The following is a 115,343-nucleotide window of genomic DNA, read 5'->3' as shown; positions in this document are numbered from 1 at the left end:
AGGATGCCAGACCGATGGTGAACACCGGAAAGACGGCATGAAAGGACACGACAAATCCGAACTGTATGCGTGAAAGGATCACGGGATCCAGTTCCATGGGCGACTCCTCAGGACTCCAGGGGTTGCTCTCTGTTCATCCCGTTGTGGGACGCACAGTCGCAGCGATATCACGGTCAGGCTCGTGACGACAAGGCATACCACCAAACTCCATCGATCATGGTAGTCATCTTTCTACCAGCTGACCCAAAGAGCATAGAAAACACCAGGCTATCGTGCACGATGACGCTTTGCCGCAGGCCCAGTCATTCGCTCAATCGCCATGTTGTGATCGATCAGGCCCGCCATATTGCACGACAGCATCCACGTATTTTCCACTCGGCATGCTCAGGCTTGCCATCTATATTTCGCCGCACATCCATCTTTATTGACATACATCAAGATAACCCTACCTCGAGCCTGAAATATGACCAATGACAAGGGCAGTCTGTGATGGATTACGTCGATTCCTGTCGTGCTGCTTACTTTGAGCCAGCGAGGAATATGCTCCCTGATGCCTGCATAAGAACAAGGCGCGCCCCCTTTCGAGAACGCGCCTGATTGCCTCCACCTCTTCCCTCTTCCCTTTTACTTGTTGCTCTGCCCCTTCGCGTCAGGAACTCACCGTACGACACAGCAGTCGCGCCCCTGATGCTTGGCGTCATAGAGCGCCGCGTCCGCCGCACGCACCAGATCGGTCAGATTGGTGTGCTGCTCGGCCTTGTAGCTCACCGCCCCAACGCTGACGGTCAGCACTTTCGCCACCGCGCTGTCGGGGTGGATCATCTTGAGCGCACGTACCTTGCGGCGGATTCGTTCGGCGCAGGCACGCAATTGTCGCTCGGTCACTGACTCCAGCAGAACCAAGAATTCCTCGCCGCCATAGCGCACCACCATGCCCGGTTGCGGGCCGATGGCGGCCTGGAGCGCACTGGCCACCTGTTGCAGGCAGTGATCTCCCTCCACATGGCCATGATGGTCGTTGTAGGTCTTGAAGTGATCGACATCCACCATCAGGATCGCCAGCCCGTCCTCACGGGTCAGACCCTCCCAGCGCTGGGCCAGATCCCGCTCGAGATGGCGCCGGTTGAAGACACCCGTCAGCGCATCGCAGTTGGCCTCACGGGTAAGACGTTGACCGGCAGCGCGCTTCTCCTCCAGCAACAGTCGCTCACGCTGGCGCAGCAACCACACCTGACGCTGGTTGTGCTCGAGCTGATGGTTGGCCAATAACGAGAGCCCCGTGGTGCTGACGAAGATCACCATCGCCAGCAGCTCCAGCCCCTCCTGGCCGGCAGGTTCCAACGCGATCACCCCGGCCATGATGAAGGTGCAGGTCAGCGACGCTGTCAGTGCCTGGGGAAAGCGCAGCCGAAAGAGAATGTTGCCGACCATCGGAAAGAAGCCGAACAACAACGTATCGACATGTGAAAGCTCGGTGCGCGAGAGCTGCAACAGGATGGCGCTGACCAGCATGGTGTTGATCACCAGCGCGGTCATCAGCCATTCCTTGAGCCGCATGGAAGTCACCCGCTGCACAAGAGGCAGCACCAGCATGGCCACCACGCAGACACAGCCCAGCCGCAGCATGGCGGCCAGTGCCAGATCCTCACTGCGATGAATGGCGTCACTGATCAGGAAGGTGGCATACATCACGAAGGCGAAGATGCCCGAATACAACAAGCCGCGCGTGTGCGAGACGCGCGTCTCTTCCACATACCGGGTCTCGAGGGCGTCAGGGAACATGAGCCGCCAGCGTGACGCGCCGCGACCGTCGATCAGCCCCTCGACGACACCGCGCTCGGCAGCCACCGTCTCTGGAATCATCGCCTCTCTGGCCGCGGGGAGTCGCCTGTGACTTCTCATGACAGACCTGCTCCGCCCGCCGGCGGCCTGTGATCTGGCAGCTCACGCTTCTGCTCACCCTGCTGCGCAGCCTGCCGCTCAACGCCAAAGCCATCGTGAGGACCATCACGCAGTTCATCACGCAGGTCATCACTGGCCCGGGCGCGCGCCGTGCCATTGCCGTTGCCACGTTGCACGCAGGTACGGTTGCGGCCATGTCGCTTGGCACGATAGAGCCCCTTGTCGGCTTGATCCACCCAGCGATCGAGGAGCGTTTCGACCGCCATGTCGCACGTCATCTCATCCTCCATCCCCTCGCCCTCGAGCAGGCGCGACAGGGGGATGACGCAAAGCCCCACACTCAGGGTGACGACGCCGAGTTCCGACTCGCGGTGAGGCAGCTTGAGCGACTTGATGGCATAGCGCATCGCCTCGGCCAGACTGCGCGCATGCTCGAGATCCCGCACGGACACCAGGGCGGTAAATTCCTCGCCACCAAAGCGGACGACGCTGGCCAACGCAGCCTCTTCCCCCTCGAGAGCACCGGCGATGTCAGTACCTTTTTCCCTGTCCAGTGTTTCCTGCAAGGCCTGGGCGATCTGATACAGGCAGTTGTCGCCCGCCACATGCCCGTAGTGATCATTTAAAGCCTTGAAGTGATCGACATCCATCATCATCAGCGCCAGACACGGCAATGGTGGCGCCGGATGGGACGCTGACACGCCGTTCTTCGCCTGCTGAGCGTAGCCATGGTGCTGCTTGAGCACCTCGATCAGATGGCGGCGATTGTAGAGCTGGGTAAGCGGGTCGAGACAGGCCATTTCCTGCAGCTCGGCATTGCGCGACTCGACATCCTGCAGACGCAGTTGATCGATGGAGGTCATCAGGTAGGCATGGCGGGCCGAGAACTCTATGCGAAAGCTGGCAACCAGCGAAAACAGGCAGAACGCCATGAAAACGAAGGCGATCGCGAAGTCCATGTGGGCATAGGGCATCGCGACACTCAGCGCTACGCTCATCACGATGGCCATCCCCCCTGCCGACAGCACCAGAGCCGAGACGAAACGAATCTGCATCAGGACGATACCGACCAGTGGCACCACGCCCAGCGCATAGAGTTCGAGGAAGCAGCGCAGGTGATTCTCGCGCACCGCCAGCCACGCCGCCAGGCCGATCACGCCCCACAGGGTCGCGACCAGCAGCGCCTCGCGCCCGACGGAACGACAGACCTCGCTCTTGAGGACCAGCCCGAGTATCGCGAGTGCGATGCAGACATACAGGCGCAGCATCACGGCGAGATTCTCTGTCACCGGCATCGCGATCGGCGCATAGAAGGTGTCATAGAGCACGAACATCAGCTGAAAGATGATCAGGCTCCAGCAACCCATTACGGCACGGCTTACCCGCCGACGATGCTCGAACTGCTCAAAGTCTCTCTCGAGTTCAGGGGCAAAGCTCAGCTTCGCAGGGGTCGTGGCACTCAGGTGTTGCTCCAATATTGCCATTCGTGAAGGCATGTCTGATTTCCCTTCAATCGTCCTGCTTTCTTTATCACATGCACAGATGTTGAAAGCACGCTTACGGAAATGACAAACGCCTCAGGTCCGTGTTGATACCCCGCTGATGAACGAAAAATCAACGAAAACACCGGGCCTCGATGAGGCCCGGTGTTCTAGATACAGCTGACTGCGCTAACTGGCTCAACCGATGATGGCGTTGAGCAGCAACAAGGTAATGATGGAAATGGCCCAAGCGAGTGTCGTCGGCAATGTCAGCACTAGCATCTGATGCTTGGTGCTCTTTACGCCGAGCATGCGGTTGACGACCCAGAAATAGCTGTCATTGAAGTAGCTGAAGAACATCGCGCCGATACAGGCGGCCTGCGCGGCCAGCACCATGTTGACGTCCGGCATGCCCATCAGGATAGGTGCGGAGATCGAGCCCGCGGTAATCATCGACACCGTGCCACTCCCCTGGATGAAGCGCACCAAGGTGGCGATGATGAACGGAACCAACAGCGGCTGAAGCCCCAGCGCTGCCACCTGCATGGCGATGTAATCGCCGCCGCCACTGGCACGCAGTACCGAGCCCAGCGCACCACCGGCACCGGTGACCAGCAGGATGATACCCGCCGTCTCGACACCCTTTTCCAGATGATCGAACACTTCCTGCTTGGGGGTCTTCGGCATCAGACCATAGATGGCGACCAGCACCCCGATGCCCACAGCGATCACCGGGTTGCCGACGAAGGCGATGGTGCTGGTAAACGCGTTGCTGGTATCGCCCATCACGGCGCTGACCAGCGTATTGAGGAAGATCAGCGCGATGGGCAGGCCGATCGGCATGCAGGACATCAGCAGGGAAGGCAGCTGCGATTCAGGCATCATGCTGTTGGTGTCATGCTTGACGCTACCTTCGAAACCACCCGGCTGGGCTTCCAGCATCGCCTCGATACGCGGCCCCATCAGGCGGGCATAGATCACCAGTGCAATCAGCGCCGGCGCGGTAATGACCAGGCCCCAGCCGATCATCAGACCGATGTCGACACCGAAGATACCGGCCACGCCCAGCGGGCCCGGGGTCGGTGGCACACTTGAGTGGGTGATGATCAAGCCGGCCGCCAGCGCGATGCCCAGACCGATCACCGAACGCCCGCTGTTGCGCGCCAGTGAGCGCACCAGCGGGTTGAGGATGACGTAGGCCGAATCACAGAAGATCGGGATGGAGACGATATAGCCCGTCAGCGCCATCGCGGCCTCTTCCTTGTTCTTGCCCAACAGATTGAGGATGGCGTAGGCCATGCGCTGCCCGGCACCGGTCACCTCCAGGATACGCCCCATCATCACGCCGAAGCCGATCACGAGGCCGATGGTGGAAAGCGTCTTGCCGAAACCAGTGGTGATGGCACTGATGACCTCATTGGGCGGCATGCCGCCGATCAACCCCGCCAGCGAGGCGGCGATGATCAAGGCCAGCAAGGCATGCACGCGGGTTTTCAACACCAGATAGATCATGACGAAGATGGCGATGCCCAGGCCGATGATGACCTGTGGCCCCGCGACGGCGGCGTCTGTCATGGGGTGCTACTCCTGTAGTTTGTTATTGTATGGCGCAAGGTATGCGGTGTCGGCGCTGCCGGCTGGCATGACGCCGATCGTTGTTATTGACGTACTGCTGTGACGAGCAGGTCTGGCAAAGGTGTCTGGCGAGCTTGTCCTGGATGAGATGCCCATACGCTGGCTAGGCGATAGCACTCTCGTCGCGATACGCATTGAGAATCTCGTGCAGGTCGGCATCGCCGACGAAGCCCAGCGAACGTGCCTTGCGGGTGTCAAACCGCGCCGGCCAGCTGCCGACGATGGCGGTGATACGCGGGTCAGGCTCATGCTTGACGAGTGCCAGCGCCTGCTCGCCGGCGATATCCTTGAGCGCCGCGAGCATTGACGCGACGCTGACGGTGATGCCCGGCAGCATGAAGCAGCGCGAGAGGCCGAAGTTCGCGCTCGCCACCTCCGCGCCCTTGAGCAGGGCCGCGACCACCCGACGGGGCGACATCACGAACATCTCGAGTTCGCTCGGTACCGGGCAGATGGCGGCTTCGCCATTGAGCGGTTCGCGCAGGATGGAGGAGGCGAAGCTCGAGGCTGCCGCATTGGGACGCCCCGGGCGCACAATGATGGTGGGCAGACGCAGCACGCAGCCATCCACCAGCCCGCGACGGCTGTAGTCATTGATCAGCAGTTCCGACATCGCCTTCTGGGTGCCGTAGGAGTTCTGCGGCACCAGTGCGGTCATGTCGCTCAGTGTCTCGGGAAGATCGCCTCCGTAGGCGGCGACCGAACTGGCCATCACCAGCCGGGTGCCGCTCAATCCACGCGCCGCGCAGCCTTCCAGCAGCAGGCGAGTCGCGTCGAAGTTGACGCGCATGCCAAGCGCCAGGTCCGCCTCGGCCGCCGAGCTGACCACGGCTGCCAGGTGATAGATCACCTGCGGCTCGCCCGCCAGGCAGCGATCAAGCACCTCGGCATCGGCGATATCGCCTGCCACGATCTCGATATCCAGCGAGGTGGCCGGTTCGACTGCCAGACATGACGCCGCCTCGGGACGTGGCGCCTCGATCTGATCCAGCAGGGTCAAGCGCGACAATGGCTGCCCCTTCAGGCTGCCCTTGTCGATCAAGGCCTCGGTCAGGCGCTGACCGAGAAATCCGGCGGCTCCGGTAATCATGACGTGCATCGTGTGGACTCCTTGCTCGCCGCCTGGCATGACGGCTCATGGCGTGTTGTCGTTATTGGTGTTTCTGCTGTCTTGGGTCGGGTCGTGATCAGGTGGTGCCGGACTGGCCGTCGTTAAGCCCGAAGGCGCGACCCCAGCCGAGGCCTGCGCGCGTCTCACCCCGCGGACGATATTCACAGCCGATCCAGCCGTCGTAACCCAGACTCTCCAGCCGGTCGAACAGCGCCGGATAATGCACTTCCCCGACATCCGGCTCGTGACGGTCCGGCACGCCGGCGATCTGCACATGGCCCATATGCGCGAACTGCGCTTCCAGGTTGCGGATCAGATCGCCCTCGACGATCTGGCAGTGATAGAGATCGAACTGCACCTTGAGGTTGGCGGCGCCGACCTGGGCGAGAATCTCGCGTGCCTGCGCCTGGCCGCTCAGATAGAAGTCGGGCATGTCGCGCGGGTTGATCGGCTCGATCAGCAGTGTCTTGCCGGCCTTCTCAAGCTCGGCAGCGGCGTAACGCAAGTTGCTGATATAGGTCTCGGTGCAGCGCGCGCGCATGGCCTCATCCGCGCTCTGCGGCACCAGGCCCGCCATGGCATGCACGCGCGGACAATCCAGCGCTTGGGCATAGCGGATCGCCTCTGCCACCGAGGCCCGAAACTCCTCCTCGCGCCCCGGCAGGCAGGTCAGGCCACGCTCACCGGCCTCCCAGTCGCCCGGCGGTAGGTTGAACAGCACCTGCGACAGCTGGTGCTCATCAAGCCTCGCGCGCAATGCTTCCGGTGAATAGGCATAGGGGAAGAGATATTCGACCCCGCGAAAACCGCTTTCGGCCGCAGCCGCGAAGCGATCGAGAAAGTCATGCTCGGTGAACAGCATGCTGAGATTGGCGGCCAATCGGGTCATGTCAGATCCTTGGGTTTCACAGACGAAGATGTCATCACTCAGGGGCGCCCGAACTTGGCTTCGAGTTCCGCCACCTGTTCCGGGGTCATCCCACGAGGGTTCTTGCCCTGCAGCAGCAGGAACAGCTTGGCGGTTTCCTCAAGCTCTTCCGTGGCATAGACCGCCGCTTCCAGGGTCTTGCCGGCCACCACCGGGCCATGATTGGCCAGCAACACGGCGCAGTGCTTGCCGGCCAGACCACGCACGGCATCGCCCAGCGCGGGGTCGCCCGGCATGTAGTAAGGCACCAGCGGCAGCTTGCCGACCCGCATCACGTAATAAGCCGTCAGCGGAGGAATGCACTCGCAGGGATTCACGTCCGGCAGGCAGGACACCGCCACCGAGTGGGTCGAATGCAGGTGAACGATGGCACCCGACTGCGGGCGCTCGTCATACATGGCGCGATGCAGGAAATGCTCCTTGGTCGGCGCGTCGCCATCGATCAATACGCCCTGGGCATCGAGGCGCGAGATGCGCGCCGGGTCCAGGCGCCCCAGACAGGCATTGGTCGGCGTCATCAACCAGCCACCATCGTCCAGCCGCTGGCTAATGTTGCCGCTGGACCCCATGGTCAGGCCGCGGTCGAACAGTGACTTGCCGTAGGTGGCGATCTGCTCACGCAACACGTTGATGTCGTGCTGTGACTGACTCATGCGTTCTCCTCGCGAGGATTCATGGCATCGAGGACATCGAATGCACGGGTAAAGAAGTCTTCCCCCCCGAAGTTGCCGGACTTGAGTGTCAGCGAGAGCATCGCCTCCGGCTGCGAGGGGCCGGCGGCCGGGTGCGGTGCCTGTGTCCAGGGCACGCCGGGGTCGATCTGACCGCCGATACGCAGCTCACGGATGTCGAGTGCCGAGACTACCGCGCCGGAGGTCTCCCCCCCCGCCACCAGCAGGCGCCCGACGCCTTCCGCGACCAGGGTGCGGGCCAGACTGGCCAGGGCGCACTCGATGAGCTCACCGGCCTGCTGGACGCCCAGTGACGCCTGCGCCGCCTTGACGCTCTCCGGTTGGGCCGAGGCGTAGATCAGAAATGGCTTGGGGTCCGTCGCCGCCAGTTGCTCACGGGCGAAGCCCAGCGCCGCTTCGAAGTGGGCATCGCTCGCGTTGAGCTTGACGGGGTCCAGCGCGAAGGCAGCATGCTGCTGCGTGAAGTGCGCCACCTGCTTGAGCGTCATGCGAGAACAACTGCCGGACAGCACCATCGCGGCGCCCTGCGCCGGGGCCAGCACCGCCGCATCATCGATCGGCTCAAGCCAGTTCTTGCGGCGGTACTGGGCAGGCAAGGCCTGCGCGAGGCCAGAGCCACCGGTGACCAGCGCGTGATCGACCAATGACTCGGCCAGCACCTCGAGATCCTGCTCATCGAGGCTGTCACAGACCACATGACGCACGTCTTGATGGGCAAGCTCGTTCAGACGCTGACGGGCCGCCTGCGCGCCGCGGCGCAGAGTGGCGTGATCGAGCAGCCCCACGCCATGGGGCGTCTGGCGTGACAGCACGCGCACGATGTCGGCATCGGTCATCGGGTTGAGGGGGTGATGCTGCATGCCGCTGTCATTGAGCAGGCGGTCGCCGACGAACAGATGGCCTTGATAGACACTGCGCCCGTTGATGGGGAACGCCGGTACGAAAGCCGTCTGCGTGGCGGACAAGGCCTCCAGCAAGGCATCGGCGACCGGCCCGATGTTGCCCTCGGGCGTGGAATCGAACGTCGAGCAGTACTTGAAGAACAGCTGGCGCGCGCCCTGGGCTTTCAGCCATTCAAGCGCCGCGAGGGATTCTCTGATCGCCTGATCCACCGGGCAGCTGCGCGACTTGAGCGCGACCACCACGGCGTCGACCTCAGTCAGGTCCAGCCCGTTCGCCGCCCCTTCCTGCAGCGCGTCTTGGGGCACCCCGATCACCTGCACGGTGCGCATGCCGGCACGTACCAGGTTGTTGGCAAGATCCGTCGCGCCGGTGAAGTCATCGGCGATTCCGCCCAGTACGATCGGCATCACTGCGCTCCTTCATCATTCGCGGCCGGCAGGTTGAAGCTGCCGAGACGCTGATAGACCTTGATGACGGCCGAGTCATCCTCGCGCCCGAAGCCTGCCCCACTGGCGGCGGTGAACTGCTGCAGGGCACTGCCAGCCACCGGCATGGCAAGCTTCAGCTCGCGGCCGGTGCTGTGCACGATATTGAGGTCCTTGACGAAGATGTCGACGGCCGACAGCGGCGTGTAATCGCCCTTGAGGATGTGCGGCACGCGATTCTCGAACATCCAGGAATTGCCCGCGGAATGGGTGATGACGTCATACAGGGTGTCGGGGTCGATCCCCATGCTCATGCCCAGCGCCATGGCTTCTGCCGCCGCCGCGATGTGCACGCCAGCGAGATGCTGATTGACCAGCTTGACGCTCGAGCCCGGTCCGGCGCAGTCGCCCAGCCGATAGACATTGGCCGCCATCGCCGCCAGCACGCGTTCCGCCTTGACGTAAGCCGCTTCACTGCCAGAGGACATCACGGACAGCTCACCACTGCGTGCCTTGACGGCGCCGCCGCTGATCGGGGCGTCGAGCAGCTCAAGTTGCATGCCGTTCAGGCGGGTTTCGAGATCACGCGCGAAGCTCGGCGCCACGGTGGCGCACTGGATCACCAAGCTACCCGGCGCGAGTCGCTCGGCCAGGCCGCCCTCACCCTGCGCCCCGAACAGCACCTGCTCCACCTGATCGGCATTCACCACGACCAGCACTACCACCTGACACTCGGCCGCCAGTTCCAGCGGCGAGGCAACGGCGCGGCCACCCGCCGCTTCGAAGGCCTGACAGGCGGCGGGCGAGATATCACAGCCGATCACGTCCAAGCCTGCTTCCAGCATGGCGCGCGCACTGCCCATTCCCATCGCGCCGAGGCCGACAAGGCCGGTCACTGGTGAAGTCGTTGCTGCTGTCATCTCGCATCTCCCGCGGAAGCTGTTGCAAGTGATGATCAAGGCGACCTCAGGCGGCACACCGATCAGCACTTCACTGAATGTTAGCGCTACCATGTTAGCGCTAACATCATTAATAGATTAGGCTCCAAGCCACGACAAGCGGCAAATGAGAAAACGCGACATATGTCTAATCCACCATCATCCCCCCGCCGCAGCCGCAAGGGCGCCATGCAGCCGACCCTGAATGACGTGGCCCGGGAAGCCGGGGTCTCCTCGATCACCGTCTCGCGCTACTTCAATAGCCCCGACAACGTGCGCGAAGCGACGCGCATCAAGGTCGAAGCGGCCATCGAGAAGGTCGGCTACGTGCGCAACATGATTGCCGGCAGCCTGGCCTCGGCCTCCAGTCGCGTGATTCCAGTGATCGTGCCCTCGTTGTCCAACGTGGTGTTCATCGACGTAATCAAGGGCCTGCAGGAGGAATTCGAGGCACACGGCTATCAGCTGCTGCTGGGCAAGACGGATTACGATCTGGCTCGGGAAACCCAGCTGATCCGTACCTTTCTGGGCTGGTCGGCTGCGGGCTTGGTGGTGACGGGGCTGCGCCATGACGATGCGACGCGCCAGATACTGGAGAACTGGAATCAGCCGATAGTGGAAATCATGGAGCTGGGGGAAGGGTTGGATCTGAACGTGGGGATGGATCATATCGCTGCCGGACGCGCCATGACCGAGCACCTGCTGGCACGCGGGTACCGCTCGATCCACTTCGCCGGTGCCGAGCTTGATCGCGACTATCGCGCGGCGATGCGCTATGCCGGGCATCGTGAGGCGCTGGCGGCGGCCGGCATCGAGGAGGCCCCCTTGCTCGATCTGCCCGTACGTCAACAGATGACCAGCGGTGCTCAGGCGCTTGAGCGTATCAAAGCGACATTCCCTGACTGCGACGCCATCCACTTCGCCAACGATGACATGGCCTGTGGCGCCATCCTCGCCGCCGCGCGGCTTGGGGTGCGTGTCCCGGACGACATCGCCATCGCCGGCTTCAATGGCCTGCCGATCGGAGAGCATGTCACGCCGCGCCTCACCACCATCGTCTCACCGCGGGAGCAGATCGGCCGCATGGCAGCGCGCAAGCTGCTGGCGCGCATCAATGGCGAACCCGTCGGAGAACTGAGCCACGATTTGGGATTCACGCTACGGGTCGGTGGCAGTACCTGAGACCGCGAAGCCTCCTCAAGGCGCAGCCCGATAGGCTCAGGCGCGAGGCGTCTAACCGATGCATTCGCGTCCATCAGGGCGGGTTGGCGCCCGGCCTGAGCAAAGTTGACGTAAAACGCAAAGTATCTGGCGTCTTCTGATCATCTCGCAGCTCTCAACTTCACGACACTGTGTTCAACAAAGGCGCAGAGGCGATGCGACCGAGACGTGCAGGTCGACGTCTGGTGACATGGCCGCTGCGACTTACCGCAGACAAGTGTTCTGACACGTGAGGCCCAACGATGAATCGCAAGACTATCCTGACATGCGCCATCACTGGCGCGGGTGATACCGCCAGCAAGAACCCGAATGTCCCGGTGACGCCGAAGCAGATCGCCGATGACTGCATCGCGGCCGCCAAGGCCGGTGCCAGCGTGGCTCACATTCACGTGCGTGATCCGGAGACCGGCGGCATCAGCCACTCCAACGAGCACTTCCGTGAAGTCATGGACCGTGTGCGTTCCGCCGACACCGACATCGTCATGAACATCACCGCCGGTGGTGGCGGCGACTGGATTCCGGACGTCAACGACCCGACTCGTGGTGGCCCGGGCACCGACATCCAGACCCCGGCCGAGCGTCACGCGCCGATCCAGGAACTGCTGCCGGAACTGTGCACCCTGGACTGCGGCAGCCTGAACTTCGGCGACATGGTCTACATCAACACCGCTGACTGGCTGCGCGAGCACGCTCGTCTGGTGCAGGCCGCTGGCGTCAAGCCGGAGCTCGAGTGCTTCGATCTGGGCCACGTCTGGTTCGCCCGTCAGCTGCAGCAGGAAGGTCTGCTCGACGACGACCTGCTCTTCCAGCTGTGCCTTGGCATCCCGTGGGGCGCGGAAGCCGACACCGAAACCATGCTGACCATGAAGAACAAGCTGCCGACCAACTCCAACTGGGCTGCCTTCGGCATCGGCCGCATGCAGATGCCGATGGTCGCACAGGCCGTGCTGCTGGGCGGTCACGCTCGCGTCGGTCTCGAAGACAATCTCTATCTGTCCAAGGGTGTGATGGCGACCAACGCGCAACTGGTCGAGAAGTCCTCCGGCATCATCGAGAACCTGGGTTCCAGCGTGATGACCCCGGCCGAGACGCGTGAATTCCTCAAGCTGCGTGATCCGTCCACCGGCAAGACCGCTGGCGATATCGCCGCACTCGAAACCGCTGGAGGTGTCGCATGAGCCAGTTGTCTGTCGTAGGAACCGGTGTCATCGGCAATGGCTGGATCTCGCGTGCGCTAGCCAATGGCTGGGATGTGGTCGCCTTTGACCCGGCACCGGACGCCGAAGCCCGCACTCGCGCCTTCGTCGCGAATGCCTGGCATGCGCTGGAAAAGGATGGCCTGGCAGAGGGTGCCTCCGTCGATCGTCTGCGCTTCGCCGCGACCCTCGAGGAAGCCGTGGTCGGCGCCGACCTGATCCAGGAAAACGTGCCGGAACGTCTGCCACTCAAGCAGGAAATCCTCAGCGCCATCGACGCCGCGGCCGAAGAGCACGTCGTGATCGGCTCTTCCACCTCCGGCTTCAAGCCGACTGATCTGCAACAAGATTGCAAGAAGGCACCGGGCCGCGTCATCGTCGCTCACCCCTTCAACCCGGTCTATCTGCTGCCGCTAGTCGAGCTGGTCGGTGGCGAGCACACCTCACCGGCACTGCTGGAAGGCGCCCGTGACGACTACCAGCAGCTGGCGATGCGTCCCCTGATCGTGCGTCGCGAGATCGAAGGTCACATCGCTGACCGCCTGATGGAAGCGCTGTGGCGTGAAGCCCTGCACCTGGTCAACGACGGCGTCGCCACCACCGAAGAGATCGACGCTGCCGTCGTCTATGGCTGTGGTCTGCGCTGGTCGCTGATGGGCACCTTCCTGACCTTCCACCTGGCAGGCGGCGAGCCGGGCATGCGTCACATGCTCGAGCAGTTCGGCCCGGCACTGAAACTGCCGTGGACCAAACTCGAAGCGCCGGAGCTGACCGACGAGCTGATCGACAAGGTCGTGGAAGGCTGCGAATACCAGGCAGCGGGCCGCCCGGTCGCCGAGCTGGACCGTCGTCGCGATGACTTCCTGGTCGAGCTCTTGAGCCTGACGCGCAAGTACTGGCCGGAAGCCGAAGGCCTCGAGGGGCGTATCTGATGGACCTGCTCGAGATCACGGTGCCGCATGAGTGGGTCGACTATAACGGCCACATGAACGATGCCGAGTACGCGCGCGCCTTCTCGATGGCGGTCGAGGCGCTGATGGAACACGTGGGCCTGGGGGAGGAAGGTCGCAAGGAGCACGATCTGACCATCTACACCCTGGAGACGCATCTGTGCTATCTGGCGGAAGCGCACGAGGGCCAGACGCTCAAGGTCAAGGTGCTGCTGCTGGACCATGACGCCAAGCGCCAGCACGTGCTGTTCACCCTGACGGATGCCGCCGGCGGCGAGATCGCCACCAGCGAGCAGATGTTGATGGCGATGAGCATCAGTGGCGGTCGCCCCACCCCCTGCCCGGAAGCGGTCGCGGAGCGCATTGCCGCCCTGCCCCAGCCGGCAGACAACGATGACTGGCCCAAGGCGGCCGGTCGTCGTATCGCCATCCGCCGCAAGACGGCCTGAGACATGTGACAATCGGTGTCCGATTCGGATAACAAGTCGCTGATTCAGCGTCGAAACCCGCACCCTGCCAGTCTTCTGGCGGGGTGTTATTGTCTTGGAACACCCGCCGAGAGCCGATTCATGACCATGACGCCTTCCCCCATCACCTGTCGTACCTTCATCAATGACTTCGCACGTGGCATGGATGAAATGGTAGAGATGCCGCTGGCAGACGCCCGCAAGCGCTATGAACAACTGTGCCAGCAACTTGGTGCGCCACTCGTGGAGGGCGTCACGACCCACGAGAATCACGTCGAGGTCGCTGGCCGCGCGACGCCGCTGCGCCTGCGCCACTTCATCCCGGAGGTGGCACGCAAGGCGGATGGCAACCTGCCGGCACCGGTGGTGTTTCTGCACGGCGGGGCCTGGCAGATAGGCTCGCCGGAGAGCCATCAGGGCATCGCCTCCAGTCTGGCCGCCCAGCTGGGGCGTGAGGTGGTCAGTGTCGATTATCGCCTGCTGCCAGAAGCCAGCTATCGTGACGCACTGGCGGATTGTCTGGCGACCATCGAGCACCTCTCCGCCACTGTCGAACCGGTGGCCATCGTCGGTGACAGCGCCGGCGCTCGACTGGCGATGGATGTGGCGCGCCGACTCGATACCGAGATGCCCAACATCGGCCTGCAGGGCACGCGCATGCAAAGCCTCGGCACCCACGGCGCGGAAATGGAGACGGCCCACCATCAGGAACATCCGGCCCCCGACAAGCCCACACGCTATGTGCTGGGACTGATCTACCCGCCGATGGACCCGGTCTTCGTACTGGCAAAGGAGAACGAGTTCACCTTGGGCTCGGACGCCCCGCTGCTTGGCCGTGAGGAAGTGGTCAGCATGTGGCTGACCGTCGCCGAAGGCGACCGCTCTGCCAGCTACTCGCCCTCGCCGGCCCATTCCCAGCAACCGCCGGCACGCCAGATCGAAGTGCTGGCCGCCGAGCATGATCCGCTGACCCAACCGCTGGAAGCAGCGTTGGATGTCTGGCGCTGGCGCGGTGCCGATGTCGGTTATCGCTGCGCACGCGGCATGGTGCATGCCGCACTACATGCGCATCACGCGCTCCCCGAGATGCAGCACGCCTGGCGGGCCTTCTGTGAAGCCCTCGATCGACGCCTGTGCGACCTGGACTGACGCAGACTTCCCGCGCACATATGGATACCCAGCTACGCAAACGCCCAGCCACGAGCATCGTGACTGGGCGTTTGCGTGACAGGCGGCAACGTTCGAGCCTCAAGTCGTCGCTTCCGTTCTCAGACTGGCCGCTGACATAAAGCGCAGCTCGATGGCGACCGGGCACTGACGGATGCGCTGATGCCACTCTTGCTCCAGCCGCTCCCGCGTCATGCCCTGAGACGAATCGTCCGCCAGCACGACCACGACGATCAGCCTGAAATTGGCGTCCAGGGTGCGGTCCGCCAGCAGCGCTTCATAGAGCAGACTTTGCAGCACCGTCTGCGCTCTGGCGTAGTGCTTGAGCACCTTCACTTCAATGAACGTGAAGGGAGCACCATCCCCCTCGAGCAGTGCATCAAAGCAGGCATCGGTCTCGCCGACACGCACATGCCGCGTCATCCCGCCGCTCGCACCAACACCCGCAGTGGAGGACTCTTGCATGTGACGCAGCACCGCATCCTTCAACTGGGCCATTTGCTGGCGATGATGATCCAGATGCTCGGCACGGGACAACGGCACCTTCTCATCGACCCCACCCTGCGGGCTCAACAGCTGAGCGACATCGGCATCGTCGACAGCCTGCCCGCTATCCTCATTTGCGGCTGACACCTGAGCGTCGGCATCTGCCCCACCCCGCTGCCAATCACTCTCCCCCAGTGACTCCTGCACCTCGCGAGTCAGACGCTGCTCCTGCTCGGCTGGCGATAGCGTGCGCATGAAGGACCGGTCCTTGTCGTAATCCCCCGGCGCATACAACTTGCCGTGATGATGGGTCACGAGTCGATAGAACACCGCCAGCACCAGCAACGGAAACACCACGATGAAACCGATCAGCGGCCAACGCTCCGCCACCGTCAGCGTCTCGGCCGCCGAATTCAGCAGCAGACTCGCGAAGCCATAGATCAACGAGATGAACAACGCGATGATCCCCAGCGGGTTCCGCGCCAACTGCCTGGCATATTTCATGAACTGCATACGCGCTCCATTACTTGGGGCTTACTGACGGTATCCTCATGCAATGGGGGCGAGCAGCCTGATAATGCAAGAGGCCCGCCTCACCACTGCATCACGATTAACGTCAGCGTCATCACGCCGATGGCGACCAGCCAGGCCTCAGCGCGTCTGGCGAGGAGAGTGCCCGAAGTGGTTGCGGTAGGCTCGCGAGAAGCTGGAGCTGGAGGTAAAGCCGCTCGACAGTCCGACCGAGAGAATATCGAGGTCGGTTTCCTTGAGCAGATGCCGCGCCCGCTCCAGGCGCAGCCGCAGGTACCAGGCCCGCGGCGAGGTCGACAGCTCCTGCTCGAACAGGCGCTGCAACTGGCGCAGCGAGACGCGACAGCGTCTCGCCAGTTCCTCCAGCGACAAGGGGGTGTCCAGGTTCTGCTCCATCAAGGCGACCGCATCCACCAGCTGGCGCTTGTGGGTGCCGAGGCGGCGCGCCAACGTCATGCGCTGCTGGTCCGTCCGCGTGCGCATGCGGTCGTGTACCAGCTGCTCCGAGACATCCACCGCCAGCGCCGTGCCGTGCCGGCGGGCAATCACATCCAGTGCCATGTCCATCGCGGCTGCCCCACCGGCACAGGAAAAGCGCCGCGCGCCCAGCTCGAACAGCTCATCCGAGGTACTGATGGTCGGGAAGCGCTCACGAAACGCCGGCAGGCTTTCCCAGTGCAGCGTGACGCGCTCACCATCCAGCAGTCCTGCCGCCGCCAGCAGAAAACAGCCGGTATCCAGGCCACCCAACACACAGCCTCCTCCATCGAGACGATGCAGCCAACCCGTCAAGGCGCGATTGAGGTGCGCCTCGGGCTCGAAACCACTGCATACCGCCAGGGAAGGCAGGGAGCGAATATCAAGAATGCTGTGGTCGGCGACCAGTGTCATGCCACTGGAAGACGTGACCGGCTGGCCATCCTCACTGATGAGCAGCCAGCGAAACAGCGGCTTGCCACTGATGCGATTGGCGATGCGCAGCGGCTCCACGGCCGCGAAGAACGCCATCATCGAGAAGCGTGGGAGCAAGAGAAAACCGATGGTTTCCGGTAGCGGGCCGATGTAATCGAGTCGCATCGTGCAGTGGCTCCAGAGAATGAAAGGGGTAATCCGCCCTGCCCATCGGCTGAGCGCAAGCAGAGTCAATGACGTCGTGAGGGCAAGCGTCCGAGGTGCAGGTGGCGCTTACGACCCTGCACCGCCCGAATGGTATCCCGAAAGCGCCCATCAGGCGATCAAAGCCGTCGCCTTCAGGCAAGCAAAGGTCGTATCCCGTCAAGAATATCATTGCCTGATTCAGGCCTCTCATGCAGCCGCGATGCCCCTGCGCGATTGCCCTTGCCAATGAGTCTGCGTGACCGAATGAGACCGATGACGAACACGCTCTAGCGACACAGCCACTTTTCCAGAAGCTGTAGCCATCAAAATCAATTCCATACATAATATATTGTAATGCTTTGAGGGAGTTAGCGTCTTCCCGCACGTCTCGACAAGCATTCACGTCTTCATCTCGTTGCCTTATCGACAACAATTTTTCGCGACAGATGAACGGTCATTCCGCCGTGACCGCGACAGGGAACGCTGGCCCTACGACCAGCTCGAACAGGAGATATTGCGTGACCCCACCTCAGCCTGGCCCCGCCTCACCTGACAATGCCAGTACTCACAACGCCAGCACGGAAAACACCACCTCTGATGACAGCGCCGCGGCAGTCGTCGGTTCTCAGCGCTACCATTCGCCGGACCTGAGCCTGCGCGTCGAGACTTCCGGCCCGCTCAAGGGCATGCACAAGGGCATGACCCTGACCTCCGCCGGCCTGCTGCTGCTTTTCGTTCTCGCCACCGGCCTGGCTCCCGAGCTGTCCTCCAGCCTGTTCGGCGCCGCGCGCGCCTGGATCGAATCCACCTTCGGCACCTATTATTTGGTGACCATCGTTGGCCTGATCGGCCTGTGCATTGCCCTCGTGCCCCTGGGGCAAGCTGCGTCTGGGCGCGCCGGATAGTCGCCCTGAATTCTCGCGCTTCACCTGGGTCTCGATGCTGCTCTCGGCAGGCGTCGGGATCGGCATCCTGTTCTTCGGCGTCGCCGAGCCGATGTTCTACTTCGACAACTCCGGCGGCTTTGGCTACCCGAACAATCCGCACGCTGACCTCGCCGGCCATATGGTGATGGACCACGCCCGCGCCGTCGACGCGCTCAAGCTGGCCTTCTTCCATTGGGGCCTGCATGGCTGGGCAGTCTATGTCATCGTCGGCATGACGCTGGCCTACTTCGCCTATCGCCGCAATCTGCCGCTGGCACTGCGCTCCGCGCTCTATCCGCTGATCGGTGACCGTATCTACGGCCCCATCGGCCATGCCGTCGATATCATGGGGGTACTGGGCTGCGTATTCGGTATCGCCACCTCGCTGGGGCTGGGCGTCAGTCAGATCGCCGTCGGCCTCAACCGCCTGACCGGTATCGACTCGGGTATCGGCACCCAGGTCGTGCTGATCGCGATCATCAGCGTCATCTCCATCGCCTCGGCGGTCTCCGGCGTCCAGCGCGGCATCCGCATCATTTCCGAGCTGAATGTCGGCGTGTCCGTCATTGTGGTCGGCAGCTTCTTGATCGGTGGCCCGACTCTGTGGCTGATCAGCATGTTCGGCGAGACGGTCGTCTCCTACGTGCGTGACGTCATCCCCATGGGCCTGTGGGTCGCGGGCACACCGGTCGAGCGCGACTGGCAGGATGCCTGGACCATCTTCTACTGGGCATGGTGGTTGGCATGGGCTCCGTTCATCGGCCTGTTCATCGCGCGCATCTCCAAGGGCCGCACCCTGCGTGAATTCATCCTCGGCGTGTTGATTGCCCCGCCGCTGATCATCTTCATCTGGCAGACCCTCTTTGGCGGCACCGCACTGCATCAGGAGCTGAATGCAGCCATGGGTTCGGGCACCGGCCAGCTGATGGACATGATTCGCGACTGGAATCTGCCAGAGGCACTGTTCGCCACCGCCGATGCGCTGGTGAGCAATGACATTCTCAGCATGGTGCTGACGTCACTGCTGATCTTCCTGTTGATCAGCTGGTTCGTGACCAGCTCCGACTCCAGCACCCTGGTCATCACCACCATCCTGTCGATGGGCGATGAAGACCCGCTGCCGCGTCACCGTATCTTCTGGGGTGTCTGCATCGGCTCTGTCGCAGCGGTCTTGCTGTTGGCAGGCGGGCTCAAGGCGCTGCAGACGGTGCTGATGGCTGCTGCCCTGCCGGTCAGCTTCGTTATCCTCGCCATGACGCTCGGCCTGCTGGTTGCGCTGGTCGATGAATCACGCAGCGCGATCAAGTCGCGTCGTCAGCCGAAGACCGGCCCGCAAGCCACGCCGCGAGCGGTCAGCCAGACCAACGCGGGCTAGGCCATCTGTCAGTGATTTCGTGATGTAAGGTTCCATAACACAAGCAAAGAGAAGACAGCGTGGTGCTCTCGGCACTTGCACTGCAATCACAGGCTCATTGGCCCGCATTTTTCTGCATGCGTGTGACCACAGCATCACCAATGCCCGCTCAGGCCGACACCTGAGCGGGCATTGTCATTTATGGCGTCTTTTGCATGCTCTTGACGTCGTGTTGTGGCAAGCAGGTGTCGCTTGCATCCAACGTCCACGAACCGCGCCTGACTAGTCTGAAATGGCGCAACCCTGGCCTGACAGCCGGTTGCGTTGCTGACAGGACACTGACAGCAAAAGTGCCCAGCCTGGCACGCATGACGCACTTTGCGCTCTCGATATTGGCCACCCCCGGCATTGGCCTGATCGAGAGCCCCCCCCCCTTAAACCACTGGCCTTGCCCGTACCGCTTTCGCGCTCATGGCCTCCAGGCACTCAGGCCGCAGCAGGAGCGACAGCTCAAACAGCAATCAGAACGACAGCTCGAACGACAGCTCACACAACAACTACAACAATTCAGGAGTCTTCTCATGGCAGCGACAGACCATGATCCGCTCGGTGAACCCTCACGACGCCCTTCGCAGAGCAATGCCCTCACAGCACATAACAAGGTGGAAACCAGCGGCCCGCTCAGGGGCATGCACAAGGGCATGACTCTGACCTCGGCCGGTCTGTTGCTGGCATTCGTCGTCGGCGCCGGTCTCTCTCCCGATGGAGCGGCCGCCATCTTCGGTGCCGCGCGCAGCTGGATCGAACATACCTTCGGCACCTACTACCTGGTGCTGGTGGTCGCGATGATCGCCCTGTCGCTGGTACTGGTGTGCTCGCCGTGGGGCAGCCTGCGCCTTGGCCCCAAGGACAGTGCCCCGGAATTCTCGCGCTTCACCTGGATCTCGATGTTGCTCTCGGCTGGCGTCGGGATCGGCGTGCTGTTCTTCGGTGTCGCGGAGCCGATGTTCTATTTCGACAACTCCGGTGGCTTCGGCTACCCCAACAATCCGCATGCAGATCTGGCCGGCGCGACCGCCATGGACCACGCCCGCGCCATCGAGGCGCTCAAGGTGGCCTTCTTCCACTGGGGGCTGCATGGTTGGGCGATCTACGGCATGGTCGGCATGACGCTGGCCTACTTCGCCTATCGCCAGAAACTGCCGCTGGCGCTACGTTCAGCGCTCTATCCGCTGATCGGTGATCGCATCTACGGCCCGATCGGCCATGCCGTCGATATCATGGGCGTGCTGGGCTGCGTGTTCGGTATCGCCACCTCGCTGGGCCTGGGCGTCAGCCAGATCGCGGTGGGCCTCAATCGCCTCACCGGCCTGGATGCCGGCATCGGCACGCAGCTGGCGTTGATCGTCGCCATCAGCGCGATCTCCATCGCCTCGGCAGTGTCCGGGGTCAAGCGCGGCATCCGCTATATCTCGGAACTCAATATCGGCGTGTCGATCATCGTGGTCGGCAGCTTCCTGATCGGTGGCCCGACACTTTGGCTGACCTCGCTGTTCGGCGAGACGTTGCTGGCCTATCTGCGCGATGTGGTGCCGATGGGGCTGTGGGTCGCCGAGACCCCGGGCGAGAGCAGCTGGCAGGAAGGCTGGACCATCTTCTACTGGGCCTGGTGGTTGGCGTGGGCGCCATTCATCGGACTGTTCATCGCCCGCATCTCCAAGGGCCGTACCCTGCGGGAATTCATCTTGGGCGTGCTCATCGCCCCGCCGCTGATCATCTTCATCTGGCAGGCGCTGTTCGGTGGTACCGGCCTGTATCAGGAGCTGACGGCCAGCATGGGCGCCGGCAGCGGCGAGCTGATGACGCTGGTGCGCAACTGGAACCTGCCCGAAGCACTGTTCGCCACCGCCGATGCCCTGGCGGGCAACAGCGTGCTGAGCGTCATCCTGTCGTCTTTGCTGATCTTCCTGTTGATCAGCTGGTTCGTGACCAGCTCGGATTCCAGCACTCTGGTGGTCACGACCATCCTGTCGCTGGGCGATGAAGAACCGCTGGCGCACCATCGTATCTTCTGGGGCATCTGCATCGGGCTGGTGGCCGGTACGCTGCTGATGGCAGGCGGACTCAAGGCGCTGCAGACCATCCTGATGGCTGCCGCCCTGCCGATGAGCTTCGTGATCGTGGCAATGACGCTGGGCCTTGTGGTGGCGCTCTATCAGGAATCCGGCAACGCACTGAAAAGGTTCAGGAAACCTGCCCGGAATCACACAGGCCCCTGAGCCCACTCAAAGCCCCTCACTCGACCCGAGCCCGTCGCGCCAGCAGGCAACGGCGGGTCTTGAGGCATGCCTTTCACGTCAGACGTTGCACGAAATACATAATGTCGCGTTATGGCAAATACTGGTCGCCAATAACCAAAAATTCACCAGAGGGCAGGATAGGCTTATGAGATCCTTGCCACCCACAGGAGTCAGCCATCGTTATCTGCCCTCGCTTGACGACTTATTGCTGCCGCCAGCTTGCCAGTTCGACAACAACAACTTCAGGAATCGCGCTCTCATGACGACCGACACTTCCTCCTCCCGCCAGCCCGAGGCCATCACGGATTCCGTCTGCGGCCTGGGGGACACAGACTCCGCCAAGGGCAAGTACCTGACCTCGATCGCCACCGTCGCGGTCATCACGCTGCTGATCGGCGCCGCCGCCCTCTTCCCGACGGGATTCCTCGCGGCCCTCGACGCCGTCAAAACCTCGGTGATCGGCAATCTCGGCTTCATCTTCACCTGGCCGGCCTTCGCCATCTCGCTGGTAATGGTCGCGGTCTGCTTCACGCCGCTGGGCAAGCTGCGCTTCGGTGAAGGCGAACCGGAATTCCACACCCTGAGCTGGATGGGCATGCTGTTCGCCACCGGCATGGGCATCGGCCTGCTCACCTGGGGCGTGCTGGAGCCCAAGTACCATACCGATGCCGGTCAGAACACCGACATGGCGCTGCTCAACGCCTTCAACCACTGGGGCCTGCTTGCCTGGGCAGGCTATCTCGCCATCGGTGCATTGTTCGCGCATGCCATGTACAACATGAAGATGGCAAAGCCCGCCGAAGAACTGCTGGGCAATGGCCTGTGGAGCAAGCTCAACCTTGTCAGCCTCGTCGTTTCCACCGTCATCGGCCTGTCGCTGTCCTTCACCTACGCGACCACCCCGATCCAGCAGGGGCTGGTCAAGCTGGTCGGCATCGAGTTCAGCCCGACCCTGATCATCTGTGTGCTGGCCATGTGCGCCATCGTCTCCTCCGCCTCTGGCCTCAAGCGCGGTATCAAGTGGCTGAGCAACTACAACACCCTGTTCGCCATCATTCTGATGATCGGCGTACTGGTGCTGACCGTCCCCGGCGACATCCTCTCCACCTTCGTGCGTCTGGTGCCGGAATACCTGCTCAAGTACCCCGCAATGGCCACCGATATCGGCCTGGGCGATCCGGAGCGCAAAACATGGCTGGCCGACTGGCTGTATGCCTTCGAGGCGGCCTGGTACGGCTGGTTCATCTTCACCGGCGTCTTCATCGCCCGCATTTCCAAGGGCCGCACCCTGCGTGGCATGGTACTGGGCGTGATGCTGGTGCCGACCCTGTTCTCATGCCTGTGGTTCGTGGTGTTCGGTCTCGGCAGTCTGAGCCTGGGCGTCGATGACGTGTTCAAGCTGATCGATACCATCGATACCACCGGCATCCTCTCGGTGATACTGACGCTCAACATCCTGCTGTTCTTCATCACCAGCGCCGACTCCGCGGGCCTGGTGTGCGAGATGCTGACCGTCAAACGCTCACGCGCCTTCTGGATCATCGCCATGGCCGCCCTGGCCGTCGTGGTCAGCTGGCTGGGCGGCGATGTCTACAAGACCCTCCTGAGCCTGATCTCGGTCGCCGCCATCCCCGTCGCCTTCGGCATCTTCGCCCTGGTGATCGCCTTCGTGATCCGCGTACGCCGTGATCGCGCCTCCCAGGCAATCCCGGCATCGGCGACACTCGCTCAGCGCTGAACCGCCATGGCGTGAGGTGATCCGCAGCGCACACTAGTGCGATGCAGTCTGCCCAACACAACGGCCCTGCCCTCGAATGAGGTGCAGGGCCGTGTCACGTCTGATGAACACCTTTTTTCGCTACCCGCCACGAACGACACGTCTTGCGCCTTCGCCGCATTGACAGTCCATCAGCACACACTGATAGGCTGAAATGACTGGCAGAACGCTGGATTTTCAGCGCTTCATGCTAGCAAGACATCAAACATCCACAATCCTTGCTGGCGTTTGTATTGCTAACAAGGCCATGCGGACATCGCCATTGCGCTCTGGCATGTGCCGAGTGCAATCCGATGCAAGGTGAAGCAAGTGCCTTGCCATTCGGAAGATCGTCTTGCCCAGCGACTGCCTCAAGTCGTCACCCAACAATCACAATGACGTAGACAGGTAATGACATGTCCCCGACTTCACAGCAGATTCCTGGGCAGCAGAACGCTGCTCACCCGCCCAATGACGCATCACACGTAGCGCCTGGCTCCCCTTCGCTGACATTCCGCTTCGGTGCCTGGGGCGCCGCCATCCCGTTGATCTTCTTTGTCGTCTGGGCAATCACGACCAGCGTGCTGGGGCTGTCCTCTGAAATCGGCCTAGTCATGGGGGCACTGTTCGGGCTGACCCTCGGTCTGTTCTTCTGCACCAGTCGCTGGGAGGACTATGCCAACGGCCTGTTCGATGGGCTGACGCAGCCCATCGGGGTGGTCGCCATCGTCGCCTGGTTCTATGCCGGGATGTTCGCTCAGGTTCTGCAAGTCGGGGGACTGGTCGAAGGGCTTGTCTGGCTGGGCGGCATCTCGGACATGACCGGCGGCTGGTTCGTCGGGCTCACCTTCCTGCTCGCAGCCGTGTTCTCGACCGCTGTTGGTACTGGTTACGGCACCACGGTCGCCTTCTGCACGCTGATGTATCCGGCCGGCATCGCGGTGGGCGGTGACCCCACCCTGCTGTTTGCCGCAATTCTGTCCGGTGCCATCTTCGGCGATAACTTGGCCCCGGTGTCGGACACCACCATCGTCTCCGCCACGACCCAAGGCGCGGATGTCCCCGGCGTGGTGAAAAGCCGTTTCAAGTACTCGATTGCAGCAGCCTTGCCGGCGCTGGCGTTGTTCGTGATCTTCGGCGGCAGCGAGCAAGGCGGAGTCACCGACCCCACGGCGGTTCAATCGATGCAGGAGGCCGCCGATCCAGCGGGACTGATCATGCTGGCGCCCTTTGCACTGGTACTGATACTGGCACTGCGTGGACAGCACCTGCTGACCTCTCTGACCTGGGGCATCCTGCTCGCCATTCCTGTCATGCTGATCGCCGGCACCGGCAGCCTGCCACAGATCATCGCCTTCGATTCCGAGGCCGATGGCGTCATGACTGGCGCATTGGTTCGCGGCGTCGAAGGTTACGTCAACATGGGCATCCTGATCCTGCTGATCGTCGGTGCGGCCCACCTGATGACCCTCGGCGGCACCATGGAGCATGTCACGCGCCTGCTGATGCGCTGGATCAAGCAATCCATGCGCCGCGCCGAGCTGGCCATCTGGGGGATCGTGGCGCTGCTCAACAGCGCCATCACCATCAACACCGCCGCCGAAATCGCGGCCGCGCCCTTCGTGCGTGCGCTGGGCACCCGGTACCGCATCCATCGCTATCGCCGCGCCAACATGCTGGACGCCGTGACCTCTGCACTGGGCTACATCTTCCCTTGGGGGGCACCGGTGCTGTTGGGCTGGTCGACAATCCAGTCCATGCAGGGCACCTACGATTGGCTGCCCTCCGTCTCGCCGACCGCCGTCTTCCCGTTTGTCTTCCAGGGCTGGTTCCTCGTGGCCATCATGCTGCTGGCTGCCATTACCAGCTGGGGGCTGACCTTTGAGGACGAGGATGGCAACGAACTCAAGGAGCACCCGGCCAGCTGAGCGCCCGATCCGCACCACGCCACTGACAGACCCCGACTACGCTGAAAGCCTGTGCCATCACGTTTCCCGCAGGCGTTCAGCGTCCATCGGAAACGAACAGGACAACGACAGACAGGAGTGACGTATGCCAGCCAGTTTCCACGACCACCTCAGCCGTCAGATCAATGGACTGCATGAAGAAGGTCTCTACAAGCAGGAGCGCGAGATCACCTCGCCCCAGGGTGCCAGCCTCAGAGTCGCGGGCGGTGATGAACGCGAGGGGCAAGGCTCGGAGGTCATCAACTTCTGCGCCAACAACTATCTGGGCCTGGCTGATAGCCCCGAACTGATCGCGGCCGCGCAACAAGCGCTGGAGCGTGATGGCTTCGGCATGGCCTCCGTGCGTTTCATCTGCGGTACTCACCATCAACATCGCGTGCTGGAAAAGCGCCTCGCAGCCTTTCTCGGCATGGACGATGCCATCCTCTATTCCTCATGTTTCGACGCCAATGGCGGCCTGTTCGAGACACTCTTCGGCCCTGAAGACGCCATCATTTCCGATGCGCTCAATCACGCCTCCATCATCGATGGCGTGCGTCTGTGCAAGGCAAGCCGCTATCGCTATGCCAACAATGACATGCGCGAACTCGAGGCCCGCCTCCAGGAAGCGGACGCCGCCGGTGCACGCTTCAAGCTGATCGCCACCGACGGTGTCTTCTCGATGGATGGCGTGATCGCCAATCTCAAGGGCATCTGCGAGCTCGCCAGACGCTACGACGCGTTGGTGATGGTGGATGACTCCCACGCCACCGGCTTCGTGGGGGCCAATGGGCGTGGCAGCCACGAATACCATGACGTGATGGATCAGATCGACATCATCACCACTACCTTCGGCAAGGCGCTGGGTGGCGCTTCGGGCGGCGTGACGGCCGCACGCGGGCCCATCGTCGAGTGGCTGCGCCAGCGCTCGCGCCCTTATCTATTCTCCAACTCGCTGGCGCCGCCCATCGTGGCTGCGACCCTCAAGGCGCTGGACAAGGTCGAGGACAGCGCCGAGGCGCGCCATCAACTGTGGGAGAACGTCGAACGCTTCCGTCGTGGCATGCAGGAGGCCGGCTTCACCCTCGCGGGCGCCGGCCACGCCATCATTCCGGTGATGATCGGCGATGCGCGCCTGGCGGGCGACTTTGCCAATCGCCTGCTGGAGGCCGGTATCTACGTGATCGGCTTTTCCTATCCGGTGGTGCCCAAGGGACAGGCTCGCATTCGTACCCAGATCTCGGCGGCGCATACCCCGGAGCAGATCGAGACGGCCATTGCCGCCTTCACGCGCATCGGGGGCGAGATGGGCGTGATCGAGTCCACGACGGGAGGTGATGCATGAAGGCGCTGGCCAAGCTCAAGGCCGAACCCGGGATCTGGATGACCGAGACGGCCGTGCCGGAAATCGGCCACAACGATGTACTGATCAAGATCCGCAAGACCGCGATCTGCGGCACGGACATGCACATCTATCAGTGGGATGAGTGGTCGCAGGCAACCGTGCCGGTGCCGATGGTCACCGGTCATGAGTATGCGGGGGAGATCGTCGCACTGGGCAGCGAGGTGCGCGGCTATGAGATCGGCGACCGTGTCTCAGGCGAAGGGCACATTACCTGTGGCCATTGCCGCAACTGCCGAGCAGGACGTCGCCATCTGTGCCGCAATACCGAGGGCGTGGGTGTCAACCGCCCCGGCGCCTTCGCCGAATACCTCGCCCTGCCCGCCTACAACCTCTTCAAGCTGCCGGATGAAATCAGCGATGACCTGGCAGCCATCTTCGATCCCTTCGGCAATGCCGTGCACACGGCACTGGCCTTCGATGTGGTCGGCGAGGACGTCTTGATCACCGGTGCCGGGCCCATCGGCATCATGGCGGCGGCGGTCATCCGACATATCGGGGCTCGCCACGTGGTGATCACCGACGTGAATGACTATCGACTGGCACTGGCCGAAAAAATGGGCGCGACCCGCACCGTCAATGTCAGCCGCGAATCCCTGCAGGAGGTGATGGCAGAGCTCGACATGCATGAGGGCTTCGATGTGGTGCTGGAAATGTCCGGCGTGCCTTCCGCCGTCGAGCAGATGCTCGATGTCATCAATCACGGCGGCAAGATCGCCATGCTGGGCATTCCGCCCGGAGAGATGGCCATCGACTGGACCAAGGTCATCTTCAAGGGTCTGACCATCAAGGGCATCTATGGCCGCGAGATGTTCGAGACCTGGTACAAGATGGCCAGCCTGATCCAGTCAGGGCTGGATCTTTCGCCCATCATCACCCATCGCCTGGGCGTCGCAGACTTCCAGCAGGGCTTCGAGATCATGAACTCCGGTCAGTCGGGCAAGGTGGTGCTCGACTGGGACTGAGGGCGTCTGTTCGTGTCAGTCTCCACGCAAGTCAGTCGTCGCCTCGCGCGGCAACAGTCCAAAGGTCTCGCCCATGCCGGGGGCGGCAAGGCGCTCGAGGAACCATTTGAGCGCCTTGCCCTGACGACCACTGCGCCAGGCGAGCGAGAGATCGATCGGCGCGCGCTGCGTCTCCAGTGAAAGCATGACCAGACTGCCTTCCTCCAGCTGGCGATGGATTCGATGGCGCGGCAGATAGCCGACCCCCAGCCCCTTGCGCTGAACCTCGATCTTCTGCGCCGTGGTCTTGACGATGATCTGGCTGCGGCCATCCAGCAAGCCGGAAGAATGACCGGGCAGGCTACGCGAACTGTCCGCCACGATCACGGTGGGATATTCCTGCAGCGCCTCGATGGCGATCGGCTGCGCCAGCCGGGTCAGCGGATGATCTGCCGCCACGGCGAAGACCGGTTCTATTGCGCCGAACCGCCGGCACGCAAGCCCCGACACCGGTGGCTCGCCGGGCGCGCCGATCACCAGATCACAGCGATTGTCATGCAGCGCATCCCAGGCACCCGCCATCACCTCCTCGCTCAACACCACCCGCGTGCGCGGCTGGATGGCCTGGAATTCCTCCAACAGCGGATAGAGCGCCTCCGGATCAAGAATGGTATCGACGCAGATACGAAGCTCGACCTCCCAGCCCACTCCCGCCTGACGCGCCAGCGCCGTCATCTCCTCGGTGGCCAGCAGAATGCGCCGCCCATGCGCCAGTACCAGATGGCCCGCATCGGTCAGCTCGGCCTTGCGGCGCGAGCGATCGAACAGCGGCACGCCCAGCTCCTCTTCCAACTTCTGGACCGAATAGGAAATCGCCGAGGGCACGCGATGCAGTGTCTCGGCGGCCGCAGCAAAACTGCCGCGGCGCTCGATGGCATCCAGCACGCGCAGAGCGTCGAGTGTGATGGGTGAGACCATAGTTCAAAAATCCTGATCATTGAGACCAGAATCCTCCGTTATTTTTTTGATAAGCCTCATTCTATAGTAGCCCCATCGATCAAACACACTGATCTTAAACATCTCATACCCCCTGATCAATGGAGCCACACATGTTCAAGTCTGCCCTCTCTCGCCTGATGACCACCGATTCCAGCCTCGCAAGCCTGGTGCTGCGAGTCCCGACCGGCATCATCTTCATGGCCCACGGTTCACAGAAACTGTTCGGCGCCTTCGGCGGCTACGGTCTGGAAGGCACGGGGCAGTGGATGGCCTCCATGGGCATCGAGCCCGGCTACCTGATGGCGCTGCTATCCGGTAGCGGCGAGTTCTTCGGCGGACTGGCGATCCTGATCGGCCTGCTGACGCGCCCGGCCGCTGCCGTGCTGGCCTTCACGATGCTGATCGCCATTCTGACCGTGCATATCGGCAATGGCCTGTTCATGAGCAACAACGGCTTCGAATACGCGTTGGCCCTGTTGACCATCGCGGCCAGCCTAATGATCACCGGCGGCGGCAAGCTGTCACTCGACCGTCTGCTGAGCCCGGCCAGGCACGATTCGTAAGCCCGCTGAAGGCTGGCTATTCATCACTCAATGCGCGCCCGCACAGTCTCAGGAGGTTGCCATGCTTACGTTACGCCCAGGCAATGAACGCGGCCATGCCAGGTTCGCCTGGCTGAAGAGCCGCCACAGTTTTTCCTTCGCCAGCTACTACGATCCGGCTCACATGGGCGTCTCCGTACTGCGCGTGATCAACGATGACCACGTGGCGCCGGGCGCGGGCTTCGATCCGCACTCGCACCGTGACATGGAAATCATCAGCTATGTGCTGTCGGGCAACATCGAGCACCGCGACAGCATGGGCTCACGGCATACCCTGGGGGTGGGAGAAGTCCAGCTGATGAGTGCCGGGACGGGCATCGAGCACAGTGAGTACAACGCCTCTTCGCACGAGCCACTGCGCTTTCTGCAGATCTGGATCACGCCACAGGCCAAGGGGTTGTCGCCGCGCTATCAGCAGCAGCCTTTCGCCGCCCGCGACGGCCTCACTCTGCTGATCGCACCATCGACGCAAGTCACGCCTGGGGTGCTGGCCATCAATCAGGATGCCCGAATGTATCGCATCGGTCTGCAGGGAGATGACGAGCAGCGCGCAGCACTGACGCTGCCGCTGGATGCAAAGCGGCGCTACTATCTGCACGTGATCGAAGGGACCACGCGTTTGAGCGGGGATGATGCGCAAAGTGTCTCGCTGGGAGCCGGCGACGCCGTGACGCTGGATCAGGCATCACGGCTCGCGCTGAGCGAAGCCCACCGGCTGCATGCCCTGCTGTTCGACCTGCCCGCCTGAGGCGAAGATCCTGATCTGTGCCTGATCGCCAAGAAAGACGCCGTCTCCTTGTCCAGTCGATACGGGTGAGGAGGCGGCGTCTTCCTCTGTCTGTCATTCCCAGCACGGAGCGATTCACAAAGCGCTCCACATAACGACACACGGAACGATTCCCGAAGTGACTCACGGAGCGATTCATTGAACGACGCAACCCGCACAAAGTCACATGGTAGAGTAAGGCCTGCAGCGCAGGATATGAGGCTGGCAGCCATTACCGACACCTTCAGATGACGGAGACAGCGCCATGACCAATGAGACCATCATCGCCGCCGAGCCGCCTGAGACACTCAGGCTGCCGGCACCGGATCAGGTAGCGCAGACGGGCGATGGCAGCCGCCCCCACCAGGAGGCCCTCGACGCCCATGCCGAGGACTACTCTGAGGCCGGCTTCTGGCGCAAGGTGAGCGGTGCCGCCAGAAAAGCCGGCAAGCGCGTGCTCAACCCCGCATTTCGCATGTATTTCGCCGCTCAGGACCCCGACACGCCTCTCTGGGCGCGCACCACCATCTATGGGGCGCTGGGCTATTTCATCTCGCCCATCGACGGGTTGCCGGACTTCACGCCGCTCCTTGGCTACACCGATGACCTGACGCTGATGGCAGGCGCCGTCGCCATCGTCGCCGCACATATCAAACCGGAACATTCCGCGCGCGCAGAGTCGACGCTCGAGCGCTGGTTCGATTGAGCTGGCACCTCTTGCGAGTCTTCACTCATACAAATGCAACAATATTCAACAAAAGTTAACAATAGTTGAAAGGCGTTGTTTGGCCCGTGTTTAGCCTTGTGACATGCGCATGTTACGGTGAGCGGCAACTTCGCCACGCCCGAGAATTCGTCATATGCCCGTCACTCGAATGCCCATGCCATTGATGAAACTCGCTACCGCGGGCATTGCCCTCATGGTGATGGCCGGCTGTGTGTCGCGCGCACAGATCGATGTCCCGAAGGTCACACCGGTGGAGGCGCAGGCCTACCAGCACAAGGTATTCTATTCCGACGTCTATTACAGCCAGCCACAAGCCAACCTGTTTTCCGGCGCAGCCCAACAGTCCATGCAACCACTGGGCAACATCAAGCTGTCGCGCATCTGTTCACCGGCGATGACCCACTTCAATCAATTGCTGCGTGAGCAATTGCCCGCGTCTTCGCGCATCACCCATGATGCACGTGCCAGCGACTACCGCCTACAGGTGGAAATCCAGGCCCATGAGAAGCGCGGCCCTGTCTATCTTGATTACCTGATTGCCCAGAACCTGACCAAGAATCTGCTGACCTTCGGTGTCGCCAACGAGGATTTCGATATCATTGCCGATTTCGATGTCCAGTATCGTCTGTACGACAAGAACGAGCAGTTGCTGTTCAGCAAGGATTACGCCGTTCAGGACTCCGTGCCGCACCAGGCGGGCAACTTCGACTTTGGAGATCTCATCTTCCTGCCGGCCCAGAACATGATGAAGAAGTACCTGCTGTTGACGATGAATGACTTCTTCGTCAACGCCAGTCGCCCGAGCCCTGAACTTGCCGCCGTACTCACCGATAGCTGACAACGAGGCAGATCAAGCACGCACTGGCAACATTCGACTTCATGCACACCACGACACGACAACGCCTCGCCAGCCATGCTGACGAGGCGTTGTCGTGTTTCAGGCACCTTCATCTCTTCGCTAATGCCATCGCGACTCGCGCATCCTGTACCTCATGGTATTCATCACGTTCGCGAGCAGAATGAAGACATCAGTTCGGGGCTCACAAGACATCATTTACCTGACTGTTCCGTTTGAGTCGGCTGCATTTCATTCGGCATGGCCTTGCGCAGCCCGAGCGGCATGCGCAGCAACACATCCGGGCGATTCTGCGCCAGGCTCAGCACCGTGATCGCGATCAGAATGAGCGCCATGCCACCTGCCTGCATGGCACTCAGGCCCTGCCCCAGAATCAACAGACCGTAAAGAGTGGCAGTGATCGGCTCGATCATGGCGACGATAGAGGCAACCGACGGCAAGCTATGGCGCAGCCCGGCAATATAGCAATAGAAGGACAGGCCACCGCCTACCAGTCCGAACAGAATGAAGACCCACCATTCATCGGCGAAGGGCACCGCAATTGCCTGCCCCATGTCCGTGAATGGCATCATGATCAAGGTGCTCAAGCCCAGCGCGATGGCCAGGATGCCCGGCACACTGCCATGCCGCGAAGCGGACTTGAAGGCAAAGATGAACACGGCATAAGACACGCCCGCCAACAAACCAGAGGCGATGCCCAGGGGGGTGACGGACGCGGAGCCGGATTGCAGCACACCTGTTAGCAATACGATGCCGATCATCACCACCACGATCGACCCCAACTTGACCGGCGTCGGTTTCTCGACCCGCGCCAGGAAAGAGGCGATGTAGACAAAGATGGGCGCGCTGTACATCAGCGTGGCAGCCACTGCGACACTGCTTTCATTGACGCTCTTGAAATAGAACATGAAGTTGCCGGCGACCCCCAGCCCCGCCAGCAGTGACCACCCCAACAGACCACGCGTGGAGTCGGCGGGGCGCTTGTGATAACCCAGCAGAACCATCCAGCCCAGCATGCAGATGAACCCCACCATGGCGCGCCAGAACGAAATGACTTCGGCCTGCCAGCCCCACGACATCAACTGACTTCCCAGCCCACCGGTGATCCCCCACTGGAGGGCTGCCAGAATGACCAATAACGTGCCCCATTGTGCCATGCGCTTTCCATAGACGTGATTGATTGAGGAAAACAACGTAACAAGACACGCCCGGAGCCTGTAAATATACACAGCCGGCTTATTTGTACTTTCTTTTATTTAAATGGTATCCAATTGTTATGCTCAATCAGCCAACGAAAGATAAACTTGAAACCTGATGTCAATGCATGACAGACATGATTACGACGAGTGGCTTGCCACTTAATCGAGCGCGAATTGTTGGATAATCCAGAGATATGGCCTTGCTTGTACAGGTCTCCATTTCGCCCATCATCTTGAGACAATGACCTCACCATGAAGCTGGGATTCACGCCAGCCAGCAAGGCGTAAGCCCACTCTCCTGGCGCGAAAGACAACGCTCCCGACCAGCCTCGTGTATGCCATCCTTCCTGTCACGCTCAGAAAGAAGACACCTTTCACCCGGTCAATTGCTGCCTTTTAGTCTAATAAACTGACCTGCTGCGCGTGATGAGTGGGCTGCCACACCTCACAGAGGCATTGACTATCAATGAGTTGGCGAAAATAAACCCCAGGGCCATCACTAGTAATACCAGATGACCTCAAGTAGCAGAAACAAATGGACTCTCTTACCTTGAGCTAGCGTCAGGTGCGACATAACAACGCACCCACCCAACAACAAAGACTTCCAAAACGACGTTCGCCACGCAACATAGGGAGAGTGCTGCACATGAATCAGTCGCTATTGGCACTATTGGCCTTTGTGCCATTGCTACTCGCCGGGGTGCTGTTGATCGGCTTTCGCATGGCCGCCCGCCTCGCCATGCCCATCGTCTTCGTGGTCACTGCACTGATCGCCCTGCTGGCCTGGGACATGACCTTCACTCGTGTACTGGCCTCGTCCCTGCAGGGGCTGATACTGACGGTCGCGATCCTGTGGATCATCTTCGGCGCCCTGCTGCTGCTCAATACCCTCAAGCATTCCGGCGGCATTGCCGCGATACGCAACGGTTTCTCCGGCATCAGCCCGGACCGCCGCGTGCAGGCCATCATCGTCGCCTGGCTGTTCGGCTGCTTCATCGAAGGCGCCTCCGGCTTCGGCACCCCTGCCGCCGTCGCTGCTCCCTTGATGGTGGCACTGGGCTTCCCGGCCCTGGCGGCGGTCGTGGTGGGCATGATGGTGCAATCGACACCGGTCTCCTTCGGCGCGGTCGGCACGCCGATCGTGGTCGGGGTCTCCGGTGGCCTCGACAAAGCCGGTGTCAGCGAGACACTGGCCGCGAATGGCTCGAGCTGGGACGCCTATTTCCAGCTGGTGACGTCTGAAGTCGCCATCACCCACGGCATCATCGGGATCTGCATGCCGTTGATCATGGTCGCGGTGATGGTGCGCTTCTTCGGCGCCAATCGCTCCTGGCGTGAAGGATTGGAAGTCGCCCCCTTCGCACTGTTTGCCGGCGTCTGCTTCGTGGTGCCTTACGTACTGGCCGGCATATTGCTGGGGCCGGAGTTCCCGTCGATGATCGGCGCCATGGTGGGGCTCGCCATCGTGGTACCCGCGGCGCGCAAGGGCTTTCTGCTGCCCAGCAGAACCTGGGACTTCCCGAACGCTGACAGCTGGCCGGCGGAGTGGATCGGCAAGCTGGACATGACGCTTGAGCCCGTCGAGGGCCGCAAGCCACTCTCGGTCGGCATGGGGTGGCTGCCGTATGTGCTGCTCGCGGTGCTGCTGGTGATGTCGCGCGTCATCGCACCGATCAAGGAGGCGCTGACCTCATGGAGCTTCGGCTGGAGCGGCATTCTCGGGGAGGGTGACATCTCCGGCAGTCTGCAGCCCCTGTACCTGCCCGGCGGTATCCTGGTGGTCGTGGTACTCCTCACCATCGTGTTGCACCGCATGCGCATGCGGGATGTCAGTGCTGCCGTCAGCGAATCCAGCCGCACCATCCTCGGCGCAGGCTTCGTGCTGCTGTTCACGATTCCGATGGTGCGCATCCTGATCAACTCCGGCGTCAACGAGGCGGATCTGGTGTCGATGCCGGTGGCGATGGCGCAGTTCATCGCCGATAGCGTAGGTGATATCTACCCACTGTTCGCGCCGAGTGTCGGTGCCCTCGGGGCCTTCATCGCCGGCTCCAACACCGTCTCCAACCTGATGCTGGCCGATTTCCAGTTCAACGTCGCCCAGGCCCTGGGCATCTCCAGCGCCATGATGGTCGCCCTCCAGGCGGTTGGCGCGGCTGCCGGCAACATGATCGCCATCCACAACGTGGTGGCTGTCTCGGCCACCGTCGGCCTTCTGGGTCGCGAAGGCGTCACGCTCCGCAAGACGATCCTCCCGACGCTCTACTACGTGATCTTCGCGGGCATCATCGGCATGATCGCCTTTTATGGTCTGGGCGTGATTGACGGCTTGATGAGCTGACAACTCGCCTCGCTTCACTCTGGCAGACGACAGCAGGCCCGCATTGTGTGCGGGCCTGCTGTTGTGTGGAGATTATCAATAGAATATTGAATGTGTTTACTCCAGTGGCCTGTTTATCAACAAGTCACGGCGCAATAAATTGCTCAACATCGCCGAAACGGCAGCCTTATGTCGCAGGTTTCTGGAGCAGACACCCCATGACTCATTCTGTATTGCACCCTATCCGACTACAGCAGACCCGGCTACAGCAGGCCCGCGAGCTCGAACTGCCTTCCCGCGAAGCCATGCTGCGGCGCGCCCCCTCCGTCCAGCAATTCTGGGACAGCCATCGTCAGCTGCTGAGTGACGCCTGGCGTGAATGGGAAGCCGTCGAGCAGGACGACCTCGCCATCCTCGACAGTGGATTGATCGACGAGGCGCTGCGCACTGCCGTCAAGCAGGCGTGGGAAAATCCCGAGCGCGAGACGGACGTCAAGGCGCTGATGACAGAAGTCGCCACTGACGTCTATCAATTCCAGCTCTTCGATGTCGGGCGCATCGCTGACCTGCGCAACCTGCTGGAACAGGCATGGGACGCCGGCATTCCGCTGCGCCCGCCCTACGGCATCGTGCTCAACCGGCGCGGCGCCATGCTCGACCGTCGCTCAGAAGGTTATCTGGCGGCACCGACTTTCCAGGCGTTCTATCAGCAACTGCTGGACACCTACATGCGCCCGATCTCGCGGCTGCTGTTCCCGGAAATCATCGGCTACGACAGCCAGTCCTTCGGCTTCTCGATCCATTATCAGCCCACCACGGACGCGTCGATTCGGCCGCATACCGACGCCTCGTCCGTGACCCTCAACATCAACATGAACCTGCCCGACGAGACCTTCGGGGGCTCTGAACTGGACGTCCTGGACGCGGCGAGCGGAGACGCAGTGCGCTTCGCGTTCACACCCGGCTCGGCCATGCTGCATCGCGGTAATGTGCCGCATGCCGCGCAGCCGATCACCAGCGGCCAGCGCTCCAACCTGGTGCTGTGGCTGTATGGTGAGCGAGGCCAGATACCGCCACAGGGCGCCCAGCGTCGAGCGATACCTGCCAGGGAGCGTTGGGTCGCCTCGAGCGCCGAACAGGATGATTACGCACCGTTCTGATGGCAGACACCATGGAGCAGCAACGACAAAGGGGGCCTGGTTCAGGCCCCCTTTGTCATTGTCATGCGCGCGATGACGCCGCTCGATCATCCGCTCATGACCACCGGATCATGGCCTCTCCCGCCATGACAGGGAAACCGAGCAGGTCTCGAAGGGTCGCGGCGTCCGGCGAGAGCATCAGCCAGCTCACGGCCGCGATGTTGATCAATACTACACACCAGAACGCGACCCGGTAGCTGGTCTTGCGCGTCTTGTGGCGCAGGCTCTGCTGGGCGATCAGCGCGCCGGGCCAGCCACACAGCAGCTCCATGAAGTGCAAGGTATCCTCGCGAACCCTCTGTTCACTCTCGGCAGCAGCCAGTTTATCGACCCGATACGCCATGTACGCCACCAGACTCATGCCCAGATACGCTGCAGGCAACATCCATGGCAGACGCTCCTGCCACCATCCTGCACCGAGCACGACCGCAACGGCCAACGCCACCAACCATGCAAGCCCCACCCCGATTGAAGTGCTGGAAGCCCCGGCCCCATGGGTGCGAAAGCGGACGGCACGTGGGCGATTGTTGTCATCCATGCCCAACTGATAATGCACCTGCGCACTGGCCTTGGGCCTTCCACGCCCCTTATAGGCACTGATGTGGGCAAAGACATCCTTGCCACCCGACGCCGGGGTAATGAAACCGAAGCCCTTGTCATCGTTCCAGCGCGTCAATCGTCCTTGAAGGTTCATCGTCTGTTCTCTTTCTTGGCATGCCCTTAGCCGATGAAGGTGCCCGTGGCGTTGCCGCCGCCCTTGCCACCGGAGCCACCATCGCCCTTGTCGTCGTCATCTCTTTCATCTTTTTCAACTCTGTCACCCCTGCCATCCTTGCGCTCACGCTGATCGCCCCAAGGATCCTGATCCTGTGAGTGAGCGCCGCCTTGCTCATGGTGGCGGGTATCGTCAGCAGAGGCCTTATGCGAATTGGCATGCACAGCCAGCGCATCATCGGGATTGCGCGCCGAGACCTGTGCCTGCTCTTGATAGCCCTGGGTTTCCAGCAGGCTCGCGTACCACTGGTTGCCCTTGAAGCTGATGGTCAGGTTCAAGCCCAGGAACAGGACGTTGGAAATCAGCTGCCCTTCCATCGTCGCCGGGATGAAGACCGAGCTGAGCACGATGAAGCCGAAGAGGCTGCCCGCCAGCAACCACATGCGCTTGTAGAGCGCCCAGAACATGCCGAAGAAGAACGCCGGCCAGGACCAGCCGATCTTGACGGCACGCGTGCCATGCTGGGGATGGGTAAGAATACGAAATGAAGCCATCAAAGAGATCCTTGTCTATGACGCCGAGCCAGCCGTGAGCCGTCAGGGGCGCGGAACAAATGACATGCATCATCCACTATACCGCTGCCCACCTATCAGGACCATGAACCTCGCTGACGCTATCTCACTGATTTCCATAAGGCTTGTCGCCCTGCATGAGACACTGTCATCACGAGTCGCAACAGGGGGCACGCACGCCTTGCTCAAAGCGTCTGGATGACCAGTGGCGCCTCTCCCGCCGGATAGGCACAGCACATCAACACCTGACCCTGAGCTACGCCGGCCTGTGGCGGCTCGGGATACTTGATCTCCCCCTCGATGAGTCGCAATGCGCAGCTGCCACAGCGCCCGGAACGACAACTGGACAGGGTATTCACGCCTGACTGCTCGGCCAGCTCAAGCAGACTGCCCTGTTCGGGAGTCCACTGTCGTGTTATGCCTGCAGCGCTGGCCGCGGACTGGCCAGCTGCCACGCGCGGCGTGAAGGTGACTTGGGTACGTTCCGGCAAGCTCGCCTGGAAGTCTGCCGATTGCGCAACCGCGAGGGTATCTCTCTGCTCCAGCGAGCCAAGGCCGAAGAATTCATGATGCAGTCGCTCGCGCGGTAACCCCAGCGCCATCAGGGCGGCGTATTGCGCGCGCATGAAGCCCTCCGAACCACACAGATAGACATGGCTTGAGGCAAGGCCCGGCAGGCTACCCGCCAGACTCACCAGCTCCAGCCTGCCCTCTGACTGATGCCGCCCGGCCACGAGATCCGCCTCACTCGGGCGCGACAAGGCAATATGTACATGCAACCACGCATGGCCGCGCGCCCAGACGTTCAGCACCTCAGCAAATGCCAGCTCTCCCCCATCACGTGCGGCGTGCAGGAAGAACACCTCACCATGCGGTGGATGGCCTGCTTCTGCCTGCTGAACCAAGGTGTCCAACATGGCGATCATCGGCGTGATTCCGACACCCGATGACAACAGCACGATAGGCGCGGGCGAGTCCTGCAACACGAAATTCCCCGCCGGTGGCGCAGCCTCCAGCACATCGCCCACCGCGATTTCATCATGCAGAAGTCGTGAGGCGAGCCCCTTCGGGTCACGGCGTACCGAGATGCGGTAGGCACCATGCCCCGCCCGCCAGGCCTGAGAAATGCTGTAGCTACGCATCACCGGTATCTCGCCGCAGGTCAAGAGCTTGTCTGGCGTTGAGGCCAGACGCAGGGTCAGAAACTGACCGGCTTGATAGGCGTCGATTTCCGCCGGTTCGTGCTCCGGCCCTGCTTCCGGCCACGGTGCCAGATAGAAGGAGGTGATCACCTCGCTTTCGCGCACCTTGTCGATGACTCGCAGCCGGCGCAGGGATAAGGGCGACTCGTCAGCGGCCGGCCAGTCACCGGTCTGTTCAAGCGCGGGCGAGCGCTCGATCAGTCGTCCCTGAGCCGGCAGGACATGTGCGACGTGCAATATCTGCTCCGGCACCACATCCACGATGCGCTCGGCGCCCTCGACCAGCGCTGCCCGCTGAGGATTCCAGTCGATCCGGGCATGGCCTTTGAAGATCAAGGCCTCTCCGGTGATGAAGTCCGGTATCAACAGACTGACCCGCGAATCCAGCTCGATATTGCCCAAGGTATTGAAGAAGCGATTGCCGGCAAAATCAGGAAACGACAGGCTGCCATCGGCATTCAGGTGCAGAAAGCCTGGTCTGCCGCCACGATGCGAGACATCCACGCCGTTGGGAGCAGCCTCATCCAGCTCACCTGCGCGGGTCGCGATGAAGAAGGTGTCCGCCTGGGCCAGCAGGGCGCGCACCTCTTCATCGTTCCATGTCGCCTCGTCGTTGAGTGCCGCCTCAGCGTCGAGTGACACCTCACGACTGACCGGCGCTTTCGCCTGCTCGCCAGCCCAGTCGACCTCACGTTGCTGGATGTATTGTGGACAGTTGCCGAAGCTCTGATCGACTCCTATCCGCAGTCCAGCAGGCGCCATGTCCGCCACCGCGTCAGGGGCAAGCAGAGTGCCATTCATACGATTGCGCCGCCGACTGGCCAGATCCAGACCCAGCACGCCGATCCTGGTACCGGGAGTGAACTCCAGCCCCAGCAATTGCCCCAGCGCCGGTCTTGCATGCACCTTCAGCTCACCGGGCGTGGCATCACAAAGCTGGCCAGGGGCGGCAAAGCTCACCACTGCCCATGGCCAGCCCTGCGTGTCCGGCACGCCCATGAACAGCACCGGCAAACTCTCGAAGAACGCGACATGCTGCTCTGGCATCTGGTCGCGCACATAAGGGGCCACCTGGTCGACATAACTCTCGGACACTCCTGCACGCGCCTGAACGCGTCGTTCCCCCGCATGAAATACCTGGCAATGCTCACTCATGATGACACCTTACGGTCGTGGTGATTCAGGCCAGAATCGGGCTCGGCGCCATGCCCACGAAGTCAGGCAACGCCTCGACACGCGCAAGCCAGGCGCGAATATTGGGATAAGGCGAGAGGCTGACGCCGCCTTCCGGCGCGTGAGCGATGTAGCTGTAGCCTGCGATGTCCGCCAGCGTGATGTGATCGCCTGCCAGATATTGCTGCTGCTCCAGATGAAGCTCCATGACACTGAACAGGGCATGGGCACGAGCGATGGTCTGCTCATGATCGAAGGGAGCACCAAATACGGTGACCAGACGTGCGGCACAGGGGCCCGAGGCGATTTCGCCAGCCGCCACCGACAGCCAGCGCTGCACCTCGGCCGCCGCCAGCGCATCGCTGGGCATGAAACGGCACTCGGCATCATAGCGGTGGGTCAAGTAGACGAGTATGGCGTTGGAGTCACTCAGGAAGACACCATTGTCTTCGATGGCCGGCACCTGCCCGAATGGGCTGATCTTGAGAAATTCGGCCGCCTTGTGCGCGCCATTGGCCATGTCGAGATCCACCGTCTCATAGGGAATATCCAGCAATGCCAACATCAGCTCGACACGGTGACAGTGACCGGATTTGGGATTACGAAAAAGACGAACGGGTGCGGCAGTGGAAGAGAAGCGTGAGTTCATGATTCACCTGCAATGTGAGGAGAATGAAAAGAGAGAAACGATGGTGTGAAAGACACCGGGTGTTGAGGACTCAGAATCCGAAATCGCTCAGCCCCGGGTGGTCATCGGGACGACGCCCGAGCGGCCAATGGAACTGTCGTTCGCTTTCGGCAATCGGATGTTCATTGATGCTGGCGTGGCGGTGGGTCATCAGGCCTTGTGCATCGAACTGCCAGTTTTCATTGCCGTAGGCGCGGAACCACTGGCCGCTGTCGTTGCGGTACTCGTAGGCAAAACGCACGGCAATGCGGGCATCTGCCGTCGCCCACAGTTCCTTGATCAGGCGATAGTCGAGTTCGCTTGCCCACTTGCGGGTCAGAAAGGCCACGACTTCATCACGGCCGGTCACGAATTCGCAGCGATTGCGCCAGCGGGTGTCTGGGGAATACGCCAGCGCTACCTTCTCGGGGTCACGGCTGTTCCAGCCATCTTCGGCAAGACGCACCTTGTGTGCCGCAGTGTCTGTCGTGAACGGTGGCAAGGGATGGCGTGGGAGATTGGCTGACATGAAAGAGTCTCCAGCGGTTGGGGTGATCAAACACAACCCCACACTACTCTCCTCATCTGGCTGCTAGAATCCTCAGCAGACACAATTGATCATTCCAGATAATGACAACAATCGACGCCAATAGGAGCCACAGATGGACCGATTGCAGACACTGGAGGTCTTCGTGGCCGTGGCGGACGCCGAAAGCTTTGCGGCAGGCAGCCGCGCGCTGGGCATGAGCGCTCCCTCGGTGACACGCGGCATCAATGCCCTGGAAGCCCGCCTGGGTGCGCGCCTGTTCACACGCACCACACGTCGCGTACGCCTGACCGAGATCGGTGAGCGATATCTGGAGGATGCACGGCGCATCCTGGCGGAGCTTCAAGCAGCGGAGGATGGTGTCAGCGGCGCCGCGACACGCCCTACTGGCGTATTGCGCATCACCTGCCCCACCGAGTTCGGTCGCATTCACGTGATGCCGCTGCTGATGGAGTATCTGGAGCACTATCCCGAGATGCGCGCCGAAGTGGTGATGGTGGACCGCGTGGTCAACATGATCGAGGAAGGTTTCGATATCGCCGTGCGCATCGGCTCACTGCCCTCTTCGGGGCTCTCGGCACTTCGTGTGGGTAGTGTGCGACGAGTCGTATGCGGCTCACCGGCCTATTTCGCCCGTGAAGGCATTCCCACCTCATTGGAGGCGCTGACCACACAGCGCGTCATTGCTTCAAGCACACTGAACAACGGAAGGGAGTGGCGTTTCGGTCAGGAGATGGAGCAACAGGCAAGGGTAAGCCCACAGCTAACGATGAGCAGCATTGCCGCCTGCATCGAAGCTGCGCGTGCTGGTTGGGGGATTACCCGTGTGCTGTCCTATCAGGTCGGCGATGACCTCGCAGCGGGACGTCTGCAGGTCGTACTGGAAGAGCTCGAGCCACCACCGTTGCCGATTCATTTGTTGCATAGCGAGGGGCGCGGCGCAGTGGCCAAGGTACGTACCTTTCTGGATTTCGCCGCCGAGCGCCTGCGCGCCAATCCCGTACTGAATCCCTCACCGTCAGCGCGATTGACCGACTGACCCTGCCTATGGCGGGTTGAAGGCCGCCATGTCCTGTTGCAGCAGGCCCAACAGGCGGTTGGCGCCCCCGCTCAATTGCCTTCCCAGTCGGCTAATCAACTGCACATGGGGTGTGACGAACTGGGCTTTCTGCAACGGAATGCGGCACAGCCGTCCGGCATCGACCTCCTCGGTGACCACGAATTCCGGCAGCAATGTCACTCCGCCATGCAAGGCGAACTGCTTGAGCATGGCAATGGCATTGCAGGTCAAGGTCGGGCTCAGCATCACGCCCGCCTGATGCTCCGCCAATGTCACCAGTTGGCGAATGCCGAAAGACACCTCCGGCAGTGCCAGAGAGTGACTGGATAGCTCTCCAAGCGCCAAGGGCTCACGCGTTTCACCCGAGCCCGCCGCACACTGCTGCGCCAGCGGATGCGCTGGATTGACCACTGCGCACACCGGTTGCGGTCGCGAGACATGTGTGCGGATCTTGGGGTCACCCGCTGGGTGAAACACCAGCCCAAGATGCGCTTCATCCTCGACGACCTGACGGATCACCTCATTGGTTCCGCACAGATTCACCTTGAGCTCGATGCCCGGATAGCGCGCGGAAAACCGGCTCAATGGCCCTGCCAGCCCCTCGATGAATCCCTCGCCGATTGCCAACACCAGCGAGCCACTCTGCAGCCCTTTCAATGACTGCAATGACTCGAGTAGCACTTCCTGCTGGGCCAGGCGCTGTCGATAGTATTCGAGCACCCGTTCCCCGGCCTCCGTCGGCTTCACCCCACGCCTGTGCCGCTCCAGCAGCGGCATGCCCAGCTCATGTTCCAGCTGGGTGATCTGTCGACTGACCGCGGAGGGCGCCACATTCAGATAATCGGCCGCCGCACGCACGCTACCGAGTCTTGCCGCCTCATGGAGATGCCCGATCCGCCGCTCCTGCACCTGACTCATGACACCCCCAGCATTGCCTTCAAAGCAACATTAAAGTGAATTCTGGATTATTGCTGGAACACAGAAGCGCTGTCCATACTCGGGTCATTGGCTGGCAACCGCCATCGGCTCAAGCGCGATGACACATGCATGGCGAACATTGAGCGACCACTAGAGGCGCAGGCGATGGACACTCTCTGGCAGCAACTACGCGAGCAGGCGCTGACACTCAGCGAGCGCAACCCGATTCTCAAGGCCCATCTCGAGCAGCGTGTCTTGCGTCACGCCTCCTTTCACGAGGCACTGGCCAGCCATCTCGCCCTGCAACTGCAGCCGCAAGCCGGTGAGGTCGACTTGTCACGATGGTTCACGACACTCATCGAGGCGACACCCGGCATCTGCGCAGGCGCGACTGCCGACATCACCCGCGTCGTTACCCTCAATCCTGCCTGCCCGAACCACCTGTCAGCCTTTCTCACCTTTCGTGGTATCCAGGCCGTGCAGGCCCATCGCATCGCGCACAGCCTGTGGTCACATGGCGACGCCACCAGTGCGGTGCTGCTGCAGAACTGGGCCGCCAATTGCTGGGCGATCGATATCCATCCGGCAGCCCGCCTGGGCAAGGGACTTTTCGTCGATCATGGCATCGGGCTGGTGATCGGCGAGACCGCCATCGTCGAGGATGAGGTCAGTCTGTGGCATGGCGTCACACTGGGCAGCACGCTCGGCGAGGCGGGAGTGCGCCATCCTCACGTTCGCCGTGGGGCGCTGGTCTGCGCCGGAGCCACCGTACTGGGCAATATCGAGGTCGGCGAGAACGCCATCGTGGCCGCCAATGCCGTGGTGCTGAAGCCTGTCACCGCCGGCAGCGTCGTGGCGGGTACACCGGCTCGAGTCGTCGGACAGGCACCCAGCTCGCTCGCCACGATAAGCCATTCACCAGACATGACCCAGCCTGAAGCCCGCCAATGACACCAATCTCACTCAAGGAGTAATCGTCATGAGTCTTCCCCGTCAGTCACCGCAAGGCATCGACCACCCGCTGGTCACCGTACGTGATCACGCAGAGGCATTGGCGCTATATCGCAGGATGGGCTTCGCACCCTCGCCCGTCAGCTATCACCCCTGGGGCAGTGTCACCTCGTTGATGATGTTCCGAGACAACTTCATCGAGGTAATCGGCATCGACGATGCCAGCAAGTTCGGCACCAATTCCAGCGTGACCTGTGATGGTGAGCGTTTCTGCTTTGGCCGCCAGCTAGGCGAGTTTCTGGCGCGTGGCGAGGAAGGCGTGTCACTGGTCGCACTGCATAGCCGTAACGCGGACGCCGACCATCAACGCCTGACGGCTGCAGGCTTGCCAAGCCAGGGCCGCATCGATTTCCGACGCAAGATGACGCTGCCGGATGGTCGCGATGATGAAGCGGTCGTCTCGCTGGCACTCTTCATCGATCCGTCACTGCCGGATGCCTCCAACTTCCTCTGCCATCAACATCGCCCCGAGCTCATCTGGGTCGAGGGCTGGCAGCAGCATCCCAATGAGGTCGACGGCATCACAGCGATCACCTATCTCGCAGAGCCAGGCGATCTGAAGGCACCGCATCCACTGGAAACACGCTGGCGAGCGATCTATGGCGATGCGGTGGTCTGGCGCGATGGCGTGCTGGAAGCCGACACCGGCTGCGGCATGTTGCGCGCCGTGGATGCCGCCCAGGCAGCACGAGAATTCCCGCAGATGGCACTGCCCGCCAGCACGCAAGACCCGACCTTACGACCGCATGCCATCGCGATTCGTCTCAACACGCGCAACCCGCGCGCTATGCGCGAGCTTCTGACACGCAATGCGGTTCCCCATCACCAGATTGATGAGCGGACCGTGGTCGATGCCCGCGCAGCCGGCAACGTGCTGCTCGAATTCGTCGGCGCCGAATGACGCCTCCTGCTTGCCACATCAGTTGGCGATTCCCCCGCCGGCTGCCCCTTTTCACAACAATCGCATGACGATTCCAACCACGACAGGAACCACACAATGACAACAACCGTCGGTGTCATCGGACTGGGCAACATGGGTGGCGGCATGGCCGCAACGCTAGCTCGCCATGACTTCCCCGTCTTCGGGTTCGATCTCTCACAGGCTGCGCGTGACAAGGCCGCCGCGGCAGGCGTCATACCGGTCAGTTCACTGGCAGAGCTGCTGGACAGGATCGACGTCGTGATCCTGTCGCTGCCCAAGGCAGAGCATGTAGAGCAGCTATGTCTTGGCAAGGAAGGCGCACAGGAAACCGAACAGGACGCCATCAGTCTGCTGGCCCTGGGCAAGCCCGGTCTGATCGTGATCGACACCACTACCTCGACTCCCGAGACCAGCCGCAAGGTGGCAGTCGCCCTAGCGAGTCGCGACATCGACTTCATCGATGCCCCGGTGTCCGGCGGCCCCAAGGGCGCGGCGAGCGGCAGCATGTCGATGGTGATCGGTGCCGAGGAGGAAGTGCTGGCCCGCGCCATGCCGGTACTGGAAGCCATGAGCGGCAGCCGTGTGCACGTCGGCAGCTGTGGGGCGGGCAACGTCGCCAAGATCGCCAACAACATGCTCGCGGCCTGTCATCTGATCAGCACGGCGGAGGCCGTCTCCATGGCCGCCAAGGCAGGCGTATCCCCGGAGAAATTGCTGGAAGGCGTGAATGCGGGCTCGGGACGCAGCGGTGCGAGTCAGGTGATGTTCCCCAGCTGGGTGATCAACAAGGCCTACGATTCCGGTTTCACCATGGGCCTGATGCGCAAGGATGTCGGGCTGGCCAGTGATCTGGCAGCAGAGCTAGGCCTGGAACTCCCCCTTGCCAATACCGTGGCGCAGCTCTGGGATGACAGCCGCGCGACGCTGGATGACAGCGAAGACTTCTGCGCCATCGTGCAACGCACTGACCCGACTCTCTTTGGCCACGGAGAATAAGCCATGATGACCCAGAACATGACCCCGGCATTCTCGACGACTCAGCGTATCGCCGAGTTGATGCTGAATTTTCAGGACAGCAACCAATCTCATGACGACAGTTTTATCGTCAGCAGCCTGATCGGTGGAGAGTTCATCACCGGCACGGGTGAGCCCATCGAGGTACGCAATGCGCAGGATGACAGCCTGATGCTGTCCTTCCCGGACGCCGATGCGTCTCAGGTCGCGCTCGCCAATGCCGCCACACGCCAGGCGCAACCCCAGTGGGCTGCCATGACCGCCCAGGCACGTGGGCGCGTCATCTACCAGATAGGCAGCCTGATTCGCGAACAGGCCGAGGCGCTGGCCGAACTCGAAGCGCTGAGCGCCAACAAGCCGATTCGCGATGCGCGGGTCGAGGTGGCCAAGGTCGCCGAGATGTTCGAGTACTACGCGGGCTGGGCAGACAAGCTGCACGGCGAGGTAATTCCGGTCCCGACCTCACACCTCAACTACGTGACCTATGAGCCGCTGGGTACCGTGCTGCAGATCACGCCGTGGAATGCGCCGATCTTCACCGCTGGCTGGCAGATAGCCCCGGCCATCACCGCCGGCAATGCGGTGATCCTCAAGCCTTCGGAGCTGACGGCGCTGTCCTCGCTGGCCCTCGGTGTGTTGATCGAGCGCGCCGGCGTGCCACGCGGGTTGGTCAACGTCATCGCAGGCTACGGCCATACCATTGGCCAGGCCTTCATCGCCGAGGGCGACATCCGCAAGGTGGTGTTCGTCGGCTCGCCCGCCACCGGTCGCCACATCGCCACCGCCGCGGCACAGCGCTGCATCCCCAGCGTGCTGGAGCTGGGTGGCAAGTCCGCCAACATCGTGTTCGAGGATGCCGATCTCGAGGTGGCCCTGCGTGGCGCCCAGGCGGCCATCTTCTCCGGCGCCGGTCAAAGCTGCGTGTCAGGCTCGCGCCTGCTGGTACAGGCCTCTATCTACGAGAAGTTCACCAGCGCGCTGGCCGAGGCCGCCACGCAATTCACCCTCGGTGACCCGCAGGACCCGGCGACCCAGATCGGCCCGATCAACAACGCCAAGCAGTACCAGCATGTGAAGTCGATGCTGGCTGGCGCTCTTGAAGACGGCGCTCGCCTGGCGGATGGCTCAGCAGACCCCATCCCGGACACTGGCGGCTATCATGTCGCACCGACGGTGCTGCTGGGCGACAACGCCATGACCTGCGCGCAGGAAGAGATCTTCGGCCCGGTCGTGGTCGCCATACCCTTCGAGGATGAAGCCGACGCCATCCGCATCGCCAATGACAGTCGCTTCGGGCTGGCCGGCGCCGTCTGGACACGTGATGTGGGCCGCGCCCACCGCGTGGCACGCCAGATACGCGCGGGCACCTTCTGGGTCAATGGCTACAAGACCATTCACGTAAGTTCGCCCTTCGGCGGCTACGGCGAGAGTGGCTATGGCCGCTCTTCAGGACTGGATGCGCTGCGCGAATACAGCGAAGTGAAGAGCGTGTGGGTCGAGACGGCAGCCGAACCGGCCGCCAGCTTCGGCTATGGGGCGAGTCTGGAGTAGCAAGATAGCGTCGTGTTGCCTGTCAGCAGGGCAGCACTCAAGACAAGCAGTGGTTGACGGGATGCATGGCCTTGAAATGTCCGGCATCCTTGCTCCCTCCCCGCATGACACCGCAAGGCGCCGTGGATTTCCCACCACGGCGCCTTGCGGCGTTTGACGGCTTGCGCCAGCATCGACTTCCTGCTTCTGATTTCCGAATTCTGAGTCCCGGCGTCGCGGCCAGTGGCAAGCAGTACTCCCGTGACAAGCAGTGCTCCCGAGACAAGGCATCCGTCCATCGACCCGACGACACAAGGATACGTGAATGCGCGTCAAGACTGACTTCCCTCATCAGGTCCGTGAGATTGAGCACACGCTGATTCCGCTCTCTGACGGCACCCGGCTGGCCGCCAGAATCTGGCTGCCGGAAGATGCGGAACAGGTACCGGTACCGGCCATCCTCGAATACCTGCCCTATCGCAAGAGTGACGGTACCATCGCGCGCGATGCCCTCACCCACCCCTACTTTGCGGGCCATGGCTTCGCCTCAGTACGCGTCGACATGCGCGGCAACGGTGAATCACAAGGGCTCATGGAAGATGAATATCTGCCGCTGGAGCAGTCCGATGCGCTGGAGGTGATCGACTGGATCGCCAATCAGCCGTGGTGCAGCGGCAAGCTTGGCATGATGGGCATCTCCTGGGGCGGCTTCAATTCGCTGCAACTGGCCGCGCTCCGACCCGAACCGCTCAAGGCCATCATCACCCTCTGCTCTACCGATGATCGCTACACCGATGACATCCACTACAAGGGCGGGTGTCTTCTCAACGAGAATCTGGCCTGGGCCGCCACCATGCTGAGCTTCTCCGCGGCCCCGCCGGACCCGCAGCTAGTGGGGGATGAGTGGCGTGTCATGTGGCAGGAGCGTCTCGACAAGATGCCACTGCTGGCCGAGACCTGGCTGTCGCATCAGCACCGCGATGACTACTGGAAGCAGGGTTCCATCAATACCGATTACGCCGATATCGAAGCGGCGGTCTATACCATCGGTGGCTGGGGCGATGCCTACAAGAACACCGTCGGGCGGCTGATGGAAAACCTGAGTTGCCCGCGCAAGGCGCTGATCGGCCCGTGGATTCACAAGTACCCGCACTTCGCGGTGCCCGATCCGGCCATCGGCTTCCTGCAGGAAGCGCTGCGCTGGTGGGACCACTGGCTGAAAGGCGAGGAAAACGGCGTGATGGATGAGCCGTCCGCCACCTTCTACCTGCAGGACTCTCTGCCGCCGAAGACGATGTATGCCGAGCGTCCGGGACGTTGGGTGCAGACGGATGGCTGGCCCGCCAGCGATGTCGAGATACGCCAGATGTCCCTGAGCGAGTCAGGCCTGAGCGACAACGCACGCCAGGGTCAGCAGGCGCTGACCAAGCCGGTCGTGGTGGATTCCCCGCTCACTGCTGGCCGTCATCAGGGCGAGTATTGCGCCATCTGGTTCGGGCCTGACCTGCCGGCTGACCAGCGTCTCGATGATGCGCTGGCCGTGTGCTTTGACAGTGAACCGCTCGACGCGCCGCTGGATATCCTCGGCAAACCCAGGGTCACGTTGACATTGGCCAGTGACCAGACCTGCGGCCAGCTGACGGTGCGCCTGGGTGACGTGCAGCCCGATGGCCAGGTCGCACGCATCACCTACGGCGTACTCAACCTCGCGTTGCGTGATCATGACAACCCGCAGCCTCTCATTCCGGGCGAGCCCATCAATATCGAGCTGGAACTGGACATGGCGGGCTATCGGATTCCGGCCGGCCACCGTCTGCGCGTGGCACTGGCGACAGCCAACTTTCCGATGGTGTGGCCGGCACCCCGGCGTGCGGCACTGACCCTGCAACCGGGCCTGCAATCACTTGCACTGCCGATCTTCACCGGTGAGGCCGTTGACAACCCCTTCGCGGCTCCGGAGTCCGCACCACCGGCCAACATCAGCGAGCAGCGCGAGGCCAAGCCCAGCCGCAGCGTGATCGAGGACGTGGCGACCGGAGAAATCACCACCATCGTCGCGGATGACCTGGGCGCGATGACGCTCGAGGACACCGGCATGCGGGTCGAGTATCGCTGTACCGAGCGCTATACCGCGCACCCGCAAGATGCGGATCGCACGCGTGCCGAGATCGTCTGGCACTACCATGCCGGACGCGATCAACTAGGGCGTGACAGTGCGCTTGGTGAGACCACCCCGGGCCAGTTCGACGTCCGCGTCGAGAGCCACTACCGCATGCGCTGCGACGCCGAGAACTTCTATCTCGAAGCCGAGCAGATCGCCTGGCAAGACGACGAGAAGGTCCACCGTCGTGACTGGCAGCGTACAGTGCCGAGAACATCGGTCTGAGGCGCCCGCTCAGGCGCCTGGCGCATACCTGTCCTGCGAGCGTTGCTGCCAGGACGCCAGCTCCGCCGCCAGATAGGGCATGAAGCGCTGCCCCTGACGCGAGACGGGATGAAAGCGCGAGGTGACCAGCGCGATGTCCAGGGTGATGCTCGGTGTGAAGGGCACGATGCGAAGGTGGCAATCGTGGCGCGCCAGCATCGCCTCCGCCGTCACCGGATCGATCAGCGCGATCCCCAGCCCTTCATTGACGAGCATCGCGACCGAAGGAAACAGATGCGTCTCGATGCTCGCCTGCAGTGTCATGCCGACCTGCTGGAAGGCCCGCGCGAGTTTCAGCGTGCTCTGGTGATGCTGGTCCAGCGTGATGATGGTCTCCCCGGCCAGGTCCGCAGGGCCCAGTGACGCCTTCTCGGCGAGAGGGTTGTCTTCTGGAACTGCAAGCGCCATGCACAGCCGGTACTCCTCGAGTATCAGCTCATCGATGGCGGCGTCCGACTCGATCACGCCGAGATCGAACTGGCCCTCGGCGACCCACTCGGCGATCTTGCGCGAGCTGAAGGTCTGCAACGACAGACGACTGTCGGGAAAATCGACAAGATAGCGCGCCATCACTCGAGGCATCACCGTGGGGGATAGCCCCGGCATCGACGCCACGGTGAGCTTGCCGGCATGGCCGTCACGCAGTCCATCGGTCAGCTCATCAAGGTGGCCCACCGAGGCCAGCACCTTGTCGACCCCTTCGGCCAGATGGACGGCCTCCGGCGTCAACTGGGTACCGTAGTGGTTGCGGCGAAAGAGCAGAAAGCCGACTTCACTTTCCAGATTGGTGATCGCCGTGCTCACCGCGGGCTGGGTGATGGCCAGGCGACGCGCTGCCTGGGAGAGGCTGCCCGTACGTACCACCTCTTGAAAGATCTGCAATTGACGCAGGTTGTGCCTGAGTTTCATGACGGCTGGGCTCTCATCTGATGGCAGGGCTCTCGCGGCGGGGCGCTCATGTCTGGAGTCTCGAGACTAGCCTCTCTCGGGCAGACTCTAAATTAATCTTATGACTTAATAGATCGCCTTTAGTTGTGCTTATACCCCCTGCGGGAGGAAGCTGACCAGACCCTCATAACCAACAACAAAGGGCCACACGATGCATATGATCGACCTCATGGGGCTATTGCTGTATTTCGCGATATTGCTCTATATCGGCTACCGCAGCGCCAAGAAGACCTCCAGCAGTGCCGACTTCGCCGTCGCTGGCAACAAGATCATCTGGCCGGTGCTGTTCGCCACGCTCGCTGCCTCCTTCCTCGGCGGAGGGGCCTCGATGGGCCGTGCCGGCAAGGCCTTCGATGAAGGCTACGCCTTCATGTTCGCGGCCTCTGCCTTCCCCATCGCCACCATCATTGCAGGTCTCTACATCGCACCGCGCCTCAAGCGCTATGCGGGTGCCCAGACGGTCGGGGACATCATGGCGCACCACTATGGCCGCAGCGCTCGCCTGCTGACCGGCGTCTTCTCGCTGATCTTCTGCGTCGGCATCCTCGGGGCTCAGGCGCTGGCCATCGGCACCGTCTTCAATGCCATCCTGGGCATCGACATCAGCACCGGCATCCTGATCGGCATGGCAGTGGTGCTGGTGTACTCCACGGCCGGCGGCATGTGGGCCGTGATCCAGACGGATGTGGTGCAGTTCGTGATGCTCGCCGTCTTCCTGCCCATCACCATGATCGTCGGGCTCGACAAGATCGGCGGCCCCGACGCCTTGATCGCTGCACTGCCCAGCGAGCACTTCAGCATCATGGGCGATTACACGCCGCTGATGTTCATCAGCATCTTCATCGCCTTCCTGCTCGGCGAGACCCTCGTCCCGCCCTACACCCAGCGCGCCCTGTCCGCACCGGATTCCCGTCATGCCAAGATCGGCTATTCGCTGGCCGGTGGCTTCGGTCTGCTGTTCTATGCCGTCAGCTCCACCATCGGCCTGATCGCGCTGGTGCTGTATCCGCAGATCTCGCCGGATCAAGCCATGCCGGAACTGATTCGTGACGCCCTGCCGCTGGGCCTGACCGGCCTGGTGCTCGCCTCACTGCTGGCCGTGGTGATGTCGACGGCGGATTCCTACCTGAACTCGGCAGCGGTCATCTTCGTGACCGACATCTACAAGCCCTTCATCAATCCCGCCATGTCCGGCAAGCAGCAGCTGTGGATCGAACGCGGCGTCAATCTGGCCATCGGGCTGGGCGCCATCATCTTCGCGCTTTATGCCACCTCGATCATCGATGCGCTGCTGCTGAGCTACGCCCTGTGGGCACCGACCATCCTGCTGCCGTTCATCTTCGCCGTGTTGTTCAAGGTTCGCTGCAAACGTGCCGGTATCGCCGCGATGCTCGCCGGGGCACTGGCCACCAGCGTCTGGAAGTGGAGCAGCCTGGAGCTCGAGGCATTGAGCGGCATCACGCCGCTGATCGCCGGCGTCATCGCCAATATCGTTGTCTTCACCCTCGTCTATCAGTTCTTGAACGCGGCGCCGGACCACAACGGCAATAACGCCCCGACCCAGCCCACCCACTCCTGAGGACCTGACAATGTTCGGACTGACCCTGTATGCGATCTGCCTGCTGAGCATCCTCACCGCCGTGGGCATCGGCATCGCCTCCTGGAAGTTCTACCGCGACAACTGAGCCATCGGCAGGGGCTGCGCCGTTTGATCAAGGGCCTTGCCAGGCCCTGCCATGCCCCTGCCACCGTCTTCACCACGCCGGTCATGTCGGGCAACACGCCCGGCATGACCGGCAAAGAGAGTACGCGCGATGACCCCGCAATCCCCCGCCGCCCGAGCGGCGAGCCACGACAGCATTGCCGTCATTGGCGCAGGCATCATTGGTCTCGCGACCTGCCGCGCCTTGCAGGCACGTGGCTATCACGTTCATTTGTATGACCCGAAGCCCGTCGGCGAAGGCACTTCCTTCGGCAACGCGGGTCTGATCGCCAACTACGCCACCTCGCCGATGGCCAACGGCGATACCCTGCGCCAACTGCCGGGCCAGCTGCTGAGCAGGCAGCCCTCGCTCGCCATCGCTCTGCGTCACACGCCTGCCCTCGCAGACTTTGGCTGGCGTTTCCTCAAGGCGGCAACGCCCTCCAATTTTCAGCGCCACAAGGCGGACCTGATCGCCTTGCTGGCCAATGCCGTCGAACGACAGCATGCCCTGATCGATGATCTGCAGACCAGAGCGACCACTGCTCTGGCCAGCCAGACAGGCTGTCTGCAGATCCAGCGCGACACCGTCATCACTCCGGCTTCGCTGGAAAAGATGGCCCAGGCGAAGCGCCATGACGGGGTCGAATGTCAGGCACTGGGCGCAAACCAGCTGCGGGATCTGGAACCGTCGCTCAACTCGAAGGGACTGGCAGGCGGCCTCTACTATCCTGACACCCGCCACCTCACCAGCCCACTGTCACTCAGTCGCCAACTCTACGCACAGCTGAAAGAAGGCGGCCTGGAGTGGACGGCGCAGCAGGTCGACACCCTCACGCCGCTTTCCAGTGGTGGTTGGCGCATCAACACCGCCGCCACCTCGCAGGAGGCCTCGCATGTGGTGATCTGCGCCGGCATCGCGAGCAATACGCTGCTGGCGGGGCTCGGCAAGCGACTGCCGGTGGTCAGCGAGCGCGGCTATCACATCGAGCTCACCACCTCGCTGCCACTCTCACGCCCGGTGGGTTGGCTGGCGCATCACTTCTACGCCTCGCCCATGGCCGAAGGCATACGCCTGGCGGGCACCACCGAATTCTGCGCGCCCTCGCGCCCCGCATCGTCACAACGTTGGCAAGCCCTGGAGCAATGGGGAGAGACGCTCTTCGGTCAGCCGCTCGACGTCGCCCGCCACTGGATGGGCGTGCGTCACTCCTCACCCGATGGCCTGCCGGTAGTGGGCGAAATGCCCGGCTGCCCCGGCCTGCTGCTCGCTTACGGACACGGTCACCTGGGCCTGACACTCTCGGCCGAGACGGGCGATCTGGTGGCACGCACGGTGGCGCACGAGCCCCTGCCGGAATACGCGCGCAGCCTGTCGCCCGCCAGGTTCTGCCAATGATCCCGCTCCCCTGAGTAGCTTCGGCCTCACCGTGCTATTCAACATGTTTTCACAGGCCGCGTTTTCACGCCTCCTGATACGACAATGCCTCTGATCGGTGACGATCAGAGGCATTGTCGTGGGTCATGATGTGTCGGCGGAACTCATGCCTGTCGAGGCACTTGCCTATGAGGCGCTTACCTCTTGAGGGGCTTACCTGTGGTGGGGCTAAGGCGCATGGACACCTTCGAACATGCGTCGGCGCGCGCCTTCGAGATGCGCCCGCATCGCGCTTTCGGCCGCCGTGGCGTCCTTGTCGGCAATCGCATCGATGATCGCCTGGTGCTCATCCTGGACGATGCGCAACCGCTCTTCCGAGGCGCGCAATGACAGGCCGCGCGTCAGGTTCATGCCCTCCTTGATGCTCTGGTTGAGCGAGCGCAGCACGGTGGCATAGTAGTGATTGCTGGCCGCTTCGGTGATCGCCAGATGGAACTCGAAGTCTTCATCCGAGGCGCGATCATGGTTGAGATTGGCCTGGTTGATGGCTTCGAAGCGCTGACGAATGTGCTCCAGCTGCTCCGAGGTGCGCCGCAGTGCGGCAAGGCCCGCCGCACTGGCCTCGACATTGGTGCGAAACTCGAAGCAACGCTGGATATCGGCGATGCTGGAGATGCGCGCGAATTCGAGCACGGCGCTGTCGGGTCGATTGATGACGAAGCTGCCGGAGCCCCGCCGCGAGACGACGAGATTGTCCTCGCGCAGCCGCGCCAGCGCATCACGCAGCACCGGACGCGATACCTCATACAGCTCGCACAGGCGCGCCTCGGTGGGCAGCTTCTTGTTGACGGGATAATCACCGCTGATGATGGCCGCCAGAATCTTCTCGTAGACCACCAGCGCCAGTGAATGCTTGGCTGCGTCACTCATCGTGTCATGTCGCCCTTTCTCATCACTCTTGGTCCACCTTCAGGCATGTCGGATGGTGTGCAATTCTACCGGAAACCCTGCCAGTTGAGGAAAGGCCGCGCGACTGACGCCCGTTCAGGCATCCTGGGGCTGAGTCGCTTCCTCTGCCTGAGGTGCCTTGCGCCCTGCCTTCACCCCGTTGACGATGATCATGCTCCACACCGCCACCGCGGCGATGGCCAGTACCATGGCGATGGGTCGGTCCACGAAGGCGGTCAGGTCGCCGTTGGACTTGAGAATCGAGCGCATGAAGTTGCTCTCGACGATCGGCCCCAGGATCACCGCCAGAATCATCGGCCCGACCGGGAAGTCGTTCTCGGCCATGAAGAAGCCCATCAGGCCGATGCCGAGCATGATCCAGATATCGAACATGGCATTGTTGGCCGCGAAGGCGCCGACGATGCAGAACATCAGGATCAGCGGGAACAGGATGCCGGTGGGAATCGACAGGATATGTCGTGCCCCGCGGATCGCCATGAAGCCCAGCGGCAACAGCAGCAGATTGGCCAGCACGAAGACCATGAAGATGGCATTCACCAGCGGTGCCTGATCGGTGAAGACATCCGGGCCCGGCGTGATGCCCTTGGTCATCAGGACGCCGATGATGATCGCCGTCACCGTATCGCCCGGGATACCGAACACCAGCGCCGGAATGTAGGCACCGGACAGCGACGCATTGTTGGCGGAACTGGCCGACACCAGGCCTTCGGGATGGCCTTTGCCGAACTTCTCCGGCGTTCTGGAGAACTTGCGGCTGACGGCATAGCTGATCCAGGAGGCGATGTCGGCGCCGGCGCCGGGCAGAGAGCCGATCACGGTTCCCAGTGCTCCGCCGCGCAGCACGCCGCCCTTGTACTTCCACAGGGTCGAACCGACGCCTTCGAAGGGACGCTTGATGACCGGCGGCACGATCGGCGCCGGGTTGCGCGTCTCTGGCATGCGGCGAATCAACTCGGAGATCGCGAACAGGCCAATCAGCACCGGCAGGATGGAGATGCCGGCCAGCAGATCGTAGTTGCCGAAGGTGAAACGCATCTGACCGGAGACACTGTCCATGCCGACCATCGCGATGACCAGACCTGCCAGCATCGAGATGCCGCCCTTGAGCGGATCACGGCCCGAGACGAGTATCGCGCAGGAAAGCCCCAGTAGCGCCAACCAGAAGTACTCATCACTGGTGAACTGGATGGCGAACTCGGCAATGCGCGGCGCGAAGAACGCCAGGATCAGCACCCCGAACACACCGCCGACCATCGAACAGGTCACGTTGAGACCCAACGCCAGGCCTACCTTGCCCTGCTTGCCCATCGCATAGGCTTCCTCGGTATAGACCGCCGAGGCTGGCGTACCGGGGATTCTCAACAGCGCCCCGGGAATGTCCCCGGCCACGATCGCCATGGCCGTAGCGGACACGATGGCGGCGATGGCCGGCAGCGGGTCCATGAAGAAGGTGACCGGCACCAGCAGGGCCGTGGCCATGGTGGCGGTCAGGCCCGGAATTGCGCCCATGAACAGCCCAAAGAGGGAGGCGGCGAGAATGATCAACAACACTTCCCAGGTGAAGACCATCGTGGCGGCTTGCAGTAAGTCACTCATCAGTAGATCACCTTTTCCAGCAGTCCCAGCTCGAGCGGCACGTGCAGCAACTGGCCGAACACGCCCCAGATCACCCCTGTCGCCGTCACCGCGATGCCGGCAGCGGGCATCCAGCGACGATGATGGAAGGTGTAGAGCAGCAAGGTGAGCAATACGAAAGACACCACGGGGAAGCCGATCACCGGGGTGAGATAGATATAGGCGATGATGGAGGCACAGATGGCCACCAGCGTCAGAATGAAGGTGATCAGCGGCACAGGATGCTGCCAGGCAAACCAGACTTCACGGTTGCGCAGCCCACGGACGAGCAGAATGGTCCCGAACAGTATCAGCAAGGCGCCGATCACTGTGGGAAAGGTACCAGCCCCATATTCCTGGCGCGGAAGGTTCTTCAGGTCGAGGGAGGCATATATGACGGCAGCCCCGAAGGCTGCCGTCACCACACCCGTCACCTTGTCGTTGGTACGCATGTGCGGTTACTCATGAAGACTCAGGAGGAAACTATCGAACTCTCTGGCAGCTCAGGCGCTAGCGGAGACTTGCGCGCTCAGTTGGCCAGGCCCAGCTTTTCGATGGTGACAGCGTTCTTTTCATCCTGGTCCTTCATGAAGGCACGGAATCCTTCTGCATCTTCCCACACGGTGCCGTAACCGCGGCTGGCCATGAAGTCCTGGAACTGCTCGGACTTCCAGACCTTCTCGGTGGCTTCTGACAGGCGAGCGGTCACGTCTTCCGGCAGCCCCTTGGGACCGACCAGACCACGCCATGAGCCTTGGCTCCAGTCATCCCCGGTGACCTCCTTGACCGCGGGAACGTCCTCGAAGGAGTCGACGCGCTCATTGGCCAGCACCGCCAAAGCCTTGACGCGACCCGACTGACGCATGGATTCGATTTCCGGCAGAGAGGAGAACACGATATCCACGCCGTCGGCAGCCAGCTCCTGCAGACCAGGCGCGGCGCCTTCACTCGGCACAAGCGTCACGTCATTCGGATTGATGCCCTGCTGATCCAGGAAGCCGGCGAAAGACAGATGATAGGCTGCCCCCGGCGCTGAGCCAGACAGTGTGTAGTCGCTGGGGTTGGCCTTCAGAGCCGACAGCGCATCGTCCAGCGTCTTCCACTCGGACTCGGCATTCACCGTGAAGGAGGCGTAGTCCAGGTTGAGCAGCGCGATCGGTGTGAAGTCCTCGTAGGACAGCTGCGCGGTACCGATGTGCTGATAGGTGGCGATCTCTGCCGTACCAAGCCCCAGGGTATAGCCGTCGGGACGCGCCATCTTCATGGCCATGTGTCCTACCACCCCTGACCCACCGGTCTTGTTGACCACATTGACCGGCTGACCGAGCTCTTCCTGAAGGCCAGCCGCCAGCTGACGGCCAACCGCATCGGTACCGCCGCCCGCAGACCAGGGGACGATCAGCGTAATGGGCTTATAGGGGTAGTCAGCTGCCATCACCGCAGAAGCGGACAGGGTCAGAACGGAAGCACAGAGGACTTGTGACAATTTACGCATGGCGAAGACTCTCTCGTTGTCTTGTTATGGAGGCGTTGCGTGGCTGTGTCTATTGCGTCACTGCAGCGTGGGACAGACGTTTCAATGATTGGCGTTGGCTGCCCCGAGCACTGGAATCAGTGTCATCGGGATGCACGGATTTTACAAGTTATGACAACTTGAACTTTAGACCAATCCAAAAAAGTAGCGTAAGCAAGATACGTGGGATACCAGTCGTGATGGGCTGACCGGATCAAGCTCTAGGATAGCCGACCCCGCCCATTGTGACCCTTATCCAATGGCCGCAACGCCTGCAAGCCCATCGGCCGCACCGCATCGACAATATCACAATAAACCATTGATATTTATAAAAATAATATATCTCAAGATACACCACTTTTTCGTCTTTGAAGCACTGTATTCTCTCGTTCAGCGTCCACTCGGCCTCCCGCGAGTCAGGGATCAGGACAACTTTCCAATGCCAACCAATAGACGAGACTGCACTAAAGCACTATTCGCTAGTTGTTATTATTTGTTTGTCGATTCTGTTTGTCTGGGCTAAGGTGACTCGTGCCGAGAGGGAGCCAATGCTCGCCGCAGGCCCCTCCACCTTTCATTCGCCATGCCGCCTCCAAGAGCGTACGGCTTTCCACCGTCAGGAATCCCACATGTTCACCGATCTCAAGCAGAAGAAAGTTCTCATCACCGGCTCCACCAAGGGCATTGGTCTGGCAGCTGCCGTGGCCTTCGCTCGGGAGGGCGCCCTGGTCGGCATCAACAGCCGCCAGCAGGATGATGCCGCCCGCGAGGCCATTGCCCAGATGGAAGCCACCGGAGCACGCTTTGAATATTTCGCACGTGACCTCTCCACCAGCGAAGGCTGCGCCGCGCTGGTCGAAGACTTCACCAAGGCCTTCGGCGGCATGGACGTGCTGGTCAACAACGCCGGTGGCCTGGGTGTGCGTGCGGGGCTCGAAAGCCTGGATGATGCCGCCTTCGACCTGGTGATGGACCTGAACCTGCGCTCCGCGATCATGACCACCAAGTACGCCATGCCGCACCTGAAGGCCTCCGCCAAGGACTCCGGTACCACCGCAAGCGTCATCAGCACCGGCTCCATCGCGGGTCGCGAAGGTGGTGGTCTGGGCGCCTCTCTGTACGGCGGCACCAAGGCCATGCTGCACAACCTGCATCGCAACTGGGTGAAGGAATTCACCAAGGACAACGTGCGCTTCAACATCGTGTCGCCGGGCACCATCGACACCGTCTTCCACGCCGACAAGAGCGAAGAGCTGCGCGCCAAGATCGCCGGCAGCATCGCCATGGGCCGCTTCGGCACCTCCGAGGAATGTGCACCGACCTTCCTGTTCCTCGCCTCCCACGCCACCAGTGGCTACATCACCGGCCAGGTGATCGATATCAACGGCGGCCAGATGTGCCCGTAAGGCACGAGACCGAAGGAGTGGACATTTCACTGACAGGTCCCTGACGTGCCGTGAGATGGAGTGAAGTGAAGCGCGATCCCCGGATGGCATCGCCTCGGATGAATGAGACGACCATCCCCATGTCCCGCCGCCTCCCTCGTCGAGGTAGGCAGCGGGACACCCCGACCTTGCCCGCGAAAAGAACGCCCCACGAAAAGAGAGACGCCATATGTCACCTTCCGATCAGACGACACTGCGCGGCCATCAGCTCATCGGACAGCAGAGTCTGCTGGCCGACGGCAAGCCCGTGCATGCCATCAATCCTGCCAATGGCGAGAGCCTGACACCGGGTTATCCCGCCGGCGGAGCCCGTGAGGTGGAGCTGGCGTGTCAGCTGGCACATGACGCCTTTGACCACTATCGGGAGACGGATGCCGAGAGCCGCGCCAGCTTCCTCGAGACCATCGCCGAGGAGATCGAGGCCATCGGTGAGCAGATCACCGAGCGCGCCCTTCAGGAAACCGGCCTGCCGCGGGCTCGCCTGGAAGGCGAACGTGGCCGTACCTGCGGACAGTTGCGCCTGTTCGCCGGTGTCGTGCGTGCCGGCGAATGGCTGGATGTGCGCATCGATCCGGCCATGCCGGAACGCAGCCCGATGCCGCGTGCCGACCTGCGTCAGCGCCGTATCGGCCTTGGCCCTGTTGCCGTCTTCGGGGCCAGCAACTTCCCGCTGGCCTTCTCGGTGGCCGGTGGCGATACCGCCTCGGCCCTCGCGGCCGGTTGTCCGGTCATCGTCAAGGCGCACTCCGCCCACCCGGGAACGTCCGAGCTGGTCGGTGGTGCCATCCAGCGCGCAGTGAAACGCTGCAACCTGCCCGAAGGCGTCTTCTCGTTGCTCTACGGCAGCGGCAGCACCCTGGGACAGGCGTTGGTCAATGACCCGCGCATCCAGGCGGTAGGCTTCACCGGTTCACGCAGTGGCGGTACGGCGCTTCTCAAGACGGCCCAGGCCCGCCCGCAACCGATTCCTGTCTACGCCGAGATGAGCAGCATCAACCCGGTACTGCTGATGCCGGCCGCGCTGGAAGCCCGCGCCGAAGCGCTGGGACAGGCCTTCATTGCCTCGCTCAACATGGGTGCCGGCCAGTTCTGCACCAATCCGGGACTGGTGCTGGCGCTGGAAGGCGAAGCGCTGGAGCGTTTCCTCAAGACCGCCGCCGACAACGTCGAGGCCAGTGCCTGCCAGACGATGCTGACGCCGGGTATCCACGACGCCTATCGCGGTGGTGTGGAGAAGCTCTCCGCCCTGCCCCAGGTACAGGAAGTCGCGCGCGGCGCACTGGATGGCGACAACGCAAGCCCGTGTCAGACTGCGCTGTTCCGTACCACCGGCAGTGACTTCCTGAGCGAAGCAGCACTGCAGGAAGAAGTCTTCGGCGCCAGCTCGCTGGTCATCGCCTGCCGCGATCTGGACGAGATGCGTGCAGTCTGCGAGCACCTGGAAGGCCAGCTGACCGCCACCCTGCATCTGGACGATGCCGATATCGACGCCGCCCGCTCCCTGATGCCGGTGCTCGAGCGTCGCGCCGGTCGCATTCTCGCCAATGGCTGGCCGACCGGTGTCGAGGTCTGTCAGGCGATGGTCCATGGCGGCCCCTGGCCGGCCACCTCTGACAGCCGCACCACCTCGGTGGGCAGCGCGGCAATCGAACGCTTCCTGCGCCCGGTGTGCTATCAGGATCTTCCCGAGGCTCTGCTGAGCCCGAGCCTGCGTGACAGCGCCGACCTGCCACGTCTGGTGGACGGCAAGCGCCAGCTCTGAGTCATTGCACAAGTGACGTGCAGTGAGTGACGTCTGATCGTCAATACGCAGTACGGCAACTTCCATGACGGCGCGGCTTCGCCAGCCGCGCCGTCATGCCTGACAAATACAAGGAATGTCTCCAAGACAAAGGACACGCCATGATGTCTGAGCAAGCCAGCGCGTCTTTGACGCCCACCTCTTTTCCTTCTTCCTCGCCAATGGAAATCCTCGCCTTTGGCGAAGCCATGGCCATGCTGGTCGCCGAGAGCGAGGGAGATCTTGCGCACGTCTCACATTACGAGCGCCGTATCGCCGGGGCCGACACCAATGTCGCCATCGGCCTCGCCCGGCTGGGCTTTCATGTCGGCTGGCTGAGCCGTGTGGGGGACGATAGCCTCGGGCGCTATCTGCGCCAGACACTGCAAGACAATGGCCTGGACTGTCGCCACCTGACCCGAGATGGCGAGGCGCCCACCGGCCTGATGTTCAAGGCACGTGCCAGTCAGGGCGAAGATCCGTACGTGGAATATTTCCGCCAAGGCAGTGCCGCCAGCCGCATGAATGCGCGGGATGCCGATGGCATCGACTTCAGCGCCCTGCGCCACCTGCATGCCACCGGCATTCCGCCGGCCATCTCCCCCAGCTGCCGTGAGCTGTCCTTCCACCTCTTCGAGCAGGCACGTGCCTCTGGCGCCAGCATCTCCTTCGACCCCAATCTGCGCCCCACCCTGTGGTCGAGCGAGCGTGAAATGCGCGACACTCTCAATCAATTGGCAAGCCGCGCTGACTGGGTGCTGCCGGGTCTGGCGGAAGGCGAGATCCTCACCGGCCACAAGACCCCCGAGGCCATCGCCGGGCACTACCTCGAGCAAGGTGCCAAGGCCGTCATCATCAAGCTCGGCCCCGAGGGCAGCTATTACCGTGGGCTGATCGGCGGCCAGGAAGCCGCCTTCAGCGTCCCCGGCCAGCGTGTCGAGCAGGTCGTCGATACCGTCGGTGCAGGCGATGCCTTTGCGGTAGGCGCCATCAGCGCCTTGCTCGATGGACTGTCACCTGAAGCCGCCATGCTGCGGGCCAACCTGCTGGGCAGTCGCGCGGTGCAGGTGCGCGGTGACATGGAAGGCCTGCCGGATCGCCAGACACTCACGGCGATCGAGAACGGAGAGGCTGCCAGCCTCGTTTCCTGAGCCGCAAATCGTTCATCTCGATCCGTTCATGTCGATCCGTTCCTGTCGAACGTGCATGAACTCAAGGAGACCTCCATGCACGCACAGCAGTACTCGCCCCAGGGAGCCAGCCAGATGGCCAGCGACGCGTCCAACCCCAGGCCCCGCCACAAGGTCGTCATGCTCAAGGCACTCGACGATGACCAGATGAGCACCCTGCGCGAACACCATGATGTCGTTGTGCTGCCTGAGGGCCTGTCCGCACAGGCGCGGGAAGACGCCTTGCGCGATGCCCTGCATGACGCCCACGGCTTGATCTGTTCAGGACATGTCATCACGCCATCGCTGCTGGATGCCGCTCCCGCCCTGCGGGTGATCTGCTCGGTCTCGGTGGGCTATGACAACTACCCGCTGGAGGCCATGAACGCGCGCGGCATCCTTTTGTGCAATACCCCGGATGTGCTGACCGAAACCACGGCGGACACCGGCTTTTTGTTGCTCATGGCCACGGCGCGACGCGCGGTGGAGCTGGCCTGCATGGTGCGCGATGGCCAATGGTCAGAGAGCCTCACTCCGTCCCACTTCGGCACGGATATACACGGCAAGACGCTGGGCATGATCGGCATGGGGCGCATCGGCGCGGCGATCGCACGGCGCGGCGCGCTCGGTTTCAACATGCGCATCCAGTACTCGAACGCCTCCCCCAAGCCTGAGCTGGAAAGCGAACTTGGCGCGACCCGCGTCGAACTGGACTCTCTGCTCAAGACCAGCGACTTCGTGTGCGTCACCGTCCCGCTCAGCGAGCAGACCGAACGCCTGATCGGCAAGCGCGAGCTGGAGTTGATGCCCGCCAGCGCCTTTCTGATCAACATCGCCCGCGGGCGTGTCATCGATGAGGGTGCCTTGATCAAATGCCTGGAACGCGGCGGCATTCGCGGTGCCGGACTGGATGTCTTCGAACAGGAGCCGCTGTCGGCAGATTCGCCGCTGACGCGCCTGCCACAGGTCGTGGCGCTGCCGCATATCGGTTCGGCGACCCATGAGACCCGGCGCGCCATGGCGCAACGTGCACTGGACAACCTGATGCTGGCGCTGGCAGGGGAATCCCCCTTGAGCGCGGTCAATGAAGCCCACTGGACACGCTGGTAGACCTGTGGCCGGCATGCCGGTGACGCCGCCCCTTCGACACTTGGCTGCCATACCAAAGTGCTGAAGGGATAGCCGAGGGATTGCTCTATGCTGACGACAAGGAATTGGAACAATCCAAAACGCCAGCACCCCAGCCCAGGCTTGGGATGACAACAAGAAAATGCCCAGGAACGACGCCATGAAATCGCCCAGCACGCCGTCCCCAGCCCGGGAAGATGCCATTCAGTCTTCGCAGGCCTCGTCATCACAGGGCTCATCAACGCAGAGCGCCTCGAGCAGCATCACGCTCCAGGACATCGCCGCCCACGCCAAGGTTTCGCGCAGTACGGTCTCGCTGGTGCTGCGCGAAAGTCCGCTGGTGGCGAAGCGCACCCGCGAGAAGGTCCAGGCCTCCATCAAGGCGCTGGGCTACGTCTACAATCGTGGCGCCGCCGCCATGCGGGGCAGCCGCACCGCCACCCTGGGCGTAGTGGTCTATGACATCGCCAACCCCTTCTTCGGCTCCATGGTCGCGGGTATCGATGCCGCCCTGCATCAGGAAGGCTATGTGTCATTTCTCGCCAACAGCGAGGATTCCCCCGAGCGCCAGCAGCGCTTCATCGAGCGCATGCGTGAACATCGCGTCGATGGCCTGCTGCTGTGCCCCGCCGAACACACAGACCCCAACCTGATCCATCAGCTGGCCGACTGGGGCATGCCCTGCATTCAGGTGATGCGCTACCTGGACGCGCCGCCCTTCGATTACGCCGGCACCGATTTCCGGCGCGTGGCCGAGATGGCTGTCAATCACCTCGTCAGCCTGGGCCATCAGCGCATCGCCTTCATCGGCGGCGCGGATCACTCAGTCAGTCATGACCGCTGGCTGGGCTATCAGGCCGCACTGGATCATCACGGTCTAGGCTATCGCCGCCTGGTGCGCGGCAATGGCGTGACCCGACGCGTCGGCCATGAACTGATCAAGACCCTGATGCAGGAAAGTCCACGCCCGACAGCGGTGGTCTGTCACAACGACCTGGTGGCCTTCGGGGCCATGCTGGGCCTGCGCCAGATGGGGCTCGAGCCCGGTCGCGACTGTGCCGTGATCGGCACTGATGACGTCGAGGAAGCCGAACTGGGCGACCCGCCCCTGACCAGTATCGCCACGCACCCCTATGCCATCGGGGTGCAGGCGGCGCGACTGGCCTTGCGCCGGATCGCCAATCCCGGCGGCGAGCGAGAGAGCGTCATCATGCCGCCGGAACTCAAGATACGCCGCTCCTGCGGGAGTCCTGACGACGCCATCGTCGCGACGCCCCCGAAGCACTGATACCAAGCTTCACCTGCGCGGCACGTCATGCCTGGAGAGCATCGACAAGCCGGGCAGCCCCCGAGCATGGACCGGCAGTCTGGAGACTGTCGGTCTGGCAAGCGCAAGACGGCAAGACAAGAAGACGCAAGGCACAACAACAAACAACGCCAAGGAAAACGCCATCATGCTGAATTGGATCAATCCAACCAAAGCCTCCTTCTCTACTTCCACCTCCATTCCCACTGCTATCACCCAGCGCTCACGCCTGAGCAAAGGGCTAACCAAGAGCCTGGCTGTCGCGGCCACCACCGGCGCCCTGCTGGGTGCCACGCTCGGCGTCTCGACCAGCGCCCACGCGATGGAACTGCGCTTCGGCCACGCTGGCACCGAAGATACCGCCTATCAGCTCGGCGCGGAGCGGCTGCGGGACCTGCTCGCCGAGAAGACCGATGGCGACATCACCATGACCATCATGGGCAACTCGGTGCTGGGCCATGAGACCGAAATGTTCGAACAACAGATGGCCGGCGCGCTGGACATGTCCATCGTCAGCCCGGGTCTGATCACCGACTTCTCACCCACTGCGAACGTCTTCACGATTCCCTTCCTGTATCGCGATGTCGATCACTGGCAGAAGGTGCTGGATGGCGATGTCGGTCAAGAGATTGCCCAGAAGATCAGTGATGAGACCGATGTGAAGGTGTTGGCCTACTTCGGGGGCGGCAAGCGGCATATCGTCAGCTCGCGCGAGGTCGCCTCACTCGATGACCTGCAGGGCCTCAAACTGCGTACCAACCCGACCAAGCCGCTGATCGTCGCCTGGCAGGCACTTGGGGTCGAACCGAGCGTGGTGGCCTGGAAGGAGATCTACACCGCCATCCAGCTGGGCGCGATCCACGGCCTGCTCAATGAGCCGGAATGGACCCTGCGCATGCGCTTCCATGAAGTCGCCCCCAACATCGCACTGTCCGAGCACGACATCACCGTGCGCCTGCTGACCATGTCAAAGATGTCCTGGAACAACCTGGATGAGCAGCAGCAGAAGACACTGATGGAATCTGCCCACGAAGCGGCGGCCTATGCCCGCAAGGTGCAGCTCGAGCAGGATGCGGACGCCCTCGCGGAACTCGAGAAACAGGGTGCCAAGCTGCATGAGATCGATCGTGAGCGCATGCAGGAGATCGTCGCCGAGCCACTCAAGGAAGTGATCGACGAGATGGGCCTGCAGGAAATCTACGACAAGGTGCGTGCGGTCAAGTAAGTCACGCCTGCGGGGCAGCCCTGCAGCGTCTGGCTGCCCCACCGTCAGGTTGGCTTGAATGATCTCGCCGCCTTGCGTCGAGCTCCTCTCCCTCGCACTCTTCTTGAGGACAGTGCCATGCATTCTGTGCTCTCAGGGCTTTCCCGCCTGAACCGGGCGCTCGAACGTCTGCTCTATCTCGTCTTGCTGGCGCTGCTGGCAAGCTTCATCGTCTTCATCATCTATCAGATCGCCAGTCGCAACCTGGTCTTCCTGCCGCGTCTGTTCTGGACTGAGGAATTCAGCCGCTTCGCCTTCCAGTGGATGGTGATGCTGGGTACCGCCGTCGGCGTCCTGCACGCTGATCACTTCGTACTGGAAGCCTTCCCTCGCGGCAGCCGTGCCGACCTCGTCACGCGCTGGATTCGTGATCTCGCCTGCCTGTTGCTGGGGGTGCTGTTCATCGTGCATGGCAAGGACTTCGCGCTGTCAGGTCTGCGCCGCAGTGCGATGGCCTCGGGACTGTCGATGATCTACGTCTACTCGGTATTCACCGTCAGTGGCATCTTCATCGTGCTGTTCAGCCTGCAACGGCTGCTGCATGCCTGGCTTTACGGCATGAAAGCCATGGAAGCGGCACTCAATACGCCCAACGAGGCAGAAGAACTGGCGACGCCGGAGGAGACGCAGGTCGTCCTGTCCTCCGCCATCGCCGGCCATGCGCATGGCGCGACTGATGGGAGAACACTGCCATGATGCCAATGGACTGGCTCTACCTGATGCCCTGGCTGCTGTTTGGCGTGCTGGGCGTACTGATCGTGATCGGCATCCCCATCGCCATGGCGCTGGTGCTGACGGCGACGACACTGATTCTGCTCGATCCGCGACTGACCTACTGGATCATGTTCCAGCGCATGTACAACGGCATGGATTCCTTCGTGCTGCTGGCCGTGCCGCTGTTCCTGCTGGCCGGCAACCTGATGAATGCCGCGAGGATCACCGACCGCCTGATCACGCTGTGCATGCGCCTGGTCGGACACTTCCGTGGCGCGCTGGCTCACGTCAATGTACTGGTCAGCATGCTGTTCGCTGGGGTATCCGGCTCTTCAACCGCCGACAGTGCCGGCGTGGGGACGGTACTGATTCCGGCCATGAAGCGCGAGGGCTATCCGGTCAGCTTCGCCGTGGCGGTCACTGCCGCCTCCTCGGTGATGGGGACCATCATCCCGCCGTCGATCAACATGATCGTCTGGGGTGCGCTGACCAACACCTCGATTGCAGGCCTGTTTCTGGGCGGCATTCTTCCCGGCGTGATGATCGGCGTGGCCCAGCTGCTGCTCAATACCCGTTATGTCCGCCGCTATGACGTGCCGGTGCGCAAGCGCGCCACCCTCAAGGAGCTGGCCAGCTCCGGCAAGGATGGCCTGCTGGCCGCCGGGATTCCGATCGTCATCATCGGGGGCATCACCCTGGGCATCGTGACGCCAACCGAGGCCGCGGTGATCGCGGTGGTCTACGCGCTGGCACTGGGCTTCGTGGTCTACCGCGAACTTGACCTCACCAAGCTGCTCAATGCTTCCACCGACACTGTCAGGCTGTGCTCGCTGTCACTGTTCAGCCTGGTGGGCGCGGCCATCTTCGGCTATCTGATCAGCTTCTATCAGATTCCGCCGAAGCTGATGGCGGGCGTCAGCATCACTGACCCGACGGTGCTGCTCATCGTGATGACCATCGTGCTGCTGGTGATCGGTACCTTCATGGATGCCCTGCCCGCGATGGCGATCATGGCCCCCATCTTCTATCCGCTGGCGATGTCAGCAGGGGTACATCCGGTACAGTTTGGTGTCATCGGCGTCATGGCGCTGGGCCTGGGACTGATCACACCGCCCTACGGCCTATGCCTAATGATCTCCGCCAAGATCGGCGGCATCCCCCTGCTCAAGGCCATGGCGACCACCATGCTGTACCTGGGCGTGATGCTGGCCGTGATCCTGATGATGATCCTGTTCCCGGAATTCGTGTTGACCATTCCGCGCCTGATCGCCCCTGATTTCGTCTGATCCACTGCATTATCCGGACATTCTGAAAACTGTTTGAGGAATGTCCGGAGTTCCCCTTTTCTTGTCCAGACGCAACGCCTGTCTTCTCCTCGCGGCTCATCCCTGCCCACTTCACCCCGCCGGCCTCAACGTAGTGCCTGCAGGAAACCGCCCTGAAAGTACGCCAACATCTTGTTTTGTCGGTAAAACTCCCAGCTTCATGACAAGAGGTGCTACGCGTATCGTGGCGTCCCTTGGGGAATGTCGTCGGTAACATGCCAGAGATGAACTCACGATTATCGTGTTTTTATTGAAAGTCTTTCATCCATATGCCGCTATATTCCGGCACCTGCCCACTCCAGGATTCACGGCGTCAATCGTCAGCACACTGGCGATTCATTTTTCTTTTCCCATGTTCAGACAGGCAGGCAATTCTCATGAAACGCCCATTTTACCTTGCTCTTCTCGGCCTCTCGGTCGCATTCGCCAGCATGACCGCCCACGCCGATGACCACGCCACGCTCACGCCGACCAGTGAAGTCGTCCAGCAGTCCGACATCGACTGGGGCTACCTGAACCCGCTGCGCGGTGACCAGAGCCCGGCCGCCGGCGATCTGTGGGGGGACCGTACACAGGAGGGTGCTTCAGGATTTCTGGTGAAGTTCGATGAGGGCTTCTCCTCACCGCCCCACATCCACAACATCACCTACCGTGGCGTGGTCATCCAGGGCGAGGTCCATAACGACGACAAGAACGCCGATGAGCAGTGGCTGCCCGCAGGCTCGTTCTGGATCCAGCCGGCCGGGGAATCCCATATCACCGCGGCCAGAGACAAGGTCAACATGGCCTACATCGAGATCGACGAAGGCCCCTATCTGGTACAGCCGGAATCCGAGGCCTTCCACAATGATGAAGAACCGCTGAATGTCGCCGAGAACAACATGGTGTGGCTGGATGCCAATGACATCCGCTGGATCAATCTGCCGAGCAGCGACGACGCCGAACAAGGCCCGAAGACCGCCTTTCTGTGGGGCCACCCGGATGCCGGCCAGCTGAGCGGCCGCCTGGTGAAACTGCCGGCCGACTTCTCCGGTGAGATCACAAGCCACGCCGATGAATTCCGCGCCGTGGTCATCAAGGGCGACCTGGCCCACGAGACCGAAGGCAAGGACGACAGCCAGCGCCTGGCGGCCGGCAGCTACTTCGGCTCTCAGGGCGAGATCACCCATGAGATCACCACCGGCGCTGACGGTGAGACCCTGCTCTACGTGCGCACCAATGGTGATTTCGACATCGTCGAAGACTGAGAGCGTCTGGGATCTGAGCGCTGAGCTCTGAGCTCTGAAACATCAGATATCGCGACCCGCAGGAACACGAACGGCCACACCGGTCTCAAGACCGCGGGTGGCCGTTCGTGTTTGTGCTTGATTCTGGATGGCGTAGCCGCCGTCAGGCCAGTCTTTGGATCGCCATCTCGAGGCCACGGATTTCTGCCAGCCCCTTCATGCGCCCATACAGCGGATACCCCGGACGGGTCTCGCGGCGTGCATCGTCCAGGATGTGGTGGCCGTGATCCGGGCGCATCGGCAAGGGCGCGCCGCCAGACACCAGGCGACGGCGCTCCTCCGCGACCAGCACGCTGATGATGTCCACCATGTCCAGATCACCCTCGAGATGTTCAGCCTCATGGAAGGAGCGCTTGTCCTCGCTGTCACGCCCGGTGGCTCTGAGATGGGCAAAGTGGATATGTGGGGCGAAGCGCCGCGCCATGATGCACAGATCGATCTCCGGATTGGCCCCGTAGGAGCCGGTGCAGAACGTCAGGCCATTGGCGGGGCTTGGCACGACGCCCAGCAGCCAGTCAGCATCGACCATGCTCGAGACCACACGCGGCAAGCCGAACATCGGCCGCGGCGGGTCATCGGGATGGATGGCCAGCCGGATACCGGCCTCTTCCGCCACCGGCACGATGGCCTTGAGGAAGGTGACCAGATGCTGACGCAGTCGCGTGGCATCGATACCGTCATAGGCCGCCAGCGCCGCTCGGAACTGTGCCAGCGTGTAGCCTTCTTCGGCTCCCGGTAGCCCTGCGATGATGGTGCGGATCAACTTCTCGCGCCCGGCATCATCGAGCGACTCCAGGTGCCTGAGCGCGGCCTGCTGCTCTTCGCTGCTGTACTCGTGCTCGGCGCCGGGGCGCTCAAGCAGATAGAGATCAAAGGCCGCGAAGGCATCCTGATCGAAGCGCAGAGCGGTACCACCTTCCGGCAGCTGCCAAGCGAGATCCGTACGCGTCCAGTCCAGTACCGGCATGAAGTTGTAGCACACCGTGGTGATGCCGCATTCCGCCAGATGACGCAGCGACTGCTGGTAGTTGGCGATATACCGCTCGTGCCCCGGAGCAGCCTGCTTGATGGCCTCATGCACCGGGATGCTCTCGACCACTGACCAGCGAAGCCCAGCGGATTCGATCTGCGACTTGCGCTCACGAATAGCCTCCAGCGGCCAGACCTCACCATTGGGAATCTCGTGCAGCGCCGTCACGATACCTGTCGCGCCGGTCTGGCGAATTTCCTCGAGCGTGATGGGGTCTGCGGGACCGAACCAGCGCCATGTCGCTTCCATGTCATCTCCTTGACGGTCAAAGGGGGCAAATGCCACCTGCCGACAAAATATGACAACTTGTATCAGGTGCTGCCATGCGACCTATGTCGCTGCCGACGAGCAGCTCTTCCGGCGCATTTCCCTCTGAAGAGGGGCTCAACGCTTGATTGCGTATCGGGATGTCAAGCTGACCAGATACCCATCACGTCAAAACAACACAAAAACCTCATACAAATCATGAACATGAAGCAAAACCTCGCTAATCCTCCATGCACTCTCTTTTCCTGACAGCTGCCTCTGCCCTGTGGTGACACGCCGGTTGGTGACCACCTGGGCGTGCTTTTCGGGTCACGACACTAGACTTATTGCCCATCAAAAGTTGTCAATATTTGTTTGATCAGTCATCTCTTCCCCCCTATAGTGAGTCTCGAAAGCACATCAGACGCACGTGTCGACTGATCACTTGGGCCAGGCACGTTGCCGAGAGCCGAGACTCCTTACCTATACTGACGACGGACGCCATATGACTGCCATTACCTCCACAGAGCACCCCAGCTACGCCGAGCTCTCCTCCGTGACCCGCGAGCGTTTGATGCGCGCCTCGACCGCCTCTTTGCACACCCTGCTTTTCAAGCGCGGCCTGCGCAATACCTTCATCCAGAACGTGGTGCAGATGAACAACAGGACTACCCACATGGTGGGCCAGGCCTTCACACTGCGCTATATCCCGGCACGCGAAGACATCGACACCGTCGCTGCCTTCCGCGACCCGAAGCATCCGCAGCGCCTGGCAGTGGAAACCGTACCGTCCGGTCATGTCATGGTGTCTGACTGCCGCCAGGATGCCTCAGCCGCCAGCGCTGGCAGCATTCTGCTGACCCGTCTGGAATATCGTCAGTGCGCCGGTTTCGTCTCTGATGCCGGGATTCGTGATTCAGGCGCCGCTGCCGAGATGAACCTGCCGATCTTCTGCGCCAAGCCCAGTGCCCCGACCAACCTCACCAAGCATCATGCGGTAGAGCTGCAGGTGCCGATCGGCTGTGGCGGCGTGCCGGTCTTCCCGGGCGACGTGCTGGTAGGCGATGCCGATGGCGTGATGGTCATCCCGCTTGAGCTGGCCGATGAGATCGCCGAGGAAGCCAGTCAGATGGAAGATTTCGAGGATTACGTGCTGGAGAAGGTGCGCAACGGCACTCCCGTGATCGGCCTGTACCCGCCGACAGACGAAGCGCGTGCAGAATTCGAACGCTATATGGCCGCCAAGCAGTAATCGGCCTGCCTGCTGCCGTCTTGTCCACGGCCGCCGCGGGCGACAGGTCACGCCGAGCTGTCGTCCGTCCCACTACCTGCCTCATTGCGTCTTGAATGACCACAACCATAACAACATTGGAGTCATGCCATGACCCTTCTGAATAGCCGCCTCAACCGCCGTCAAGCCAACGTGCATGCCAACTCTCGTGATAGCCATCTATCCCGCGCAAACCGCAAGGGGCGCAACCGTCCACTGCTGGCCTTGCTCGCCCCACTGGCCCTGTCCGGCATGGTGGCGGCTTCGCCCTTCGTCAGCACCGGTGTGCAGGCTGACTACCCCGTACGTGACATCCGTCTGATCGTGCCATGGCCGGCCGGCGGTGGCGCCGACGCCATCAGCCGCAAGATCAGCAATCTCGCCGAGCAGGATCTGCCAAAATCGATCTACGTCGAGAACATCGGGGGCGCCATCACCGCCACCGGCCTGATGCAACTCAGCAAGGCGCGTCCGGACGGCCACACCGTCGGCGTGCTGACCTACGACAGCATCATCACCCTGCCCCGCGGCAACCTGGTACCCGGCTATTCGTTGGACCGCATGATTCCCTTCGCCCGCATCACCAAGGAAGCGGACGCTATCGTGGTGTCCAAGCAGTCCGGCTATGAGAATTATGAGCAACTGATCGAGGCCGCACGCGAAAACCCCGGCACCGTACGAATCGGCGTCGCCCCGCAGGGCTCTGGCCCCTATCTGGCGGTCCGCCGTCTGGAAGCGGCAGCGGGCGTCGAGTTCAATGTCATTACCTATCCGGGCTCTTCCACCGCCGAAGCCGAGGCTCTGCTCTCCGGCGAGATCGACGGCGCCATCTCGAGCCTGGGTGACTTCTCCGGCATTCTGGAATCCGGCGACGCCCACGGCCTCGTCGAGTTCTCCTCCGAACAGAACCCGGCCTACCCGGAAGTGCCGCCGATGAGCGAACTGGGCGGCAATCTCGAGACCGGCAGCTTCATCGTGCTCGCCGTGCCCAAGGGCACCCCGGATGAGGTAGTCAGCACCCTGGAAAGCGCCTACCACAGCGCCTACGAGACGCCGGAATTCCAGAAGTGGATCACAGGGGTCGGCGTCACGCCCAGCTGGCTGGGGGCCGATGAGGTCAATACCTGGATCGAGGATTACCAACAGAAGACCTTCACTGCCATGGATGAACTCGGTCTGTGAATGCCTTGGCATGGGCGTCTCCATGGCGCCCATGCCATCTGTCCATCACTGACCTATCTCACCCATCGTCATGCGGCGTCTGACGACAGGCGCCGCCAAGGAACTCTGTCATGTCCTCATCCGCTTCCCCGCCCCGACGCCACTGGTTGCTCAGTGGCGCGACTCCGCTGACGCTGGCCATGACCGCCATCAGCGCGTTCTATCTGATCAGTGCTTTCCAGATGACATCCCCACTGGACAATGGCCGCCTGACGGCCTCGTTCTTCCCCGTCCTCATCGGGACAATCGCCCTGGTGCTCTGCGTGGCACAGCTGGTCAGCCAGCACCGCGCCAGCCGCGGCGCCGCAACCGATGATGGCAAGGAGACTTCCACGACGGACGACGAGGCCAGCGCACCGCTGCTCTCACCGGCACTGCGGCTGATGCTGGTGACCGCACTCTATATCCTGGCGTTCTCGCACCTGGGGTATCTGCTCTCGTCAGCACTTTATGTCTTTGTCGTGATGCTGCTGTTCTCCGGGCGTGAGAAATGGATCAGCAAGGCATTGATCGCCTGCGCCATCTCCGCACTGGGCCATGGGCTCTTCGAGCAACTGTTCAACGTCCATCTCCCTGCGCTGGATCTCTTTGCGCTCGGTCTGGGCAATGGGGGCTGATCCATGGAATTCATTGCTCAGGTATTCTCCAGCTTCGCGCTTCTGCTGGACCCCGTGATCCTGTTCTATGTAGTTGCCGGCTTCGTCATCGGCACCATCTTCTCGGCCATCCCGGGACTGACCGCGACATTGGCACTCGCCCTGCTGTTGCCGCTGACCTACAGCCTCGATGTCACCACCGCCCTGATGGCGTGTGCCAGCATCTACATGGCCGGCATGTGTGGCGGCAGCATCACGGCCACCACCATCAACATTCCGGGCGCGCCGTCCTCGATGATGACCGCACTGGAAGGCTACCCCATGCAACAGCGTGGAGAAGGCGCGCTGGCACTGGGCCACGCTTCCTTCGGCTCGATGATCGGCGGCAGCCTCGGTGCGCTGTTGCTGATCGTGCTGGCCCCCTTCATCGCCGAGGCCTCACTGCTGGTCAAGACGACAGGCAAATGTGCACTGATTGCCTTCGCGCTGATCGTGATCGTGGTCGCCCAACGCGGCAACATCCGCAAGGCCGGTATCACCGCTTGCCTGGGCCTGATGCTGGCAACGGTCGGACTGGATGCCATGCAGCCGTTGGCGCGCTTCACCTTTGGCATCAGTGAGCTGACCGCCGGGATCGACCTGATGCCCGTCATCATCGGCACCTTCGCCATCAGCGAGCTTCTGATCCAGGTCGGCAATCGCAAGAAGGATGCCGCCATCCGCCAGCAGCTCAAAGCCAGCCAAAAGCTCAAGCGGCGTGATTTCATTCCGCCACTGAGCGCCATACGCGAGATCGGCCTCGGCTGCTACCTGAAGTCAACGCTGATCGGCTACATGGTCGGCACCCTGCCTGGTGCGGGCGGTTCGATGGGGGGATTCCTCGCCTACGTGGAAACCGTGCGCACCTCGAAGAAGCCCGAGAGTTTCGGCAAGGGCAACCCCCAGGGCATCGCCGCCGCCGAGAGTGCCAACAATGCCGTCTGTGGTGGCGCCCTGGTGCCGATGCTGACCTTCGGGATCCCGGGTGACCCGGTCACGGCCATCGTGCTGGGGGTGCTGGTAATCAATGGCATCCAGCCCGGGCCGCAGCTGATGGCGTCACAATCCGGACTGATCGCGCCGATGCTGGCCTCACTGCTGTTCAGCGCGCTGATTCTGATTCCTCTCACGCTTTACCTGATGGGCCCCTACTTCCTGCGCATCGTCACCATCCGCAAGGACGTGCTTTACGGCGCCATCGCACTGCTGGCCGTGGTCGGCAGCTTCGTGGCCACCTACTCCGTGTTCCAGATGATGATGACGCTGGTGCTGGGCATCGTCGCCTACCTGATGCGCAAGCATGATTATCCGGTGATCACGCTGCTGCTGGGCTTCATCCTCGGACCGAATCTGGAAGAGTTCCTGCGCCGCGCGCTGACGCTCTCCAACGGAAACCCGATGACCTTCCTCACCACGCCGGACAGCCTGTTCTTCGTTGTGCTGACGGTGGTCTTCGTCTACTTCCTCGGCATCCGCAAGCCGGTGCAGTTGAAGCAGGCCGCGCCCAAAAAAGCAGGTTCGACGGGCTGAGCGTGTTACAAGCCCCCAGGAACGAGCCCAGCCACAAGCCCCATGACTGAGCGAAAAATGCCCGGTACCGAAAGGTGCCGGGCATTTTCATGCTCTCCCTGTCGCGCGGGCTATCCAATCACCATCACTACCAGGACATCACATTCCCAGGCCAGCGCGCGACGATCAGGTGGGTGCAGAGCAGGCGTTACGGGTAGCCACTGCACTGCAGAGAGACGCCGGGCGGAGGGAGGCGGGATCAGTCAGTGCGGCCACCACGGATCTTACCTGCTGATAGCCGGTGCGCATCAGGAAGGTCGGCGCTCTGCCGTAACTCTTGATGCCGAGGATGAACAAGCCTGGCTCGGCGTGCAGCAGTTCGGCCGCGCCGTGTTCCGGCACCGACCCACAGCTGTGCTGGTTGGGGTCGATCAGCGGCGCAAGCTTGATAGGGCTCTGCGTCGCGGGGTCCAGCGAGACACGTAACTCAGACAGCAGTCCCAGAGACGGGCGGAAGCCGGTGGCCGCGATGATGCGATCCACCGCTGGCAGCCGGTGTTCGCCACTCTTTACGACCCAGCGCCCTGCCTGGTGTTCGATCGCCTCGACGGCAAGCCCGGTCACTACTTCGATCCGGTCTTCTTCAAGCAGCGCCTTGATGCGCAGTTCGAGCGCCTTGCGCTCCTCCAGCTCATCATTGGGCGCCGGGCGGATGACCTCCTCGATATTGGTGGAGCGCACACCCCAGACGATTCGCATTCCCTCTTCGTGATCTGCCAGCGCGATCAGGTCCTGCAGCGCATTCAGCGCCGAGTGACCGCTGCCGATCACGAGTACCGATTTGCCGGCATACTCAGCCGCTTGTGTGCCGCGAATGTCCGGCACGCCATAGGCGATGACTTCGGCCGCCGCTTGCTCACCAATGGCGGGAATGCCGTGCGCGCCGATCCAGTTTGGGGTCTGGTAGGTGCCGGAGGCATCGATCACCGCGCGGGCCAGCACATCACGCGGGCCGTCAGGGCCCTCGACGCGCAGCACGAAGGGCGCCTCATCGCGACCAGCACTGCGCAGCACATCATGCTGTTGTCGACTGACATGGGTGACGCGGCTATCGACATGCAGGCGCGAGCTGATCGACGGGTGCGTGGCGAGCGGTGCGACATAGCGGTCGAGAAACTCGGCCCCGGTGGGATAGGCAGCGGCGTCCGGGGCCTGCCACCCCTGCTCCTGCAGCAACTCGGCCGCAGCTGTATCGATATTCCATGACCAAGGCGAGAACATGCGTACATGTCCCCAGCTGGCCAGGTTGGCGCCTGCGTGTGCGCCCGACTCGAAGAGAATCGGCTCCACCCCTGCCTTCAAGAGATGGAGGGTGGCGCTCAGCCCTATCGGCCCGGCGCCTATGATGGCCACCGGCAAGCTTGTGATTTCACGACTCATGGCAGTCCCTCGCAGCAATCTGTTGTCAGTGACAACAAAGCTAGTATCACTCCACGCTAATGTCTACTCCCAGGCGCTCACTCAGTCACCCAGGCGCTGACGAGCGGCGAGGGTCAGCTTGTTCAGCAGCGCCACTGCCCCCTCCACGACCTCCGGCGACAGCCCCTCGATCATGGAGGCCTCTTCCGCGACCAGCTCGGCGTGAATCTGCTGGTACAGCGCCCTGCCCTCTGGGGTCAGCGAGAGCTCAACGGCACGCCGGTCGTCGGGGTCCTCGACCTTGCGCACATAATGCTTGCGGATCAGCGAGTCAGCGACACGACTTGTCGTGCTCTTGTCCAGATACATCTCGTCCGCCAGCGCCTGCAGTCTCAGCGGTCCGCGCTTGACCAGCGTCTCCAACGCATAGCATTGAGCGACAGAGACGTTGTGATGGCAGATGCTTTCCCTGTCGCGAAACTGATGAACACGAATGAGCTGATTGACGGCTTCGTACAGTGCTTCTGCTTGATCCACTCTGGTGCCTCACGTGACGGTGGTCAAAAAGGGGGCGTGGCTTGCCACGATAACCGAGCACGATAAAGAGCGCATCGATATCCGGCAGTCCTTATCCAGCAGCACTGCCATCTTGCACATGGCAATGCCTTGCGCGCGCAACTCGATCGCGAACGTTCGCCCCGACAGGACGCCAGCAGACCCTGCAGGCAAAAATTATGCAAGAATCTTGCAATTCATCATTGAGAACGATTAGCATTGCCATCCGTAACATATAACTATTCAAAGCAAGGGATATCACGTGCACCTCCGCCTCCATCCGCTTACCGCAGCCGTCCTCTCCGCCAGCGCGTTGACCCTGAGCCTCTCAGGTCATGCCTCAGCTGACGACATGTCCACCCTCGTTATCAGCGAAGACCGTCTCGAACAGAATGTCGTGATCAGCGCTGAAGAGATCGATCAGCGTCAGGCACGCGATCTGGAAGACCTGTTCCGCGCCGAACCGGGCGTCAGCGTGGGCGGTGGCATCGCCATCGGCCAGAAGGTCTATGTACGCGGTCTGGAAGACACCAACCTGAACGTCACCATCGATGGCGCACGTCAGGGCGGCTACCTCTTCCACCATACCGGCCGATTGACCATTGACCCCGCACTGCTCAAGCAGGCGGAAGTCGATAAAGGTCCGGCGACCGCCGATGATGGCCCGGGCGCGCTTGGCGGCAGCCTCCGCTTCGAGACCAAGGACGCGCAGGATCTGCTCAAGCCCGGTCAGGACCTGGGGGCACGCGTCTCCGTCGGCACCGAAAGTGCGGCGGATGCCACTTCCGGCACCACGGCGTTCTATGGTCGCCTGGGGGAGAATCTCGGCCTGATGGGCTATGTCAGCGGCCGCAACAGCGACGACTACGAAGTCGGCGGTGGCGGCGAGCAGGAACAGACCGCAGGTCAGCAGCGCGGCTACCTGCTCAAGATGTCACTGCTGGACGTCAATGATCAGGACCTGCGCATCAGTGCCGAACGCACTACCGATCACGGCACCTATTTCACGCGTCCGCACATGCCGAGCTTCGGCAGTCAGCAGCCGACCTATCAGGAAATGGAGCGTGAGACCTTCACCATCAATCATGCCTGGCACCCGGGCAATGATCTGATCGACACCAGGACCACCCTCTACCACACCACCCAGGAACTGGATCGTGTCGAGGCGGGCAGCACCAGCCGCTCCAGCGAATTCGGCGCGGATGTTCGCAACACCTTCCGCCTCAAGACGGGGGATGTGGCACATGCGCTGACTACCGGCGTGGACTTCTATGATCAGGACACGCGTCGCTCCGATGATGTAGGCAGCTCCGGCCCCAACAACGAAGACACGTCACGCAACCTGGGAGTCTACGCCCAGAACCGCATGACGCTGGGCCCGTGGGCCCTGTCAGTTGGCGCGCGCCTGGATGATTACGACAGTGACTACGGCGAGGCGGGCAGCGTCAGTGGCAGCGAGGTCTCCCCCAACGCGATTCTGAGTGTCGATGCTACTGACAACCTCACCCTGCATGCCGGTTACGGCGAAGCCATTCGCGGGGCCAAGGCGCGGGAAGTGATTCTGATCGGCGATGAAGTCTCCATCGCACAGGGGCTCGAGCCGGAGAAGGCGCGTCAACGTGAAATCGGTCTGGATTGGCATCAGCGCGATGCCCTGATGGAGGGAGATCGTCTCGGCTTCGCACTGACCGGCTTCCATACCGATATCGAGAACTATCAGGCCTATGATCGCGGCAGTGATCCGGCGGTACTCTACAACCTGGATGGCGAAGTCGAGAGCCGTGGCTATGAAGCCAGCCTGAACTGGGGCGTGGGGGGGTACGACACACGCCTGGGCTACGCCAAGGTGGTGATGAAGAACAACGACGGCGACCCGCTGGGTGACGAGATGAACATCGGCGCCTCCACCGGCGACAAGTGGACCTGGGATCATCAGTACCACCTGCCGAACCACAACGTCACCCTGGGCTATACCCTGAACGCGGTGGAACGCCTGGAGCGTGTGGCAGAAGGCGACGAGGAAAAGCCGGGCTACGTGACGCACGACATCCGCGCCCAGTGGACACCCGCCTCATATCAGGACCTGACCCTCACACTGGCGGTCAACAACGTGTTCGACAAGCGCTACAGCGACCACAGCAGCTACCTGCTCAGCAGTGGTGACAGCATGCTGGAGCCGGGCCGTGACGTCCGCCTGGGTGCCAGTTACAGCTTCTGATCCAGTCTCTGATGCTCGCGCGCCGTTGACTGACTCTATGCCCCACAGGCCTGGCCTGTGGGGCATTTTCATAGCTGGGACTCGGTAACTTCACCTTTGAGGGCGCAGACTTCAGCTCGCCTCTTCCGTCAGGGCATCCTGTTGCTTGGCTAACTTGTGTCCATCTTCTGATTGCCCGATCTTCCAGTAACTGGAGACATAGAAGTGGGACTTGGGGATGTCATGCGCCTGCTTGAGATGAGCACGTAGCGCTCGCATGCTGCCGAATTCACAAGCCGCCCAGACAGCCACCTGCCCCTCCAGACTCGGCAAGGAAGCAACCTTGTCCAGCAACGGCCGGCCGCTCGGGTCCGGCTGCGCGTTGACGACCCATTGCAGCTCGATGCCTGCCGGATGCTCGAGTGCCTGGATATCGGCCTCGCTGATCACCTCGATGACGGCGTGACCGCGCGCATCAGCCGGTAGCTCGGCCAGATTGACACTGATCGCCGGCAAGGCCGTCATGTCACCCGCCAGCAGGAACCAGTCGGCCTCCATGTTGATCAGCTTTTTCGGGCCGGGGCCGCCGATGGTGATACGGTCCCCCGGCTGTGCATTGGCGGCCCAGGAGGATGCCGGACCGGCAAGATCATGCAGGACGAAATCGACATCGATCTCGGCCGCGCGTTGATGACGGATCGTATAGGTGCGCATCATCGGGCGCTCACCTTCCCCGCGCGCAAAGACCAGTTTGATATAGGCGCTCTCCTGCCCCTCGGGGATGGAGTCGATATTCTCCCCGCCCAGGGTGACGCGCAGCATATGCTCCGTCACCTGGGCAGAACGAATCACTTCAAGCTCTCGCATCGCGGGCTTACCCATCTTGCGCACTCCTCTGGCAAACGCCTTCAAGTTGTTCGGCAGCGCGAGTTTCATACTCGCCTGCATTGTGAATCATGGCAGATGCCGTCTTCACGAATTCGGCGACCTCCTCTTCGCTGAGGTCGCCCGCCATACGCTGAGCTGTTTCAGCTTCCAGAGCTTCAATTTCCTTGAGCATGCTCCGCCCCGCCTCGGTGGGAGCGAGAAGCAGACTGCGGCGGTCTTGCGGGTTTTTCGACTTGACGATCAATCCCGCCGTCATCAATTCATTGAGTACCCGCGTCACGCGCGCCTTGTCCTGCCCCAGATACTGCACGATCTTGTGCGCCGTGCATCCGGAGGTACGGCCGATTCCCTTCAGCACCCGAATGTGCGTGACCGGGAGATCAAGCTGATAGCGCTGGATACCCAGACGGAGCTGTCTGCGATAGGCATGCATCAACTGATGCAACACATCATTGAGTGATGTCTGGCTCATGCGTCACTCACCATATAGTTGGTATAGGTCAACTATATTGGCGAAGGGTTGACCCAGTCAACCAAAAACTGATCGAGAAGCATTCTCATTTTAATGCCGAAAATTTCATATGCCTACCACTGTTCCTTCCACTACCAGACGCCTATCAGCCAACTCTTGCCGCGTGAGATGGTGACAGCGAGCAAGAACCTGCTAAGGTCGAAGGCCCCACACTCCTGACGCCCACGAGAGGCATCGATGGCTGAACTCTGCCTGCTGTTTGATTCCGATGGCACCCTGGTCGATAGCGAAATCCTCCTCGCCGAAGCCATGTCCAGCACCCTGCCCCGCTATGGTCTGCCATTTACCAGCGACCGCTATATGAACGAGTTTCGCGGCATGCGTTTCATGAGCATCGTGCGCACGCTGGAGGCAGCACATGGCGTTCTGGAAGAAGAGCCCATACGGCGCATGGAAGGCGAGATGCGAGCGCTGCTGGAAGAGTTGATGAAGGCGCGCCTGACAGCGATGCCCGGCATGTCAGCCGCCTTGATGGAACTTGAAGGCTATCCCTGTGGCGTGGTGTCCAATGGGCCCGAACGCAAGGTACGTCTAGCGTTGGACACTACGCGGCTGGCGCGTTTCTTTGATGGGCATATCTTCAGTGCCTATACCCTGGGCGTGTGGAAACCGGACCCTCGAATCTATCGGCTCGCCGCTGAGCAGATGGGCTTTGCGCCTTCACATTGCGTGGTGATCGATGATGCCATCGTCGGTGTACAGGCAGGATTGGATGCCGGCATGCAGGTCATCCACTTTGCCCACCACGACGACGGCCATGAAACGCCCCATGGTGCATTGCGCATGCACCACGCGCGCGAGCTGCCGAGGCTGGTAGCGCGGATTTCCCAGAGGCTCGCTGCGCAGTACTAGACGTCGTCGATTCTTCTCCCTCAATTCCCGCTCGCTGAAATTCTGCACCGAGAACTTCTTCACCGAGAAATCCTGCCCCTCGAGGCGGGATTTTTCATGCCCGGCGTACAAGACTGGCTGCTCGTGGTGTGACTCGCTTTGCGTGTCGCGCCAACCAGTACTCCCGTTCGTAAATACCGCATGGCGCCTCTCACCCCTAGATACAAATAGGCAAGTTTTAGCGACTAAAGCGCCTATATATCACCCTCCCCGATACCTATAGTACCTCTACAGCAACCCCGCGCAAGACACGCAAGGCTCGCAGGACACGACCACACGGACAGCTAGGCGAAGCTGTCATGCGTGCCCCTGACATGACCAGAGCGCAACCGCCGCACACCTGACATCAGGATCTTGACCATGACTCGCAACACCCCATTTGGCCCCAAGGGCTGGACTCCGGACAGAATCGGCTCGCTCGTCGGCAAGACCTATCTCATCACCGGCGCCAACAGCGGCGCGGGATTTCAGGCGACGCGCATATTGCTCAGCAAGGGGGCCGAGGTCGTGATGCTAAATCGCAACCCGACCAGATCAGAGGCCGCCATCGCGGCGCTGCAAGAGGAGTTTGGCCCCGCGGCGAATGTCAGGCATATACGCATGGATCTGGCGGAGCTGGCCTGCGTGCGCAGCGCGGCCGCGGAAGTGCTGGAGAAGGTCCCGCAGATCGATGCCCTCATCTGCAATGGCGCCATCGCTCAGGTTTCCCGACAACAACTCACCGTCGACGGTTTCGAAAGTCAGCTGGGCGTGAATCATTACGGACATTTCCTGCTGTGCGGGCTGCTGTTCGAGCGCATCGATGCCTCCCACGGGCGGATCATCGTGGTCTCCAGTGAAGGCCACAAGATGGGCCTCAAAACCATCCAGTTCGACGACATGAACTGGGAGCACAACTATCACCCGAACAAGGTCTATAGCCACAGCAAGCTGGCACAGATGATGTTCGCCTATGAATTGCAGGACAGGATCGAGGCGGCCGACCGCCAGGTAAAAGTCCTTGTCTGCCATCCAGGCGCGTCCAACACCTCACTGATTCGCGACAACGCCAATCTGGCAACTCGACTCAGCTGGGCATTGATGGTGAAGACAGGGATGGCGCAGACGGCGGAGAAAGGCTCTTACCCCGAAGTCATGTGCGCCACCGAAAATACCCTCAGGCAGCGAGCCTACTACGGCCCGACGGGGCTCATGAATTTTGGCGGTCCGGTGGGCGAGTGTGAATTGGGGGAATTCGTTCTCGAGAAGAGCGTCATGACCCGGCTATGGCAAGTCTCTGAGCAGGCAACGCGGTTTAGCTGGTCAATCTGATCTTGTGCCGACCACCGCCTTCCCGCTCATCTTCAGGGAGGTGAATCCCATGAATGTATCAAAGGTAGTGACGGGTTTTCTGATGATGATTCCGAACATGTCGTTTGCCAACAGTCTTTATGACCAGATCATCCAGCCGGAGGCCTCGATTCATGACAGTGAAGGCAATCTGTATCGCACCGTGAAGATCGGCAATCAGACCTGGCTTGCCGACAATCTCAGAACGACTCGCTATCAGGATGGCTCGCCCATCCGAACGGCATTCATTCCTGAGGATGACCCGGACAACCTGTTGTCATATGGCCGTCTGTATGACTGGCACGATGTCAATGATGCACGCAACCTCTGCCCGGTGGGCTGGAGAGTCGCCTCGGATGATGACTGGAAGGCACTGGAACGTACCATCGGAATAGCAGAAAAGGAGATTGACTCGACGGGCTGGCGTGGCAATGACGATATCGCCATCACGCTCAAGGCAGCACAACCCGACTCTTTGTTGACGTCCTTCGATCAGGCACGCATCAATCTCACCGGCTTTTCCGCCAGACCGGCGGGCGTGAAGTGGAAGGGCTGGTATATCACCCAGGGTGCCTATGCCGAATTCTGGACCCGCAGTGAGGCGACGCCGACCAAAGCGTTTGCCAGAACACTGGCCTACTCCTGGTGGAATCCGCACAAGGGCGAGATCCGCCGAGCGACACTTGGCAAGAATGGCATGTTCTCGGTGAGATGCGTGAGAGACTGATCAGGACACAACACTGGGGGTAATTTGAGGGGCACAATCGTTAGTGATACAGGCGCGAGGAGCGCTTGAGCAAGGACTCTGATTCACCGAATCACGCCGATTGACGACATTCTGGCGTCAGCGATGAAGGCGTGGTTCAACAAGAATCCTTGCTGAAGGGTTCCTGCCGGTTCCGGGAGCAAGATGACATCGTCATGGCCAAGCGTCTTTCCGCAATTGGCGGGCTTCACGTTATTGTGTCGTGCTGTTCATTGCTGGCTGGCAGCTAGCGCTCAGAAAGACTCGACCATGATGTCACGCACGCTCCATCCCGGAGGTGATATCGGCTGTCAGGCGCTCTCGCTCAAGGCATGCTCGATGCGGGTGGCAGGGACACTCTTGCCGGCATCATTCACGAAATCCGTCGCGTGATTCTTGTCTTCAATGGCCCACTTGCGAGCATGTCCGCGGCTGCCTTCTTCACTCAAGGCATGCTGCACTCTGCCTGCCGCCACGCTCATGCCGCTTTCAACATAGACTTGCGTGCTGCGCTCGGCCGGCTGCGCCTGCCCCATGATACGGCTCTCGCTCAATGCCTCACGGACACGGATGTCGCTTTCGCCATTGTCGGCAAATGCCGCATTGCTCGCAGCACACAGGGCAGCTGTCACACACAGGATTTTCATGGCTTTCATGATGTCACTTCTCGTCTTTTGCGTTGGGTTGGTCAGATCTGCAAGCCTTGCGCTTTGCTGAACGTCAGATTGATAGAGCTCAAGATTGATGGAACGTAAAATCGATAGAACGTGAAGTCGATAGAATGTCAGATTGGTGGCGCCAAGGGCCTGTGAGCCATTCGCGTTGTCAGCTGATGGACTCCCCGCACAGGGTACACCGGCCGCCCTTGGCCAGGCCTGACCTCACATATTGAACTTCACCAGCGTCACGATACGTGACAGGCCCTGGGCCGCGGCCAATGACTGCGCAGTATTGCCACGCGCATCCTGGATCGAGGGGTCCGCACCTGCCTGCAGCAACAGCTTGATGATGTCTTCATTGCCGAACAGAGACGCCATCATCAGCGCCGTCTGGCCACTGTAATTGCGATGATTCACATCGCAGTCGGTATTGGCAATCAGCCATCTGGCTGTTTCGTCAAAGCCGCGAAACGCCACGCCCATGAAGGCATTGCTGCCCTTCTCATCGAGTACACAGGCATCGGCACCGGCGGACTTCAGCAGCGCCAGGGTGTCGGTATGTCCGTAGTAGGCCGCGAGAATGAAAGGCGTATAGCTGCGTGAATTGGTGACCGAGAGATCACCGCCCTGCTGGACATATTCCCGGATCGCGGCATTGTCGCCATCGCGTGCGGCGTCAAAGATATCGATGTCGCCAGCCGCGACAGCCTGCCCCGCCAGCACCATCATCAGCAGACTGGCCAACACCGCCAGCCATCTTCTGCCCAGGCCGTGTGGCTGCCCGCTGGGGTCTGTGGCTCGCATCGTATGCATCTTGCGCTCCTCTCTCGTCTTTCGCTCGTGTTGAGCTCGTCTGGCGCACATGTTGCGCTTGTGTTGCGGCCGGCAGAGGAGCGCAAGCTCCCCTGCCGGGTCAATCAGGGCCGGGGCTTCCGGGCAGCGGTTGATCGCGATCGCATCACGCCTATCTTTCTGAGCTCTGCTTCCTGAGCTCTGCTTTCAGCCCGCTGCGTCAGATGTCTCAGTTCTCGATCAGCTCTTCCACGTCATCCATGTCGACGTCTGCCACCTTGGCCAGACGCTCACCGTATTCGTGGTCGGCTTGGTAGAAGTGGCTGACCATGATCTCGCGGATCTCCTCGTTCTTGACCTTGCCCAGGTCAGTCCCCAGCGCCTGGATCAGAGCGTCCTGATCCTGCTCGGAGAAGGAGCGATACAGCTCACCGGCCTGAGCAAAGTTCTGCTGCTTGTCGATCGGCTGCTGCTGGGTGGTGCCATTCAGGGTGTAGCGCTTGTACTCGTACTGGCTGTCATCCACCAGCGAGTCGGCGTTGCGGCTCGGCTGATAGTTGATGGAGCCGGAACGCGGCTTGGAGTAACCCGCGCCGTCCTGATGGTTGTTGTGGACCTCATTCTTGGGCGCATTCACCGGCAGCTGCATGAAGTTGGCTCCCAGGCGATAACGCTGGGCATCGGCGTAGGCGAACAGACGTCCCTGCAGCATGCGGTCTTCGGACGGCTCGACACCCGGCACCAGGTTGGCCGGCGACATGGCCGCCTGCTCGGTTTCCTGGAAGAAATTGTCCGGCGTACGATTCAGCGTCAGCTCACCGACCTTGCGGGCAGGAATCAGGTCTTCCGGCCACAACTTGGTGGTATCGAGCGGATTGAAATCGAAGCTGTTCAGCTTGCTCGGGTCCAGAGTCTGGATGTAGAGATCCCAGACCGGGTCATCGCCGGCATCCAGATGGGTGTAGAGGTCATCGGTCAGATGGTTGAAGTCAGTGGACTGCACCTTGGCGGCTTCTTGCGGCGTCATGCCGTGGTTGCCCTGACGCGACTTCCAGGTGAACTTCACGTACTTCCAGTCGCCTTCGGCATTGACGAACTTGAAGGCATGCACGCCGGAACCATCCATCTCACGCAGGCTGGTCGGAATCCCCAGCGGCGAGTAGAGGTAGGTCAGCATGTTGGTGCTTTCGGGGATATGGCTGAAGAAATCGAAGTAGCGATTCGGGTCCTGCAGGTTGGTACGCGGGTCCGGCTTCAGCGCATGGATCATGTCCGGGAACTTCATCGCATCGCGGATGAAGAACACCGGGAAGTTGATGCCCACGATGTCCCAGTTGCCCTGCTCGGTGTAGAACTTGACGGCGAAGCCACGCGGGTCGCGCAGGGTCTCCGGCGAGCCCTTGCTGTTGATCACGCTGGAGAAGCGCACGAAGACCGGCGTCACCTGGCCCTTGTCCTGGAAAGGTGCCGCGACGGTCAGATCGGTCAGGTCCGCGGTGGCACGGAACTCACCGTAGGCACCGGTACCGCGAGCGTGGACGACACGCTCCGGAATGCGCTCGCGCTCGAAGTGCGCCAGCTTCTCCAGCAGGTGGTGGTCCTGCAGGAGTGTCGGGCCATTCGGGCCGGCGGTCAGGGAGTTCTGGTTGTTGCCGACCGGCGCACCATTGGAGCGAGTCATCACTTCCTGCTGCGCCAGACTGCTGGCAGAAAGGCCCAGCGCCATCACGGCCGTCAGGGTCTTCATGGGGAAACGTACGTTCAGCATCTCGCAAAATCCTCGTTAAATCAGGGAGTAACGGGGCGAGGAGTATTGGCGAGAAGTTCCCATAGCAAAAATAAATAATAACTAACCGCGGAATAGTCAAAACCTAATGTGTTGCAATACAAGCACCAGTTGATTCATCCCGCCAGCGAGGAACCCGACGTGGCGTCCGGCACGGCAACCAGGACTTGCTGCATGTTCATGCATACAGGTGTCGCGCTGCTGCAGTTTTCAGGTCAGATGCAATCTCCTCCCTCTCCAATCGCCGAGCGGGAGACGCGTATTCAAGACCTGAGGGCCTGACGCCCAGGCCAGGATTGTTGCGTCCTGTCATCCAATCCGGGCGTCTCAAGATACCCGATGCTGCCTGTCGCCTACCTCGAATACGAACGGATGGAGGCCCACCATTCGCCCACTCCCCCTCTTTCTGCCTTGTAGCCCTCCGCAGACCGTCTGCTTGAGAGCCTACTATTGCGCGCCGCTCGCCAAGCGCCATAGGACTTGATCATCCCTGCCAGAAATGACCGAGCGAAGAGCCGGGCATGGGCAAAACTACGCCTTGTCAGGCGACTCCATATACCAGAAACGACAAGGGCCCCTCATTCGAGGGGCCCTTGTCGTTAGGTCTTGCGACGTCTCTTTCAGCACATGGCGCGGTTACGCCTGGCGATTCGCCTTCTTCGGCTTGCGCTGGAAGGCCGGCATGTCATCGATGACCAGTACCGGATTCAGCTCTTCCTTGGGGAAGTCATTCTTGAGCCAGCGCAGCATCGAGAGCGCCAGAATCAGCATCACGGGGATCATCGGCAGCGCCACCACGATGGTCGAGGTCTGCACCGTCTGCAGGCCACCCAACTGGATCAGCGCAACGCCGACGGCCGCGATCAGGAAGGCCCAGATCAAGCGGAACGAGCGCTTGGGCTCCTGATACCCGGAGAGCTTGCGTGAGGTCACCGAGGCCAGTACGTAGGCCGAGCTATCCAGCGTGGTCGCCAGGAAGATGAAGCACAGCAGGATGAAGGCCACCGTGACCAGCTTGGCATACGGCAGGGTCTGCAGAATGCCTTCCACCGCCAGCGGGATACCGCCGCTGTCCAGCAGCGCCTTGATGTCCAGCGCGCCGCTGATCTGCAGGTCCAGCGCGTAACCGCCCCACACCGCGAAGAACACCCAGGTGCCCAGCGAGCCGAACACCAGCTCCGCGATGATCAGCTCACGGATAGTACGGCCGCGCGAGATACGCGCCACGAACAGGCCTACCATCGGCGCGTAGGCGATCCACCAGGCCCAGTAGAAGACGGTCCAGTCCTTCCAGAAGGTGGAATCCCCCGCCGGGTCGGTCCACAGGCTCATCGGGATGAAGTTGCCCAGGGTCTTGCCGAGACTGTTGACGAAGCCTTCGACCATGAACTGCGAGTCACCGACGATGAAGGTGAAGGCCAGCAGGAAGATCGCCAGGATCACGTTGACGTCTGAGAGAATCTTGATGCCCTTGGCCAGGCCGAACCAGACACTGGCGGAGAACATCGCCGTCCAGATGCACAGCACCGCGACTTCCAGCCCGAAGTTGGCTTCCATGCCGAGGATGCCGCTGACCAGCTGCGAGACCAGCGGTACCGCCAGCCCCAGCGAGGTGCCGACGCCGCCGACGATCCCGAATACGACGATGGAATCCAGCAGCACGCCCCAGGCACCATCCGCATGACGGCCCAGTACGCCGCGTGAGGCGACGGAAAGACGCACGCCATCACGCTTCTTGACGTACATGGAGTAGGCGATCGGCAGGCCCGGCAGGCAATAGAAGGCCCACGGCGTCAGCCCCCAGTGGAATTGACCGAAGGCCAGCGCCCACTCCGCGGCCTCACGGCTCTTGGCCGCCACGTGATAGGCCGGCGAGGTGTAGTAGTAGATCGGCTCGACCCACGCCCAGTTGACGATCGCGATCCCCATCCCGCAGGTGAAGATCATCGCCACCCAGCTGAAGTAGGAGAAATCGGGCGTGTCCTCTGCCCCGCCCAGGCGGACGTTGCCGTAGCGGCTGAAGGCCAGCCAGATGAGGAAACCGACGACGCTCAGGCCGGCCACCAGATACAGCCAGCCGAACTTGCCGGTGGCGAAGGAGAAAGCGGCATTGATCAGCGCGGTGCTGGCATCCGGGAACAGGATGACCGGGCCGATGAAGGCCAGGATGACCAATACGGCGGGGATGAAGACACGCGGGTCCAGATGATCGCCATCACTGGCGGGGGGAATTGCTTCTTGCACGACTACCACCTTAGTGAGAAAGCCCGAGCAAGAGGGGCGAGACGTCGCTCTTGCTCGGGCAGTTCGCTGCATTCAATAATTTTTCGTAATAAAAAGAGCGCGGTATTATACATATTTTTATTCCACGCGCATTATACTTTCCCGGCAACCGCGGGGAGCATGAATCGCGACACGGTATTTTCTCATGGAAACATGAATTGTATTCATCACCCTCACGCTGCGCGCTCCCCCTTCTGCGCCCTCCTCGCACCATCCTCACGCCCTCCTCGACCCAAGGTTCCATCAGACGCGAACAGGCCGCCGACACGTCAATGTCGGCGGCCTGTGGGTCTCAAGCGCTCATGAGCGGCGACTGTCACGAAGAAGCCAGCACCTGACGCGGCAGTCTTTCCACCTTTGCATCGCGAGGGTCACGCCAGCCGATGCACCACTATCAAAAGCAGCATCATCAACGTTCACTTCGTGTCACAAGAGGGTCAGCGCTTGAGCACTTCTCATGCTTCGGAAGCTGCTCCCTGCCAGCTCAGGGTCAGACAAGCCGGCCTTGAGCGATCAGCACTGGCTGACGTGATGGGTCACGAAAACGCCCCACCTCATGGATCACGAGATGGGGCGCTAGAACGTCCAGGGCGCTATCGACTACCTTCAGCCGGTGGCCCTCGGTGAACAAGTACCGCAGGGCGGGTTCAGCTCGGCAGATACTCCTCACTCCAGCTTTCGGACACCACGCCCTCCTCGATCAACTGGTCGATCTCTTCGTCGCTGTGATCAAGGTCCTTGAGTACCGAGCGAGTCGAAGCGCCGTATTTCTCGGCCGACGAGAGCGGGTAGATGCGTCCTCGCCGCGGACGGATGGCATAGGGATCAAGCTGAGTGATCTCGTGACCGCTGGGGTGGTCCGAGTAGACCGAGAACGAATAGCTGCCGGCATCAATCCCGGTTCGCTCGCCAGCCGGATGGGCGTTGTAGGAGCGTAATGTCTCCAGGTTCTCGCACACGGCCGCTGCGATATCCGCCGCCTGCAGCCGCTCGACCCAGTCACTGGCTCGCGCGCTGATGAAACGCGGTGCCAGATAGGCGGCGCGCTCCTCACGCGGCATTTCCGGCAGCTCTTCCAGCCCCTCGACCTTGCGGAATTTTTCCAGCTCCGACTCATAGACACTGACCAGCAGGATGCCATCGGAGGCCGAATAGAAACGCGCCAGATCATCGTAACCGGTCGCCTCACGCCCCGAGGGCTCGTCGAACAGGCCACGGCGCTCATAGTCATAGCAGAACGGCAACTGGGCCAGTCCGCTGAGCGCCGACAGCGAGGTCTTGATGCGCGAGGTGCGGCCGGTCTTGAGCTTGCGATACAGCGCGGTGGCAATCCCCAGCGATGCGCCAAAGCCGCACATGACATCGATGGTGCCGACGTGGGCGTGCTCTTCCGGGGTGTCCATGCTGCCGCCGAAGCGCAGCATGATGCCGGTGGTGGCCTGCACCAGATCGTCATAGCCGAGGTAGTTGGTGCGCGGCCCGGGCAGCACGCCACTGAAGCAGTCCAGCTGACAGAAGACGGCGTCCGGATTCAGCTCGCGCATGGCCTCCTCGCTCAGTCCCATGGAGGCCACCTGTCGGTCGGTGGCATTCCAGACCACCACATCACTCTGACGAATCAGCTCATCCAGGATGGCGCGCCCGCGAGGCTGTCTGACGTCGGTCAGTAGCGAGCGCTTGGAGCGCATGTGCGACAGGCCGAAGATGACGGTATTCCAGCAGTCATAGAACGGCCTGGCCGGGTCGACCTTGATGACCTCGGCACCGAAGCGTGCCAGATAGGCTACCGAGTGCGGCCCGGCGATCACGTTGCACAGGTCCAGAATCTTGACGCCTTCCAGCCAGCCATCGCGGGCATTGCGTGCCCGCACCCGTGGCAGCTTGGTCTCGATGCGGGTCAGCACCGACAGCGCATGCGTGACGCTCACCCAGCGCCGCGGCCTGGGCGTCAGCATCTCCTGGCCGCTGTCGGCCATCCACACCATCGGGCCGGGCTGGATCATCAGCCCGAATTCCGGGTCCTCGACCTCGACCATCAGGCCCGCCGTCTCAGCGTGGTCATCGTGGATCCACTCCTGCAGCCAGCGCTGCGGCGCACCGGGGAACTTGCCCTTGCCGAAGATCTTCTCCCATTCCTTGGAGGTGCGCGTGAGGAAGACCTCCTTCATGCGCGCCGCGATATGGTCCGCCCAGGACTTGGGCAACGGATAGACGCCCAGCGACATGTCGGATTGCCATTCGCTGCTCGGGCGATAGGTATCCGGCTCCTCGCTCATGCCTTCGGCGACCAGCTCATCGTAGAGGCCCAGTACCTTCAGGCAGCGCTTGGCGTGCTCGCGGTGACTCGGACAGACTACATAGAACATGCGGCCATCCTTGCACTTGTAGCTGCGATAGAAGGGATCGAGCAGCTCCTGCAGCTCGTCGTAGTCGAGATTCATCGGCTGGCCTTCGATACGCCGACGTTCGATCTCCTTCTCGCGCTGGGTCTTGTAGCGCTCCGGCAGGCCCTCGATCTTGATCGAGTTGTAGCAGAGCCCTTCCATCAGCGCGCAGACCAGCGGTACCTCGATCTCGTCGCCCATGCCGGTCCGCTCGCGGGCCTGTAGCGCCAGTACCACCGAGGAAGCCGCCAACATGGTGCCGTAGGCCGAGCCCAGCGGCAGCGGCGAGAAGGACGGGTTGATGCCCATCAGCACCCGGTTGAGGCCCATGTCGGTGAAGACGCCGGAGTTGGCGGCGATCACGCTCTCGAAGGCGCGCCAGTCGCGGCGCAGGGTGTCATTGGAGGCAAACCCGGGAATCGACAGCGTGATCAGCTCATTGCGCTCCTCGCGCAGTGCCTGGAAGTCGATGCCCAGCCGCTTCATGACCCCGGGGCGGAAGCTCTCGATCACGATGTCGGCCTCTTCGATCAGCGCCAGCGCCTGCTCGACGCCCTCCTCGGACTTGAGGTCCAGCGAGACGATCAGCTTGTTTCGATTGAGCGTGGCGTTGGCCGGCGATTGCCACATCGGCCCGCCGGGCGGGTCGACGTGAACCACGGTGGCGCCCAGATCGGCGAGAATCATGGCGACGGCGGGGCCCGCCATGTATTGACCGAAATCGATGACCTTGACGTCAGTCAGCGGCAGGCGGGTTTCGGAGTGGATTGTCATCGGTGCGGTCCTTCTGTCCGGGGGCATGCGGGTCGCGTCAGCCCCGGTGAGCGTCATGTGTTGAGAGCATGTGTTGAGAGAGTCAGGAAAAGTGCACTCAGAGATACTTGGCGTCATCGCGCGGGCTGGGGGTCTCCAGCACAAGATGCGGTTCCAGCACCTTGCGCGCGAAGTCCTGGCGCAACCAGCGCACCAGCGACCAGGTCAGGATGAACAGCACCGGAATCATCGGCAGCGCCACCACGATGGTGGAAGTCTGCACCGCCTTGAGGCCGCCCAGCTGGATCAATGCCACCCCGACACCGGCGATCAGGAAGGCCCAGATCAGGCGCACGCTGCGCTTGGGCTCCTGATACCCGGAGAGCTCACGGGTGGTCACCGACGCCAGCACATAGGCCGAGCTGTCCAGGGTGGTGGCCAGGAAGATGAAGCACAGCAGGATGAAGCTTGCGGTGATCAGCTCGGAGAACGGAAGCGTAGCGAGAATCGCGGACACGGCGCCGGGGATACCGCCGCCGCTGAGTGCAGCCGCGACATCCAGGGTGCCACTCACCTGCAGGTCCAGCGCATAGCCGCCCCAGACCGCGAAGAACACCCAGCAGCCCAGCGAGCCGAACACCAGCTCGGCGATGATCAGCTCACGAATGGTGCGCCCCCGCGAGATACGGGCGACGAACAGCCCCATCATCGGCGCGTAGGCGATCCACCAGGCCCAGTAGAAGACGGTCCAGTCCTTCCAGAAGGTCGAATCGCCCACCGGGTCGGTCCACAGGCTCATGGTCACGAAGCTCGACAGCATGGTGCCGAGACTGTTGACCCAGCCTTCCACCATGAACAGCGACGGCCCGGCGATGAAGGTGAAGGCCAGCAAGGCGATGGCCAGAATCACGTTGATGTCGGAGAGAATCTTGATGCCCTTGGCCAGCCCGAACCACACACTGGCCGAGAAGATCGCCGTCCAGATCATCAGCACCCCAAGATTGAGCGCAAAGGACGGCTCGATGCCCAGCAGATCACCAAGCAGTCGTGATACCAGCGGCACCGCCAGCCCCAGCGAGGTACCGACACCGCCGACGATGCCGAACACCACCACGGCATCCAGCAACACGCCCCACCAGCCGTCGGCACGCTTGCCGAGCACGCCGCTGGAGGCCACGGAAAGACGCACGCCCGGGCGATTGCGCACATACATGGAATAGGCGATGGGAATCGCCGGCAGGCAATAGAACGCCCAGGGCGTCAGCCCCCAGTGAAACTGGCCATAGGCCAGCGCCCACTCGGCTGCCGCATCGCTACCGGCCTTGACGTCAAATGGCGGGCCGGTGAAATAGTAGATCGGCTCGACCCATGCCCAGTTGACGATGGCGATACCGATGCCGCCGGCAAAGATCATCGCGACCCAGCTAAAATACGAGAACTCCGGCGTGTCCTGCGGGCCGCCCAGACGGACGTTTCCGTAGCGGCTGAATGCTAGACCGATCAGGAACACGACGACGGAGAAGCCCGCCAGCAGGTAAAGCCAGCCGAAATTGCCGGTCGCGAAGGCGAAGGCGGCATTGACGGCCGCCTCACCGGACTCGGGAAACAGGATGATGGGGATGATGAGGCCGGCGATGACGAGCACCGAGGGCAGAAATACCCGCCAGTCGATCTCGTCACGGGCCTTGTGAGAGGCGCGGGGGTCGCGTGTCGGGCTCCCGCTGCCGGAAGCCGTCTTGGGCGCAGAACTGCTCATGTTGATCACCGTTATTGTGGTTATGCGGTTCGGTGTTGAGACGCGGGGAGCTCCCTGCGATTGGCTTTTCGCAAGGTCTCCATGCATGGCGTATCGGAAAAGTCATGATGTGGGTGGAGAAAGATGGCCGCCGAGAGACCGGACGCCGAGAGGTCGCCCGTCGAAAGCTCGACCGTTGTCAGGCCGATCGCGACAGTGGCTCATCCACATTGGCACTGGCGGCAGACTCCAGGATCCATCCCGCGGCTTTTTCCGCGATCATCAGGGTCGGCGAGTTGGTATTGCCGCTGACGATGGTCGGCATGATGCCGGCATCCGCCACCCGCAATCCCTGGATCCCACGTACACGCAGACGGCTGTCGACCACCGCCATCGGGTCATCCGCGCGCCCCATGCGCGTGGTGCCCACCGGATGGAAGATGGTGGTGCCGATATCGCCGGCGAGCCTGGCGAGCTCTTCATCCGTCTGGTACTCGACCCCCGGCTTGATCTCTTCGGGCTTGTAGCGCGCAAGAGCAGGCTGGGAGGCGATACGCCGCGTGACCCGCAAGGAATCGGCCGCGACCTTGCGGTCTTCCTCGGTGCTCAGGTAGTTGGGCGCGATGGCCGGGGCCTGACGCGGGTCGGCGCTCTGCAGACGCACCGTGCCACGGCTGGTGGGGTTGAGATTGCAGACACTCGCGGTGATCGCCGGGAAGGGATGCAACGGCTGCCCGAAGGCCTCGAGGCTCAGTGGCTGGACGTGGTACTGGATGTTGGGATGGGCGTAGTCATCGCTGCTGCGCGTGAAGGCCCCCAGCTGTGACGGCGCCATGCTCATCGGCCCGGAACGCTTGAACAGGTACTGCATGCCGATGCCCATCTTGCCCAGCAAGGTGCTGGCCATGGCGTTCAGGGTCTTGGCATTGGTGACCTTGTAGACCGAGCGGATCTGCAGATGGTCCTGCAGGTTCTCGCCGACGCCGGGCAGGTCCTTCACCACCTCGACGCCATGTTCCTCCAGCAGTGCTCTGGGCCCGACGCCCGAGACCTGCAGCAGGTGTGGCGAGCCGATGGCGCCGGCACACAGCACGACCTCACGCTTCGCCGAGAGGTTGATGACCTTGCCGTCACGCACGACCTGCAGCCCCGTGCAGCGCAGATCGGTAGCTTCTTTCGCCGACCCTGTTTCAGCCCCCGTGCCCTGCTCGCCGCCCGTGAACAGCAGACGATTGACCTGGGTGGAGTGCCACAGGGTCAGGTTGCTGCGCTTGAGCGCCGGGCGCAGGAAGGCCTTGGCCGTGTTCCAGCGCCAGCCCGCACGCTGGTTGACCTCGAAATAGGCCACCCCTTCATTGCTGCCGCGGTTGAAGTCCTTGGTGCGCGGAATGCCGGCCTGCTCGGCCGCACTGGCGAAGTCATCCAGCACTTCCCAGTTGAGGCGTTGACGCTCGACGCGCCACTCCCCGCCGTGACCATGGAAATCACGCTGCTCAGGATCACTGCTGGCGCCGTCATCCAGCAGCGCGTGATCCTCGTGACGCATGAAGTCAGCCAGACACTGCTCCCAACGCCACTCGTCGTCTCCGGACACCTCGGCCCAGTGATCGTAATCCCGCGCCTGGCCGCGCATGTAGATCATGCCGTTGATGCTGGAACAGCCGCCCAGCGTCTTGCCGCGCGGATAGATCAGCGAACGCCCGTTGAGGCCCTTGTCCGGCTCGGTGCGGAACATCCAGTCGGTGCGCGGGTTGTTGATGCAGTACAGATAGCCCACCGGAATGTGAATCCAGTGGTAGTTGTCACGTCCGCCCGCCTCGACCAGCAACACGCGGTGGTCAGGGTTGGCGCTGAGGCGATTGGCCATCAGGCAGCCGGCGGAACCGGCGCCCACGATGATGTAATCGAATTCAGAGAGATCGTCGCCCGGTTTGGCGGGGCGAGCGTCCTGCTCGCCCTCCGGGGATCGATGCGGGTTGTTCTTGTTGTCTGACATGGCGCGTCCCTCTCCAGACAGCTGGCGTATGCTGGTAGGTAACCAGAATGCATATGGCGACAGTGCTGATGACCGCAGTCGCGAGCGACTTACCTGGCCGTCGGCATGGCGAATTCGGCACCGGCATCGATGGAATCCGACCAGCGCTGCATGATGGACTTCTGCTTGGTATAGAAACGCACACCCTCTTCTCCGTAGGCGTGGGTATCCCCGAACAGGGAGCTCTTCCAGCCACCGAAACCGTGCCAGGCCATCGGGACCGGAATCGGCACGTTGATGCCGACCATGCCGACCTGAATGCGGCGCCCGAATTCCCGCGCGACACTGCCGCTCTCGGTGAAACAGCTCACGCCGTTGCCGAATTCATGATCATTGATCAGCTGGATGGCGGTCGCGACGTCCGGCACGCGGACACAGGCCAGGACCGGGCCGAAGATCTCTTCCTTGTAGATAGTCATGTCCGGCGTGACGTGATCGAACAGCGTACCGCCCATCCAGAAGCCTTCAGTGCTGTCGCCGCCAATGTCGTTGCCGGTGAACTCACGCCCGTCGACGACCATCTCGGCGCCTTCCGCGACACCCTTTTCGATGTAACCGCAGATACGCTCATGCGCCTGACGGGTGACGATCGGACCCATCTCGGCGTCCAGGTTCATGCCGTCCTTGATCTTGAGCTCGCGGGCACGCTCGGCCAGACGCGGCACCAGGGAGTCCGCCACATCGCCCACCATCACCGCGACGCTGATGGCCATGCAGCGCTCGCCGGCAGAGCCGTAGGCCGCGCCGATCAGGGCATCCACCGCCTTGTCGAGATTGGCGTCCGGCATCACCACCATGTGGTTCTTGGCGCCACCCAGTGCCTGGATGCGCTTGCCGTGACGTGCGCCGCGCTCGTAGATCAGGTTGGCGATGGGGGTCGAGCCCACGAAGGACAGGGCGCGCACCTTGGGGTGATCGATCAGCGCCTCGACGGAATCCTTGTCACCCTGCACCACGTTGAAGACGCCATCCGGCAGGCCCGCCTGCTTGAGCAGGTCCGCCATCATCAGCGAGGCGCTGGGATCCAGCGGGCTCGGCTTGAGCACGAAACTGTTGCCTGCCGCAATGGCGACCGGGAACATCCACATCGGCACCATCACTGGGAAGTTGAACGGCGTGATGCCGGCGACGACGCCCAGCGGCTGGCGCATGGTCCAGTTGTCGATGCCGGTGCTGACCTGATCGGTGAAGTCACCCTTGAGCAGCTGCGGGATACCGCAGGCAAATTCGACGATATCGATGCCACGTGCCACTTCGCCCTGGGCGTCAGTGAACACCTTGCCGTGCTCGCGGGTGATCGCTTCCGCCAGTTCGTCCTTGTGCTCGTTAAGCAGCGCGAGGAACTTGAACATCACCCGGGCACGACGAATCGGCGGCGTGTCAGCCCAGGCCGGGAATGCGGCGTCGGCAGCAGCCACGGCGGCATCGACATCACTGTTGCGTGCCAGCGCGACCTGGCCGGTCACCTTGCCGGTGGCCGGATTGAAGACATCCTGAGTGGCGCAGGAGTCGCCTCGGGTCACCTGGCCGTTGATGAAATGCTGGATGGCGTTGGCTGCTGTCGTCATGGTGCTGATCTCCGCTGGCGGTGTTTTATAGGAATAAGCCTGTGTAATGCACATGTCTGGCGCTGAAGGTCCTTCGCCTGGTCAATGACGAACGAGGACATGCCATCAGCAGGTGTTCATGAAATTACGCCGCCACGCGCAGGGTGCAATTGAGTAATTCTTGGGTGAGATATAACGATTGCTGATATCCAATTTTTCTCATAAACGCCTTCGCTCTCCTCGAGAGCCAGAGCAACAGTTAAGCGTTTACAATCAGTCACTTGCAACGAAGAAGAAGGAAGAGTTTTCGACAGCGGCGGGCGATTCGATCACGAGGGCTGTCCCGGGTGAACACGGCTTACCGCGACCAATGGCCAATAGGTGGCAGAGAACGCATTCAGGCCACAATGCGGGATGCTGGGCCAGCAGCACCTCTCTTGCCGGCCAGAAAATGCCAAACACATGGATGTCACTGATGCAGGATCTGTCCCGACTCAATGCCTTTGTCACCGTGGCGCGCACAGGGAGCGTGTCGCGAGCGGCGCAGGCGTTGCACCTCACCCAGCCCGCGATCAGCCTAAAGCTCAAGCAATTGCAGGAAGGTCTGGGGTTGAGCCTGTTCGAGCGTCACCCCCATGGCCTGTTGTTGACGGCTGATGGCCAGGCCTTGCTGCCCAGTGCCGAGAAGACCCTGGCCAGCGCGCGTGGCTTCGAGCAGGCCGCCGCGGCACTGCACAGTACAGTGCGCGGCAAGCTGCGCATCGGCACCATCGTCGACCCGGAATTCATTCGTCTGGGCAGCTTGCTGCGTCATCTGCTGGAGCGTGCGCCCAATCTGGAAACGGAACTCCACCACGGCATGAGCGGCTGTGTCCTCAAGGCACTGCGCCAGAATAAGCTGGAAATCGGCTTCTACCTCGCTCCCCCCGGTGAAGGCCCTCGCGATGACTCCCTCTGTTATCGCGAGCTGGCATTCTTCGACTATTTCATTCTCGCCCCCAGCGGCTGGTCAGCGCGCCTGACGGAGACTGACTGGCCTTCCCTGGCCGCCCTGCCGTGGATCGTGACGCCTGAGAATTCCGTACACTCACGTCTGCTGGCGCATGCCATGCGCGACAGTCAGTGCACCCCTCACCGCGTGGCGCAGGTGGACCAGGAAGTCTGCATGCTGGACCTGGTACGTGCCGGCGTCGGTCTGACACTGGCTCGCGATGTATTGGCGCTGGCCGAGCGTCAGGAGCGCGGCCTCAATATCGTGCCGGACACCCGCCTGCCCTGCGCCTTGAGCGTGGTGTGGCGTCACGACAAGCAACACGAGCCCTGTGTCGAAGCCGCCCTGCAAAGCCTCCAAGAAGTCTGGCCATCTGAATAAGGGCGCTGGCCTCCCGAGATCGGTCAGCAAGCTTCACACTGAGCAGCGAGGCCGGTGTACGTTCCCATGTTCTCCATTCTTGCAGCACACTCGAAAGCGCCAGAGCTCTAGTGGCAGGGCACGGGACTACTCCGTTGGCGCGATATGGATTATTCTAGTCGTGATAGGGTAAAAGTCGCATGTCTCGCCAGAGGCCAAGGGAAGGCCCCTTCTCATGCGCTATCGAAGTATCCCCAGATGGCAGCACTTCGAATCACAAGGTAATGCAATGATAGACTTCAATAATAAAGGCTTTTTTAAACTCAAACAGAACGATGAATATGCCGAACGCGTCAGTGACCTGCTGATCGATGGCGAAGAAATCATTTCAGCTTATAAATCAATGCGTGACGGGGTTGTATTTACCAACAAGCGTATTATCGCTGTCAATGTTCAAGGATTGACAGGCAGCAAGAAAGATTTCACCTCTCTCCCTTACAAGAAGATTGAAACCTACTCCATCGAAACTTCCGGCACCTTTGATCTTGATTCAGAGCTCACGATCTACTTCTCGGCACTCGGTACGGTGAGATTTGAATTTACCGGCAAGACACGCCTTACCGAAATCGCACAAGTCATCACCACCTATGTGTGTTGATTCCCTGCTGCTTCAGTTGTGAATTCCTTTGATCAAACGGGGTTATCCAGATGAGTGACATATCAGTCGAGCAATTCGAAGAAAACATGAAACGCGAACTCGACAAGTTCGTGCGCACCACCAACAGAACCGCCAGCTCCACCTCCCGAGACACCTCCCCTCGCGCTCGTCCTGAAGCCCCACGCGCCAGAGAGACCACCACCCCCCTCAAGGGGCTGAGGGTGACGCTTGGCGTCAAGCAGAAGCGACTGGCATTGGAAGAACCCTTCACGGTGCAGACCGACAGCATCTCGCGAATGGAAGCGCGCATTCATGCCGAGAAAGCGGCACGCAAGGCTGGCTGGAAGATCATCAGCCACGTGATCGACTGGAATGATACCGAGCGAGAGCCCGACGTTCGCTGATACCTCGGCCACTACGCCTGAAGGGGATGAGATCGGTTGCGCCACTAGCCCATATCGAGATTACCGAAAGGCAATCACGCCTCGGGCGGCATAGGCTCTGTAGACACACTCACGGTCTAGAGGGGTATGCGCATGAAACACTTCGATTCATTGTTCTCGCTGTTCGCGGCGGTCCTGTTGTCAGCCCTCCTGCCCTTTACTATGGGAAGTGACGCGAGATCTGCCTCTCACGATCCGCAACCTTTCTTATCCCCTCTGACAGAAGGCTCGCTCAAGGAAGACGACGGAGAAGAAACGCCAGACGCGTGATTCACAACCGTCGGGCTGGCCTGGTGTGTGGCAGACGTGCGCTGATAATTGCCACATCTGGCCTTTCGCGACGCCTTCATCTGGAAGCGCGTGTCCCGGTACACCACCTTGCTCGATGCTGCCGCTGAGCCACCTCACAAGCCGGCGCGATCGCTTCCGCTTGCGGCGACTCCTTGCACGCAACCTACAGAAGCAGGGTTACCTGTAATTCGTCGCGGTGGAGTGGCTGTGGTATTCCCCATATCAAGGCAGACATATCGGCTGCATCAATAGAGAGTTATAAATAGCTGGATAGCGGCCCTTATTGAAGGTGGGTCGGCAAATCAAGCGCTTGCGCACTGCCTGGATGACGCGTTTCCCACCCCCTCTGACGGCCCACTGGCCGCCAGAGCAAGCGCTAACGCCGAAAGACCACACTCAGGTTGTTCGCCGGCATCTCGACCACCCTGTCGAGCCGCAAGCCGTTGCGTTCCGCTTCCTCGATGACCGCTTCCAGGTCACGCACGCCCCATAGCGGGTTGCGGCTCTTGAGTCGCACATCAAAGCCTTCGTTGCTCGGCGCCGTATGCTGACCTCCCCGCTTGTAGGGGCCGTAGAGATACAGCACACCGTACTTCGGGAGGCGTCGACCGGCCTGCAACATCAGCTCGGACGTGACCCGCCACGGCGAGATATGGATCAGATTGATCGCCACCAGCGCATCGCAGGCCACCTCAGGCCACTCGGCCTGCACATCCAGCGTGATCGGCGCCTTGAGGTTGGGCAAGGCGGCTTCGGTGCGCCAATCCGCGATGGACTCCAGCGCACGCGGACTGGCATCGCTGGGCTGCCACGCCAGATGAGGCAGGCCGTGGGCGAAATGCACGGCGTGCTCACCGCTACCACTGGCCAGTTCCAGCACCTCACGCCGCTGTGCCAACACATCGCGCAGGACATCAAGAATCACATCACGATTGCGGGCGACCGCTGGGCTCGCGAGACGCTGGCTATGCGCCACCTCGACATCCTTCTGCGACGACTGCGACGCTTCGCCAGGCAAGTCATCGGGTAACTCGGGGGTGGCCATGCAGCACTCCTTTCAACAGGCAAATGACTCAGAACGAAAAGTTGGCTAAATCATAACAAAGCGCCGCGCCCCTGAGGGGCGCGGCGCTTGAGCGAACAGTGATTGGGCAGGCTATCTCTTTGTGGCTTTCTCGTTTCGGCGATCTGTAGCAGGCCATCATGGATGAGGCCGCTAGCGGGCACGCGCCACCGTCGAACGCGCGCGCCAGAAATCCAGTACCCGCAATGGGTCGCCCACTTCATGAGCCCTGTGTTGCGCGTTGTGCGCCATGGCACGCGTCGCATCACGATCGCCCAGCAGGCGCTCGAGGGCGGCAGTCCATTCTGCTGGGCCATCCCCCACCAACAGGCCATCGACGCCGTCATCGATCAGATCAACATAGGGCGCCCGTCGACTGTAGATGCCCACCCCGCCCATACGGGTGATATCGAGAAATCGCAGCCAGGAGGCGGCGCGGTTGTCAGAGTTTTCCATCAATGGCGCCAGCCCGATGGCGATCCGACGCCGCGAGCAATAATCCTGAAAGGCCTCCCAGCTTACGGCCTCCATCGTCTTGAGGCGGGGAATATCGCTGAGCGCCAGCGGCAGGTGGCGGCCCATCATCAGCTCCACCTCACTATCCGAATGCCGCGTCTGGATATCGCGCAGCACCGGGGCCAGCGTGAGGATGTCCTCACGATGTGACAGAGTGCCGTGAAAACCGATGCACCAGTCGCTCTGCTCGAGATGGTGAAGATCCGGCAGCTTGCCGGTCAGTGGCGGCGTCAACAGGCTGACCTTGGGATGCAGACTCGCCAGAGCGGCCTTCAGCTGCTCGCTGACCACGACGATCTCATCCGCCAGCGCGAACAATCGCTGTTGCAATTGGGCAGCTTCAGTCTCAGGGCCTGCTTCAGGGATGGAGGTGTCTTGCTCCGATGGCAGCAACTCAGGCGAATACAGATGATCGACGAGGTAACAGATGCGACCGTGCTGCTCACGGTGTTGCTCCAGCATCTCGATCCATTCTCGCCCCAGGCTACGCGCGATCAACAGGCAGGCACCGGAGAGGCGCGCCTGGGCAAGTTTGGGGGAGAACTTCCAACGGCGGGTTTCAAAACGCTCGACACGTGTGCCTTCCTTGCGCAACGCGGCCATGGCAGGCAGGAAGAAGTAGATATCTTCCAGCGCCTGGGCTTCATCACTGAGTACGATCCAACGAGGAGTGGTCGGGAAGGCGGTCATGTCAGTCTCCTTTACTCGAGGCATTCATGGTCCCGGCACGTTCGGCGTCACCGCCGAACAAGCGCGAGCGAGAGCACACACTGACCCTGGGACGCTTACTTTGAGCTTAATGATTTCTGGACATCACACCACTCAAAATTTGCTGGCATGTAGCGGATGTAATCAACGTGTTAACTGCGTTGAGCGCCAAATCGCCGCTGGCAGTGACGGATTGGAAGGCCCCGGCCCCATAAACGACAAGACCCGCAGGGGTAGCTGCGGGCCTTGTGGGTTGGGATCATCTCGCTCAAGTCAGCGTGAACGCCAAAAGTTCGTACACTCCTCTACAGCGCCAATATCTCGGGCTTTCTGCAATGCCCGCTCTGCCATGGCCTCGGTTGCCTTTCGATCTCCCAGCAACCGTTCGAGTGCCACCTGCCAGTCAGCAGGATCATCCTCCACCAGCAAGCCGTCGACGCCGTGTTCGACTATCTCGGTATAAGGTGCTCTGCGGCTGTAGATACCAACGCCACCCATTGCCGAGATATCGAGAAACTTGATCCATGACTTGCCGCGATTGAAGGGAGTCTCGAGCAACGGAGCCAGGCCGATCTGGATACGCCGTGTTGCCTGATAATACTGGAAGGCCTTCCACGGAAGAGCCTCTGGCGCTTCCAGCCGGTCAATGCCGGCAAGAGCATCCGGCACGTGCCGTCCCATCATGACCTCTAGGCGTACTCGGGGATGCGACTCCATCACCGACGTGAGTGCGGGTGCCAGGTGTGCGATGTCATCACGATGCGCACGCGTACCGTGATAGCCGATGGTCCAGTCAGGCTGAGTGAAATCGGCCGGCTTCATTGCTGCCGCCAGCATTGGCGGTGTCAGCAGCGAGACATTGGCGTGCTCTCGCCCAAGCTGAGCCATCAGCGAATCACAACAGGCCACTACCTCATCCGCGAGCGCCAGCAACGCCGGTTGGCGCTCAGCCAGGCCAGTCAGACGTGTGACATAGGCGGCAGGCAAGCCATCGGTACGGGTCACGGCACCAAGATCATCGTCGATCAGATAGACGATACGCCCGAAACGCTCCCGATGCCGTTCGAGCAGATGCACCCAGCGCTCGCCCAGAGAGCGCACGATCAACAGATTGGCACCTGACAAGCGCCGTAAAGCCCATCGCGTCGGCAGGTGGTAGCGGCGTGTGTCGAAACGCTCGACGAAAGCCCCATGCTGGCGAAGTGCTGGTGCAGCCGACTCAAGAAAGTAGATGTCCTCGGTGGGTCGAGCACCATCACTGAGGACGATCCACCGCACGCCTGCCAAGGGCGAAGCTTCGGCCGACATCAGGACGGGTCCTGCGCACGCGAGGAGTCACGTGTCACGACATGCCAAGAGGACTCGACGCCACGCGCTGCGGCACGCCTGTCATCCCTCGCACGCTCTGCCTTCAGAACACGGTACTGGAGGCGATTGAGCCATTCCCCCCCCAGCCCCGGCAACGGCAGGAAGGGTGTCGTGCGACTCATTCCCCACAACGCCAGACGCGAACTGCCTGCCTCGGCAGGGCCACGGCCATGCATGCCGAAGGTGTCAGCGATCAGCAGCGTGTTGGCAGGCACCTTGAACAAGGTGGGCGCATTGAGATCGAAGCGAGCCAGTGCCCCTTCCTCGACACGGAAAGACCCTCGCTGGGTATAGCGATTGGCATGCTCACGCGCCGTCAGACTCATGTGATATTCCCAATCCAGTCGGCCCTTGTTCAACTGCGTGGACTGAGGCACGAACATAAAAGGCCCGTTGCGCTCACTCACCTCCTCCAGGTAAAGCCAGAACTTCATGGTCGGCTGAAAGGTATCCACGTGCAGGGACTTCTGCGGGTCGGTCTCATCACTCTCGCGGGCGCCGTTGAACACCTTCTCGAGATGCATTATGGGCAGGCGACGATGGCCAGCGCAGAAACGCAGCAGACGTTTGAGCTGAGGGTCAGCCAGCACTTGCCTAGCCACCGGCAGCTCGCTCAAGGTCTCCGGGTCCAGCAATACGCGATGCGTACGGGTATCACCCTGACAACATTCACGTACCTCACCGGGGCCGTGATCGTGCACGGTTTCAAGCTCCGCCTTGAGCCGCGCGAACAGCTCTGGCGGCAGGAAGTCCTGCTTGAGTAGATAGCCATCACGCAGATAGGCCTCACGCTCCGCTCTCGGCACGCCGCGACTGAGCATGGCCATGCGCCAGCGCATGATGCGAGACGCCGCCTTCACCCGCCAGACGTGTAATCCACGACGATTTAGCCCCTGATGGCCGATGACAGGATTAGCGACGAATGACTTGGCACCGGTTAAACAAAGAATAAAATATTTAGGAAGTAGTATAAAATCATTTTTTTGGGGCATTTGTTTCTCTCAAATACTCTTCAAATACACTCAATAGATCGCAATCACTAGACACCTCCTTCACTTGACATTTATATCCATACTTAGATACAACAGCATCTCGTATTACACCCAAGTTACGAGCCTCATAAACACAGTCATCTATTTTCATATAGTCATATCCTTGATGATTATAATAAATAAAAAAGACATCGCTAGCTGACTCGCACATTCTATTCATGCGAGCTATTCTTTTGTTCATAATATCATTTATAGCTTTTATGTTTTCTACAGGATCAGAAATCCCTTTACTCAACTTCGAGTCTGCGCTTTTATGCCAATTATAGTGAGCTAAGACATAATTGTGGAATCTATCTAAAGTATAATATCCACGTGTGGAATCCAAAAAATTATTTAGATCATTTTTTTTTGAAGATGAAACAAACTCATCAATGTCATGATAATCAGATCTTCTAAAATGGATATATTTTTTACTGAAACCATCAATCAAGTTTTCTTTTTTTATACATACGTCATGACCGTGTTTGGAACTCACACCGCAATTTACTAAATCAACCTCACCGTTAATAATAATACTAGCGACAGAGCTTGATGGAAAAAAACCATTATCAAAAGGTAAGCTGGCTTGTAGGATAGAGTTTTTTCCTAATATTTTTTTTGTATAACATCTAAACCCAATAGGTATTATCGCCAACTCACCATTGGATACCCTTTTACTTATAACCTCAAGCTTGTTATTTCTATCTTTAACAATCTCGTAATATTTTAACAACTTAGCCTTAATAACCTTTCCCGTTGGTCTCTCGGACAACGCCATTTCCATCAATTGTAGAGATAGATTTATGTCTATACTTTCTAGTTTAACTGCAGCGTCACGCAAAATATCTGCTTTTTTCATAATTAACTCACTTGGTAGTATTCTGGACTCATAGAATAACTGTAGGGTCTCGGATGTTCAATTGACTAGAATAAGCGCAGGGTCTCGGATGTTCAATTGAACCAGAATAAGCTATCCTTTGCTTGCTGCCAGAGGGCTTCTTCGTCAGTTCGTTCAGGAGCATCGAGATGGACATCAAGCTTCATAAGCAAGCTACTACCACACCCAAGGTCCGTGCTGAGATCCAGGCCGCTCCTGCCCACATCCCGGACACGGTATTGGCGGAGCGCTTTGGCGTGAGTGATATGACCATCCGCCGGTGGCGGCATCGAGACGACGTCTATGATCGTCCTCACACGCGTCATAACCTCCTGGCCACACTCAACAGGGAGCAGGAAGAAGTGCTCATCGCCGCCAGAACGTTCCTTCGTCTGGGGCTGGATGATCTCCTCGTGGTGGCTCGTGAGTTTCTTCATCCGACCCTTTCCCGCGCAGCCTTGCACCGGATGTTGAAAAGACGGCAGGTGCCGACACTTGCCGAGCTGGCACGCCAGGACCAAGAGGACAACAAACAGGCTCCCAAGGCATTTCGGGACTACGAACCAGGCTACCTGCATATCGACATCAAGTACCTGCCACAAATGCCCGATGAGACCCAGCGGCGGTACCTGTTCGTGGCCATCGACCGCGCCACACGCTGGGTCTATCTTGAGGTGCGCTCCAGCCAGTCAGCGAAAGACGCAGAGGGGTTCTTCCATCGCGTTATCGACAAGGCACCGTTCAAGGTTCAGAAGGTGCTGACAGACAATGGAAAGTGCTTCACCGATCGTTTCACGTCGGGCGGTGAACGTAAGCCGACAGGAAGCCATCTTTTCGACAAGGCCTGTGCACAGGATCATGTCGAACACCGGCTCATCCGTCCGGGTCACCCCCAAACCAACGGGATGGTCGAGCGCTTCAATGGCCGTATCAGCGATGTGCTGACGACTCGACGCTACGAATCGAGGGAGGATCTGGAGCAGACACTCAAGCGTTACTGTTGGCTCTACAATCACTGCATCCAGCAGAAAGCATTACATCATCAGGCGCCGATATCAGCCATGAAAGATTGGCAAAAAAAGGCGGCCCAAGCTTTTCCACAGGCGGGTAATCAATCAGGCGAGACCCGACAGCTAACGATTGAGTCGAACATTCTCGATGGCCAAGGCCTGCTCTCGGGTCGAGGCACTAATACCTAGCGGTCGGCGAGTGCCAAAGTCTCATCCTTTTAGATTTGGGAGTAACAGTTACGAGTCTTCTTCGTCGATGCTAATTTCCTTGCCATAGTTCATCTCGTTCAATTTACTTCCTTGATAGGTGTCCAATATCATTGGACAAGTACAAATTTTGTTAATCTACGAAATCATACAGCAAGCCTAAAAGTAAATAGGCACCAGCTACAAATAACTTTATCGCAGCGAGAAATCCTCATGCACCAACGTCAGATTGGGGTTATAGAAGGGATCTTTCGTCAGCTTCTCCCCCCAGGTGTTCAGCATATAGGAAACTTCTCTCTGAGCACGTGCCTGCTTCTCGGGGTTGTCATCCTGACCTCGAGAGACTGACTCGTGATGATAGAGTTCCGCGTAAGGTGTCCAGAGGTTACGGTAGCCAGCCTCTCTCACCTTCAAGCAGAAATCGACGTCATTGAAGGCAACAGCAAGATGCTCTTCATTGAGTCCGCCAACAGCCTCGAAGACCTCACGCCTGACCAACAGACAGGCTGCCGTGACGGCACTCAGGTTCTGCGTCAGCATCAACCGGGAGAAGTAACCGGCTTCCGATCTATGAAAATACTTGTGAGCGTGGCCGGCGACACCGCCGATACCAAGAATCACTCCGGCATGTTGAACGGTATTGTTGGGGTAATATAGCTTGGCGCCGACACAGCCAATCTCTTCACGCTGTACTTGCCCCACCATCTCATCCAGCCAATCGCCATTGATGGGCTCGATATCGTTGTTGATCAGCCCGATGATCTCGCCACGAGACTCGCTCACACCAAAGTTATTGATGGCAGAATAATTGAAGGGATGATTCCACTGCAGCACTCTCACCCGTGAGTCACGCTGACCGACTTCCTGCATGAAGGATAAGGTCTTCTTGCAAGTGGATTCGTTGTCCAATATCAAAAGCTCGAAGTGTGTATAGGATGTTTTCTCCAACAAGGCCTCGACGCACGGCTTGAGGATATCCACACCATCGCGGGTCGGCACTATCAAGCTGACAAGAGGCCGCCCTCTCACAGGCCACGTGACGCGGTAGGTATTAGGCAGGCTTCCGGAAGTGACAGACGCAGGTAACGAAGCCTGTGCCAGGTGATCACGCACGGCCTTGAGCCCCGCTTGACTGGTATATTCCTTCGCCCCGCTATCCAGCGCGGTAGACCCTTTACCGGCACGCCAGTGATAAAGCACTCTGGGGATGTGAACAACCTGCGCTGCGGACAGGCCATTCGTTACCCGCAAAGCGAGATCATGGTCCTGACTTCCCTCATATCCAGCCCGAAAACCGCCGACTTTCCGCACCAATGGCGTCGAATACACTCCCAGGTGAGACAAGTAATTTTGAGACAGCAACAAGTCAGGGTTCCAACCGCTCTTGAAATGAGGGTCATGGCGTCGGCCCCGCTCATCCAGCTTGTCTTCATCGGAATAGAACACCAAGGCCTCAGGTGCCTCGTTGATGGCCTGTGCCACGAAATACAGCGCTTGAGGTGCAAGGACGTCATCATGGTCAAGCAGCGCGACGAAATCTCCTGTCGCCATTCCCAGAGCCGTGTTGCTGGCATGAGAGATATGTTGATTGCGATCATGAGCGGCGACTCGAACCCTTTTATCGCGCACCCGGTATTCTTCAAGAGTTCGAGTCAACTCTTCATCTCCGGAGGCATCATCTACCAGGCAAATCTCAAGGTTGCGATAACTCTGTGCCAGTACGGAATCCATGCAGGCACGGAAGTTCTCGAGCTCAGGTCGGTAGACAGGCACCAAGATGGAAATGAGCGGTTCACGCGCCAAGGGCCTCTCCCTTACAGGCGCCTCATTTGTTGCGATCCAGGCCTGATAATCCCCTTGGCCACGACGATTGTGGAAGGTATCGGCATAACAGCTCATCAACCATTCTTCAGAGGTCTGATAGCCATGAGCGTGATACTGCGTAGCAAGTTGATTCACCATGTCTTCGAGAGACATTCCTCTGAAGTCATGATGCAGCCGCACGACACGCTTTCGGATACGATCGCGAGCAAAGCCGGGGGTAAGCAGGATCAGGCGTAGATGCTCCACACTGAAGCTTCCTGGAGCGTCGACAGGATCAAACCTCAACCGAGTACCACTTTTGCCGATATGGATGATGCGTTTGGAAATCCGGCCATTCTTGATAGGCAAAGAGACACTATTTTCATTGGAGTATCCGTGTCCCTCATTGAGATACAGTCTTGACTCTCTCGCAGCGGTCGCATGTAGCACTGTCGCTTCCAGCATGTACCAACCTGGCAGCCAGGCTTTTGACAGCAATAATACTTGAGGATCATCAGATACGGACAATAAGCCATCAGAGTCCGGGTCAGGGGTGATATCACGATATTGATCGAAATCAGGCTGATGACGGATGGAAAACAATGATTCCCAACAACGTTCAAATCTGGAATAGAAGAATGACAAGATAGACACCACCAATTTGTTCATTGCTTGAAATCAAGTACTACCTGAAGACTTGTCACTTCCCTCAAACAGTATTGCCCCGGCTTGAGACGCCCTGTTCCGAACCTGAATCCCACGTAACCTTTTCTGGGAGCTCCCAATCCATGCGCCTCAGCCGAAAACTCCTTGGCCAGGATATCATCCATCGCCATAGTGCATCTGCCTTCGGCGTCGATACGACAGACTTCCAGCTCTACCATATCATCAGAATCTGGCCACCAGACATATCCACTGATGGCATGCGGGTGCTTGTCTGTACGATAAGCCAATGGAGCTTCCCCCATCGCTAGAACCTTCAATCGACTATCCAGCAACATGTTCGCTTGACGATAAAGATGTAGATCTTGCTTGTTTATTTTCTCAATTGACTCACGATGAAGACTGATCAAGTCCTTATATTCAACACGCGTAGCAGAATTGGCATTTGCGGTACGCGTCTCCAACCGCAAATCAAATCGTGCATTGATGACTTTCAATGACTCTTCATATCGCTCCGTAATGCCAACGGCTCCCATACACCCCAAAGGTTGTCCTGCGAGGAGTTTCCATTGGCGGTTTTGCATGTTTGGCTGGCGATAGAACGCCTCGAAATCATCAGTGGCACCATGGTGACGACGGGCATGTAGATATTCGGAAACGACGCGAGACACAGGGTCTCGCACAAAGGTGCAAACTCTACCAATGCCATAATGAGGCAAGTATCGCATGATAGAATAATGTCCCGTCATGAAGGTGATATCGGGTGCCTTGATGATCAAACGGCTGACATCCTTGAGACCATAGGTGGCTTCCTTGACAGCAGCAGTAGTGACTCCAGCACCGGCCCCATAATCTCGCTCGACCTTTCGGAAACGACGAGACCTAGAGGCGACTACTTCTTCAATACTCTCTCGGAAGCTGGTACCAGCAGTTTTGGGAATATGTACGAATAACATCAATAATCTTCCATGGCAGGAATGGAAGGGAGCATATCCAGAGGCACCATGTAGTCATGCCCCCCAATAGTGACTTTCAGGGATTCAATCTCACCTTCCCACTTCACGTCAGATCGAAATATGAAACCACAGCCTGCAGGTGCCCGCTCAAAAGCTTCACTCGCAAGGTTCGACGAACTAGCTGAAACGGATAGCGAATATTCACGTCCCGAGGAAGAAAGCAGTATTGCCTCAGTGATCACTTTTAGTGTATGGATATTGAAGCCATATCCCTCGAGAACTATTTTATCATCAGAAAATGATATATTATTGACAATTACATAGTTGATACTTGCAGGCTTCGGTCCCCAATTCAACTTTCGACGTAGTCGCTGTATGCCTTTGTCCGTGACTGAGTGGAATAGCCCTTGGTAGCGGGCAAAAAGATGACAGTCATCATTTTCCAATTTGGAAAGTACCGTCTCATAACGATCAGTCACGAAAACACGTGAGACGACCTGCAATGATAGCAAGTCTGGGGCCATAAAGTTTAACCAGGCCGCCTCATAGGCGTTAATAAGCTGCTGATCTATATTATAACGCTTCGCTTTCGTGGACTTTGGGTCAGGCCGATACCCAAGACGATTCAACTTGAGAGGTCGAGTATCATTGGAAGCATGTCGACGCCCTTTATCAAGTGATGAGAGATATTCATGCTGAGAGCGATAGATACGATGATAGATGAACGCTCCTGCAAGCCGCTTCTCTCTCACTTCAAACTGTTGACTGCTCAATAATGAACGTTCGTGTTGATCATCTTCCAATAATTTGAAGGGTCGTCCATCGGCGAGATAATAACTATCATCACCTTTTACCTTGGCGGTATGAATATTGATTCTATCTACCTTGGCAGAAGTTCTGACCAAGCTTTTCACATGTCGATTATTATGCACCCACATCAAATCAGAAAAGGGGCGAGAGAAGGCAGGCCTCAAATGAAGCGGAGTATCGATTGCCCAGTTAAAAGCCACTACATCAGCCTGTTTCAATTCTTTTTTAGCGAGATATTCATGAATTGATGACTGAAAATCGTGGGGAGTCCAGAGCTCATCGAGATCAATAAAGAGTACATGGCTGAAGCCCTGACGACGTGCCTGACCAAAAGCAGTATTGTAGGCTTCTGTCTGAAAATTTCTTCCTTTGCGATTGCATGCTACCAAGAGATCATCTGCCTTCACCCAACTGAACTTTTTCTGGGTATGAGTTTCCAGTGATTTGCATACAGCAATAGAATTATCAGAAATATTATTTAGCCATACTTCGCAAGCATCAAATCCAAAATACAGATGATGAAAGCACCATTCTGGTAGATAGGCCGCTTCATCTTTCGCTATAGCTACGACCTTGATCTTCATAAACCTACTCTCATCGAAATCAGCTGCAAACAAAAGCGCCTCACCCCCTTCAGGAGTGAGGCAACAAACTTACCTGCACGGTCAATACTCAGTGCTTCAAGCAAAGACAGCAGCCATCTCGAAAGATTCACCGTCTTCATCCTTCCCCGATAGCTGGGGGGCTTCACCATTCACCAGCGGCCACTCGATACCCACACTGGGGTCATTCCATTTCAGCGAATACTCATCACCCGGTGCGTAATAGTCAGTGCACTTGTACTGGAATTCGGCTGATTCGCTGATGACATAAAAACCATGAGCGAACCCCGGCGGCACCCACAACATATGTTGATTGTCTTCGCTCAAGTGAGCGCCTACCCATTGCCCGAAGGTCGGGCTGCTCTTGCGCATGTCGACGGCCACATCGAAGACTTCACCCTGTGTGACACGTACCAGCTTGCCCTGCGGCTGATTCAGCTGGTAGTGCAAGCCACGCAGGATACCCTGACGGGATTTGCTGTGGTTGTCCTGCACGAAGGTGTAATCACCGCAGTGTTCGACGAATTCGCTCTGACGGAAGGTTTCCATGAAGAAACCGCGCTCATCACCGAACTTTTGCGGGGTCAACAGCACGACATCCGGGATGGCGAGTTTTTCAAAATTCATCCGGGAATTACTCCTTGTCTAGGATAGAAATAGCGTTGGCAGCGAGGTGGCTCATCGCCTTTCGCGTCCAGCCACCTTTTTGCCAAGTCATATCTCGTCAAGCGGTCTTGTGGTACTGGCGGCGTTGAATGGTACATACATCGCAAGGAACACATACCTTACCGTCATATCACCGCTCGCCAGGGTACCCATAGCCGCCTGCCATAAAAATTCCCGCAGTTGTCGTCATGATCGGGACGACTGCGGGAATTTGACTACATTAGCATTGCCTTTAGCCAATTCGTACCAAAGGCATGACACAACTAATCATGTGCTTTCATTGCAGGACATGTCATTGCAGGGCAAGTGAATGCAGGCTGTATCATCGATCGCTGTATCACTGATTGCCGCGACGCTTGTCATCCAGACGCTTGAGCAGGTACTGCCCGTAACCGGTCTTCTTGAGTGCCGTGCCCTGTTCCTCAAGCTGCTCGTCGGTGATCCAGCCATTGGCCCAGGAAATCTCTTCCAGGCACGCCACCTTCAAGCCCTGGCGATGCTCGATGGTCTGCACGTACTGGCCAGCCTCCAGCAAGCTGTCATGGGTGCCGGTATCCAGCCACGCGAAGCCACGCCCCAGGCGCTCGACACGCAGATCACCACGCTCCAGGTACGCATTGTTGATGCTGGTGATCTCCAGCTCGCCACGCTCCGACGGCTCGACGGACTTGGCGATCTCGACTACGTCATTGTCGTAGAAGTAGAGGCCAGTCACGGCATACGGTGACTTGGGCTTCAGCGGCTTCTCCTCGATGGACATCGCCTTGCCCGACTCATCGAACTCCACGACACCGAAGCGCTCCGGGTCCTGCACCAGATAGCCGAAGACCGTCGCGCCGCACGGCTGGTCCGCCGCACGCTTCAACTGATCCGAGAAGTGCTGGCCGTGGAAGATGTTGTCACCCAGCACCAGACAGACAGAATCATCGCCGATGAATTCCTCACCGATGATGAAGGCCTGCGCCAGGCCATCCGGGCTTGGCTGCACGGCATATTCGAAGCGCACGCCGTACTGCTCACCATTGCCCAGCAGCTTTTCATATTGCGGCAGATCTTCCGGGGTGGAGATGATCAGGATCTCGCGGATACCGGCCAACATCAAGACAGAGACCGGATAGAAGATCATCGGCTTGTCATAGATAGGCAGCAGCTGCTTGGAAACACCGCGAGTGATCGGATGCAGTCGTGTACCGGAACCACCGGCGAGGATGATGCCCTTGCGCGCCATATCAAAATCCTTGTCGTATCGACGTGTAGCGTTTCATTCGAAGAAGATCAGGTGCCGCGTGATGCCACACACTGAAGATGACCTGCCAATGTGACAGAGACAGCTGACTCAGCGATCCAGATGTTCCTTGAGCGTCAGCGCCAGCTGAGACTGCCAGTCAGGCAGCTCGAGGCCAAGTGCCGCCTCGAGTTTCGTCAGCGCAAGACGAGAATTCAGCGGGCGTGTCGCCGGTGTCGGGTATTCCGCTGTCGGGATGCCACCCAGCGTATCCGGGTCTATCGCCAGCGTTTCCCCCTGTGCGATGGCCAGACGGAAGATACTCTGGGCGAACCCGTGCCAGCTGGTGGTGCCCTGCGGCGCCAGGTGATAAAGCCCGGAGTCGATCCGTTGGTGCAGTGCCTCACAGGTGAGCTGGGCGATCAGGCGAGCCGGCGTCGGCGCACCGATCTGGTCATTGACGATGTTCAGCGTATCGCGATCACGCCCCAGCTTGAGCATCGTCTTCATGAAGTTGTTGCCACGGGCGGCATACACCCAGCTGGTACGGAACACCAGATGACGACAGCCACTGGCCAATACTGCCTCATCACCGGCCAGCTTGCTCTCGCCATAAACCGACAGTGGCGCCGTCGGGCTATCTTCGCGCCAGACCTGGTCACCATCACCGGGATAGACATAGTCCGAGGAGTAATGCACCAGTGTCGCACCCAACACGCTGGCCTTTTCTGCCAGCAATGCCGGCAGCTCGGCATTGAGACGCATGGCCCCCTTGCGCTCCTCTTCTGCCTTGTCGACGGCCGTCCAGGCCGCTGCATTGAGGATCAACTGGGGCTGCCAGGTGTCAATCAGTGCGGCGACAGCGTCAAGATCACTGACATCGATGTCGCTGCGGTGCGGCGCATGCACCTCACCGAAGGGAGCGAAGCT

The 115,343-nt window shown here is 60.8% G+C and carries 95 protein-coding genes and 1 pseudogene (1 of these 96 running past the window's edge); 48 read left to right on the top strand and 48 right to left on the bottom strand.

The window, feature by feature from the left end; genetic code table 11:
• The 9 genes from QQF40_RS08095 to ltnD all read right to left on the bottom strand — a co-directional run.
• Positions 1-97: the 5' end (the start) of a cytochrome ubiquinol oxidase subunit I gene (locus QQF40_RS08095; RefSeq protein WP_285461004.1), read on the bottom strand. It extends 1,310 nt beyond the left edge of the window; the window shows 97 of its 1,407 coding nt (coding positions 1-97); it begins with the start codon at positions 95-97; the stop codon falls past the left edge of the window.
• Positions 98-657: 560 nt separating this feature from the next.
• A complete protein-coding gene (locus QQF40_RS08090) occupies positions 658-1,863 on the bottom strand; it encodes a GGDEF domain-containing protein (protein WP_285461003.1) in 1,206 nt (401 codons plus the stop codon).
• Between the two features lie 35 nt (positions 1,864-1,898).
• Positions 1,899-3,398 carry a GGDEF domain-containing protein gene (locus tag QQF40_RS08085; protein WP_285461002.1) on the bottom strand — a complete coding sequence of 500 codons (1,500 nt, stop codon included), beginning with the start codon at positions 3,396-3,398 and terminating at the stop codon, positions 1,899-1,901.
• A gap of 183 nt (positions 3,399-3,581) precedes the next feature.
• Complete coding sequence (locus tag QQF40_RS08080) at positions 3,582-4,958, bottom strand: GntP family permease (RefSeq protein ID WP_285461001.1); 1,377 nt, start codon at positions 4,956-4,958, stop codon at positions 3,582-3,584.
• Between the two features lie 163 nt (positions 4,959-5,121).
• On the bottom strand, positions 5,122-6,117 hold the full coding sequence (denD, locus tag QQF40_RS08075; RefSeq protein WP_285461000.1) for a D-erythronate dehydrogenase: 996 nt from the start codon (positions 6,115-6,117) through the stop codon (positions 5,122-5,124).
• An 88-nt stretch (positions 6,118-6,205) separates the two neighbouring features.
• Positions 6,206-7,018, bottom strand: a complete 813-nt coding sequence (gene otnI / locus QQF40_RS08070; protein ID WP_285460999.1) for a 2-oxo-tetronate isomerase — start codon at positions 7,016-7,018, stop codon at positions 6,206-6,208.
• A gap of 38 nt (positions 7,019-7,056) precedes the next feature.
• Positions 7,057-7,710, bottom strand: a complete 654-nt coding sequence (otnC, locus tag QQF40_RS08065) for a 3-oxo-tetronate 4-phosphate decarboxylase (protein WP_043336237.1) — start codon at positions 7,708-7,710, stop codon at positions 7,057-7,059.
• Complete coding sequence (gene otnK / locus QQF40_RS08060) at positions 7,707-9,059, bottom strand: 3-oxo-tetronate kinase (RefSeq protein WP_285460998.1); 1,353 nt, start codon at positions 9,057-9,059, stop codon at positions 7,707-7,709. The genes otnC and otnK overlap by 4 nt, the downstream gene beginning before the upstream one ends.
• Positions 9,059-9,997, bottom strand: coding sequence for an L-threonate dehydrogenase (ltnD, locus tag QQF40_RS08055; RefSeq protein WP_285460997.1), 939 nt, complete (start codon positions 9,995-9,997; stop codon positions 9,059-9,061). The genes otnK and ltnD overlap by 1 nt, the downstream gene beginning before the upstream one ends.
• A gap of 162 nt (positions 9,998-10,159) precedes the next feature.
• Here ltnD and QQF40_RS08050 point away from each other — a divergent pair, with 162 nt between their 5' ends.
• The 5 genes from QQF40_RS08050 (at position 10,160) to QQF40_RS08030 (ending at position 14,998) form a co-directional block, all read left to right on the top strand.
• The gene (locus QQF40_RS08050) at positions 10,160-11,197 is read left to right on the top strand and encodes a LacI family DNA-binding transcriptional regulator (protein ID WP_285460996.1); all 1,038 of its coding nucleotides are present in this window, start codon (positions 10,160-10,162) and stop codon (positions 11,195-11,197) included.
• Positions 11,198-11,478: 281 nt separating this feature from the next.
• Positions 11,479-12,414: a beta-keto acid cleavage family enzyme gene (locus tag QQF40_RS08045; RefSeq protein ID WP_285460995.1), complete on the top strand. Its 936-nt coding sequence runs from the start codon at positions 11,479-11,481 to the stop codon at positions 12,412-12,414.
• Complete coding sequence (locus QQF40_RS08040; protein ID WP_285460994.1) at positions 12,411-13,364, top strand: L-carnitine dehydrogenase; 954 nt, start codon at positions 12,411-12,413, stop codon at positions 13,362-13,364. Before QQF40_RS08045 ends, QQF40_RS08040 begins: the two co-directional genes overlap by 4 nt.
• Positions 13,364-13,831 carry a thioesterase family protein gene (locus QQF40_RS08035; RefSeq protein WP_285460993.1) on the top strand — a complete coding sequence of 156 codons (468 nt, stop codon included), beginning with the start codon at positions 13,364-13,366 and terminating at the stop codon, positions 13,829-13,831. Before QQF40_RS08040 ends, QQF40_RS08035 begins: the two co-directional genes overlap by 1 nt.
• Positions 13,832-13,951: 120 nt before the next feature.
• Positions 13,952-14,998: an alpha/beta hydrolase gene (locus tag QQF40_RS08030; protein ID WP_285460992.1), complete on the top strand. Its 1,047-nt coding sequence runs from the start codon at positions 13,952-13,954 to the stop codon at positions 14,996-14,998.
• A gap of 99 nt (positions 14,999-15,097) precedes the next feature.
• Here QQF40_RS08030 and QQF40_RS08025 read toward each other — a convergent pair whose 3' ends face one another.
• Positions 15,098-16,015, bottom strand: a complete 918-nt coding sequence (locus QQF40_RS08025; protein WP_285460991.1) for a hypothetical protein — start codon at positions 16,013-16,015, stop codon at positions 15,098-15,100.
• 138 nt (positions 16,016-16,153) lie between these two features.
• Positions 16,154-17,110 (bottom strand): GlxA family transcriptional regulator, encoded by a 957-nt coding sequence (locus QQF40_RS08020; RefSeq protein ID WP_285460990.1) that lies wholly within the window; start codon positions 17,108-17,110, stop codon positions 16,154-16,156.
• Between the two features lie 539 nt (positions 17,111-17,649).
• Here QQF40_RS08020 and QQF40_RS17100 point away from each other — a divergent pair.
• From QQF40_RS17100 to tdh, 7 genes are all read left to right on the top strand, one after another.
• A complete protein-coding gene (locus QQF40_RS17100) occupies positions 17,650-18,036 on the top strand; it encodes a hypothetical protein (protein ID WP_352230726.1) in 387 nt (128 codons plus the stop codon).
• Complete coding sequence (locus QQF40_RS08015) at positions 17,990-19,432, top strand: BCCT family transporter (protein ID WP_352230725.1); 1,443 nt, start codon at positions 17,990-17,992, stop codon at positions 19,430-19,432. Before QQF40_RS17100 ends, QQF40_RS08015 begins: the two co-directional genes overlap by 47 nt.
• A 560-nt stretch (positions 19,433-19,992) precedes the next feature.
• Complete coding sequence (locus QQF40_RS08010) at positions 19,993-21,690, top strand: BCCT family transporter (protein WP_285460989.1); 1,698 nt, start codon at positions 19,993-19,995, stop codon at positions 21,688-21,690.
• Positions 21,691-21,970: 280 nt separating this feature from the next.
• Positions 21,971-23,449, top strand: coding sequence for a BCCT family transporter (locus tag QQF40_RS08005; RefSeq protein ID WP_285460988.1), 1,479 nt, complete (start codon positions 21,971-21,973; stop codon positions 23,447-23,449).
• 434 nt (positions 23,450-23,883) lie between these two features.
• On the top strand, positions 23,884-25,395 hold the full coding sequence (locus QQF40_RS08000; protein WP_285460987.1) for a Na+/H+ antiporter NhaC family protein: 1,512 nt from the start codon (positions 23,884-23,886) through the stop codon (positions 25,393-25,395).
• A 124-nt stretch (positions 25,396-25,519) separates the two neighbouring features.
• The gene (locus QQF40_RS07995) at positions 25,520-26,758 is read left to right on the top strand and encodes a glycine C-acetyltransferase (RefSeq protein WP_285460986.1); all 1,239 of its coding nucleotides are present in this window, start codon (positions 25,520-25,522) and stop codon (positions 26,756-26,758) included.
• Positions 26,755-27,780: an L-threonine 3-dehydrogenase gene (gene tdh, locus QQF40_RS07990; protein ID WP_285460985.1), complete on the top strand. Its 1,026-nt coding sequence runs from the start codon at positions 26,755-26,757 to the stop codon at positions 27,778-27,780. The genes QQF40_RS07995 and tdh overlap by 4 nt, the downstream gene beginning before the upstream one ends.
• A gap of 15 nt (positions 27,781-27,795) precedes the next feature.
• On the opposite strand, the gene QQF40_RS07985 is transcribed toward tdh, so the two are convergent.
• The gene (locus tag QQF40_RS07985; RefSeq protein ID WP_285460984.1) at positions 27,796-28,737 is read right to left on the bottom strand and encodes a LysR substrate-binding domain-containing protein; all 942 of its coding nucleotides are present in this window, start codon (positions 28,735-28,737) and stop codon (positions 27,796-27,798) included.
• 131 nt (positions 28,738-28,868) lie between these two features.
• On the opposite strand from QQF40_RS07985, the gene QQF40_RS07980 reads away from it, so the two are divergent.
• The 4 genes from QQF40_RS07980 to QQF40_RS07965 all read left to right on the top strand — a co-directional run bounded on the left by QQF40_RS07980 (position 28,869) and on the right by QQF40_RS07965 (position 31,691).
• On the top strand, positions 28,869-29,321 hold the full coding sequence (locus tag QQF40_RS07980) for a DoxX family protein (protein ID WP_285460983.1): 453 nt from the start codon (positions 28,869-28,871) through the stop codon (positions 29,319-29,321).
• 61 nt (positions 29,322-29,382) lie between these two features.
• Positions 29,383-30,108, top strand: a complete 726-nt coding sequence (locus tag QQF40_RS07975) for a pirin family protein (RefSeq protein ID WP_285460982.1) — start codon at positions 29,383-29,385, stop codon at positions 30,106-30,108.
• Between the two features lie 283 nt (positions 30,109-30,391).
• Positions 30,392-30,832, top strand: a complete 441-nt coding sequence (locus QQF40_RS07970) for a YkvA family protein (RefSeq protein ID WP_285460981.1) — start codon at positions 30,392-30,394, stop codon at positions 30,830-30,832.
• A 175-nt stretch (positions 30,833-31,007) separates the two neighbouring features.
• The gene (locus QQF40_RS07965; protein ID WP_285460980.1) at positions 31,008-31,691 is read left to right on the top strand and encodes a hypothetical protein; all 684 of its coding nucleotides are present in this window, start codon (positions 31,008-31,010) and stop codon (positions 31,689-31,691) included.
• A 212-nt stretch (positions 31,692-31,903) separates the two neighbouring features.
• Here the strand turns inward: QQF40_RS07965 and QQF40_RS07960 are convergent, their stop codons facing one another.
• Entirely contained in the window at positions 31,904-32,866 is a 963-nt protein-coding gene (locus QQF40_RS07960) for a DMT family transporter (RefSeq protein WP_285460979.1), read from the bottom strand.
• Between the two features lie 688 nt (positions 32,867-33,554).
• On the opposite strand from QQF40_RS07960, the gene QQF40_RS07955 reads away from it, so the two are divergent.
• Together QQF40_RS07955 and QQF40_RS07950 are read left to right on the top strand one after the other, a co-directional pair.
• On the top strand, positions 33,555-35,249 hold the full coding sequence (locus QQF40_RS07955) for an L-lactate permease (protein ID WP_285460978.1): 1,695 nt from the start codon (positions 33,555-33,557) through the stop codon (positions 35,247-35,249).
• Between the two features lie 197 nt (positions 35,250-35,446).
• Positions 35,447-36,388 carry a 2OG-Fe(II) oxygenase family protein gene (locus tag QQF40_RS07950; RefSeq protein ID WP_285460977.1) on the top strand — a complete coding sequence of 314 codons (942 nt, stop codon included), beginning with the start codon at positions 35,447-35,449 and terminating at the stop codon, positions 36,386-36,388.
• A 94-nt stretch (positions 36,389-36,482) separates the two neighbouring features.
• Here QQF40_RS07950 and QQF40_RS07945 read toward each other — a convergent pair whose 3' ends face one another.
• The 5 genes from QQF40_RS07945 to QQF40_RS07925 form a co-directional block, all read right to left on the bottom strand.
• Positions 36,483-37,121, bottom strand: coding sequence for a DUF1294 domain-containing protein (locus QQF40_RS07945; RefSeq protein WP_285460976.1), 639 nt, complete (start codon positions 37,119-37,121; stop codon positions 36,483-36,485).
• A gap of 26 nt (positions 37,122-37,147) precedes the next feature.
• Positions 37,148-37,696: a DUF2628 domain-containing protein gene (locus QQF40_RS07940; RefSeq protein ID WP_285460975.1), complete on the bottom strand. Its 549-nt coding sequence runs from the start codon at positions 37,694-37,696 to the stop codon at positions 37,148-37,150.
• Positions 37,697-37,899: 203 nt separating this feature from the next.
• Positions 37,900-40,071 carry a 2Fe-2S iron-sulfur cluster-binding protein gene (locus tag QQF40_RS07935; protein ID WP_285460974.1) on the bottom strand — a complete coding sequence of 724 codons (2,172 nt, stop codon included), beginning with the start codon at positions 40,069-40,071 and terminating at the stop codon, positions 37,900-37,902.
• A 25-nt stretch (positions 40,072-40,096) separates the two neighbouring features.
• On the bottom strand, positions 40,097-40,738 hold the full coding sequence (locus QQF40_RS07930) for a glutathione S-transferase family protein (RefSeq protein ID WP_285460973.1): 642 nt from the start codon (positions 40,736-40,738) through the stop codon (positions 40,097-40,099).
• A gap of 70 nt (positions 40,739-40,808) precedes the next feature.
• A complete protein-coding gene (locus QQF40_RS07925; protein ID WP_285460972.1) occupies positions 40,809-41,285 on the bottom strand; it encodes a nuclear transport factor 2 family protein in 477 nt (158 codons plus the stop codon).
• A gap of 133 nt (positions 41,286-41,418) precedes the next feature.
• Between QQF40_RS07925 and QQF40_RS07920 the strand changes: the two genes are divergently transcribed.
• Positions 41,419-42,342 carry a LysR substrate-binding domain-containing protein gene (locus QQF40_RS07920; RefSeq protein ID WP_285460971.1) on the top strand — a complete coding sequence of 308 codons (924 nt, stop codon included), beginning with the start codon at positions 41,419-41,421 and terminating at the stop codon, positions 42,340-42,342.
• A 6-nt stretch (positions 42,343-42,348) separates the two neighbouring features.
• Here QQF40_RS07920 and QQF40_RS07915 read toward each other — a convergent pair whose 3' ends face one another.
• On the bottom strand, positions 42,349-43,281 hold the full coding sequence (locus tag QQF40_RS07915; RefSeq protein ID WP_285460970.1) for a LysR family transcriptional regulator: 933 nt from the start codon (positions 43,279-43,281) through the stop codon (positions 42,349-42,351).
• Positions 43,282-43,410: 129 nt separating this feature from the next.
• Between QQF40_RS07915 and epsC the strand changes: the two genes are divergently transcribed.
• The 5 genes from epsC (at position 43,411) to QQF40_RS07890 (ending at position 50,144) form a co-directional block, all read left to right on the top strand.
• Positions 43,411-44,232: a serine O-acetyltransferase EpsC gene (gene epsC / locus QQF40_RS07910; protein WP_285460969.1), complete on the top strand. Its 822-nt coding sequence runs from the start codon at positions 43,411-43,413 to the stop codon at positions 44,230-44,232.
• A 28-nt stretch (positions 44,233-44,260) separates the two neighbouring features.
• A complete protein-coding gene (locus QQF40_RS07905; RefSeq protein ID WP_285460968.1) occupies positions 44,261-45,193 on the top strand; it encodes a VOC family protein in 933 nt (310 codons plus the stop codon).
• A gap of 6 nt (positions 45,194-45,199) precedes the next feature.
• Positions 45,200-46,210: an NAD(P)-dependent oxidoreductase gene (locus QQF40_RS07900; protein WP_285461101.1), complete on the top strand. Its 1,011-nt coding sequence runs from the start codon at positions 45,200-45,202 to the stop codon at positions 46,208-46,210.
• Between the two features lie 3 nt (positions 46,211-46,213).
• The gene (locus QQF40_RS07895) at positions 46,214-47,779 is read left to right on the top strand and encodes an aldehyde dehydrogenase family protein (protein ID WP_285460967.1); all 1,566 of its coding nucleotides are present in this window, start codon (positions 46,214-46,216) and stop codon (positions 47,777-47,779) included.
• A 304-nt stretch (positions 47,780-48,083) separates the two neighbouring features.
• Positions 48,084-50,144, top strand: coding sequence for a CocE/NonD family hydrolase (locus QQF40_RS07890; RefSeq protein WP_285460966.1), 2,061 nt, complete (start codon positions 48,084-48,086; stop codon positions 50,142-50,144).
• A 9-nt stretch (positions 50,145-50,153) separates the two neighbouring features.
• On the opposite strand, the gene QQF40_RS07885 is transcribed toward QQF40_RS07890, so the two are convergent.
• Positions 50,154-51,092 carry a LysR family transcriptional regulator gene (locus QQF40_RS07885; protein WP_285460965.1) on the bottom strand — a complete coding sequence of 313 codons (939 nt, stop codon included), beginning with the start codon at positions 51,090-51,092 and terminating at the stop codon, positions 50,154-50,156.
• A gap of 190 nt (positions 51,093-51,282) precedes the next feature.
• On the opposite strand from QQF40_RS07885, the gene QQF40_RS07880 reads away from it, so the two are divergent.
• Both QQF40_RS07880 and QQF40_RS07875 read left to right on the top strand, forming a co-directional pair.
• Complete coding sequence (locus tag QQF40_RS07880) at positions 51,283-52,710, top strand: sodium:solute symporter family protein (RefSeq protein ID WP_285460964.1); 1,428 nt, start codon at positions 51,283-51,285, stop codon at positions 52,708-52,710.
• A 235-nt stretch (positions 52,711-52,945) separates the two neighbouring features.
• Positions 52,946-54,232, top strand: a complete 1,287-nt coding sequence (locus QQF40_RS07875; RefSeq protein WP_285460963.1) for an NAD(P)/FAD-dependent oxidoreductase — start codon at positions 52,946-52,948, stop codon at positions 54,230-54,232.
• Between the two features lie 207 nt (positions 54,233-54,439).
• On the opposite strand, the gene QQF40_RS07870 is transcribed toward QQF40_RS07875, so the two are convergent.
• From QQF40_RS07870 to QQF40_RS07855, 4 genes are all read right to left on the bottom strand, one after another.
• Positions 54,440-55,141, bottom strand: a complete 702-nt coding sequence (locus QQF40_RS07870; RefSeq protein ID WP_285460962.1) for a FadR/GntR family transcriptional regulator — start codon at positions 55,139-55,141, stop codon at positions 54,440-54,442.
• 114 nt (positions 55,142-55,255) lie between these two features.
• Positions 55,256-56,776, bottom strand: coding sequence for a tripartite tricarboxylate transporter permease (locus QQF40_RS07865; RefSeq protein ID WP_285460961.1), 1,521 nt, complete (start codon positions 56,774-56,776; stop codon positions 55,256-55,258).
• Positions 56,776-57,246: a tripartite tricarboxylate transporter TctB family protein gene (locus QQF40_RS07860; protein WP_285460960.1), complete on the bottom strand. Its 471-nt coding sequence runs from the start codon at positions 57,244-57,246 to the stop codon at positions 56,776-56,778. Before QQF40_RS07860 ends, QQF40_RS07865 begins: the two co-directional genes overlap by 1 nt.
• 77 nt (positions 57,247-57,323) lie before the next feature.
• Positions 57,324-58,289, bottom strand: a complete 966-nt coding sequence (locus tag QQF40_RS07855) for a Bug family tripartite tricarboxylate transporter substrate binding protein (protein ID WP_285460959.1) — start codon at positions 58,287-58,289, stop codon at positions 57,324-57,326.
• Positions 58,290-58,936: 647 nt separating this feature from the next.
• Here QQF40_RS07855 and QQF40_RS07850 point away from each other — a divergent pair.
• From QQF40_RS07850 to QQF40_RS07810, 9 genes are all read left to right on the top strand, one after another.
• The gene (locus QQF40_RS07850; RefSeq protein WP_285460958.1) at positions 58,937-59,713 is read left to right on the top strand and encodes an SDR family NAD(P)-dependent oxidoreductase; all 777 of its coding nucleotides are present in this window, start codon (positions 58,937-58,939) and stop codon (positions 59,711-59,713) included.
• A gap of 208 nt (positions 59,714-59,921) precedes the next feature.
• On the top strand, positions 59,922-61,514 hold the full coding sequence (locus QQF40_RS07845; RefSeq protein WP_285460957.1) for an aldehyde dehydrogenase (NADP(+)): 1,593 nt from the start codon (positions 59,922-59,924) through the stop codon (positions 61,512-61,514).
• 140 nt (positions 61,515-61,654) lie between these two features.
• Complete coding sequence (locus QQF40_RS07840) at positions 61,655-62,683, top strand: sugar kinase (protein WP_352230724.1); 1,029 nt, start codon at positions 61,655-61,657, stop codon at positions 62,681-62,683.
• 114 nt (positions 62,684-62,797) lie between these two features.
• Positions 62,798-63,811, top strand: coding sequence for a 2-hydroxyacid dehydrogenase (locus QQF40_RS07835; RefSeq protein ID WP_502871426.1), 1,014 nt, complete (start codon positions 62,798-62,800; stop codon positions 63,809-63,811).
• A 178-nt stretch (positions 63,812-63,989) separates the two neighbouring features.
• Positions 63,990-65,117, top strand: coding sequence for a LacI family DNA-binding transcriptional regulator (locus tag QQF40_RS07830; RefSeq protein WP_285460955.1), 1,128 nt, complete (start codon positions 63,990-63,992; stop codon positions 65,115-65,117).
• A gap of 166 nt (positions 65,118-65,283) precedes the next feature.
• A complete protein-coding gene (locus tag QQF40_RS07825) occupies positions 65,284-66,360 on the top strand; it encodes a TRAP transporter substrate-binding protein (protein WP_285460954.1) in 1,077 nt (358 codons plus the stop codon).
• Positions 66,361-66,477: 117 nt separating this feature from the next.
• A complete protein-coding gene (locus QQF40_RS07820; RefSeq protein ID WP_285460953.1) occupies positions 66,478-67,095 on the top strand; it encodes a TRAP transporter small permease in 618 nt (205 codons plus the stop codon).
• Positions 67,092-68,399 (top strand): TRAP transporter large permease, encoded by a 1,308-nt coding sequence (locus QQF40_RS07815; protein WP_285460951.1) that lies wholly within the window; start codon positions 67,092-67,094, stop codon positions 68,397-68,399. Before QQF40_RS07820 ends, QQF40_RS07815 begins: the two co-directional genes overlap by 4 nt.
• 416 nt (positions 68,400-68,815) lie before the next feature.
• A complete protein-coding gene (locus QQF40_RS07810) occupies positions 68,816-69,685 on the top strand; it encodes a DUF4437 domain-containing protein (RefSeq protein ID WP_285460950.1) in 870 nt (289 codons plus the stop codon).
• A 142-nt stretch (positions 69,686-69,827) separates the two neighbouring features.
• On the opposite strand, the gene uxuA is transcribed toward QQF40_RS07810, so the two are convergent.
• Positions 69,828-71,003, bottom strand: coding sequence for a mannonate dehydratase (uxuA, locus tag QQF40_RS07805; protein ID WP_285460949.1), 1,176 nt, complete (start codon positions 71,001-71,003; stop codon positions 69,828-69,830).
• Between the two features lie 502 nt (positions 71,004-71,505).
• Here uxuA and QQF40_RS07800 point away from each other — a divergent pair.
• The 4 genes from QQF40_RS07800 (at position 71,506) to QQF40_RS07785 (ending at position 75,656) form a co-directional block, all read left to right on the top strand.
• Complete coding sequence (locus QQF40_RS07800; protein ID WP_200017131.1) at positions 71,506-72,252, top strand: ribonuclease activity regulator RraA; 747 nt, start codon at positions 71,506-71,508, stop codon at positions 72,250-72,252.
• Positions 72,253-72,381: 129 nt separating this feature from the next.
• Positions 72,382-73,452: a Bug family tripartite tricarboxylate transporter substrate binding protein gene (locus tag QQF40_RS07795; protein ID WP_285460948.1), complete on the top strand. Its 1,071-nt coding sequence runs from the start codon at positions 72,382-72,384 to the stop codon at positions 73,450-73,452.
• 110 nt (positions 73,453-73,562) lie between these two features.
• The gene (locus QQF40_RS07790; RefSeq protein WP_285460947.1) at positions 73,563-74,108 is read left to right on the top strand and encodes a tripartite tricarboxylate transporter TctB family protein; all 546 of its coding nucleotides are present in this window, start codon (positions 73,563-73,565) and stop codon (positions 74,106-74,108) included.
• Between the two features lie 3 nt (positions 74,109-74,111).
• A complete protein-coding gene (locus QQF40_RS07785; protein WP_285460946.1) occupies positions 74,112-75,656 on the top strand; it encodes a tripartite tricarboxylate transporter permease in 1,545 nt (514 codons plus the stop codon).
• A 165-nt stretch (positions 75,657-75,821) separates the two neighbouring features.
• Here QQF40_RS07785 and QQF40_RS07780 read toward each other — a convergent pair whose 3' ends face one another.
• Both QQF40_RS07780 and QQF40_RS07775 read right to left on the bottom strand, forming a co-directional pair.
• Positions 75,822-77,075 carry an FAD-dependent oxidoreductase gene (locus tag QQF40_RS07780; RefSeq protein ID WP_285460945.1) on the bottom strand — a complete coding sequence of 418 codons (1,254 nt, stop codon included), beginning with the start codon at positions 77,073-77,075 and terminating at the stop codon, positions 75,822-75,824.
• An 81-nt stretch (positions 77,076-77,156) separates the two neighbouring features.
• Positions 77,157-77,591, bottom strand: a complete 435-nt coding sequence (locus QQF40_RS07775) for a MarR family winged helix-turn-helix transcriptional regulator (RefSeq protein WP_285460944.1) — start codon at positions 77,589-77,591, stop codon at positions 77,157-77,159.
• A gap of 370 nt (positions 77,592-77,961) precedes the next feature.
• Here QQF40_RS07775 and QQF40_RS07770 point away from each other — a divergent pair, with 370 nt between their 5' ends.
• On the top strand, positions 77,962-79,827 hold the full coding sequence (locus tag QQF40_RS07770; RefSeq protein WP_285460943.1) for a TonB-dependent receptor domain-containing protein: 1,866 nt from the start codon (positions 77,962-77,964) through the stop codon (positions 79,825-79,827).
• 111 nt (positions 79,828-79,938) lie between these two features.
• On the opposite strand, the gene QQF40_RS07765 is transcribed toward QQF40_RS07770, so the two are convergent.
• Together QQF40_RS07765 and QQF40_RS07760 are read right to left on the bottom strand one after the other, a co-directional pair.
• A complete protein-coding gene (locus QQF40_RS07765; protein ID WP_285460942.1) occupies positions 79,939-80,688 on the bottom strand; it encodes a siderophore-interacting protein in 750 nt (249 codons plus the stop codon).
• Positions 80,681-81,166, bottom strand: coding sequence for a MarR family winged helix-turn-helix transcriptional regulator (locus tag QQF40_RS07760; protein ID WP_285460941.1), 486 nt, complete (start codon positions 81,164-81,166; stop codon positions 80,681-80,683). Before QQF40_RS07760 ends, QQF40_RS07765 begins: the two co-directional genes overlap by 8 nt.
• A gap of 237 nt (positions 81,167-81,403) precedes the next feature.
• Here QQF40_RS07760 and QQF40_RS07755 point away from each other — a divergent pair, with 237 nt between their 5' ends.
• The 3 genes from QQF40_RS07755 (at position 81,404) to QQF40_RS07745 (ending at position 84,173) form a co-directional block, all read left to right on the top strand.
• A complete protein-coding gene (locus QQF40_RS07755; protein ID WP_285460940.1) occupies positions 81,404-82,078 on the top strand; it encodes an HAD family hydrolase in 675 nt (224 codons plus the stop codon).
• Between the two features lie 399 nt (positions 82,079-82,477).
• Positions 82,478-83,428 carry an SDR family oxidoreductase gene (locus tag QQF40_RS07750; protein ID WP_285460939.1) on the top strand — a complete coding sequence of 317 codons (951 nt, stop codon included), beginning with the start codon at positions 82,478-82,480 and terminating at the stop codon, positions 83,426-83,428.
• Between the two features lie 49 nt (positions 83,429-83,477).
• Positions 83,478-84,173 carry a fibrobacter succinogenes major paralogous domain-containing protein gene (locus QQF40_RS07745; RefSeq protein ID WP_285460938.1) on the top strand — a complete coding sequence of 232 codons (696 nt, stop codon included), beginning with the start codon at positions 83,478-83,480 and terminating at the stop codon, positions 84,171-84,173.
• Between the two features lie 329 nt (positions 84,174-84,502).
• Here the strand turns inward: QQF40_RS07745 and QQF40_RS07740 are convergent, their stop codons facing one another.
• The 8 genes from QQF40_RS07740 to QQF40_RS07705 all read right to left on the bottom strand — a co-directional run bounded on the left by QQF40_RS07740 (position 84,503) and on the right by QQF40_RS07705 (position 98,186).
• Entirely contained in the window at positions 84,503-84,847 is a 345-nt protein-coding gene (locus tag QQF40_RS07740) for a hypothetical protein (protein ID WP_285460937.1), read from the bottom strand.
• A 225-nt stretch (positions 84,848-85,072) separates the two neighbouring features.
• On the bottom strand, positions 85,073-85,663 hold the full coding sequence (locus QQF40_RS07735; RefSeq protein ID WP_285460936.1) for an ankyrin repeat domain-containing protein: 591 nt from the start codon (positions 85,661-85,663) through the stop codon (positions 85,073-85,075).
• Positions 85,664-85,871: 208 nt separating this feature from the next.
• A complete protein-coding gene (locus QQF40_RS07730; protein ID WP_285460935.1) occupies positions 85,872-87,410 on the bottom strand; it encodes a catalase in 1,539 nt (512 codons plus the stop codon).
• A gap of 654 nt (positions 87,411-88,064) precedes the next feature.
• Entirely contained in the window at positions 88,065-89,672 is a 1,608-nt protein-coding gene (locus QQF40_RS07725; protein ID WP_285460934.1) for a BCCT family transporter, read from the bottom strand.
• Between the two features lie 686 nt (positions 89,673-90,358).
• Positions 90,359-92,869 carry a CoA transferase gene (locus tag QQF40_RS07720; RefSeq protein ID WP_285460933.1) on the bottom strand — a complete coding sequence of 837 codons (2,511 nt, stop codon included), beginning with the start codon at positions 92,867-92,869 and terminating at the stop codon, positions 90,359-90,361.
• 97 nt (positions 92,870-92,966) lie between these two features.
• Complete coding sequence (locus QQF40_RS07715) at positions 92,967-94,604, bottom strand: BCCT family transporter (protein ID WP_285460932.1); 1,638 nt, start codon at positions 94,602-94,604, stop codon at positions 92,967-92,969.
• 178 nt (positions 94,605-94,782) lie between these two features.
• Complete coding sequence (locus QQF40_RS07710) at positions 94,783-96,579, bottom strand: GMC family oxidoreductase (protein ID WP_285460931.1); 1,797 nt, start codon at positions 96,577-96,579, stop codon at positions 94,783-94,785.
• A gap of 89 nt (positions 96,580-96,668) precedes the next feature.
• Positions 96,669-98,186: a CoA-acylating methylmalonate-semialdehyde dehydrogenase gene (locus QQF40_RS07705; protein WP_285460930.1), complete on the bottom strand. Its 1,518-nt coding sequence runs from the start codon at positions 98,184-98,186 to the stop codon at positions 96,669-96,671.
• Between the two features lie 454 nt (positions 98,187-98,640).
• On the opposite strand from QQF40_RS07705, the gene QQF40_RS07700 reads away from it, so the two are divergent.
• The 4 genes from QQF40_RS07700 to QQF40_RS07685 all read left to right on the top strand — a co-directional run bounded on the left by QQF40_RS07700 (position 98,641) and on the right by QQF40_RS07685 (position 100,887).
• Complete coding sequence (locus tag QQF40_RS07700; RefSeq protein WP_285460929.1) at positions 98,641-99,537, top strand: LysR family transcriptional regulator; 897 nt, start codon at positions 98,641-98,643, stop codon at positions 99,535-99,537.
• Between the two features lie 268 nt (positions 99,538-99,805).
• Positions 99,806-100,174 (top strand): PH domain-containing protein, encoded by a 369-nt coding sequence (locus QQF40_RS07695; RefSeq protein ID WP_285460928.1) that lies wholly within the window; start codon positions 99,806-99,808, stop codon positions 100,172-100,174.
• Between the two features lie 50 nt (positions 100,175-100,224).
• Positions 100,225-100,578 (top strand): hypothetical protein, encoded by a 354-nt coding sequence (locus tag QQF40_RS07690; RefSeq protein WP_285460927.1) that lies wholly within the window; start codon positions 100,225-100,227, stop codon positions 100,576-100,578.
• 132 nt (positions 100,579-100,710) lie between these two features.
• Entirely contained in the window at positions 100,711-100,887 is a 177-nt protein-coding gene (locus tag QQF40_RS07685; RefSeq protein WP_153636045.1) for a hypothetical protein, read from the top strand.
• Positions 100,888-101,284: 397 nt separating this feature from the next.
• Here QQF40_RS07685 and QQF40_RS07680 read toward each other — a convergent pair whose 3' ends face one another.
• The 5 genes from QQF40_RS07680 to QQF40_RS07660 form a co-directional block, all read right to left on the bottom strand.
• A complete protein-coding gene (locus QQF40_RS07680; protein WP_285460926.1) occupies positions 101,285-101,953 on the bottom strand; it encodes a DUF938 domain-containing protein in 669 nt (222 codons plus the stop codon).
• Between the two features lie 171 nt (positions 101,954-102,124).
• Positions 102,125-103,177 carry a glycosyltransferase family protein gene (locus tag QQF40_RS07675; protein WP_285460925.1) on the bottom strand — a complete coding sequence of 351 codons (1,053 nt, stop codon included), beginning with the start codon at positions 103,175-103,177 and terminating at the stop codon, positions 102,125-102,127.
• Between the two features lie 291 nt (positions 103,178-103,468).
• A complete protein-coding gene (locus tag QQF40_RS07670; RefSeq protein ID WP_285460924.1) occupies positions 103,469-104,503 on the bottom strand; it encodes a glycosyltransferase family protein in 1,035 nt (344 codons plus the stop codon).
• Entirely contained in the window at positions 104,503-105,390 is an 888-nt protein-coding gene (locus QQF40_RS07665) for a phytanoyl-CoA dioxygenase family protein (RefSeq protein ID WP_285460923.1), read from the bottom strand. Before QQF40_RS07665 ends, QQF40_RS07670 begins: the two co-directional genes overlap by 1 nt.
• Before the next feature lie 148 nt (positions 105,391-105,538).
• Positions 105,539-106,453, bottom strand: a complete 915-nt coding sequence (locus tag QQF40_RS07660) for a hypothetical protein (protein ID WP_285460922.1) — start codon at positions 106,451-106,453, stop codon at positions 105,539-105,541.
• Positions 106,454-106,620: 167 nt separating this feature from the next.
• Here QQF40_RS07660 and QQF40_RS07655 point away from each other — a divergent pair.
• Positions 106,621-107,608 (top strand): annotated as a pseudogene (locus QQF40_RS07655) (IS481 family transposase).
• A 272-nt stretch (positions 107,609-107,880) separates the two neighbouring features.
• Here the strand turns inward: QQF40_RS07655 and QQF40_RS07650 are convergent.
• The 6 genes from QQF40_RS07650 to rfbD all read right to left on the bottom strand — a co-directional run.
• Positions 107,881-110,160 (bottom strand): glycosyltransferase family 2 protein, encoded by a 2,280-nt coding sequence (locus tag QQF40_RS07650; RefSeq protein ID WP_285460921.1) that lies wholly within the window; start codon positions 110,158-110,160, stop codon positions 107,881-107,883.
• On the bottom strand, positions 110,157-111,110 hold the full coding sequence (locus tag QQF40_RS07645) for a sulfotransferase family 2 domain-containing protein (RefSeq protein WP_285460920.1): 954 nt from the start codon (positions 111,108-111,110) through the stop codon (positions 110,157-110,159). The genes QQF40_RS07650 and QQF40_RS07645 overlap by 4 nt, the downstream gene beginning before the upstream one ends.
• Entirely contained in the window at positions 111,110-112,504 is a 1,395-nt protein-coding gene (locus tag QQF40_RS07640; protein ID WP_285460919.1) for a glycosyltransferase family protein, read from the bottom strand. The genes QQF40_RS07645 and QQF40_RS07640 overlap by 1 nt, the downstream gene beginning before the upstream one ends.
• A 96-nt stretch (positions 112,505-112,600) precedes the next feature.
• Positions 112,601-113,149, bottom strand: coding sequence for a dTDP-4-dehydrorhamnose 3,5-epimerase (gene rfbC / locus QQF40_RS07635; protein WP_285460918.1), 549 nt, complete (start codon positions 113,147-113,149; stop codon positions 112,601-112,603).
• Positions 113,150-113,525: 376 nt separating this feature from the next.
• A complete protein-coding gene (rfbA, locus tag QQF40_RS07630; RefSeq protein ID WP_285460917.1) occupies positions 113,526-114,416 on the bottom strand; it encodes a glucose-1-phosphate thymidylyltransferase RfbA in 891 nt (296 codons plus the stop codon).
• A gap of 108 nt (positions 114,417-114,524) precedes the next feature.
• Positions 114,525-115,343: dTDP-4-dehydrorhamnose reductase (gene rfbD / locus QQF40_RS07625; RefSeq protein ID WP_285460916.1), on the bottom strand; the 819-nt coding region annotated here is incomplete at its 5' end.

The organism is Cobetia sp. LC6 (assembly GCF_030264805.1).
In the GTDB taxonomy this organism is placed as follows: Bacteria; Pseudomonadota; Gammaproteobacteria; order Pseudomonadales; family Halomonadaceae; genus Cobetia.
Note: the sequence above shows the minus strand (reverse complement) of the source record. Positions and strands in the feature narration are given on the sequence as shown.

Bases quoted from the DNA above. Each gene is read 5' to 3' on its own strand.
- QQF40_RS08090 (WP_285461003.1), bottom strand. From the start codon at position 1,863: ATGATTCCAGAGACGGTGGCTGCCGAGCGCGGTGTCGTCGAGGGGCTG.
- QQF40_RS08085 (WP_285461002.1), bottom strand. From the start codon at position 3,398: ATGCCTTCACGAATGGCAATATTGGAGCAACACCTGAGTGCCACGACC.
- QQF40_RS08080 (WP_285461001.1), bottom strand. From the start codon at position 4,958: ATGACAGACGCCGCCGTCGCGGGGCCACAGGTCATCATCGGCCTGGGC.
- denD (WP_285461000.1), bottom strand. From the start codon at position 6,117: ATGCACGTCATGATTACCGGAGCCGCCGGATTTCTCGGTCAGCGCCTG.
- otnI (WP_285460999.1), bottom strand. From the start codon at position 7,018: ATGACCCGATTGGCCGCCAATCTCAGCATGCTGTTCACCGAGCATGAC.
- otnC (WP_043336237.1), bottom strand. From the start codon at position 7,710: ATGAGTCAGTCACAGCACGACATCAACGTGTTGCGTGAGCAGATCGCC.
- otnK (WP_285460998.1), bottom strand. From the start codon at position 9,059: ATGCCGATCGTACTGGGCGGAATCGCCGATGACTTCACCGGCGCGACG.
- ltnD (WP_285460997.1), bottom strand. From the start codon at position 9,997: ATGACAGCAGCAACGACTTCACCAGTGACCGGCCTTGTCGGCCTCGGC.
- QQF40_RS08050 (WP_285460996.1), top strand. From the start codon at position 10,160: ATGTCTAATCCACCATCATCCCCCCGCCGCAGCCGCAAGGGCGCCATG.
- QQF40_RS08045 (WP_285460995.1), top strand. From the start codon at position 11,479: ATGAATCGCAAGACTATCCTGACATGCGCCATCACTGGCGCGGGTGAT.
- QQF40_RS08040 (WP_285460994.1), top strand. From the start codon at position 12,411: ATGAGCCAGTTGTCTGTCGTAGGAACCGGTGTCATCGGCAATGGCTGG.
- QQF40_RS08035 (WP_285460993.1), top strand. From the start codon at position 13,364: ATGGACCTGCTCGAGATCACGGTGCCGCATGAGTGGGTCGACTATAAC.
- QQF40_RS08030 (WP_285460992.1), top strand. From the start codon at position 13,952: ATGACCATGACGCCTTCCCCCATCACCTGTCGTACCTTCATCAATGAC.
- QQF40_RS08025 (WP_285460991.1), bottom strand. From the start codon at position 16,015: ATGCAGTTCATGAAATATGCCAGGCAGTTGGCGCGGAACCCGCTGGGG.
- QQF40_RS08020 (WP_285460990.1), bottom strand. From the start codon at position 17,110: ATGCGACTCGATTACATCGGCCCGCTACCGGAAACCATCGGTTTTCTC.
- QQF40_RS08010 (WP_285460989.1), top strand. From the start codon at position 19,993: ATGGCAGCGACAGACCATGATCCGCTCGGTGAACCCTCACGACGCCCT.
- QQF40_RS08005 (WP_285460988.1), top strand. From the start codon at position 21,971: ATGACGACCGACACTTCCTCCTCCCGCCAGCCCGAGGCCATCACGGAT.
- QQF40_RS08000 (WP_285460987.1), top strand. From the start codon at position 23,884: ATGTCCCCGACTTCACAGCAGATTCCTGGGCAGCAGAACGCTGCTCAC.
- QQF40_RS07995 (WP_285460986.1), top strand. From the start codon at position 25,520: ATGCCAGCCAGTTTCCACGACCACCTCAGCCGTCAGATCAATGGACTG.
- tdh (WP_285460985.1), top strand. From the start codon at position 26,755: ATGAAGGCGCTGGCCAAGCTCAAGGCCGAACCCGGGATCTGGATGACC.
- QQF40_RS07985 (WP_285460984.1), bottom strand. From the start codon at position 28,737: ATGGTCTCACCCATCACACTCGACGCTCTGCGCGTGCTGGATGCCATC.
- QQF40_RS07980 (WP_285460983.1), top strand. From the start codon at position 28,869: ATGTTCAAGTCTGCCCTCTCTCGCCTGATGACCACCGATTCCAGCCTC.
- QQF40_RS07975 (WP_285460982.1), top strand. From the start codon at position 29,383: ATGCTTACGTTACGCCCAGGCAATGAACGCGGCCATGCCAGGTTCGCC.
- QQF40_RS07970 (WP_285460981.1), top strand. From the start codon at position 30,392: ATGACCAATGAGACCATCATCGCCGCCGAGCCGCCTGAGACACTCAGG.
- QQF40_RS07965 (WP_285460980.1), top strand. From the start codon at position 31,008: ATGCCATTGATGAAACTCGCTACCGCGGGCATTGCCCTCATGGTGATG.
- QQF40_RS07960 (WP_285460979.1), bottom strand. From the start codon at position 32,866: ATGGCACAATGGGGCACGTTATTGGTCATTCTGGCAGCCCTCCAGTGG.
- QQF40_RS07955 (WP_285460978.1), top strand. From the start codon at position 33,555: ATGAATCAGTCGCTATTGGCACTATTGGCCTTTGTGCCATTGCTACTC.
- QQF40_RS07950 (WP_285460977.1), top strand. From the start codon at position 35,447: ATGACTCATTCTGTATTGCACCCTATCCGACTACAGCAGACCCGGCTA.
- QQF40_RS07945 (WP_285460976.1), bottom strand. From the start codon at position 37,121: ATGAACCTTCAAGGACGATTGACGCGCTGGAACGATGACAAGGGCTTC.
- QQF40_RS07940 (WP_285460975.1), bottom strand. From the start codon at position 37,696: ATGGCTTCATTTCGTATTCTTACCCATCCCCAGCATGGCACGCGTGCC.
- QQF40_RS07935 (WP_285460974.1), bottom strand. From the start codon at position 40,071: ATGAGTGAGCATTGCCAGGTATTTCATGCGGGGGAACGACGCGTTCAG.
- QQF40_RS07930 (WP_285460973.1), bottom strand. From the start codon at position 40,738: ATGAACTCACGCTTCTCTTCCACTGCCGCACCCGTTCGTCTTTTTCGT.
- QQF40_RS07925 (WP_285460972.1), bottom strand. From the start codon at position 41,285: ATGTCAGCCAATCTCCCACGCCATCCCTTGCCACCGTTCACGACAGAC.
- QQF40_RS07920 (WP_285460971.1), top strand. From the start codon at position 41,419: ATGGACCGATTGCAGACACTGGAGGTCTTCGTGGCCGTGGCGGACGCC.
- QQF40_RS07915 (WP_285460970.1), bottom strand. From the start codon at position 43,281: ATGAGTCAGGTGCAGGAGCGGCGGATCGGGCATCTCCATGAGGCGGCA.
- epsC (WP_285460969.1), top strand. From the start codon at position 43,411: ATGGCGAACATTGAGCGACCACTAGAGGCGCAGGCGATGGACACTCTC.
- QQF40_RS07905 (WP_285460968.1), top strand. From the start codon at position 44,261: ATGAGTCTTCCCCGTCAGTCACCGCAAGGCATCGACCACCCGCTGGTC.
- QQF40_RS07895 (WP_285460967.1), top strand. From the start codon at position 46,214: ATGATGACCCAGAACATGACCCCGGCATTCTCGACGACTCAGCGTATC.
- QQF40_RS07890 (WP_285460966.1), top strand. From the start codon at position 48,084: ATGCGCGTCAAGACTGACTTCCCTCATCAGGTCCGTGAGATTGAGCAC.
- QQF40_RS07885 (WP_285460965.1), bottom strand. From the start codon at position 51,092: ATGAAACTCAGGCACAACCTGCGTCAATTGCAGATCTTTCAAGAGGTG.
- QQF40_RS07880 (WP_285460964.1), top strand. From the start codon at position 51,283: ATGCATATGATCGACCTCATGGGGCTATTGCTGTATTTCGCGATATTG.
- QQF40_RS07875 (WP_285460963.1), top strand. From the start codon at position 52,946: ATGACCCCGCAATCCCCCGCCGCCCGAGCGGCGAGCCACGACAGCATT.
- QQF40_RS07870 (WP_285460962.1), bottom strand. From the start codon at position 55,141: ATGAGTGACGCAGCCAAGCATTCACTGGCGCTGGTGGTCTACGAGAAG.
- QQF40_RS07865 (WP_285460961.1), bottom strand. From the start codon at position 56,776: ATGAGTGACTTACTGCAAGCCGCCACGATGGTCTTCACCTGGGAAGTG.
- QQF40_RS07860 (WP_285460960.1), bottom strand. From the start codon at position 57,246: ATGCGTACCAACGACAAGGTGACGGGTGTGGTGACGGCAGCCTTCGGG.
- QQF40_RS07855 (WP_285460959.1), bottom strand. From the start codon at position 58,289: ATGCGTAAATTGTCACAAGTCCTCTGTGCTTCCGTTCTGACCCTGTCC.
- QQF40_RS07850 (WP_285460958.1), top strand. From the start codon at position 58,937: ATGTTCACCGATCTCAAGCAGAAGAAAGTTCTCATCACCGGCTCCACC.
- QQF40_RS07845 (WP_285460957.1), top strand. From the start codon at position 59,922: ATGTCACCTTCCGATCAGACGACACTGCGCGGCCATCAGCTCATCGGA.
- QQF40_RS07840 (WP_352230724.1), top strand. From the start codon at position 61,655: ATGATGTCTGAGCAAGCCAGCGCGTCTTTGACGCCCACCTCTTTTCCT.
- QQF40_RS07835 (WP_502871426.1), top strand. From the start codon at position 62,798: ATGGCCAGCGACGCGTCCAACCCCAGGCCCCGCCACAAGGTCGTCATG.
- QQF40_RS07830 (WP_285460955.1), top strand. From the start codon at position 63,990: ATGAAATCGCCCAGCACGCCGTCCCCAGCCCGGGAAGATGCCATTCAG.
- QQF40_RS07825 (WP_285460954.1), top strand. From the start codon at position 65,284: ATGCTGAATTGGATCAATCCAACCAAAGCCTCCTTCTCTACTTCCACC.
- QQF40_RS07820 (WP_285460953.1), top strand. From the start codon at position 66,478: ATGCATTCTGTGCTCTCAGGGCTTTCCCGCCTGAACCGGGCGCTCGAA.
- QQF40_RS07815 (WP_285460951.1), top strand. From the start codon at position 67,092: ATGATGCCAATGGACTGGCTCTACCTGATGCCCTGGCTGCTGTTTGGC.
- QQF40_RS07810 (WP_285460950.1), top strand. From the start codon at position 68,816: ATGAAACGCCCATTTTACCTTGCTCTTCTCGGCCTCTCGGTCGCATTC.
- uxuA (WP_285460949.1), bottom strand. From the start codon at position 71,003: ATGGAAGCGACATGGCGCTGGTTCGGTCCCGCAGACCCCATCACGCTC.
- QQF40_RS07800 (WP_200017131.1), top strand. From the start codon at position 71,506: ATGACTGCCATTACCTCCACAGAGCACCCCAGCTACGCCGAGCTCTCC.
- QQF40_RS07795 (WP_285460948.1), top strand. From the start codon at position 72,382: ATGACCCTTCTGAATAGCCGCCTCAACCGCCGTCAAGCCAACGTGCAT.
- QQF40_RS07790 (WP_285460947.1), top strand. From the start codon at position 73,563: ATGTCCTCATCCGCTTCCCCGCCCCGACGCCACTGGTTGCTCAGTGGC.
- QQF40_RS07785 (WP_285460946.1), top strand. From the start codon at position 74,112: ATGGAATTCATTGCTCAGGTATTCTCCAGCTTCGCGCTTCTGCTGGAC.
- QQF40_RS07780 (WP_285460945.1), bottom strand. From the start codon at position 77,075: ATGAGTCGTGAAATCACAAGCTTGCCGGTGGCCATCATAGGCGCCGGG.
- QQF40_RS07770 (WP_285460943.1), top strand. From the start codon at position 77,962: ATGTCCACCCTCGTTATCAGCGAAGACCGTCTCGAACAGAATGTCGTG.
- QQF40_RS07765 (WP_285460942.1), bottom strand. From the start codon at position 80,688: ATGGGTAAGCCCGCGATGCGAGAGCTTGAAGTGATTCGTTCTGCCCAG.
- QQF40_RS07760 (WP_285460941.1), bottom strand. From the start codon at position 81,166: ATGAGCCAGACATCACTCAATGATGTGTTGCATCAGTTGATGCATGCC.
- QQF40_RS07755 (WP_285460940.1), top strand. From the start codon at position 81,404: ATGGCTGAACTCTGCCTGCTGTTTGATTCCGATGGCACCCTGGTCGAT.
- QQF40_RS07750 (WP_285460939.1), top strand. From the start codon at position 82,478: ATGACTCGCAACACCCCATTTGGCCCCAAGGGCTGGACTCCGGACAGA.
- QQF40_RS07745 (WP_285460938.1), top strand. From the start codon at position 83,478: ATGAATGTATCAAAGGTAGTGACGGGTTTTCTGATGATGATTCCGAAC.
- QQF40_RS07740 (WP_285460937.1), bottom strand. From the start codon at position 84,847: ATGAAAGCCATGAAAATCCTGTGTGTGACAGCTGCCCTGTGTGCTGCG.
- QQF40_RS07735 (WP_285460936.1), bottom strand. From the start codon at position 85,663: ATGCATACGATGCGAGCCACAGACCCCAGCGGGCAGCCACACGGCCTG.
- QQF40_RS07730 (WP_285460935.1), bottom strand. From the start codon at position 87,410: ATGCTGAACGTACGTTTCCCCATGAAGACCCTGACGGCCGTGATGGCG.
- QQF40_RS07720 (WP_285460933.1), bottom strand. From the start codon at position 92,869: ATGACAATCCACTCCGAAACCCGCCTGCCGCTGACTGACGTCAAGGTC.
- QQF40_RS07715 (WP_285460932.1), bottom strand. From the start codon at position 94,604: ATGAGCAGTTCTGCGCCCAAGACGGCTTCCGGCAGCGGGAGCCCGACA.
- QQF40_RS07710 (WP_285460931.1), bottom strand. From the start codon at position 96,579: ATGTCAGACAACAAGAACAACCCGCATCGATCCCCGGAGGGCGAGCAG.
- QQF40_RS07705 (WP_285460930.1), bottom strand. From the start codon at position 98,186: ATGACGACAGCAGCCAACGCCATCCAGCATTTCATCAACGGCCAGGTG.
- QQF40_RS07700 (WP_285460929.1), top strand. From the start codon at position 98,641: ATGCAGGATCTGTCCCGACTCAATGCCTTTGTCACCGTGGCGCGCACA.
- QQF40_RS07695 (WP_285460928.1), top strand. From the start codon at position 99,806: ATGATAGACTTCAATAATAAAGGCTTTTTTAAACTCAAACAGAACGAT.
- QQF40_RS07690 (WP_285460927.1), top strand. From the start codon at position 100,225: ATGAGTGACATATCAGTCGAGCAATTCGAAGAAAACATGAAACGCGAA.
- QQF40_RS07685 (WP_153636045.1), top strand. From the start codon at position 100,711: ATGAAACACTTCGATTCATTGTTCTCGCTGTTCGCGGCGGTCCTGTTG.
- QQF40_RS07680 (WP_285460926.1), bottom strand. From the start codon at position 101,953: ATGGCCACCCCCGAGTTACCCGATGACTTGCCTGGCGAAGCGTCGCAG.
- QQF40_RS07675 (WP_285460925.1), bottom strand. From the start codon at position 103,177: ATGACCGCCTTCCCGACCACTCCTCGTTGGATCGTACTCAGTGATGAA.
- QQF40_RS07670 (WP_285460924.1), bottom strand. From the start codon at position 104,503: ATGTCGGCCGAAGCTTCGCCCTTGGCAGGCGTGCGGTGGATCGTCCTC.
- QQF40_RS07665 (WP_285460923.1), bottom strand. From the start codon at position 105,390: ATGGCCATGCTCAGTCGCGGCGTGCCGAGAGCGGAGCGTGAGGCCTAT.
- QQF40_RS07660 (WP_285460922.1), bottom strand. From the start codon at position 106,453: ATGAAAAAAGCAGATATTTTGCGTGACGCTGCAGTTAAACTAGAAAGT.
- QQF40_RS07650 (WP_285460921.1), bottom strand. From the start codon at position 110,160: ATGAACAAATTGGTGGTGTCTATCTTGTCATTCTTCTATTCCAGATTT.
- QQF40_RS07645 (WP_285460920.1), bottom strand. From the start codon at position 111,110: ATGTTATTCGTACATATTCCCAAAACTGCTGGTACCAGCTTCCGAGAG.
- QQF40_RS07640 (WP_285460919.1), bottom strand. From the start codon at position 112,504: ATGAAGATCAAGGTCGTAGCTATAGCGAAAGATGAAGCGGCCTATCTA.
- rfbC (WP_285460918.1), bottom strand. From the start codon at position 113,149: ATGAATTTTGAAAAACTCGCCATCCCGGATGTCGTGCTGTTGACCCCG.
- rfbA (WP_285460917.1), bottom strand. From the start codon at position 114,416: ATGGCGCGCAAGGGCATCATCCTCGCCGGTGGTTCCGGTACACGACTG.